Genomic DNA, 115343 nt, shown 5'->3' with positions numbered 1-115343 from the left:
AGTTTGCGTTCAAATAGCTCAAATAGCGTAAAGGCATCGGCAGTACCGCCAGCAAAACCAGCAATGACTTTATTGTTATAAAGGCGGCGTACTTTCTTGGCGTTGCCTTTCATTACGGTATTGCCCAGAGTGACCTGGCCATCACCACCGATAACTACATGACCATTACGGCGTACACTTACAATTGTTGTCACGAGCGGATCCTCGTTGCGGACTGAATGAGTCCCCGTATTGCCTTTCAGCAAAACAATACGGGGTATATTGAGATTATAAATGGGGGAGGATTACTACTTTTCAACCCCCAACTGCGAGGGGAATGCATCCTGATTGGCCCGCACCTTTCAAACGCTGTAAAGCTTTATCCGCTGCAGCTTTGGTGCTGTAAGGGCCGAGCACCACGCGATTCCAGCCACCACCGGCGGTAATACGGCTTTCGATACCCTCGAATGCCAATTGGGCGCGAATAGATTCCGCCTGATCTGCGGCTTTGAATGAACCACATTGCACCATCCAGCGTTGCGCTTTTTCTTTCTCTTTTTCCGGTTTCGGCGGTGTCACTGCTGGCGCTACTGGAGTCACCGGTTGCTGAGTGCGCGGTGGTGCCGTGACCTGCGGCGGCACTTGTGTCTGCGGTGCTGGTACTGGTGCAACCGTCTGACGCGGTGGCGTTAATGGCTGCTGCTGTATATTGGTGACCGGGGGTTTGATGGTCACCGCAGAACGTGGCACCGGCATCCCTTCGTTATACGGCACCTCTGAAAGCTGGGTCGGCTGCTGCCGCATATCCGCCTGCATCTGTTCAAGCAATTGGCGCTGCTCATTGGTCAGTTGCGTTTTAGAATTAACTTCGCCACCGGCAGAGGGTTCTGTCGGTGTTGGGACGCCAATCTGACGGTTTTCCAACTCTTTAATATAACGCCAGCGTTCTTCGGGTTTCGGCGGCAAGCCATTGCCTGTGCGCGGATCATGGCTAGGCAGTAGCGGAAGCTCGCCCGGCTTATTGTGGGTAATGAAATAAAGGCCACCAACAAATACCACTAATAGCGCGACGGCCAGTGCCATCACGGTTTTGGATACTGCTGGAGCACTGCGTTTTTTCCGGCTGGTGCTTTTGCGCCGCGCTCCTGAGCGCCCTCGGCTTACATAATCTCTTTGTGCCACTATCGTTTCGCTGCGTCGTGATGATGGAATAAGCCCGTCATGTTACTGAACCCCTGAATATTTGCCTAGTGTTTAGGCGCAGCAGTACTTTCCCTGACAATTAATTCGGTATTTAACAAGCGGGAGCCACTCTGTACTGGATGCCCTTGTAACTGTTCGAGTAATAGTAACATGGCTTGCCGACCAATTTCATAACGTGGTTGTGCCACGGTGGTCAAGGGAGGATCGCAATACTGTGACAATTTCAAGTCGTCGAAGCCGACGACAGAGACATCCTGTGGGATACGCAGGCCCATTTTCTTCGCCTGCCACATCGCGCCGATCGCCATGACATCATTGTGACAGAATATTGCGGTCGGGGGTTCCGGCAGCTCCATCAGCTTGATAAAGGTGTCAGCGCCCGCTTCATAGCTAAAATCGCCGCGTATAATATAGTTGCTGTCGACCTCGATACCATTACGGCGTAGCGCCTGGATATAGCCCTGTAGCCGATATTGACACAGCGGAAAGTTTTCAGGCCCGGCAACACAGGCAATGCGCTTGTGACCCAATCTAATCAGATATTCTACCGCTTCATAGGCTGCGGTGAGGTTATCAATGTGGACGGTGGGTAGCTCTAGCTCCGGGGCAAACTCGTTTGCCATTACCATCGGCGGTAAATTACGTTGTTCTTCTTTGCTGGCATCGAAAGGTAGATTGGAGCCTAACAGCAACATGCCATCAATTTGCTTGGTGATGATTAGGTTAACGAAGCTGCGCTCTTGCTGGGGTTGTTGTGCGCAATCACCAATTAATATCAGATAGCCTTGTTGGGCGGCGGCATGTTCAATGCCCTGGATGATGTCAGCAAAAAAGGGGTCGCTGATATCCGGCACAATAACCAGAATAGTGCGCGATTCGTTACGTTTGATATTGCGAGATAAAGCATGGGGAGAATAACCGACAGCCAGAACAGCTTGTTCCACTTTTTGCCGAGTTATTGTTGAAACTTTTTCCGGGTTCATCAATGCGCGCGATACCGTCGCAGTCGAAACACCGGCCATTTCGGCCACATCCTTCATGGTGGCCATCGTGAATTCTTTCTTATGTTCCAACGCCTTTCTCCTTGCTCTGACTCCGAGTCAGCACTAATGCTTAATGCAGGCTTTCCGTCATTCTATACAGATCGTGGGGGCAATTTGTTACCTAATTTGCATAAAAAGTGTGACATAAGTAGGTTTTTTCGAACTGACTCGCAGAAAATGGGGTAATCGATTGCTTTATGATGCGGTTTTACTCCAAGAATCATTGGCATTACCGCTAACATCACGGTGACATCGGTCAATTAGCTGTCTATTGGGTCAACATCTAATGTCCACTTCACTTTCCGTGCTTGCGGCAAAGTATTGATAAGTGGCTGAGAGGTTTTAATCAGCCGTTGCAGGAATTGCCGTGAGGGGTGCTGCAACAGTAATTGCCAGCGGAAGCGCCCGCCGCGCTTAGCCTGTAACGCCGGAACCGGCCCCATAATCCATAATGCTTCGTCTTTCAGTGGGCTGGCTTCCAACAAATTGCGTAATTGCTGCAAAAACAGCGCTGATTGCTGGTTATCATGGTCTTCACTGCGCACAATGATATGGCTGGTATAGGGCGGTAAAAATACGCTTTTTCGCTCCGCCAATGCTTGTTTGGCAAAGGCGTCGTAGCCTTGCTGTAGCAGAATTTGCAGCAGCGGGTGCTCAGGGTGGTGAGTTTGTAAAATGACTTCGCCTTGTTTACCCGCACGGCCTGCGCGGCCTGATACTTGAGTGTAAAGCTGCGCAAAGCGCTCCGCAGAACGGAAGTCGGCCGAGAACAACGCGCCATCGACATCCAGCAATGCCACCAGAGTGACATCCGGGAAGTGGTGGCCTTTCGCCAACATTTGGGTACCAATCAATATCCGCGCGCCCCCCTGATGCACATCAGCCAGGTGTTGTTCCAGCGAACCTTTTCGGCTGGTGGTATCGCGGTCAATGCGGGTGATCGGGATCTCTGGGAATAAAGGCGCTAATTCGTTTTCCAACTGTTCGGTACCGACACCCACGGAGACCATATGGGTCGAGCCGCATTTCGGACATTGTTGTGGCACTGGGCGTTGGCTATCGCAATGATGGCAGCGTAATTGGCGGTGATTCTGATGCAGGGTGTAATAGTGGTCACAGCGCTGGCATTCCGCAATCCAACCACACTCATGGCACAGCAAAGCAGGTGCATAACCGCGGCGGTTGAGAAACAAAATCACTTGGTTGTCGGCTTGCAAATGGGCTTTCATGCGTTTTAGCAGCGGCTGAGAAAGGCCAACTTTTAATGGCAGCCCCTTGAGATCCAGTAAGTGCTGCACTGCTGGCTTGGCATTACCCGCCCGTTTTGACAGTGTTAGCTGGCGATATTTACCCATTTGAACATTATGTAAAGTTTCCAGCGCGGGAGTGGCTGTCCCCATCACAATAGGAATGCCTTCTTCACGGGCGCGGAACACCGCTAAATCTCGGGCGTGGTAGCGCCAACCTTCCTGCTGTTTATAGGAACTATCATGCTCTTCATCAATAATGATAACGCCCAGCCGGGAGAATGGAGTGAACAGCGCGGAGCGAGTCCCAATCACAATCGCGGCTTCGCCGTTACGCGCCCGTAGCCAGACGGATAAGCGCTCGCTGTCGTTTAAACCGGAATGGAGCACCTCAACCGGCGCATTAAAACGCTCACGAAAACGGGCAATAGTCTGCGGGGTTAGGCCAATTTCAGGGACTAAAACTAGCGCCTGGCGGCCCTGTGCCAGAATATTTTCCAGCACGCTGAGATAAACTTCAGTCTTGCCGGAGCCGGTCACCCCAGCCAGTAGCCAGGCGGCAAACTGGGTATCTTCACTGCGAATCGCCCCGACGGCGGTAGCTTGCTCGGTATTGAGCCGCAGACGTTCGCCCAGCACCGAAAACCCATTACGCCAGTCCGTGGTCGCCACTTCTTGCGCTCGCAGGTCAATCAACCCTTTGCTACGCAATGTTTGCAGCGCGCTTTCAGTTAATGCCATTTCATTTACTTGATGGCGATAAACCGGTTTTTGTAATAACGCCGCAAGAGCTTGTTGTTGTTTGGGCGCGCGTTTTAAGCTTTCCGGCGGCGTAGCGCGGCCTTGTTCTGTGGCAAACCATTGCCACAAAGGGGCGGATTTCGCGGGCTTTCCTTGGCGCAATAAGATGGGCAAAGCATGGAACAGCACTTCGCCGATCGGATAATGATAATATTCGGTTGCCCAACACAGAATGCGCCACAAGCTGGGTGGGAATAAGCTGTCACTGTCCAAAACCGTATCAATGGCTTTGAGTTGTTCAAGAGGGAATGCGCTGGTATCACTGATACCCACTACGATTCCAATGGCATTACGTTTACCAAATGGCACACTGACGCGGGCCCCAACTACCGGGCAGGCCATAGCACTGTCGAGGCGGTAATCAAAGGTGCGAGTTAGCGGTACGGGTAATGCCACTTGAACAACGGACATGTATTTTTATCCTGCTAAATAAAAGGGTATAAATAAAATGGTCTAAATAAAGATTGAACAGTTTACACTGCGTACCTCACAATGTGCGGATTCGATTGCGCGGCTTGGTCAAATTCTGTATTATTTGCCGCCTTTGATATAATTCGATATCAAATTCTGCTAACAACCGTTGTTTGTTTTATCAGCGATTGTTCGTTAGCAATCAACTATTCGTTAACGATAAATGATTATTTAACGACAAATGGTTATTTATCAATCGTGTGGTGTCTGGCGGAGTAGGGCTGGATAGCGACGCGGCCTAAATATAGAGGTTTTTCCATGAAAAAAGGTATCCACCCTAAATACGATTTAGTTACTGCTTCTTGTTCTTGCGGTAACGTTATCAAGATCAACTCAACTGTTGGTCATGACCTGAATCTGGACGTGTGCGGCGAATGCCACCCGTTCTACACTGGCAAGCAGCGTGATGTTGCGACCGGTGGCCGTGTTGACCGCTTTAACAAGCGTTTCAGCGTGCCGGGTGCGACTAAAGCATAATTGCCCGTCAGACGAAAAAGGCGCCTTAGGCGCCTTTTTTCATTTCTACAACCCAGTTCACATTATGAATAGAACTGAACTGCTGCGGGAAATCAATATTCCCAGGTATCGGGATCAACACCCAACTCACGCATTAAAATCTTTGCAGCTTCCGGGATTTCATCACTGCGCTCTTTACGCAGATCTTCGTCATTCGGCAGCGGCTGGCCGGTAAATGCATGCAAAAAAGCCTCACACAACAATTCACTGTTGGTGGCGTGGCGCAGGTTATTCACCTGACGGCGGGTCCGTTCATCGGTGAGGATTTTTAACACCTTCAGCGGAATGGATACCGTAATTTTTTTGACCTGTTCGCTTTTCTTACCGTGTTCAGCGTAAGGGCTGACATACTCGCCGTTCCACTCAGCCATGGGACACCTTAAATTTGTCGGAAAAATACTAAATTCTGAAAACCGGCCAATTATGCCCGATCTTCACTGTTCTCACTAAATAAATGTCGATTTTACTAGACTAATGTCACTTAAATAACCTTTTTTGCTATTTATTGATAGCTATTACCTTTCTCTATCATCTTTGCGGTTAAACAAATTCGTGGTTAAACAAGGCACCATTGAAACCTGACTGACATCATGAGGATATCTAAAACCTCTATAATTTTAGCGGTTATTATCCCATTGCTCAATCTATACGCAAAGAAGTTTAGATGTCCAGATGTATTGACGTCCGTAATTTGTGAGTCTACTCTGACGTAACATTTTTTCGATATCCGGCTGGTGGAAATCCATATGACGCGTAAACAGGCAACAATAGCAGTCCGTAGCGGGTTGAACGATGACGAGCAATACGGCTGCGTTGTCCCCCCGATTCACCTCTCCAGTACCTATAATTTTATCGATTTTAATCAGCCTCGCGCCCATGACTATTCACGTCGCGGCAACCCGACGCGTGATGTCGTGCAGCGCGCATTAGCTGAGCTGGAAGGTGGTGCGGGTGCGGTAATGACCAGCAGCGGGATGTCGGCGATTCATTTGGTTTGCACCACTTTTCTTAAACCGGGTGATTTACTGCTGGCCCCCCACGATTGTTACGGCGGCAGCTACCGTCTATTCGATAGTTTAAGCAAGCGCGGTGCCTATCGGGTGCTATTTGTTGACCAGGGCGATGAAGTGGCGCTGAGCAAGGCACTGGCGGAAAAGCCCAAGCTGGTGTTGATTGAAACTCCGAGTAACCCGCTGTTACGGGTGGTTGATATTGCCGCTATCTGTAAAGCCGCTCATGCCGTCGGCGCATTAACCCTGTGCGATAACACTTTCCTTAGCCCCGCGTTGCAGCAGCCGCTTGCTTTAGGCGCGGATCTGGTGGTTCATTCCTGTACCAAATATCTGAATGGCCATTCAGATGTGGTTGCTGGCGCGGTCATTGCCAAAGATCCTGAACTCGCTGTCGAATTGGCATGGTGGGCGAATAATATTGGTGTGACTGGCGCGGCATTCGACAGTTACTTGTTATTACGTGGGTTACGCACATTATCACCACGTATGGCTCAACAGCAGCGCAACGCGGATGAAATTGTTCGCTATTTACAGCAACAGCCTTTAGTGAAAAAGCTGTATCATCCTTCTCTGCCACAACATCCCGGCCACGAAATTGCTTGCCGTCAGCAGTCTGGTTTTGGTGCGATGCTCAGTTTTGAGCTAAATGGTGATGAACAGGTACTGCGTCGTTTCCTCTCTGCCCTTGAATTGTTTACCTTGGCAGAATCTTTGGGGGGCGTTGAAAGCCTGATTTCCCACGCCGCGACCATGACTCATGCTGGTATGGCGCCAGAAGCGCGCACTGCCGCAGGCATTACTGATAGTTTATTGCGAATTTCCGTGGGTATCGAAGACAGCGAAGATTTGATTGCCGATTTGGACAATGCTTTCCGGTTGGCGAGAGACTGAGGTAAGTATGAATGCAACAGCGGTAGCAGCGGCGGTGACGGGTCGTCAACTGCATAAATTTGGTGGTAGTAGTCTGGCAGATGTGAAGTGTTACCTGCGGGTGGCTAATATTATGGCCAACTACAGCCACCCCGGCGATCTCATGGTGGTATCTGCGGCAGGTAGCACCACTAACCAACTGATTAGTTGGCTGAAACTCAGTCAAAGTGATCGTCTTTCTGCCCATCAGGTGCAGCAGAATTTGCGTCGTTACCAACATGACCTGATTAGCGGCTTATTATCGCCAGAAATGGCTGAGCCGCTGATTAGTGAGTTTATCCATGATTTGGAGCGCTTGGCGGGCTTGTTGGATAACAAAATCGACGAGGCAATTTATGCCGAAGTGGTCGGCCATGGTGAGATTTGGTCTGCTCGCTTGATGTCTGCGGTATTGAACAAACTCGACATGAAAGCTACCTGGCTTGATGCTCGCAGCTTTCTGCGTGCTGAACGTGCAGCGCAGCCACAAATCGACGAAGGCCGTTCTTATCCGTTGTTGCAACAATTGATAGCGCAGCATCCACATCAACGTCTGGTGGTCACTGGATTTATCTCACGCAATAACACCGGCGAAACCGTGTTGTTGGGGCGTAACGGCAGTGACTACTCGGCTACTCAGGTCGGGGCGCTGGCGGGAGTCGAACGCGTTACCATCTGGAGTGACGTGGCGGGGGTATACAGTGCGGACCCGCGCAAAGTGAAAGATGCCTGTTTACTGCCATTATTGCGCTTGGATGAAGCCAGTGAATTGGCCCGTTTGGCGGCTCCGGTGTTGCATACCCGCACACTACAGCCGGTTTCGGGCAGTGATATCGATTTGCAGTTGCGCTGTAGCTATCAGCCAGAACAAGGTTCAACCCGCATTGAGCGGGTACTGGCTTCAGGCTCGGGTGCCAAAATTGTCACCAGCCACGATGATGTTTGCCTGATCGAATTACAGATTGCCAGTCACCATGATTTCTCGCTGGCACAGAAAGAAATTGATTTACTGCTCAAACGCGCGCAAATCAAGCCGCTGGCGACCGGTATTCACCCTGACCGTAACTTATTGCAGCTTTGCTATACCTCAGAAGTGGTCGATAGTGCGCTAAGAGTGCTGGAAGATGCCACGCTGCCGGGGAAATTATCTCTGCGCGAGGGGCTGGCATTGGTTGCTCTGGTGGGGGCGGGGGTCAGTAAGAACCCACTGCACAGCCATCGTTTCTACCAACAACTGAAAGACCAGCCGGTCGAGTTTATCTGGCAAGCTGAAGATGGTATCAGCATGGTCGCCGTGCTGCGTCTAGGGCCGACTGAGCACCTGATTCAAGGTTTACATCAATCACTATTCCGCGCCGAAAAACGGATTGGCTTGATGCTGTTCGGTAAAGGCAATATTGGCGCTCGCTGGTTGGAGCTTTTCGCCCGTGAGCAAAAGAATATCTCGGCGCGCAGTGGTTTTGAGTTCGTGCTGGCCGGTGTTGTGGATAGCCGCCGCAGTCTATTGAGTTATGATGGGCTGGATGCCAGTCGGACGTTAGCATTTTATGATGACGAAGCTCAAGAGCAGGATGAAGAATCCTTGTTCTTGTGGATGCGCGCGCATCCATTTGATGATTTGGTGGTGTTGGATGTGACCGCCAGCGAATCACTGGCCGAGCAATATTTGGACTTCGCCAGCTACGGTTTCCACGTTATCAGCGCCAATAAATTAGCCGGAGCTTCCAGCAGCAATAACTACCGCCAAATTCGCGATGCTTTCTCCAAAACAGGCCGCCACTGGCTGTATAATGCCACGGTGGGGGCAGGTTTGCCGGTGAACCACACGGTGCGCGACCTGCGTGATAGCGGCGACAGTATTCTGGCGATCAGCGGTATTTTCTCCGGTACTTTATCTTGGTTATTCCTGCAATTTGATGGCACGGTGCCTTTTACCGAGCTAGTGGATCAAGCTTGGCAGCAGGGCTTGACAGAACCGGATCCGCGCGTGGATCTCTCCGGGCAAGACGTGATGCGCAAGCTGGTGATTTTGGCCCGTGAAGCCGGTTACGACATTGAACCAAATCAGGTGCGGGTGGAGTCGCTGGTACCTGCCGGTGCTGATGTTGGTTCCGTGGATCAATTCTTTGAAAATGGCGAGGCATTGAATCAGCAAATGATTCAGCGCTTAGAAGCTGCGAATGAAATGGGTCTGGTGTTACGTTACGTTGCACGCTTTGATGCTAATGGTAAGGCGCGGGTGGGCGTTGAAGCAGTACGTGCTGACCATCCATTGGCTTCTTTATTGCCGTGCGATAACGTTTTTGCCATTGAAAGCCGTTGGTATCGCGACAACCCGTTGGTCATCCGTGGCCCTGGCGCTGGGCGTGATGTCACCGCTGGCGCTATTCAATCTGATTTAAACCGCCTTTCTCAACTGCTGTAATTTGCCTTTATTCACCTCCTCTGCCCGCCGCAGGGGAGGCGAAACCGCCATATTTTCCCCTATATGAATTTTCCGCACATTGCGTGTGAATATTAATCATCGTTCTAAACTTATTTAAAAGTTGACTCTTTAGCCAACTTCGGTCATTTTCTATTTAGACGTCTAAACGTATAGACGCTTATAAAAAATGACAGATAACATAAGTCATCAAAATGATGACAACAGGCAATGGGGTAACAGGGTATGAGTTTTTTCCACGCAAACCAGCGGGAAGCGCTGAATCAAAGTTTGGCAGAGCTGCAAGGCCAGATTAATGTTTCTTTTGAATTTTTCCCGCCGCGTACCAGCGAGATGGAAGACACCCTGTGGAGCTCTATTGACCGTCTGAGCACTCTGAAACCGAAGTTTGTCTCAGTGACTTATGGTGCAAACTCCGGTGAGCGCGATCGTACCCACAGCATCATCAAGGGTATTAAAGAACGCACTGGCCTTGAAGCCGCGCCGCATCTGACTTGCATTGATGCTTCTCCGACTCAGCTACGTGAGATTGCCACGGATTATTGGAATAGTGGCATTCGCCATATTGTCGCCCTGCGGGGTGATTTACCGCCGGACAGTGGCAAGCCAGAAATGTATGCCTCTGATTTGGTTGGCTTACTGAAAGACGTGGGTGACTTTGATATTTCGGTTGCCGCCTATCCAGAAGTGCATCCAGAAGCCAAAAGTGCGCAGGCTGATTTGATTAACCTGAAACGCAAGATTGATGCTGGCGCTAACCGTGCCATTACGCAGTTCTTTTTTGATGTAGAAAGCTACCTGCGTTTTCGCGACCGCTGTGTTGCGACCGGTATTGATGTTGAAATCGTGCCGGGTATCCTGCCGGTGTCTAACTTTAAGCAGCTCCAGCGCTTTGCCACTATGACCAATGTGCGAGTGCCTCATTGGATGACCCGTATTTTTGATGGGCTGGATAACGACCCAGAGACGCGCAAGATGGTCGGGGCATCAGTGGCGATGGATATGGTGAAGATTCTCAGCCGCGAAGGGGTGAAAGATTTCCATTTCTATACTCTGAATCGGGCAGAATTGAGTTATGCGATTTGCCATACCCTCGGGGTGAGGCCATAGTTTTTAAAAAGGGGCGGTGGCCCCTTTTAATCCCCATTGGCTTTGATTAGTCATTCAGTTTGATCGGATCTGATTTCGGTTGATATTCGATTTGTTCCCAGTGCTGGTATTGCCGCCTCAACCGAGCAGGAGGGCAAGCCGGCCCTCCTGCACCTGCGGCTTGCGCGAAATATTACTGCTATTCGCAGTTCCCTCCGGCAGCCGTTGGCCTTATCGAGCCAGCGCGATGGGCATCCTTGCCCAAGCGCGCTTTTCGCGGGCGTCCATGCCCGCTCACTCGGGCCATCGTCTTTGTCGGTAATATTCCTGATTGCGCTCAACACCAAAAGAGAAAATCAAAACTCTGGTTTTGACCTTGATGTTAAAAGCACATTTGAGCCGCCGAGTGAAGAATGAAGGTAGGACGCGAGGCATGGATGCCGAGCGAGGGCCGCTTGAGCATGGATGCGAATCGGCCCGATCCGTCAGCGAAATGATGAGTGAGGGAACCCACGCAGTGGGCAAGCGATACGTGCGAAGCGCGGGATTCCACAAGGGTGCGCGCCCGCACCCTTTGGCGGTTGGTTCATCGGAGATTAAGTGAACAGTGAAATTCTAACAACCGAACCTGAGCACCGAATTAACTAACAACCGAAATAATGATCCGGTGCTCTATCAGCCGAAAAAAAATATCAGGGGAATTTCTTCCCCTTAAAATCAATGACTAACCTGTATTGCGCATCCCTGCCGCCACACCGGCAATAGTCACCATCAATGCTTGCTCAACGCGGGCATCTGGGTGTTCTTGCTGGCGCGAGCGGTGCAGTAGCTCGGCTTGCAACACGTTTAATGGGTCGGTATAGACATTACGCAGCGCGATAGACTCCGCAATCCACGGTAAATCCGCCATCAAATGGTCATCGTTGGCAATCGCCAGCACCACTTTAATATCGGCTTCCAGTTGGTCGCGTAGTTGCTGACCTAACGGCCACAGCGATTTATCTACCAGACGTTGGTCATAATATTCTGCCAGCCACAAATCTGCTTTGGCGAACACCATTTCCAGCATACCAATCCGGGTTGAGAAGAACGGCCAGTCACGGCACATAGTGGCTAACTCTTCCCGTTTCCCGGCGTCGATCGCTTTCTGCAAACCGGCACCGGCACCCAGCCAGGCGGGTAACATCAGGCGGTTTTGCGTCCAGGCGAAAATCCAGGGAATAGCACGCAGGCTTTCTACTCCGCCGTTCGGACGGCGCTTAGCTGGGCGTGAACCCAATGGTAATTTGCCTAATTCCAGTTCTGGTGTCGCGGCACGGAAGTAAGGCACAAACTCAGGATTTTCACGTACATAGCCACGATACATATCGCAGGAAGCATCAGACAGAATATCCATCACCTCCACCCACTCTTTTTTCGGCTCCGGCGGCGGCAACAAATTAGCTTCCAGAATCGCACCAGCATAAAGCGCCAAACTGCTGATAGTGACTTCCGGTAAACCAAACTTAAAGCGAATCATCTCGCCTTGTTCAGTGACACGTAAGCCGCCTTTCAGGCTGCCAGGAGGCTGAGAAAGCAGTGCAGCATGCGCTGGCGCGCCACCACGGCCGATAGAACCGCCACGGCCATGGAACAGTGTCAGAGAGATGCCAGCTTTCTCGCAGGTTTTGATGAGAGCATCCTGCGCGCGATATTGCGCCCAAGACGCAGCCATCACGCCGGCATCTTTCGCTGAGTCAGAATAGCCAATCATCACCATTTGCTTGCCTTGGATCAGGCCGCGATACCAGTCGATATTCAGTAACTGGGTCATCACATCGTCAGCATTATTCAGGTCATCGAGAGTTTCGAATAATGGCGCGACTGGCAGAGTGAACGGGCAACCGGCTTCTTTCAACAGTAAATGCACTGCCAGCACGTCCGATGGCACTTTGGCCATGGAAATCACGTAAGCAGCAATGGAACCCTGCGGTGCTTCGGCAATGACTCGGCAGGTTTCCAGCACTTCTTGAGTCTCGGCACTTGGTTCCCATTTCAGTGGAACTAATGGGCGCTTGGAGTTCAACTCACGGATCAGGAAGGCTTGTTTGTCCGCTTCAGACCAGCTTTCATAATCACCCAGACCTAAATAGCGGGTCAGTTCAGCAATGGCATCGGTATGACGGGTACTTTCCTGACGCACATCAATACGCACCAGCGGCACACCGAAACAGCGCACGCGGCGCAGGGTATCCAGTAATTGGCCGTTGGCGATGATTTCCATGCCACAGGTTTTTAGCGATTGATAACAGGCGTATAGCGGGTCCCACAATTGGTCATTACTGACCAGCAAATCAGTCGGTGGCAATACACGCTCGCCTTTCAGGCGGCCTTCCAGATAGGTCTGGGTGTTCGTCAACTGGGTGCGCATGCGCTTCATCAGTTCACGATAAGGTTCGAGCACCTCTTCGCCACCCGCCAATTCACGCAATTCTGGCGTACATTCCGACATGGAAAGCTCTGATACCAAGACCTGAATATCACGCAGGAACAAATCAGTGGCTTTCCAGCGGCTCAGTAGCAGCACATGGCGGGTAATTTCGGCAGTAACATTAGGGTTACCATCGCGGTCACCCCCCATCCATGAAGTGAAGCGGATCGGCACGGCTTCTACCGGCAAGCGGTAATCGAGGGAGTTTTGCAACTGCTCGTTAAACTCACGCAGGAAAGCGGGCACGCCTTCCCATAGGCTGTTTTCAACCACAGCAAAGCCCCATTTGGCTTCATCAACCGGGGAAGGGCGAATTTTACGAATTTCGTCGGTATGCCATGATTGTGCGACTAACTGCCGCAAACGACGCATGATCTTGTTGCGTTCGTAATCGGCTAAATCATTGTGATCCAGCTGGCTCAGGCAGGTATTCACTTCGACCAGTTTATGAATCAAGGTACGGCGAGTAATTTCGGTTGGGTGAGCCGTCAACACCAGCTCAATAGACAACTCATCAACCGCGCTGCGCATGTCTTTTTCGCTCAGCTTTTTGTCTTTCAAACGGGTGAATAGCTGGGCCAGGGCTTCCGGATTACTTGCGGCTTCACCATGTGGCGAAATGCTGTGATATTGCTCCGCTGTGTTGGTCAAATTGAGAAATTGACTAAAAGCGCGGGCTACCGGCAACAGCTCGTCATTGGATAAATTTTGCAGCGTTGTCAGCAGTTCCTGACGGCTCGCTTCATTACCAGCACGCGAAGATTTAGATAATTTACGGATGGTTTCTACTTTTTCAAGGATGTGTTCGCCGAGCGCTTCCTTGATGGTGTCCCCGAGTAGCGTGCCGAGCATACTGACGTTACTTCGCATTGCGGAATATTGTTCGTTCATATGATTTCTTTTAGTACCCTTCGTAACTTGATGAGTATGTAAATTAATTTCACCCAAAAGACTGAGATGGACAAATCCACTCGCCACGTTCAATTCCATACCCCAATTGACACTATTTCTAGCAAAAAAACATCATTTTTAGGGATATTGCTGAAATTTAATTACTACAGCCAGATTATCAGTCTGGCTAATCGGTAATATTGATCCGCCTACCCCATACGAGTTATTTCTGCTGACAGAAATGGTCAACTAATTGGCCAATCAGCTCGCGAGTGGGTTCGATAAAGGCCATATCGATAAATTCATCCGGCTGGTGGGCTTGATTGATGGAACCTGGCCCCAGCACTAATGTCGGGCAAATTTGCTGAATAAATGGCGCTTCGGTGCAGTAGTTCACCACCGCCGTGCGCTCACCCAGCAATTTTTCGATAACCCCGACCATATGATGATCTGTTGGGCATTCATAGCCTGGAATCGGCGGATGCAGTTCATCAATACTCAAGCGGCCCGGCCAGCGCGCACTGACGGGGGCCAGTGCTTCAGTCATCAACTCATTCAAATCACTTAGTGTCAGACCCGGCAATGGGCGGATATCCATATGTAATTCACAGCAAGCACAGATACGGTTTGCAGCATCACCACCATTAATATGACCGAAATTCATGGTCGGGTATGGGATAGCAAATGCCGGATTGTTGTAGCGCTCTTGTAAGCTGGTGCGCAGCTTCATTAGCTCAGTAATGGATTCATGCATCAAATCAATAGCATTCACACCACGAGCGGGATCACTGGAATGGCCGGACTGGCCAGTAATGCGGATAGCATTGGAAATATGCCCTTTGTGCGCCCGCACGGGTTGCAGTGATGTTGGCTCACCAATAATGGCAAAGTCAGGGCGCAACTGGGTGGAGGCGGCAAAATAGCGCGCGCCCGCCATGGTGGTTTCTTCATCGGCAGTCGCCAAAATATACAGCGGCTTGCTCAATGTGCTGGCATCAATATCGCGCACTGCATCAAGAATAAAGGCAAAGAAGCCTTTCATGTCGGCAGTACCCAAACCATACAATTTATTGTCATGCTCGGTCAGAGTGAACGGATCGCGCGTCCAGCGCCCCTCATCATAAGGAACGGTGTCGGTATGACCCGCCAATAGCAACCCGCCGCTACCCTCTCCGCTGCTTTTTTCACCAATAGAGGCAAGCAGGTTAAATTTGTGGCGTGTGTCAGGTACTGGCTGGATTTCGACGCGAAAACCCAAATCTGCAAACCATCCGGCCAACAAGTTGATTAACGCCTCATTGCTTTGGTCGAGGGCGCTATCGGTTGCGCTGATCGATGGCGTCGCGATTAACGCCCGATACAGCTCAATAAATGGAGGTAATTTCATCTTCACTGTTGACAGCCTTTGGTTAGGATAGTATCAATATTCATGCATTAATTATGAATAAAAATACAGTAAGCTTGAGCGTAAGGGAACCTAAAAACACCCTTAAATTGACGAAAAAGTCAATACTCAATCACGTGGGGGAACAGTAAGACCTTGCTGATAACCCAAATGCCGGTTTTGACTACTTATGTCTTTATACCGAATAACATTTTTATATCCAAAGTCATTGGCGTTGCAGGTAGGCAGCAAGTGAACGAATCCCGATGAGCTGACACTGGTCAGTGATTCGAGTGAGTAAACGTCGCTAACAACCCTGCAGCTTCAATCACGAAGGGCACGGTGAACTGAACCCATGTTGAATACGCTAATTGTAGGTGCCAGTGGTTATGCTGGAGCTGAGCTTACGGCTTACCTGAATCGTCACCCACATATGAACATAACCGGTTTAACGGTTTCAGCGCAAAGTGCAGATGCAGGGAAATTACTTTCTGATCTGCATCCGCAGCTAAAAGGCATTATTGATCTTCCGCTACAACCCTTGGTGGATGTGGCTCTGGCGGCAAAAGGCGTTGATGTTGTCTTCCTCGCCACCGCCCATGAAGTCAGCCATGATTTAGCGCCACAATTCCTGGCGGCGGGTTGTGTCGTATTTGATCTCTCCGGTGCATTCCGGGTTCAGGATGCGGAGTTTTACAGTCAATATTACGGTTTTGAGCATCAACATGCCGATTGGCTGGACAAAGCAGTCTATGGATTAGCTGAATGGCAGGCTGAAAAAATTAAGCAGGCCCAATTGATCGCGGTACCAGGCTGCTATCCCACCGCATCCCAACTGGCGCTTAAGCCGTTGGTCGATGGCGATTTACTCAATGAGGCGCAGTGGCCAGTGATTAACGCCGTCAGTGGTGTCAGTGGCGCGGGGCGTAAAGCCAGCATTAGCAACAGTTTCTGTGAAGTGAGTTTGCAGCCGTATGGTTTGTTTAATCATCGTCATCAGCCAGAAATTGTCGCCCACCTTGGCACTCCGGTCATTTTTACTCCGCATTTGGGGAATTTCGCCCGCGGTATTTTGGCAACCATTACCTGCCGCCTGAAAGCGGGTGTGACGGCACAAGATATCGCCGAGGCATACCACAATGCTTACCAAGATAAGCCCCTGGTTCGGCTTTATAAGCAAGGCGTGCCAGCACTGAAAGCGGTGGTCGGTTTACCTTTCTGTGATATCGGTTTTTCTGTGCAGGGCGAGCATTTAATTATTGTCGCGACAGAAGATAACCTGCTGAAAGGGGCTGCGGCGCAGGCCGTGCAATGCATGAATATACGTTTTGGTTTTGTGGAAACCCAATCCCTGTTGTAGGTAACTGGAGGGTTGTAACAGAGTCGAAACTGACATTTTTATCCAATTATATTGAGGCGAAACATGATGAATCCGTTGGTCATTAAATTAGGTGGCGTGTTGCTGGACAGCGAAGAAGCGCTGGAACGCCTGTTTACTGCATTGGTGACCTATCGCGAGAAGCATGAGCGCCCGCTGGTGATTATGCACGGCGGTGGTTGTCTGGTTGATGATTTGATGAAAAAACTCGCGTTGCCGGTGGTGAAGAAAAACGGCCTGCGTGTGACTCCCGCGGATCAAATTGACATTATTACGGGTGCATTAGCGGGTACAGCCAACAAAACATTGCTGGCTTGGGCGGTGAAGCATGACATCAATGCTGTTGGCTTATGCTTGGGTGATGGCCATACCGTGTCGGTCACTCCGCTGGAGGCAGAACTTGGTCATGTGGGTAAAGCCGAAGCTGGCTCACCGGCTTTAGTGCAAACCTTACTGGCCGCGAATTACATGCCAATCATCAGCTCTATTGGTATTACTGCTGATGGCAAATTGATGAATGTCAATGCCGATCAAGCTGCAACAGCTTTGGCCGCGACACTGGGAGCCGATTTGATTTTGCTGTCGGATGTCAGCGGGATTTTAGATGGCAAAGGCCAGCGTATTGCTGAAATGACGGCACAAAAAGCTGAGCAATTGATTGCTCAGGGCATCATTACTGATGGTATGGTGGTTAAAGTGAATGCAGCGCTGGATGCGGCTCGCTCATTGGGCCGTCCGGTGGATATCGCCAGTTGGCGTCATGCCGACCAACTGCCAGCATTGTTTAATGGGGTGCCGATTGGCACACGTATTTTGGCCTAATACTGTTTATTTTATTATAAATTTTTATAACCCAAAGTCATTGGAGTTACAGGTAGGCAGCCAGCAAACTCATCCCGATGAACTTACTCAAGTAAGTGATTCGGGTGAGCGAGCGCAGCTAACAACCCTGTAGCTTCAAGGGCGAAGGGGAGAACTTAAGGAAGTAAGACGATGGCATTATGGGGCGGGCGGTTCAGTCAGGCGGCAGATCAGCGTTTTAAGCAGTTTAATGACTCTCTGCGGTTTGATTACCGGCTGGCAGAGCAGGATATTATCGGTTCTGTTGCCTGGTCTAAAGCACTGGTCACGGTTGGCGTTTTAACGGCGGCTGAACAGCAACAACTTGAGCAGGCGCTCTCTGTTTTATTAGAGGAAGTTCAGGCCGATCCACAGGCCATTTTAGCCAGTGATGCTGAAGATATTCACAGCTGGGTAGAAACCAAGCTGATTGATAAAGTGGGCGATTTAGGTAAGAAACTGCACACCGGGCGCAGCCGTAACGACCAAGTGGCGACTGACCTGAAATTGTGGTGCAAATTCCAGATAACCGAATTAAAAACGGCTGTGCAACAGTTGCAGCAAGCGCTGGTTATGACTGCCGAAGCCAATCAGGATGCAGTGATGCCGGGTTATACCCATTTACAGCGTGCTCAACCAGTCACCTTTGCCCACTGGTGCTTGGCTTATGCTGAAATGTTAGCCCGTGATGAAAGTCGGCTGCAAGATACCCTAAAACGCCTTGATGTCAGCCCGTTAGGCAGTGGCGCATTGGCGGGTACCGCCTATGCTATCGATCGCGAACAATTGGCGGGCTGGTTAGGTTTTGCCTCGGCGACTCGCAATAGTCTGGACAGTGTTTCTGATCGTGACCATGTGTTGGAATTACTGTCTGACGCCAGCATTGGTATGGTGCATTTGTCGCGTTTTGCCGAAGATTTGATCTTCTTCAACAGCGGCGAAGCGGCTTTTGTCGATTTATCTGACCGCGTAACCTCAGGTTCCTCTCTGATGCCGCAAAAGAAAAACCCCGATGCGCTGGAATTAATCCGTGGGAAATGTGGCCGAGTACAAGGCGCATTGACCGGGATGATGATGACGCTGAAAGGCTTGCCTCTGGCTTATAACAAAGACATGCAGGAAGACAAAGAAGGCCTGTTTGATGCACTCGATACTTGGCTCGACTGCTTGCATATGGCGGCGCTGGTGTTGGATGGCATTCAGGTAAAACGCCCGCGCTGTAAAGAAGCGGCTGAGCAAGGTTATGCCAATGCCACTGAATTAGCGGATTATCTGGTCGCCAAAGGTGTACCTTTCCGTGAAGCGCACCATATTGTCGGTGAGGCCGTGGTTGAGGCGATTCGTCAGGGGAAAGCATTAGAGGCTTTATCGCTGAGCGATTTGCAAAAATTCAGTGCCGTCATTGGCGATGATGTTTATCCGATTTTGTCATTGCAATCTTGTTTAGATAAGCGGGTTGCTAAAGGCGGTGTTTCACCGCAGCAAGTGGCTTCAGCCATTGCAGAGGCTAAAACGCGACTGTTTTAGTTCGCCAAGTATTAATATTAGCAATGGGCCACTTTTATAGTGGCCCATTTTACATTATAGAAACTTAAATATATTTATTGTTATTACAGTAATGATTATTTCGTTATTCCTTATTCTGCCAAGAGCCTTAATTTTTAACTCGATGCTGCATTATTTTTAATGTACCGTTGAGTTCATGCTCACAAATGGGTATGATAATCATTATCAAATCGTGGCGTTGTAGTAAAACCTCTACTAGTATTAAAAAATATTAAAGGAATTTAATGTGGAAACATAAACGGAAATATTGACTCGATATATTACCCTGTTCACTAAAGAATAATATTAAGTTTTTTAACGATTTATTTTATTAACTCCATTAACTTATTTGTTTTATATCAAGCCATAACATATCAATACCTCGGAGATTTATATTATCCGGGGTGATCTTCTATTACCCTATATTGGTTTTTATATAATTAAAGTGATGCTAAATAATTAATATATATATTAGTTTGTATTAATAAGGATGGAATCTCATAAATGGAAAGTATAGTTAGAGATAAAAAAGTGACAATAAATGCAATGAATAAGATTGCATTTGGGATATTGTTAGCGATCGCGGCACAAGGTTATTCAGAGCATGTCAAAGCTGATGATACCGTGCCATCATCGAAAGAAAATGACATGGTATTGGATAAGCTCAAAGTAGAGGGAGCCAGTAATGCGCAGGAGGGGGACTGGGTTTATGATGAACTCCATTCGGTCAGTGAAATCTCCCGCGAGCAATTAGATAACCGGCCCGCGCGCCATGCGGCAGATATATTAGAACAAACGCCGGGTGTTTATTCCAGTGTTAGCCAGCAAGACCCGGCGTTATCGGTGAATATCCGTGGCATGCAGGATTATGGCCGCGTCAATATGAATATTGACGGCATGCGTCAGAATTTTATGAAAAGTGGTCATGGTCAACGCAATGGCGTGATGTATATTGATCCAGAAATATTAAGTAATGTAGTGATTGAAAAGGGCGCTCCCAGCGGTGTTGGCGGAGCGGGAGTTATTGGTGGGGTTGCCACTTTTAATACTATTAATGCCAGTGATTTCCTCGAGTCGGGTAAAGAAATAGGCGGAAAAATCCGCGCTATGCACGGTGATAATGGCACTAATCTTATTGGCAGTGCCGCGTTGGCAATGGGTAATGAATATGGCGATCTATTAATCGCTGCCAGCGAGCGCAATTTAAGCGATTATTGGCCGGGCAATAAAGGAATTCTGGGCGATATTCGTTTTGGCACAGCCACAGAAAAATTAAGTTATGATATTAAAAATAATAAAGTGCCATTCACTAATTATAAAATGCACTCACAACTGGCCAAGTTGGGTTGGAATTTATCCGCCGACCAACGGTTAACATTCAGTTATCTGCAAACCCAAATACATAGCCCTAATGCCGGCTTTATGACCATGTTAAAAGAAGGGCCAGGAATAGGAAAGCATGGCTGGGTAAGCAGCAGTGTGAGTAACGTGGCGAATCGCAATATTGGGCTGGATTATAGCCTCAAGCCCGAGCATATCGCCTGGCTAGATCTAACGGCGAAAATCTATTACGTTGATACGGATGATAAAACTAATACTCATAATGCCAATGTTGTTTTCCGCGATAAATTCTGGACTCAAACCCGGCTGAGCACCCGGGGTTTACAACTGCAAAACACCAGTTTTTTTACCCTTGCTGACCAGCACCAATTCCGCCTCAATTATGGCCTTGAGTGGTTTAGTGACCGCTCCACTGGCAACTCAACTCATGAGTCGATGCTGGGTATCACCCCACCGGGCAAGCGCGCCATTACCAGCACTTTTGCTCAGTTGAATTATGATTATGATAATTGGCTGCGGCTGGAGGGGGGGGTGCGTCACGACCAATTTAGGTTACAGGGCAATACCTGGATGCTGAGCAAAGATTTCCGAGCAACTTATACCCATGAGAACCGCTGTTACAAAAAGGTACATGAGCAATATATTACCAACGAATGGAAGCGGTGTGTAATTACACCGATGAAAATGGCCTGGGAGGTTGATCGCCGTGAACAGCAACTGTCACCCACGGCAGCCATTGGTATCAAACCTGGCGTGCAATGGCTGGAGTTTTTTGGCAATTACGGTAAATCCTGGCGGCCACCGGCGATCACCGAAGTGCTGGCCACCGGCAGCGCCCATGGTCACGGCTGGATTTTGCCCAATCCGCTGCTGGCAGCAGAGCATTCCAAAGCTTGGGAAGCCGGCATTAATATCCAGCACAGTAATCTATTTATTGAAGAAGATCGTCTGGTGGCCAAACTGGCCTACTTTGATACCCGTGTGACCGATTATGTCAACCTTGAGCTAAGCAAAGAAAAGCCCTTGCATGGAGGGGGTAGCTTTACTAATGCCACCTATATTAATAATTTACTGGCAACCCAATTTCGTGGTCTGGAATATCAATTAAGTTATGATATGGGTTTATTTTATACCAACCTTAATTATACCAGAATGATTGGTGTCAATAGTATTTGTTCAAAAAGGGCTTGGTTAGGGGGGGGTAAAAATCTTGCCGGTAATAATAAATATGGGCATTATGGTGTTATTAATAATAAAATAAACAATATTATTGACTGCCGGGCAGCAAGAAACTTATTTGGATCTTCCGCTTATTTACCCGGTGATCGCGGTAGTTTAACTTTAGGTGGTAGAATTTTTGATAAAAAGCTGGATCTCGGTACCGTTATTCGTTATAACAAAGGACACCAAGATAATTCAGTCATTGGTAATGACGGTAATGTAAATACCGCTTATGTTGCGGATTGGCCAAAATATACCATATTTGATCTTTATGCCAGTTATAAGGTAACTAATAATTTAATTTTGCGCAGCTCAATAGAAAATATAACCAATCGCGCTTATCTTGTTAGTTATGGTGATTCAATTTCTTTTTCCCCGAATCGGGGTCGAACTATTCAGGGTGGTTTTGAATATAAGTTTTAGTTTTTAATATAAAATTAAAACACAGATGATAGATATAAATATTGAATGTAAAGTCTTCAGATGAAGTGTTATTTTCATTTGTGGGTCGAAGTGACTCAATGATGAGTCATGTATATGTTGTTTAATATAAGGGAATTATTATGACAGTAACTATTCAATATAATAGCGAATTTAAAGATTACACTCTCTCTTCTTATGCTCAACAGTGGGCCACTAAACATGGCGATATCAAAGACACTGGGGCCGAAGGATACTCCAAAGATTTTGGCCAATTTGCCGGTGGCGGATGGATTGATGGGACCCAATATTCAGTGAGTAGCTCTCATGGTACAGGTACCGCAATGATTGTTGACGGCGATTTGAAGTACTCCTTTATGCCTCAGCATACCTTCTACGGCAAAATGGAAGGCTTGGAGTTAGGCGAAACATTGGCTAATAATCAAAATGGTATCGGTAAGCAGCTTAACGATCTGCAACTGAAATTGTGCGATGTAGATATTACCGGTGAGTTTGACCCTGCCAAAACCATGGCAGAGAACCATCAGGGCGAAATGCATAAAGCCACTTATGGTTTGATGCGCGGCAATGCGGAACCGCTGCTGGAAATACTCGCTGCTAAAGGTATTGATGTGAATACGCCACTGAAAGATATGGCTATCGCCAGCCAATTCGATACCACAAGTGAAATGATGGCTGACGCGCCAATTATTGATACTATCGGTTCATATGATGGTGCTGAAATATTGATGGCTGCGTAATAAAGGCCGTCATAACATCATTTTTTGAGTTGTATAAATAAAATAAAACCACCGCGAGCTACTCTGGTTGGTTTGGCATATATTGCTGGCGGTGGTTACTGTAATTTTATCCCGTAGATATATATGACTCATTGATGGGTCATTGATGGGATATAGATTCATTGTCAATTAAAAGGATATTATTATGACAGTAACTATTAAATATCACAGTCAATTCGCAGACCACACCATCTCTTCTTATACCCAGCAGTGGGCTACTGCTTACGGTGACTTAGTTCAGGCCAGTAATATTGATGAGCTATATTATTTCTTTAGCGATATCGACGCTAATGATAATAATGAAATCGTTCTTGCTGGTTTTAAAAGCCCTTATCAGAGCGAAGCAATAATTATTGGTGGGACGCTCTTGGGTGATAATGGAAGAATGGGGATTGATAATTATATTCAATCCTTGGAGTTTGGTGAGTCATTAATTTCTAATACTGATAATACCGCTAAACAACTTGAACAAGTGCAGTTGAGATTCGATGGCTTAGAAATTGAAGGTGATTTTTATCATTCAGCCTGTTCATTATCTCGTGCGATACACGCTGAACCAGGCAAGCCTTACCAAGATGGGGCCGATCAAGGCACATACAATTTGCTGAGAGGCAATGCCGACTCAATGTTGGAACTCCTCAAAGCCCAAGGTGTTGATATCAATACTCCACTGAAAGATATGGTGATTGCCAGCCAGTTGGATACCACAAGTGAAATGATGGCTGACGCGCCAATTATTGATACTATCGGTTCATATGATAGTGCCGAAATATTGATGGCAGCATAATAGCAATAAAGATAATATCATTTTTAGATAAATAAAACAAAACCACCGCGAGCGACTCTGGTTGGTTTGGCGTATACCGCTTGCGGTAGACATTGTAACTTTATTTTATTCCGTAGAGATATATAACTCAATGGCGAGTTATATATTATTAATGGTCAAATGAAAGGATACTATTATGACTGTGGAAATAAAGTATCAATCAAAAATTAAAAATGAAACAATTTCTTCCTATCTTCATCAATGGGCAACTAAATTTGATGATATGGTTTTGATTAAATCAGATATAGAATACAGTATTATCTCCTCCACTAAACCCTCCCCTCCAGTTTCCGGTAGAAAAATTGCTGCGGCCAGCTCCCATCTTTACGATCAGAAAAAAGCAGCAATAGTGACAGAGTTTGTAGCAACGATTAATATAGATATAGAGGATTCACTCGATCAACACTTAACTCCAGATATTAGCGGGAGTTTAGAGTTAGGTGAAAATTTATTCCCTACATCTGATCTAAAAGGTATAGAATTTGAACAGTTGCAACTTCAGAAAGTGCAATTGGAGTTCAGCGGATTAGATATTGCAGATGATATAACTAATTCTATTTATACTTTATCTCATGTACTGAATGAGGATAAAAACTATCAAGGTGGAGCGAATCTTGGAATATACAACTTACTAAGAGGTAATGCAGAACCCATATTAATAAAGCTGGAAGCACAAGGTATTGATGTGAATACTCCGCTTAAAGATATGGCTATCGCCAGTCAGTTTGATATTACCAGCGACATTATGGCCGAGACATTAGAGATTGAAACGGTTGGTGTGCCTCAAGAGTTATTAGCCGCATAATTAAAAGGATATTATTATGGCCGTTACTATTACATATGATAAAAAAATCAGTCATGAGTCTATTTCTTTATATACACGTAAATGGGCTAATTATTTTGGCGATATTACGCTAGCGCCATCCGATAATTCAGGTGAAGATTATATTTTTCAGTTAGGGTCATACAACCCCGGTAATTCAGGGAGTCTCTATGCATATGGAAGAATCAATCCTCAGCAGAATAATGTAGCGATAACCACTGGGTATGTAGCAACCACATCAATGGTAGGTGATGATCTCTTTAATCAGCAAGTCACAGCAGGCATCAACGGAAGTTTATATTTTGGTGAGGAAATATCGCCTCTTTCTAATATTGAGTTAAGTAAAGATCAGCTCGGCCATGAAATATACTATCGACTTAAGAATGAGGAATTAAAATTTGACGGACTAGATATTGCGGATGATATAGAAAGTTCGTTTTATATGTTGCTCCATTCCTACATTCATCATGACTGCCTAAGTGGTAAAGATCTCGGCGTCTACGGTTTATTAAGAGGCGATGCCGAACCGATACTGAAAAAGCTGAAAGCGCAGGGTATTGACGTAGATACACCGCTTAAAGATATGGCTATTGCCAGTCAGTTTGAGGCCGCCAACGAAGTTATCAATGATGCGCCAGTAATTGATACTGTCGGGGCCGCCGCTAATGTTGAAGTATTATTAGCTGCTTAATAAAGGTTGTGAAAATTATTTTTTGGGTGAGTTGATAATATTACCGTCAGACCTTGGATGATGCTGGTTATATTTGTATCAGTAAGGGTTTAACTTATTGTATTTGAGAAATAAAACAGCGCTAACTCAGACAGTAATCCTACTTTTAGTATGGGAATGGACGCCATGGAATCATATAAAATCCCAGAGACTTCCTCGGAGCCTCTGACTATCCTTTCTGTTTTAGCCCATCATAAGAAGAGTCTCTGGGGAATAGGGCTATTTACCGCAGTAATTAATCTTTTAATGTTGGCCCCCGCTATTTATATGCTGCAGGTTTATGATCGCGTTTTGGCGTCAGCGAATACCATGACATTATTGATGCTCACTATTTTGGTTCTGGGAATATTTGTATTTATTGGCTTACTTGAATGGATTCGCAGCGCGATAGTTATTCGGCTTGGGACTCGGATTGATATGCAACTTAATCAACGGGTCTTTAACGCCGCGTTTGCATCTCAACTTGTGGGCCATAAAACACCGGCAGCACAAGCTTTAAATGATCTGACCTCTCTACGTCAGTTTGCGACGGGAAATGCCCTATTTGCCTTTTTTGATGCTCCTTGGTTCCCACTTTACTTATTGGTCATTTTTGTACTCCATCCCTGGTTAGGTGTATTAGCCGCATCCGGTGCTTGTGTGTTGATTTTCTTAGCTTGGCTCAACCAGTGGGTGTGTAAAAAGTCATTAAAAGAAGCTTCCACAATAACTTCACAAGCAACACAGCAAGCCAATGCGAATTTGCGCAATGCAGATGCTATTGAAGCCATGGGAATGTTGGATGCATTACGCAGACGTTGGTTAGTCCAGCATTCACATTTTCTTTATCAGCAAAATATTGCCAGTGACAAAAGTAGTCAGGTGACTGCGGCATCTAAATCCAGTCGCCATGCTTTGCAATCAATGATGCTAGGACTAGGTGCATTACTGGTCATTGACGGCGCAATTACGGCGGGAGTCATGATTGCTGGTTCAATTTTAATCGGCCGGGTATTAGGGCCTATTGACCAGTTAATTGCAGTTTGGAAACAATGGAGTCAGGCGCGGTTGTCTTATCAGCGTCTGGCTCATTTATTAGCAGAGCATCCACCTGTACCCGCAGGTATGGTTTTGTCTGCGCCAATAGGAAAACTCAGCGTAATACAGCTCACTGTTTGTAAGCCGGGCACACATATCCCAATTTTATATTCCATCAACTTTGAATTGCATCCCGGTAATATTTTGGGTGTTTTGGGGCCATCCGGCAGTGGCAAATCGACCTTGGCGAAACTGTTGGTCGCATGTAAACCGGCTTTCAGCGGTTCTGTGCGATTAGATAGCGCGAATATCTCTCAATGGGATAAAGCCCACCTAGGGCAATTTATTGGTTACCTGCCACAGGATATTCAGCTATTTCGAGGTTCGATTGCTGAAAATATTGCGCGCTTTGGCACGATTGACACAGTAAAAGTTATCGCGGCGGCTCAGATGGCGGGGGTTCACGATTTAATCTTACATCTGCCGTGCGGATATGACTCTCAACTAGGCGAGGGCGGTGAGGCATTATCTGGCGGCCAGCGCCAGCGCATTGCTTTAGCACGGGCAATGTATGGTGCACCACGGCTTATTGTGTTGGATGAGCCAAATGCCAATTTGGATAAAGAAGGTGAAAAAGCTTTATTAGAAAGCATTATCCGGCTCAAACAGCAGGGTTGCACCATTGTGATGATCACCCATAAGCCAGAGCTATTGTCAGATAGCGACTACCTATTGTTACTCAATAAAGGGCGGGTGGAATTGTTCGATCGTACTGCAACCGTTTTACAGCAGATTAAAGGGCAGGAGAAGCCGCCGGTTAAAGATGAAGTCAAAACACCAGCGAGTAAAAAGTCTTGGAATAGCGGTATCTCATATGGTGCTGTCCCAGCTCGCACGGCATCACAAAAATCATGATATTAAATATATCCACGGAAGGAGAAGTCACCGATGTTACCTGAATCTAGTCGTAGCTCGGCTAAGAATATGCATCAAAACCCACCGCCGCTTCAGACCAATAGCGGGAGATATCTTAGCCTTGGCGGGTTATTGGTTATAGGCGGTTTCATCGGTTCTTTGCTTTGGGCGGGGTTGGCACCCTTGGATAAAGGTATTGCTGTTATGGGGCATATTGTTGTCGCGGAAAATCGTAAGTTGGTTCAACCGTTGCAAGGAGGGCGTATTCAACAATTGCATATTGCCGAGGGGGAGGACGTCACAGAAGGGCAGTTACTTATCACGCTGGATGATACTGCAATGCGTAGTCATCGGGATAACTTACAGCATCAGTATTTGAACGCCCTCGCTCAGGAAGCCCGTCTCACTGCGGAACAACATGAATTGCCGACAATTACTTTTCCCCCGATGTTGCTCCAGCACCCCGCGCAGCCTTTAGTTGAACGCAATATTGTTTTGCAACAACAGCTTTTTCGTCATCGCCGCCAAGCTCAACTGAGTGAAATTGCTCGGTTATCTGCACAAATTACTCGTCACGAGAGTCAGTTGGATGGATTACAAACGATGCGAGGCCATAACCAGCAACAATTTGACTTGTTCCAGCAGCAATTACAGGGGGTTCAGTTATTAGCGAGAAATGGTCATGTTTCTCAAAGCCAACTGTTAGAGATGGAGCGACAGGCGATTTCACTGCGTGCCAATATAGAGAAAAATACCAGCGAAATCTTGGAGCTTCACAAGCAAATTGGTGAAACAGAGCAGCATATCTTACAACGGCGTGAACAGTATAAAAGTGAGAATCGCGAGCAACTGGCCAAAGCGCAGCAAAGCACTCAAGAGTTAGAGTTGCGTTTGGGGGTTGCGGAATATGAGTTAGATAACACGCGTATTTACGCGCCAGTCAGTGGCACGGTTATCGCGCTTGCTCAGCATACTGTTGGCGGCGTGGTCAGTACCGGGCAAACATTAATGGAGCTGGTTCCCAGTGGGCAGCCATTATTAGCGGAGGCTCAACTACCCGTGTCCTTAATTGATAAGGTGGTGATTGGGCTACCCGTAGATCTGAATTTCTCTGCCTTTAATCAAAGTAATACCCCACGATTACAAGGTTCTGTATTGCATGTTGGTGCGGATCGGATACAGCATCCTCAGACTTTAGAGCCTTATTATCCCTTAACTGTCGCTATTGATATTGCGCAAACTGAGCTAGAAATCCGGCCCGGTATGTCAGTTGATATTTTTATCCGCACAGGGGAACGGTCATTACTTAATTATTTGTTTAAACCGCTCACCGACCGCCTGCATGTCGCCTTTGCTGAAGAGTAATTCTTGAGAGGTAACGGATTAAAAATAAAGGAATATAGTGATTCAATTTATGAAAAAACGACAGGATAGCGGCAGTATCATGCTTTGGTGGGGAAGTATCTTATTTACCAGCGGCATCCATATCTCTCTGATATGGCTATTGAGTAACACATTTATGCTCCCGCCCTCAACAGAGGTCTCTCCTGTGGCAATGATGCTCGCCTTGTCGACAGAACCGGAATTTACCCAAAACTTAGAGCAAGATTCGGTGGTGGGGATCACCCAAAACACCAATGAGCCAATAGTCGAGCAGTTGGAAAACCAACCAGAAGATGTCAGCCAAGTGCTGACCGCTCCCGAGCACTCTAATGCTGCGTTGGTTGTTGAAAGAAAGGTAGACACCGATAAAAAAGAGCCGACCAAGGTAAAACGACCACAACAAAAAGTCATAACACCGCGCCAACCTATCAGCGAGCAATCACCTGAAAATCAAAGTAAACCTTCTACGCCCGCAGTGACAACCAGCACACCATTGTCTGGCGAAAGCCACCAGGTTGCGGCGGCCGCGAACAGTGATTCGGCGCATAATCAAAAGAGTAAAATGAATTGGAAAAGCCGCTTACAAGGGCATTTGGCGGGGTTTAAACGTTATCCTCTCCGCGCCAAAAAACAGCGCCAACAAGGAGACGCGATTATCCGTTTTGTGGTCAATAAAGAGGGATATGTGCTCTCCGTTAAACTCATTAAAAGCAGTGGAACAGCGGCTTTAGATCAAGAAGCATTGGCCGTGATTAAACGCGCCCAACCATTGCCTCCGCCGCCGGCCGGGTTGTTATCGAATGGGCAGGTAACATTGGCTATGCCCATTGGTTTTGAGCTGAAAAGTAAAAAATGGTGAATGGTGGCGGCCGTTTGAAACCGTTTAGAGCAATAACAAAGTTGATAAGCGGGGGAAATGTGCTGAATGGGTCGTAGCGGCGTGTGCCGCGGGAGCGCCCATCGGTGCAGTCGCCTCGTCAATCACCGAGCTATAAAAAAGGTTTGTCAGCAACCTAAACCGGGCATAAAGCCCGGTTTAGTTAGCGAGAAAAGATTAGGTGGAAATATTATTCACCAGGGCAGCGCAGACAACGCTCCGCCTCGTCAGTGCCCAGTTTTAACTTGGACTGCAAATCACGTAATGCTGTACGCAAACCTTCCTCAATAACGGGATGGTAGAACGGCATATCCAGCATTTGATTGATGGTCATTTGCTGTTGATGTGCCCACGCTAATAGATGTGCAATATGCTCGGCGCTCGGCCCCATCATTTCAGCACCCAGGAAGCGACCTGTTCCCTGTTCGCCATAAACCCGCAAAATACCTTTGTTTTTCAGCATGACACGCGAGCGACCTTGGTTCTCAAAAGAGACTTCGCCGATTTCAAAACAACCGCATGCACTGAATTTTTGCGACAGCTCGCGGAAAGTAGAGCCAACCATTGCGATTTGTGGATCAGAAAACACCACTGAAATTACGCTGCGGCGTAAACCTGGCACTACTTCAGGGAACCCGCCAGCATTCACCCCGGCAATGCGGGCCTGATCACTGGCTTCATGCAACAATGGCAATTGGTTACTGGCATCCCCGGCGATAAAGATATGTGGCACGCTGGTCTGCATTGTCAGCCGATCGGCGGACGGTACACCGCGCTCATCAAGCTCCAGTGAGGTATTTTCCAGCCCCAGTTTATCAACATTTGGACGGCGACCAGTGGCCGCTAAAACATAATCCACCATAATTTCTTGTGGTGAACCGGCTTCATCCAAATAGCGGATAAAGACTTTATCCCCTTCGCGCTGCATCACTTCAACTTTCACATCTGGATTGAGATAGAATTCCTCACCCAGCGTTTTTGCTGCGTAATTACGCACAATACTGTCTGTCAGGGGGCCGACACCACCACCCACGCCGAACATTTTGACTTGAACACCAAGCCGATGCAGCGCCTGACCCAGCTCCAGCCCGATAACCCCAGGGCCGAAAACTGCGACTGATTCGGGTAAGTCATCCCAGTTGAAAACGTCATCATTGACGATAAGCCGGTCACCCAGCTCATTCCAGGCGGCAGGCCAAGTTGGGCGAGAGCCGGTAGCAATCACGATACGCTGCGCAATGATTTTTTGTGAAGAAAGGCCAGTGTTATCATCTACTTGTAGTGTATTGTCATCAATAAAACGGGCGTAACCCTGAATTTTATCCTCTGCTGGAATATTATCGACACCTTCCAGCACAAAACCAACAAAACGGTCGCGTTCGCGCTTCACGCGATCCATCACTTCGCGGCCATTAATCAAGATATTACCTTGCGGATGGATACCAAAACCGGGCGCTTTTTCAATCTGATGCACAGCTTCAGCCGCGGCAATCAGTAGTTTGGATGGCATGCAACCGACGCGGGCACAGGTGGTGCCGTATTCGCCACCTTCAATCATCACCACATTTGGGGTCGACAGTTTGGCAGCGCGATAAGCGCCAAGCCCGGCAGTACCGCCGCCAATAACGGCGACATCAACGTTTAAGGTTTTCATGTCTATTCCTAACAGAAAAAAAGGGTAGGCCGAAGCCTACCAAGTATACCCTTTGTATTTGAAGCTACAGGGTTGTTAGCTACGCTTGCCCACCCGAATCACTTACTTGAGTAAGCTCAACGGGATGAGTTCACTTGCCGCCGACCTGCAACTTCAATGACTTTGGGTATTCACGATATCTTTATTTTTATTAATGTCATTAAGCAGACAGATAACTTTCTAAATCATCACTGCCACCAATGTGGCGACCGCCGATAAATACCTGTGGCACAGTTCCGCGGCCAGTTACAGCTCTCAGACTGACCGTCGTTGCATCTTTACCCAGCACGATTTCTTCATACTGAATACCATGGTCTTGCAGCATTTGTTTTGCTTTGGCGCAGAATGGGCAGCCCGGCTTGGTAAAGACAGAAACAGATTCCTGTACTTTAAAATCAGGTGCCAGATATTTCAACATAGTGTCAGCATCAGACACTTCAAACGGGTCGCCCGGTTTGTTTGGTTCGACAAACATTTTCTCAACCACACCGTTGCGCACCAGCATGGAGTAACGCCATGAACGCGGACCAAAGCCCAGATCCGCTTTCTCAACCAGCATATCCATGCCTTTGGTGAACTCGCCATTACCATCAGGAATGAAAGTGATATTTTCAGCATGCTGATCGGCTTTCCAAGCATTCATCACGAAAGTATCATTGACTGACACACACAGAATGCTATCAACACCGTGCTGTTTAAACACACCGGCCAGTTCGTTATAACGCGGCAGATGGCTGGATGAACAGGTCGGGGTAAAGGCACCCGGCAGTGAAAACACGATGACAGTTTTATTGTTGAACAATTCATCGGTAGTGACATCAACCCACTGGTCGCCCTGACGGGTATGGAAAGTCACTTGTGGAATTTTTTTACCTTCTTGACTAGTGAACATCTGTAACTCCTTAATTAAAAAATAAAATATTTAAATTTTTCTAGGTATCTCTTCGTTGGGACACATTATTCATTTTATCACTTGATAGTTCTAATCACTGGTTGCTATCTTATCTATCGTCAATGGCTATCATAAAGCGGAGCACCGATGAATATTCGTGATTTAGAATACCTGGTGGCGCTGGCTGAATTCAGGCATTTCCGGCGCGCTGCCGACTCTTGTCATGTCAGTCAGCCCACATTAAGTGGTCAGATTCGTAAATTGGAAGATGAGCTGGGCGTGATGTTGTTAGAACGCACCAGCCGGAAAGTGCTGTTTACGCAGGCTGGATTACTGCTGGTGGAGCAAGCCAGAACAGTATTACGGGAAGTGAAAGTGCTCAAAGAAATGGCCAGTTTGCAGGGTGAGAGTATGTCTGGCCCGCTGCATATTGGGCTGATTCCTACTGTTGGGCCATATCTATTGCCGCAAATCATTCCTATGTTGCATCAAACATTCCCGAAACTGGAAATGTATCTGCACGAAGCGCAAACCCAAAATCTTCTGGCTCAGTTGGATAGCGGCAAACTCGATTGCGCTATTTTGGCATTGGTCAAAGAAACCGAGGCCTTTATTGAAGTTCCACTGTTTGATGAGCCGATGCAATTGGCGATTTATGCTGATCACCCGTGGGCCGATCGTGACAAAGTGCAGATGCATGAGCTGGCGGGTGAGAAATTACTGATGCTGGAAGATGGTCACTGTTTGCGTGATCAGGCGATGGGTTTTTGCTTCCAGGCGGGTGCTGATGAAGATACACATTTCCGCGCCACCAGTTTGGAAACGTTGCGTAATATGGTTGCTGCGGGCAGCGGAATTACATTATTGCCATCACTGGCAGTGCCGAATGAAAGAAAGCGCGACGGCGTTTGTTATCTGGAATGCTACAAACCCGTGCCAAAACGTACCATTGCGTTGGTGTACCGCCCCGGTTCCCCATTGCGTGGACGCTATGAGCAACTTGCCGAGGCGATACGTGAACACATGCAACCGCGCATGAGTTCAGAGGCTGTTAACCAAAAGTTAGAACAGGCGGTTTAATCCATTAAGCGCCGCCACTCGGTAGGCTTCCGCCATGGTCGGGTAGTTGAAGGTAGTATTAACGAAATATTCGATAGTATTGCCTTCTCCTTTTTGTTCCATGATGGCCTGCCCGATGTGGATAATTTCCGCCGCACGTTCACCAAAGCAATGAATGCCAAGGATCTGTTTGGTTTCGCGATGGAACAGAATCTTCAAACTACCGGTATCCATACCCACGATTTGCGCCCGCGCGAGGTGTTTAAATTGCGCCCGGCCGACCTCGTAGGGGACTTTCATTGCAGTCAAGTCCTGTTCAGTTTTACCTACCGAACTGATTTCCGGAATGGTGTAAATACCCGTCGGAATATCTTCAATCAGGTGAGTATTCGCCTCGCCTTTGATCATTGCCTGCGCTGCAATTCGCCCTTGGTCATAAGCCGCCGAAGCCAGACTTGGGTAGCCAATCACATCACCCACCGCATACACATGGGGCAGCGCTGTTTGGTACATGCTGTTGACCTTCAACAAGCCACGGCTATCTGCTTCTAGCCCAATATTCTCCAAACCCAAACCACTGGTGTTACCGGTGCGGCCATTGGCATATAACAAGCAGTCGGCTTTGACTTTTTTGCCCGATTTTAAATGGACAATAACCCCATCAACCGTGCCTTCAATTTGCTCAAACTCTTCGTTGTGGCGAATAACCACGCCGTTATTCCAGAAGTGGTAAGAGAGGGCATCTGACATTTCCTGATCGAGGAAAGCCAAAAGGCGGTCGCGGGTATTGATTAAGTCGACTTTGACACTCAAACCACGGAAAATTGACGCATATTCACAGCCAATCACCCCCGCGCCATAGATAATGACGTGCTGTGGTTCATGGCTGAGTTGTAAAATGGTATCACTGTCGTAAATACGTTCGTGGGTAAAATCCACGTTTGCTGGGCGATAAGGGCGTGAACCCGTCGCTATCACGATGTTGTCGGCTCGCAGTGTATCGTTGGTGCCGTCGGCATAACGCACATTGATAGTATTGGCGTCTATGAAGCTGGCATCACCGGAGAACATTTGGCAGTGATTGCGATCATAAAAACCTTGGCGCATACGGGTTTGCTGGTTAATAACGCGATCCGAATGGTTTAAGATATCAGCAAAAGAAGAGCTGATGGTTCTGGCATTGTCACTGTAGAGTGGGTTTTGGTTGAACTCGATAATTCGGCTAACGGCGTGGCGCAAAGCTTTGGAAGGGATAGTGCCCCAATGGGTGCAGCCCCCGCCCACATTATTATACCGTTCAATCACGGCAATGCGGGCGCCTTGCTTGACCAGCCCCATAGCGGCGCCTTCACCGCCAGGACCCGAGCCAATAACAATGGCATCAAAATGGAAGTGCTGTTGCATGTAGGAGAGACCTGTTTTTATACAAAATTACAACGCCACATTAACATCATCCCAAGTATAACCCAATAAACAATGGGCAAATCACCGTGATGTATGCTGTAAAACGGCAATTCCGTATTGGGATGATACGTTTGTATAACGGTTGTTACTATAAAGTTTGGTATATTGCTGACTATATGTCTTAGATTGAGAAATTGGATATCCCTTGGGTACGATTATGGGCGTCAGAGCACAACAAAAAGAACGGACTCGTCGTTCCCTTATCGAAGCGGCATTCAGCCAACTGAGTGCTGAGCGGAGTTTTACCAGTCTGAGTTTGCGGGAAGTCTCCCGTGAGGCGGGTATTGCACCGACTTCTTTTTACCGGCATTTCCGTGATGTAGACGAGCTTGGGCTGACAATGGTCGATGAAAGCGGCCTGATGTTGCGCCAACTTATGCGGCAAGCGCGTCAGCGGATTGCTAAGGGCGGCAGCGTTATCCGCACTTCAGTTTCAACTTTTATGGAATTTATCGGTAATAACCCGAATGCATTCCGCTTATTGCTGCGGGAACGTTCTGGGACTTCCGCTGCATTTCGTGCGGCAGTTGCGCGTGAAATTCAGCATTTTATTGCTGAGTTGGCCGATTACCTCGAGCTGGAAAACCACATGCCGCGCAGCTTCACTGAAGCTCAAGCTGAGGCCATGGTCACAATAGTGTTCAGTGCGGGTGCTGAAGCGCTGGACGTGGATATTGAACAACGGCGACAGTTAGAAGAACGTTTGGTTTTACAACTGCGGATGATCTCCAAAGGCGCTTATTATTGGTATCGTCGTGAGCAGGAAAAGCTGGCGGTGTCCCACGTTTAATAAGGAAAAGGTAAGGAAAATGATGGAAGAATCGTGTTCTGAAAAACAGCCACACTCTGAAAAGCAACCCCACCGTGAAACGGGTACGCTGCTGCTGGCCTTGATTACGGGGTTGGCAATAAACGGCTCATTTAACGCGTTATTCAGTGGATTTGTTCCTTTTTCAATCTTTCCGCTGCTGGCATTATTTTTGGCGGTTTATTGTTTGCATCAGCGCTATCTCAATTTTGCCATGCCGCGGGGCCTGCCCGTGCTAGCGGGTGCGTGTTTCTTACTTGGTATTCTAGTGTATAGCGCGATTGTGCGGGTTGAGCATCCGGCGATCGGCTCTAACTTTGTTCCCTCTATTTTGAGTGTGGCGTTGGTGTTTTGGATTCTGTTCAAACTGAAAGCACGTAAATCGATGCAGACAGATATCAATACTGATAGCGGCACGGATACAGATAATCAGCAGCCGCAATAGTTTTTCTGTTCACCAATATCTCTAAATCGAAAGGGCAACATTGCGTTGCCCTTTTGTTTGTGTCCGATTCTTGCTTTTCGTCAGTCTCTTTTTTCCAACAAAACTCCACATTCCATATGATGGGTATAAGGGAATTGATCAAATAGCGCTAATCGGCTGATTTTATGGGTATGTTGCAGCTGTTCCAAATTGGCGCACAGGGTCTCTGGATTACAAGAGATATAAAGGATGCGCGGATAAGCTTGTACTAGCTTGACGGTTTCATCATCCAGCCCACTGCGCGGTGGGTCGACAAAAATGGTTTCGCAGTTATAGCTAGTTAAATCAATATCTTTCAGTCGGTTGAACTCACGCACACCTTGCATGGCTTGGGTAAACTCTTCCGCGGACATACGGATAATTTGCACGTTGTCGATATGATTGGCGGCAATGTTGTATTGCGCCGCCGCCACTGACGGTTTGGCGATTTCAGTCGCTAATACGCGTTCAAAATTACGTGCCAATGCCAGTGAGAAATTACCGTTGCCGCAATATAGCTCCAATAAATCGCCGCTGGCATGTTGGGTGACATCAATCGCCCATTCCAGCATATGAATATTCACCGCAGCATTAGGTTGGGTGAAGCTATTCTCAACCTGACGATAAATCATCTCACGGCCGGCAACCGGCAGCACTTCGTCGATATAGTCGTGATCCAGCATGATTTTGGTTTTTGACGCCCGCCCAATCAGTTGCAGATCAAAGCCTTGCTCACGCAATTGGTCACGCAGTTCCCGCGCTTTCTGCTGCCATTCTTCATCTAATGGACGGTGATACAGCAAAGAGGCGATCAGCTTGCCGCTCAGAGTCGATAAGTAATCAATCTGGAACAGTTTGCGCCGTAAAATCGGCTCGGCTCTGATGGCAGTCATCAGCACGCTCATCAGACGATTAATTAACAAACTGGCGACCGGGAATTGCTCAACCCGAATCCGCTGCTTGGTTTGTTGGTCAAACATGATGTGGTACAAGTCGTCTTCATCATGCCAAACGCGGAACTCGGCTCTCATGCGGTAATGCTGTGCGGGAGAACGAAATATTTGCGGTTCAGGGGCTTGAAACGGCGACATCATCGCCTGAAGACGGGCAGATTTTTCCGCCAATTGGTGCTCGTAGCCGTCAGTCGGCAGGATGTCAGGAGTCATGTTTCTTCTCGTCTGGACATGATAAAAGAGGTTTATTGCAGCGGATTGTAGGGAAAGTAGCTCTGATGTCCAGTTTTTGTCACTTAATTAATTTGTTACATGAATGGAAGTCTAGACATCCATTTAACTTAATAATAACATTGCCGTCCGGTCTCAAGCTGTTACTTAAACACTTAAGAGTTAAAAGGGAATCCGGTGTAAATCCGGAGCTGACGCGCAGCGGTAAGGGGATGTTACGGCGATAGGTTTCAACCAGACACTGTCCGAAAAGACGGGAAGTCATCGCCCGCTCTGTATAGTAGAGATCCCAAGCCCGAAGACCTGCCGGTATCACGTCGCAATATTCGTGGTCGTCGCGTAATACCGACCATGGCACTGCGGCATCCGCTATTTGAGTTTGGATGCTTTCCTAAATGATCATTAAAAATACAATGACAATAAAAAAATATACGCTGTTCACAGCCCTTTCTGTGACGGCGTTTTCTGGTTGGGCGCAGGACAACACAGCTAATAAAGATGAAATGGTGGTGACTGCCAATCGTTTTAAACAACCGGTTTCTACAGTATTGGCACCTACCGATGTGGTCACTCGCGATGATATCGAGCGCTGGCAGACAAAAAGTCTTAATGAAGTCATGCGCCGTTTGCCTGGTGTGGATATTGCCCAAATGGGAGGATTGGGTCAGGGTTCTTCTATGTATATCCGTGGTACGGAAGCGCGTCATGTGCTCATCTTGATTGATGGTATCCCACTGGCTCGCACCGGTATCGTCAATAGCGTCAATCTCGATCAAATCCCGATTTCCTTGGTGCAGCGGATTGAGTATATCCGTGGGCCGCGCTCTGCAGTCTATGGCTCGGGTGCAATTGGTGGCGTCATTAACGTGATTACGCAAACAGACCAGGAGGGCGCGCAGATTAATGCCGGTGTCGGTTCCAAGGGCTACCAGCAATATGATGGCAGTGTTCGCCAGCGTTTTGGCGATACCTTAGCCACATTAGCAGGGGGATATCAGACCACCAACGGCTATAACATCAAACCTAACTCACCCAATCCAATCGACAACGACCGCGATGGTTTTCGCAATAAAAACTTCTGGGCAGGGTTGGAACATCAGTTTAACCAAGAGATTTCCGGTTTTGTTAGAGGTTATGGTTATACCAACAATACTGATTACGATATTGGCAGTTTGTCGTCCCCTTCATACAGCGGCGATGAAGAGCGGCTATATAACCATACTTATGATGCAGGGTTGCGTTATGCATCGGGAGCTTATTCTTCCCAATTAGTCGGTAGCTATCAGAAATATAAGGATTATAACTTTAGCAGCCAATATGGCCGCTATGGTGTGGCTACCACACTGGATAATATGGATCAGCGTAATGTGCAATGGGGCAACACTTACAGCTTTGAAAGTGGAACACTGAGCGCGGGCCTGGACTGGCAACAGCAGCGCCTGACCTCATCTAACCAAAATACTTCAGATACTTATAAGCGGGATAACACCGGTTTATACCTCAGTGGGCAGCAGAAACTCGGCGATGTCACGTTGGAAGCTTCTGGCCGTGGGGATAAAGATGAGCAATTTGGCTGGCATGAAACATGGCAAACAGCGGTGGATTGGGAATTTGTTCCGGATTACCGCGTGACGTTATCTTACGGAACCGGCTTCCTAGCGCCTTCATTGGGTCAACAATATGGTTCGCAGCGCTTCAACATAATTTCAAACAGTGACCTTAAACCTGAAGAATCCCGCCAATGGGAAGCTGGGCTGGAAGGGGTAACTGGGCCGGTTGATTGGCGCTTGTCGGCTTATCACAATAAAATTGAAAACCTGATTGATTACTCCTTTGATAATTCAATCGTCAAGGGGCAATACTACAATGTCAATTCTGCGACCATCAAAGGCGTGGAATGGACGGGGAACATCACTACCGGCATATTTACGCATGCGGTTACCCTGCAATATATTGACCCGCGTAATGATCTAAATAATGAGGTATTAGCTCGCCGTTCTAAGCAACAGGCTAAGTATCAGTTAGATTGGACGATGTTCAATCTTGATATGGACGTCTCTTATCAATATTACGGTAAACGCTATGACAACATCACTTCGATTTATAACTCAACTCAGCGCGAATTATCGAGTTACAGCACAGTAGACGTTTCAGCTGGTTATCCGGTTACTTCTCATCTCACAGTTCGTGGTAGAATTGCTAACCTGTTTGATAAAGAATACGAAACGGCTTATGGCTATAAAACCGCTGGACGAGAGTATTACCTCACAGGAAGTTATAACTTCTAAGGCTGATACTGCTCCTCGCCCGACAGCACTGATTTTTGATTCCGGTGTTGGCGGGCTATCTGTTTATCAAGAGATTCGGCAATTACTGCCGGATCTCCACTATATATATGCTTTCGATAACGTCGCGTTCCCTTATGGGGAGAAGTCAGGTGAATTTATCGTTGAGCGCGTATTAGACATTGTCACTGCGGTACAACAGCGCCATCCACTGGCGATTGTGGTTATCGCCTGTAACACGGCCAGCACGGTCTCTCTTCCTGCTTTACGCGAGCGTTTTGATTTCCCTGTCGTCGGTGTTGTTCCGGCGATTAAACCTGCGGTACGGCTCACGCGGAATGGTGTTGTCGGCCTACTGGCCACCCGTGGCACAGTTCATGCTTCTTATACCTTGGATTTGATTGAACGTTTTGCCACAGATTGCAAAATTGAGTTGTTGGGATCATCCGAGCTGGTGGAGCTGGCGGAAACCAAGCTGCATGGTGGTGCTGTGCCGCCGGAAGCATTAAAGAAAATCCTTCATCCGTGGCTCGCCATGCGTGAACCGCCAGATACCATTGTTTTAGGTTGCACCCATTTCCCTCTATTAACTGAAGAGTTAGCGCAAGTGCTACCAGAAGGTACCCGAATGGTCGATTCCGGTGCTGCAATTGCTCGCCGTACCGCCTGGCTTATCTCTTCTCAGGAAAATGTCGTTTCTTCTCAGTCGGAAAACATTGCGTATTGCATGGCATTGAATGCGGACACTGACGCTTTATTACCCGTTTTGCAGAGTTATGGCTTCCCAACGCTGGAAAAACTACCAATTTAACGGCGTTTTGACTAAAGATTCAGCGGTTGAAAAGTTTTTTCAAATTAGGGGTTGCAGCCTGTCAGGAACTCCCTATAATGCGCCTCCACTGACCGGGAACAACGAAACATACTTCGCCGGGTCAGGAAGAGAAAAGAATCATTTTGACTTCGAAAGAAAACAAATAAATCCTTGACTCTTCAGCGGGAAAGCGTATTATCTGCCTCCCGCGTTACCGTAAGATTCGCCGAAAGGCAAACGGGTAACGAACGCTCTTTAACAATTTATCAGACAATCTGTGTGGGCACTCGCAAGACGATATCGAAGCCTGTTTCGGCAGGCAGAAGAAATATCAAAGTCTTGAAGAGTGACCAAAGCAGTACACATTTGAACTTCGGTTCGAATGCATATTTGCAGAAAGTAATCTTTGAGCATCGCTATGTTAACTCATAGCAAATCAAACAAATCTTAAATTGAAGAGTTTGATCATGGCTCAGATTGAACGCTGGCGGCAGGCCTAACACATGCAAGTCGAGCGGCAGCGGGAAGTAGTTTACTACTTTGCCGGCGAGCGGCGGACGGGTGAGTAATGTCTGGGAAACTGCCTGATGGAGGGGGATAACTACTGGAAACGGTAGCTAATACCGCATGACCTCGCAAGAGCAAAGTGGGGGACCTTCGGGCCTCACGCCATCGGATGTGCCCAGATGGGATTAGCTAGTAGGTGGGGTAATGGCTCACCTAGGCGACGATCCCTAGCTGGTCTGAGAGGATGACCAGCCACACTGGAACTGAGACACGGTCCAGACTCCTACGGGAGGCAGCAGTGGGGAATATTGCACAATGGGCGCAAGCCTGATGCAGCCATGCCGCGTGTGTGAAGAAGGCCTTCGGGTTGTAAAGCACTTTCAGCGAGGAGGAAGGCAGTCGTGTTAATAGCACGATTGATTGACGTTACTCGCAGAAGAAGCACCGGCTAACTCCGTGCCAGCAGCCGCGGTAATACGGAGGGTGCAAGCGTTAATCGGAATTACTGGGCGTAAAGCGCACGCAGGCGGTTTGTTAAGTCAGATGTGAAATCCCCGCGCTTAACGTGGGAACTGCATTTGAAACTGGCAAGCTAGAGTCTTGTAGAGGGGGGTAGAATTCCAGGTGTAGCGGTGAAATGCGTAGAGATCTGGAGGAATACCGGTGGCGAAGGCGGCCCCCTGGACAAAGACTGACGCTCAGGTGCGAAAGCGTGGGGAGCAAACAGGATTAGATACCCTGGTAGTCCACGCTGTAAACGATGTCGACTTGGAGGTTGTGCCCTTGAGGCGTGGCTTCCGGAGCTAACGCGTTAAGTCGACCGCCTGGGGAGTACGGCCGCAAGGTTAAAACTCAAATGAATTGACGGGGGCCCGCACAAGCGGTGGAGCATGTGGTTTAATTCGATGCAACGCGAAGAACCTTACCTACTCTTGACATCCACAGAACTTAGCAGAGATGCTTTGGTGCCTTCGGGAACTGTGAGACAGGTGCTGCATGGCTGTCGTCAGCTCGTGTTGTGAAATGTTGGGTTAAGTCCCGCAACGAGCGCAACCCTTATCCTTTGTTGCCAGCACGTAATGGTGGGAACTCAAGGGAGACTGCCGGTGACAAACCGGAGGAAGGTGGGGATGACGTCAAGTCATCATGGCCCTTACGAGTAGGGCTACACACGTGCTACAATGGCAGATACAAAGTGAAGCGAACTCGCGAGAGCAAGCGGACCACATAAAGTCTGTCGTAGTCCGGATTGGAGTCTGCAACTCGACTCCATGAAGTCGGAATCGCTAGTAATCGTAGATCAGAATGCTACGGTGAATACGTTCCCGGGCCTTGTACACACCGCCCGTCACACCATGGGAGTGGGTTGCAAAAGAAGTAGGTAGCTTAACCTTCGGGAGGGCGCTTACCACTTTGTGATTCATGACTGGGGTGAAGTCGTAACAAGGTAACCGTAGGGGAACCTGCGGTTGGATCACCTCCTTACCTAACGATACGCATTGCGCAGTGTCCACACAGATTGTCTGATAGAAAGTAACGAGCAAATAAGGCCGGGCTGAGAAATTAGTCGGGCTTTAGTACCTTGTTGGGTCTGTAGCTCAGGTGGTTAGAGCGCACCCCTGATAAGGGTGAGGTCGGTGGTTCAAGTCCACTCAGACCCACCAACTCACCATTCCCTGTTGAGTTGCAGCAATAAGGTGATTTGCTTTTTATATGGGGCTATAGCTCAGCTGGGAGAGCGCCTGCCTTGCACGCAGGAGGTCAGCGGTTCGATCCCGCTTAGCTCCACCATATAAAACTATTTCAAAACGTACTGCGGTCGCAAGACTCAGTGTGTTGTGAAATATTGCTCTTTAACAATCTGGAACAAGCTGAAAATTGAAACAATACAGCTGAAACTTATCTCTCCGTAGATGTACTGAGATAAGGATTAACCTGTATTAGAGTCTCTCAAATAATCGCAACGCAAGTTGTCTGCAAAGACACCTTCGGGTTGTGAGGTTAAGCGACTAAGCGTACACGGTGGATGCCTAGGCAGTCAGAGGCGATGAAGGGCGTGCTAATCTGCGAAAAGCGTCGGTAAGGTGATATGAACCGTTATAACCGACGATACCCGAATGGGGAAACCCAGTGCAATTCGTTGCACTATTGCATGGTGAATACATAGCCATGCAAGGCGAACCGGGGGAACTGAAACATCTAAGTACCCCGAGGAAAAGAAATCAACCGAGATTCCCCTAGTAGCGGCGAGCGAACGGGGAGGAGCCCAGAGTCTGAATCAGTTTGTGTGTTAGTGGAAGCGTCTGGAAAGTCGCAGGGTACAGGGTGATACTCCCGTACACAAAAACACACTTGCTGTGAACTCGATGAGTAGGGCGGGACACGTGACATCCTGTCTGAATATGGGGGGACCATCCTCCAAGGCTAAATACTCCTGACTGACCGATAGTGAACCAGTACCGTGAGGGAAAGGCGAAAAGAACCCCGGCGAGGGGAGTGAAATAGAACCTGAAACCGTGTACGTACAAGCAGTGGGAGCACCTTCGTGGTGTGACTGCGTACCTTTTGTATAATGGGTCAGCGACTTATATTTTGTAGCAAGGTTAACCGAATAGGGGAGCCGTAGGGAAACCGAGTCTTAACTGGGCGTCTAGTTGCAAGGTATAGACCCGAAACCCGGTGATCTAGCCATGGGCAGGTTGAAGGTTGGGTAACACTAACTGGAGGACCGAACCGACTAATGTTGAAAAATTAGCGGATGACTTGTGGCTGGGGGTGAAAGGCCAATCAAACCGGGAGATAGCTGGTTCTCCCCGAAAGCTATTTAGGTAGCGCCTCGTGAACTCATCTTCGGGGGTAGAGCACTGTTTCGGCTAGGGGGCCATCCCGGCTTACCAAACCGATGCAAACTCCGAATACCGAAGAATGTTATCACGGGAGACACACGGCGGGTGCTAACGTCCGTCGTGAAGAGGGAAACAACCCAGACCGCCAGCTAAGGTCCCAAAGTCATGGTTAAGTGGGAAACGATGTGGGAAGGCATAGACAGCCAGGATGTTGGCTTAGAAGCAGCCATCATTTAAAGAAAGCGTAATAGCTCACTGGTCGAGTCGGCCTGCGCGGAAGATGTAACGGGGCTAAACCATGCACCGAAGCTGCGGCAGCGACACTTAGGTGTTGTTGGGTAGGGGAGCGTTCTGTAAGCCGTTGAAGGTGACCTGTGAGGGTTGCTGGAGGTATCAGAAGTGCGAATGCTGACATAAGTAACGATAATGCGGGTGAAAAACCCGCACGCCGGAAGACCAAGGGTTCCTGTCCAACGTTAATCGGGGCAGGGTGAGTCGACCCCTAAGGCGAGGCTGAAAAGCGTAGTCGATGGGAAACAGGTTAATATTCCTGTACTTGGTGTTACTGCGAAGGGGGGACGGAGAAGGCTAGGCTAGCCGGGCGACGGTTGTCCCGGTTTAAGCATGTAGGCGGAGCGACTTGGTAAATCCGGTTGCTTATCAACGCTGAGGTGTGATGACGAGTCACTACGGTGATGAAGTAGTTGATGCCAAGCTTCCAGGAAAAGCCTCTAAGCATCAGGTAACATTAAATCGTACCCCAAACCGACACAGGTGGTCAGGTAGAGAATACTCAGGCGCTTGAGAGAACTCGGGTGAAGGAACTAGGCAAAATGGTGCCGTAACTTCGGGAGAAGGCACGCTGGCATTAGGTAAAGGGACTTGCTCCCGGCGCCGAAGCCAGTCGCAGATACCAGCTGGCTGCAACTGTTTAATAAAAACACAGCACTGTGCAAACACGAAAGTGGACGTATACGGTGTGACGCCTGCCCGGTGCTGGAAGGTTAATTGATGGGGTCAGCCGCAAGGCGAAGCTCTTGATCGAAGCCCCAGTAAACGGCGGCCGTAACTATAACGGTCCTAAGGTAGCGAAATTCCTTGTCGGGTAAGTTCCGACCTGCACGAATGGCGTAATGATGGCCAGGCTGTCTCCACCCGAGACTCAGTGAAATTGAACTCGCTGTGAAGATGCAGTGTACCCGCGGCAAGACGGAAAGACCCCGTGAACCTTTACTATAGCTTGACACTGAACATTGAGCCTTGATGTGTAGGATAGGTGGGAGGCATCGAAGTGTGGACGCCAGTCTGCATGGAGCCAACCTTGAAATACCACCCTTTAATGTTTGATGTTCTAACTCGGCCCCGTAATCCGGGGTGAGGACAGTGTCTGGTGGGTAGTTTGACTGGGGCGGTCTCCTCCCAAAGAGTAACGGAGGAGCACGAAGGTTAGCTAATCACGGTCGGACATCGTGAGGTTAGTGCAAAGGCATAAGCTAGCTTGACTGCGAGAGTGACGGCTCGAGCAGGTACGAAAGTAGGTCTTAGTGATCCGGTGGTTCTGAATGGAAGGGCCATCGCTCAACGGATAAAAGGTACTCCGGGGATAACAGGCTGATACCGCCCAAGAGTTCATATCGACGGCGGTGTTTGGCACCTCGATGTCGGCTCATCACATCCTGGGGCTGAAGTAGGTCCCAAGGGTATGGCTGTTCGCCATTTAAAGTGGTACGCGAGCTGGGTTTAGAACGTCGTGAGACAGTTCGGTCCCTATCTGCCGTGGGCGTTGGAAGATTGAGAGGGGCTGCTCCTAGTACGAGAGGACCGGAGTGGACGAATCACTGGTGTTCGGGTTGTCATGCCAATGGCATTGCCCGGTAGCTAAATTCGGAAGAGATAACCGCTGAAAGCATCTAAGCGGGAAACTTGCCTCGAGATGAGTCTTCCCTGGGGCTTTAAGCCCCCTGAAGGAACGTTAAAGACTATGACGTTGATAGGCTGGGTGTGTAAGTGCAGCGATGCATTGAGCTAACCAGTACTAATGATCCGTGAGGCTTAACCTTACAACACCAAAGGTGTTTTGGTGATTTGAGAGAAATTAAGATTTTCAGCGAAGTTCCGAGATTGGATTGGCTGGCTGTGTGATATTACATAGCGGGTTAATTGAAACAGAATTTGCCTGGCGGCCATAGCGCGGTGGACCCACCTGATTCCATGCCGAACTCAGAAGTGAAACGCCGTAGCGCCGATGGTAGTGTGGGGTCTCCCCATGCGAGAGTAGGACACTGCCAGGCATCAAACACGAGTTATCAGAATGACATCTGGTGACTAACAAAATCGCCAAAGGCGGTTTTGCACAGCGCGGAGCGCTGGCCCTGTAGAGGGTAAGTATCGGGAAGATACACGTAAAAGAATCGGTGGAGCGGTAGTTCAGTTGGTTAGAATACCTGCCTGTCACGCAGGGGGTCGCGGGTTCGAGCCCCGTCCGTTCCGCCACTTATTTAAATTATGCCTGCTTATCTTAGCAGGCATAATGTTAAGCATGATTTAGGGGCGTAGCTCAGTTGGTAGAGCACCGGTCTCCAAAACCGGGTGTCGCGAGTTCGAGTCTCTCCGCCCCTGCCATACAAATAGCCCTTCGCGAAAGCGAGGGGTTTTTTTATGTTAAAAATAATCATTTAGCTCGTTTTTTATACTGATTATGTGGTTCCTTTATGTATTTTCCCTCTTTTCTGGCGGCTGTCCCGATTTTTACATCAGGAATATCCATTTATTTTGCCGACATACAGCGCGTATTACCCCCATCAATAACTCTTATTGGTTATTTTTTTTATTAAAATAGCCATCACTCTTAGAAAGACAACATTCCCAATTCATGCTTACTTGGTTGAATTTATGTACAGAAAGTTGTTGTCTCTGCCCATTATTACTTCCACCAGATGAACTAAAGCTAATTAATATTTTAGTTAGCAGGGAAAAGATCTTTAGTTATTGATTCAGGAAATGTGGATTAGTAGCGTCTATCAAAAGCTCACTTTACTACCCAATATATCGGTTGTGGCAACTTTATTTATTGTCTGTGGCATGGGCTTTATTGTGCATGAATAGCCCATTTCTATTGATCACCACTTTATGATTTGCTGGCGATTTACGCTACACACTTTGATTAGGATCTAATACAGCGTTATATCACTTTTGATGACACTCTTTGCCCATGGTGGACTAAATCTGTCATCAGAATTTTGCTATTTAGTTTTATTGCTATCCAGAGGGCGGTGAGTGCTTCTTATCGTGAACCACGAGGTTAAGCCTCAGTCGCCATCACTTAATCCTGTATGTCGCTTTGCGCGGCGTTATTCATAGGTGTTTTTAATAGCTGTCGAATTAATGTTTGTTGGTCACTGTTTTGCAACCAAACAGCATATAGTGGCCGCACGATAGGCGGTATATCAGTATTAATGGTCAGCTCTGGATATTCTTTTTGCCAATGTTCGGGCAAAAAGGCACAGCCACCGGTAGTATCCAACAGTTGCCGAGTTAAATTAGCCGACGTCGTGGTCAGCACGGGCATCTGTTCGTTGTTGAGTAAACGATTCTCTTGCTGATGGAAATCTGCTCCCCATTCCAGTTTGATATAGGGCGCTTCATTTGCATTTTTATGCTCAGTTTTATCGTCAGTTATTTCTGATAGAGGGAGGGGACCTGATGAGAACAAACGCAATGAAAAATGTCCTAGAAGTTGACTTGCCAGTTCATCCATTTTAGGGGGTTCAGTTGTTATCAACAAATCCAGTTGCCGTTCGTGCAACTGCTTCACCAGTGATTGCCGTAGTGCAACACGGGCTTCAAGGCGTAATGCTTCTCGCTGTTTATATAACTGTTGCAACCAAGGGGTGAGGTAGGCCTCCCAAAGTGATGCGGTTGCACCAATAGACAACTCGGTGTGTTGTAGCGAATGTACAACCTCTTTTTTGGCTAGTTGCCAGGTACTCATCAATGTTTCGGCGTAAGGAACCAGCCGCTCACCTGCAGGGGTCAGACGAATATTATTGCGATGGCGAGTGAATAAATTTGCACCTAATTGATTTTCTAATTGACGGATACGAAAACTCACCGCCGACTGCGTTAAGTACAAAGATTCAGCTGCGCGACCAAAGTGGCGAGTTCTACTGACCTCCAAAAAGGTTTTCAGTAATTCGGTATCCACACCTATCTCCAATTTTTTTATCGTTAAGATTTAAATGTTTTGTTTTACACGATGTCAAGCCTATCTAATACTCCGCGCCATAAACAGCACGACCATGAGAGAATTAGGAGCGTGTCAGATGGCGGATAGCTTCATCACGACCAATCGTTTTTTTGATAATAAACATTATCCTCGCGGGTTCTCGCGTCACGGCGATTTCACCATTAAAGAGGCGCAATTACTAGAGCGCCACGGTTATGCTTTCAACGAGCTTGACCTCGGTAAACGCGAGCCTGCAACAGAAGAAGAACAGTTATTTGTTGCTGTTTGTCGCGGCGAGCGTGAGCCAGTCAGCGCCGAAGAAAAAGTCTGGTCTAAATATGTGACCCGGACCCGTCGGCCTAAACGTTTCCATACGCTGTCTGGCGGTAAACCGCAGATGGACGCAGTGGAAGATTATACTGATAGCGACGACTAATTCCCGTCGTCTTTGAAGCCGCAGGGATGTTAGCTACGCGACCTCCCCGAATCACTTACTTGGGTAAGCTCATCGGGATTAATGAGCCTCATTCTTAAGGCTCACCTTACGGGCTAGCATAAATGCTGTTCAAATCTGCTCCCGGCAGATTTGTCAGTTGCTTGCTAACTACCTGCGACTTCAATGACATTGGGTATAAGCATCTTGATTAAAAAGGGACTTTTGTTCCCTTTTTTATATTAAGCTTTTATGTAATTGCAAAAGCAATCGGTCCATACAACGATAGCTTAGCGCCTCTGAAAGATGATTTTTTTGGATATTATCTTCCTGAGCTAGATCGGCAATGGTTCGTGACACTTTCAATATATGGTGCCACGCACGGACTGACAGGCCGAGCTTCAGCAGAACTTGTTCCAGAAAAGCAGTGTTCTCTGGTGTTAAATAGCAATATTCAGCTATCTCTTGGCTGTTAAGTTGTGTGTTTATCTTCCCCGCTCTATCCAATTGCCTTTGCCTGGCCTGTAATACTCTCTGCCTGATGGTTTTGCTTGGCTCTCCTTGATGTCTTTGTGCTCCGAGCATTCCTGTCGGGAGTAGCGGGACTTCTATCGACAAATCAAATCTGTCCAAAAATGGGCCTGACAATTTTGCCAGATAGCGCAGAATTTGTTGTGGCGGCGCTCGGTTATGAACACCTTGATAATGCCCGCTAGGGCTAGGGTTCATTGCGGCGATAAGCTGTACTTTAGCCGGAAAACAAACTTTAGCCGCTGCACGGGAAATGGTAATTTCGCCTGATTCCAGTGGCTCGCGCAGTGAATCCAGTACTCTGCGTTCAAACTCCGGTAGCTCATCCAGAAAAAGTACCCCATTGTGTGCCAGTGATATTTCGCCGGGACGGGGAATTGACCCTCCGCCAATCAGAGCGGCCATTGATGCGCTGTGATGCGGTGCGCGAAAAGCCCGGCAGCGCCATTGAGCGGGCAGTTCATTACTGTGTAGCAGGCCATTAATGGCCGCGGCCTCCAGTGCTTCTTGCTCCGTCAGTGGCGGTAGTAGCCCAGTTAGCCGATTTGCTAGCATGGTTTTCCCCGTCCCCGGAGGCCCGAGCAATAGCAGGTTATGCCCACCAGCCGCTGTTATCTCCAGCGCGCGTTTGGCTTGTGATTGGCCGATGATATCTTGTAGGTCAAGGCGGTGGTCCCAATCGACAACATCTTCAAGGCGTTGGCCCTGAGCTAGGGTATTCTCCTCTTGTAAAAAACCGCATACTGCGAGCAAGTTTTCTGCGACCCAGCTATTACCTTGGGCTATCAATCCAATTTCGAGACTGTTCCCTGACGGCAAAATTAATTGTCGATGGACATGGCTGCTGGCGAGTGCGGCTGGAATTGCGCCGCTAACACGTCTTAGCGCCCCCGATAAGGCGAGTTCACCCAAGAACTCATAGTGCGCTAATTTATCCGCAGGAATCTGCTCTGACGCTGCTAATATCGCTAAAGCAATCGGCAGGTCATAACGGCCGCCTTCTTTGGGCAAATCTGCCGGTGCCAAGCTGACCGTGATTCGTTTAGCTGGAAAGATGAAGCCGCTGTTAATCAGCGCGCTGCGAACCCTATCCCGCGCCTCTTTCACAGTGGTTTCCGGTAATCCAACTAAAACGAATCCCGGTAACCCATTGCTAATATGAGCTTCAACTGTGATAGCGGGCGCCTGGATACCTAATGTGGCGCGGGTATGAATAGTTGCCAGTGACATGGTGCTTTCCTTTGCTGTCATGCGTCCTTAGTGTCGGGCGTTGTTACAGAGTGCCTCAGAATTTTTGTCAGTGTCTGGGAAAAGGGGTGTTTTGCGAAAGCTCGCGAAAAGTTTCGTTGCAATGAATGTATCAAAATCAAAAATTGCGATGTGGTACGCAGTAAAAAGGCCAAACTGTCGATATGGGTTTTACTGATTGATAAATAATATATTTATCCTGTTTTGTCTGTGTGCCCACAAAATAATAATTTAAATAAATATTGTCAGATAACTAATAACTGTGATAACTCTGTAGGTATTCGTTCGACACTAGACAGATGAACAACCTAATTATGAAAGCGATTTTCCAAGTGATTAACCTAGTCCTAATTAGCGTGGTGGTGATTATTATCCCACCGTGCGGGGCTGCACTTGGACGAAAAAAGGCATAAAAATCAAGCCTTAATCACAAGAAAACCCCCGCACCGAAAGGTTCGGGGGTTTTTTTATCATTACATTAAAGGACGCGAGGAACATAAAATGCACAACAGAATAAAATCCTGCTCACCTCGCGAACGGTCGGGGAAATAACTATGAATGGTGCTCAGTGGGTGGTTCAAGCGTTGCGTGCGCAGGGTGTTAGTACAGTATTCGGCTATCCGGGCGGGGCGATTATGCCGGTCTACGATGCTTTGTATGATGGCGGTGTCGAGCATCTGCTCTGCCGCCATGAGCAGGGCGCTGCCATTGCTGCTATTGGTTATGCGCGTGCAACCGGTAAAGTTGGGGTGTGTATTGCCACTTCCGGCCCCGGAGCCACTAATCTGATCACCGGTTTGGCGGATGCTTTACTGGATTCTGTGCCGGTTATTGCTATCACCGGCCAAGTCGGTTCTGCATTAATCGGCACTGATGCTTTTCAGGAAATTGATGTTTTAGGTCTGTCTCTGGCCTGTACCAAACACAGTTTTTTAGTTGAATCATTGGATGCGCTGCCGGGCATCATGGCGGAAGCATTTGCTATCGCGACCAGTGGCCGCCCCGGCCCCGTTTTAATTGATATCCCGAAAGACATTCAGTTGGCCGTGGGTGAGTTGACCCCACACCTGATGCCAGTTGAAGAGTATCTCGTTGATTCTGCGGCTGAATTACAACAAGCTTTAGATATGCTGGCGACGGCAAAAAAGCCGATGCTGTATGTTGGCGGCGGTGTTGGAATGGCGCAGGCGGTTCCGGCTTTACGTGAGTTTATCGAGGTGACGGGCATTCCTGCCGTGGCCACGCTGAAAGGATTAGGCGCACCGAACACCGAGCACCCTTGTTATCTGGGGATGTTGGGGATGCATGGTACCAAAGCGGCGAATTTCGCCGTGCAGGATTGTGATTTATTGATAGCGGTTGGCGCGCGTTTTGATGATCGGGTGACTGGCAAGTTGAATACATTTGCTGCGAAAGCCAAAGTTATCCATATGGATATCGACCCGGCCGAGCTGGGTAAATTGCGTCAGGCGCACGTCGCGTTGCAGGGCGATTTGAAAGTGTTGTTGCCTGCTTTGCAGCAACCGCTGAACATTCAGCCGTGGCGTGATGAGGTTATGGGCTTAAAACACCAGCATAGCTGGCGTTATGATCATCCCGGCCAGGCAATTTATGCTCCGTTATTGTTGAAGCAAATTTCTGAGCGCAAAGCTCCACAGACTGTGGTGACCACCGACGTGGGCCAGCACCAGATGTGGACGGCGCAGCATATGAACTTTACCCGCCCTGAGAATTTCATCACTTCCAGCGGCTTGGGCACGATGGGCTTTGGCGTACCCGCGGCTGTTGGCGCACAAATGGCCCGCCCGGATGATATGGTCATCTGTGTCTCCGGTGACGGCTCGTTTATGATGAATGTGCAGGAGCTGGGCACCATAAAACGAAAACAGTTGCCGCTGAAAATCGTTTTGTTGGATAACCAACGCTTGGGCATGGTAAGGCAATGGCAGCAACTGTTTTTTGATGGGCGTTACAGCGAAACCAATCTTTCTGACAACCCCGATTTTATCACTCTGGCCAGTGCTTTTAATATTCCTGGCCAACGAATCACCCGCAAAGACCAAGTCGACGCCGCTCTGGATGCGCTGTTTAACAGCGAAGGCCCTTATCTGCTCCAGGTTTCCATCGACGAACTCGAAAACGTTTGGCCGTTAGTGCCGCCAGGCGCAGGTAATGAAACCATGCTGGAGAAAATCTCATGATGCACCACCAACTCTCTATCCAACATCAAATCTCTATCCAAGCCCGCTTCCGCCCTGAAATGTTAGAGCGTGTATTGCGGGTTGTGCGGCACCGCGGCTTTCAGGTTTGTGCTATGAATATGTCGCCAATGATTAATGCTGAGAATGTTAATATTGAATTGACCGTTGCCAGCCAGCGCCCTGTCGATTTACTGTCTTCACAGCTGAGCAAGCTTATGGATGTCGCCTGCGTCGAGATCCTACAACCTAATACATTACAGATACGCGCCTGATGCGCCACAAGGAAAGAAAAGAATGACGAAGAAAGCTGATTTTATCTGGTTTAACGGCGAAATGGTTCCGTGGGCAGAGGCTAAAGTTCACGTGATGTCTCACGCGTTACACTACGGCACGTCAGTCTTCGAAGGTGTCCGTTGCTACAATTCCCATAAAGGGCCAGTAGTTTTTCGTCACCGCGAACACATGCAGCGCTTGCATGACTCAGCCAAAATTTACCGCATGCCAGTTTCCCAGACTGTTGATGAGCTGATGGAAGCTTGCCGCGAAACGTTGCGCAAAAATAACCTGACCAGCGCTTATATCCGGCCATTAGTGTTTATTGGTGATGTCGGCATGGGGGTAAACCCGCCAGATGGCTATAAGACTGACGTGATTATTGCTGCTTTCCCATGGGGCGCGTATCTGGGCGCAGAAGCGCTGGAGCAAGGTATTGATGCGATGGTTTCTTCATGGAACCGTGTGGCACCAAACACCATTCCAACCGCAGCCAAAGCGGGCGGTAACTACCTGTCTTCCTTGCTGGTGGGCAGTGAAGCACGCCGCCACGGTTATCAGGAAGGGATTGCGCTGGACATTCACGGCTTCCTGTCTGAAGGTGCGGGCGAAAACTTATTTGAAGTGAAAGATGGCATTCTGTTTACTCCGCCATTTACCTCTTCTGCTCTGCCGGGTATTACCCGCGATGCCATTATTAAACTGGCGAAAGACATGGGGCTGGAAGTGCGTGAACAAGTATTGTCGCGCGAATCTCTTTACTTGGCGGATGAAGTATTTATGTCCGGCACTGCGGCAGAAATCACCCCGGTGCGCAGTGTAGATGGCATCCAGGTTGGTATTGGTAAACGCGGCCCGATCACGGCAAAAATTCAACAAGCATTCTTCGGCCTGTTCACTGGTGAAACTGAAGATAAACACGGTTGGCTGGATCCGATCAATCCATAATAAATAAAAACTGACAGACAGGATCAGCAGGTGGTTCGTTCGCCACCTGCAACAGGTTATATCTGCAACAACAAATTGATTTGCAATACAAAAAACTGGAGTGAAGAGACAATGCCTAAGTACCGTTCCCATACCACCACCCATGGCCGCAATATGGCCGGCGCCCGCGCACTGTGGCGCGCTACCGGTATGACCGATGATGACTTCGGCAAACCGATTATTGCAGTTGTTAACTCATTTACCCAGTTTGTACCGGGCCACGTTCATTTGCGCGACTTAGGCAAGCTGGTAGCGGAGCAAATTGAAGCGTCTGGCGGTGTGGCGAAAGAGTTCAACACTATTGCAGTGGATGATGGGATCGCGATGGGCCATGGCGGTATGCTGTATTCTCTGCCTTCACGTGAATTGATTGCTGACTCCGTAGAGTACATGGTTAACGCCCACTGCGCGGATGCCATGGTGTGTATCTCTAACTGCGACAAAATTACCCCAGGGATGCTGATGGCGTCTCTGCGGCTGAATATCCCGGTTATCTTTGTTTCTGGCGGCCCGATGGAAGCCGGTAAAACCAAATTATCCGACAAAATTATTAAGCTGGATCTGGTCGATGCCATGATTCAGGGCGCAAACCCGAATGTCAGTGATGCTGTCAGTGATCAAATTGAGCGCTCAGCTTGCCCGACTTGCGGCTCTTGTTCCGGGATGTTTACGGCTAACTCAATGAACTGTCTGAATGAGGCGCTGGGTCTGGCGCTGCCGGGTAACGGCTCATTGCTGGCAACTCATGCTGACCGTAAACAACTGTTCCTCGATGCCGGCAAGCACATTGTGGCGCTGACCAAACGTTATTATGAACAAGACGATGAGAGCGCCTTGCCGCGTAACATTGCTAACAAAGCGGCATTTGAAAACGCCATGACGCTGGATATTGCCATGGGCGGTTCCACCAATACCGTGCTGCATTTGCTGGCGGCAGCGCAGGAAGGCGAAATTGATTTCGATATCAGCGATATCGACCGTCTGTCCCGTAAGGTTCCGCATTTGTGCAAAGTGGCACCGAGCACCCAGAAATACCATATGGAAGATGTGCACCGTGCCGGTGGTGTGGTGGGGATTTTGGGTGAGTTGGACCGGGCTGGCTTGCTGAATCGCGAAGTGAAAAACGTGTTGGGTCTGGACTTGCCACAAACGCTGGAAGCCTATGACGTGATGCTGACCAAAGACGAAGGGGTCAAGCAGATGTACTCCGCAGGCCCGGCTGGCATCCGCACCACGAAGGCATTCTCACAAGATTGCCGTTTCCCATCCTTGGATACTGACCGCCAAGAGGGCTGCATCCGCACCCGCGAGCATGCTTACAGCCAAGACGGCGGTTTAGCGGTGCTGTATGGCAATCTGTCGGAAAATGGCTCAATTGTTAAAACCGCTGGGGTAGATAAAGACAGCTTAACTTTCCGCGGCCCGGCCAAAGTCTATGAGAGTCAGGATGACGCGGTTGCCGCTATTCTGGGCGGAAAAGTAGTGGCGGGTGATGTGGTTGTTATCCGCTACGAAGGGCCGAAAGGTGGGCCGGGGATGCAGGAGATGTTGTATCCGACCACTTATCTGAAATCCATGGGATTAGGCAAAAGCTGTGCATTGCTGACTGATGGCCGTTTCTCCGGTGGCACCTCCGGTTTATCTATTGGTCATGCTTCGCCAGAGGCCGCCAGCGGTGGGTTGATTGCTTTGGTGCAAGATGGCGACATCATTGATATTGATATTCCAAACCGTGCTATGAAGCTGGATGTTAGTGATGCTGAGCTGGCTGCGCGCCGCGAAGCAGAATTGGCGCGCGGTGATGCTGCATGGACACCGAAAGCACGCGAACGTCAGGTTTCTTATGCGCTGCGTGCTTATGCTTTACTGGCGACCAGTGCCGACAAAGGTGCAGTGCGCGACAAAAGTAAGTTGGGAGGCTAATACCCATGGCGGTATCACAACCCTTATCTGCTGCCCCCGATGGGGCAGAATATCTGCGGGCGATATTGCGCGCGCCGGTGTATGAGGTGGCACAAGTCACCCCGTTGCAAGTGATGGAAAAGATTTCTTCTCGCCTGGCTAATACCATTTTGGTGAAGCGCGAAGACCGACAGCCGGTACACAGCTTTAAACTGCGCGGTGCTTACGCGATGCTGGCCGGCCTGACAGCAGAACAAAAAGCCTGTGGTGTGATAACGGCTTCTGCCGGTAATCATGCGCAGGGCGTGGCGCTCTCGGCCAGCAAGCTGGGTGTCAAAGCATTGATCGTGATGCCAGTGGCAACTGCTGACATCAAAGTGGACGCGGTGCGCGGTTTTGGTGGTGAGGTGCTGCTGTTCGGTGCCAATTTCGACGAAGCCAAAGATAAAGCTATTGAGCTATCCCAATTACAGGGCTATACCTTTGTCCCGCCATTCGACCACCCGGCGGTGATTGCCGGGCAGGGGACACTGGCGATGGAGTTGCTCCAGCAAGACGCCCATCTTGACCGGATCTTTGTTCCTGTTGGTGGCGGTGGGCTAGTGGCCGGTGTGGCAGTGCTTATCAAGCAACTGATGCCGCAGATTAAAGTCATTGGTGTTGAAGCGGAAGATTCCGCCTGTTTACGGGCTGCGTTGAATGCCGGTAAGCCAGTGGATTTGGCGCGTGTTGGGTTATTTGCCGAGGGCGTGGCGGTTAAGCGCATTGGCGAAGAGCCTTTCCGCTTGTGCCAGGAATATCTCGACGAAGTGATCACCGTCGATAGCGACGCCATTTGTGCGGCAGTCAAAGACATATTTGAAGATGTACGCGCCATTGCCGAGCCGTCAGGCGCTTTGGCGCTGGCGGGCCTAAAAAAATATGTGCAGCAGCATAATATTCAAGGTGAGCGTCTGGCCCATGTGCTCTCCGGCGCTAACGTTAATTTCCACGGTCTGCGCTATGTCTCAGAACGCTGTGAGCTAGGTGAGCAACGCGAAGCTTTGCTGGCCGTGACTATTCCTGAGCAAAAAGGCAGTTTCCTGCGTTTCTGTGAGCTGTTGGGTGGCCGGTCGGTGACGGAATTTAACTATCGTTATGCTGATGCCGAAAACGCCTGCATTTTCGTCGGGGTGCGTTTGACCCGTGGTCATGTCGAGCGGGAAGAGATTTTGTCCGAGTTACGGGCGAAAGGTTATCAGGTGGTGGATTTGTCCGATGACGAAATGGCTAAATTGCACGTGCGTTATATGGTCGGGGGGCGTCCTTCCAAGCCATTGCGCGAGCGTTTGTATAGCTTTGAGTTCCCGGAATCCCCTGGCGCATTGTTGAAATTCCTGCATACCTTAGGGACGCATTGGAATATTTCTTTGTTCCATTATCGTAGTCACGGTACTGATTTTGGTCGGGTATTAGCAGGGTTTGAGTTGTCAGATTCTGAGCCACAATTTGAACAGCATCTGACGGCACTGGGCTATGATTGCCACGATGAAACCAATAATCCGGCGTTTAAATTCTTTTTAGCGGGTTAATTGGCGACTGCGAACGACAATCTACCTACGAACTACAGTAATCTCCAAAATGCTTCAATCAACGGCTCATTGAGCCGTTTTTTGGGCACGCAAACCCCCAATTCAAACGGTTCTACCAGCGAAATATCATCCAACAGAGAAATACGGTTGCGCACTGGTTCTGGGCTATTGTCTACCACCACTGACGGGATCAGCGCGACGCCACAACCCAAGGCCACCATCGACACAATAGCCTCATGACCGGAAACTGTTGCGTAAATCAGGGGGTTAGTAATGCGCTGGCGGCGGAACCACAAATCAATGCGTTTTCGTGATGGGCCGTGCTCCGGCAGAATAAAGGGAACATTGGCCCAATCAGGCTGGTCGACAGAGATTAACTCTCGCACCGCACAAGGGAGTGCCGGGGCAATTAACACCAGCGGTATCTCGCCAATCTGAGTAAATGCCACGCTGGTGGGCAGCACTTCAGGACGGCCCGCAATGCCGAGATCGGCTTCATTCGATTGGACTTTATCTACTGCGTCGGCCGCATCACCGGTGGTGAGTTTGATTTCAACCAGTGGATGGCGCGCGCGAAAGCGGTCCAAAATCGGCGGTAAATGACTATAAGCGGCGGTAACCGAGCAAAATAACCGCAGCTCGCCACTTAGCGATGGCCCGTGTTGGCCCAAGGCATGGAGCAATTGTTGATATTGCAGCAGGGTTTGTTGCGCAAAAGCTTTCAACTGAGTCCCGGCATCAGTCAGTTGTACGGTGCGATTATCACGTAAAAACAGCGGCTGACCGATGGTCTCTTCCAAGCGCTGAATCTGGCGCGAGAGGGTGGACGGACTGACATGCATTGCTTTGGCGGTACGGCCAAAATGGCGGCTTTCAGCCAAATGAAGAAATAATTTCAGGTCGCGTAAATCCATCACAGACAGCCTCTTGGGGGAGAAGAGCCATTGTATTGCATAAGGAATAAAGAGTATTGCAGAATCTGCAATATCACATTGTTAATATATCAATTTCAGCAATGTGTTTCCTGTCATATAGTGATTCCAAGATAATCCCCGGCACAGACAGGGGATGTGAAAAAAAACAGTATCAGTACACAAACACCACATTCGTTTGCAGTCACTAAAAAAATAGCTGCACCCACAAAACAGAACCCGAACGGAGTAATACCATGGCTAACTATTTCAACACATTGAACCTGCGTCAGCAGTTGGCGCAATTAGGTAAGTGTCGCTTTATGGCACGTGACGAATTCGCCGATGAAGCAAATTACCTGAAAGGCAAAAAAGTGGTGATTGTCGGCTGTGGCGCACAAGGTTTGAACCAAGGTTTGAACATGCGCGATTCAGGTTTGGATGTGGCTTATGCCCTGCGTAAAGAAGCTATTGCTGAAAAGCGCGCCTCATGGCGTAAAGCGACTGAAAACGGCTTCAAAGTCGGCACTTACGAAGAGTTGATCCCACAGGCAGATTTAGTGGTTAACTTGACGCCAGACAAACAGCATTCCGCCGTAGTTCAAGCCGTTCAGCCGTTGATGAAAGATGGCGCTGCGCTGGGATACTCCCACGGTTTCAACATTGTTGAAGTGGGCGAGCAAGTGCGTAAAGACATTACAGTAGTGATGGTAGCGCCGAAATGCCCAGGTACTGAAGTTCGTGAAGAATACAAACGTGGTTTTGGTGTACCGACATTGATCGCGGTTCACCCAGAAAATGACCCTAAAGGCGAAGGCATGGCGATTGCCAAAGCTTGGGCAGCGGCTACTGGCGGCCATCGTGCTGGCGTGCTGGAATCCTCTTTTGTTGCAGAAGTTAAATCTGACCTGATGGGCGAGCAAACTATCCTGTGTGGTATGTTGCAGGCCGGTTCACTGTTGTGCTTCGACAAGCTGGTTTCTGAGGGCACTGATGCAGCTTATGCTGAAAAACTGATGCAGTTCGGCTGGGAAACTATCACCGAAGCGCTGAAACAAGGCGGGATTACGCTGATGATGGACCGCTTGTCCAACCCGGCTAAATTGCGTGCTTATGCGCTGTCTGAGCAATTGAAAGAGATTATGGCTCCATTATTCCAGAAGCATATGGACGACATTATTTCCGGTGCGTTCTCTAGCGGCATGATGGCAGACTGGGCAGAAGACGACGTTAAATTACTGAACTGGCGTGAAGAGACCGGCAAAACAGCCTTTGAGAATGCGCCACAGTTTGAAGGCAAAATCTCTGAGCAAGAATATTTCGACCACGGCGTATTGATGATTGCCATGGTGAAAGCCGGTGTTGAATTGGCATTCGAAACTATGGTTGATTCTGGCATTATCGAAGAATCTGCTTATTACGAATCTCTGCATGAATTACCGCTGATTGCGAACACCATTGCTCGTAAGCGCTTATATGAAATGAACGTGGTTATTTCTGATACCGCAGAATACGGTAACTATTTATTTGCTAATGCGGCTGTTCCATTGCTGAAAGGCAAGTTTATGGATTCTCTGCAAGCCGGTGATTTGGGCAAAAGTGTTGCCGGGACTGCAGTAGATAATGCGCAACTGCGTGATGTAAATGAAGCTATTCGCAACCACCCAATTGAAGCGGTTGGTCATAAACTGCGTGGCTATATGACCGATATGAAACGTATTGCTGTTGCAGGCTAATGCCCCTTGCTCTTGACGCTGCCGTATTGTTAGCGGCGTTTAAATCGACTTAAAACAGGCCGCTGCCATTATTTAATGGCAGCGGCTTTTTTCTATCTCAAATTCTGTGTATTTCGCGACAGAAAAATTTATTAAATTAATGCTATCACGGCCCGAAAAAAACCTTGTAAGGTGTTAATCGTGGTTAAGCACATCGCAGACAATATCAGTATTTAACGCTATCAATCACTCTATTCTTATCAAGAAAATAAAGCACCTCGCTAATTAGCGGGGTGTTTTTATTTATGGGTATTACACAGATTAATAATAAAACTAATTACATCTAAATAATATTAAGGAGGTGAATAGGACAAATAAATTTAGCCGTAAATATTCTCGTTAATGATGAAACTTAAATAAGGAAATAAGATATGGGAGAAGGACACAGTAATACAACCGGCCATGGTGCTCGTGGCCCTACCGGGGGCGTTAAAGGGGGGCCAACAGGATTTGGCACCGGAAATCCTAATCGGGGTAGTGGATGGGGAGTTTCACAGACTCCCTATGGCCCTCTTCACAATTACAATCCCAGCAAATTTGGGCATGGCAACCGACGCCGTGGTAATCGCGGTGGTCATGCAGGTCATCGTGGCAATACACCGAACCTGTCACAACGGCCAGAACTACAGGTTGCCATTGTTCCCGGCGTCGCGGTTCCCTTATCGCTGGTTGCCAGTGAATGGGGCTTAACGCTGTTTAAGCCAAAGATAGTTGCTGGTGCGCTCGACTTAGCACTGACCCGGCTGGCAATGTTTGCAGTGGATGCGGCTCCTTATGTCGGGCGGTTCGCAGGGGTGGTTGGCATGTTGTTGGCACCCTCTGAAATCGCGAAAGATGATATGTCAGTGATCCGGCGTACCGTCGTCACCCTGCCAGCGGAGCGCATCACGAGTGTACCATTTGCACAGTTACCCACTCAGCCTGCGGTAGTGGCGGATGCCCGCTTGCATGATGTGGTACAGGATGGCGTGCAGAAAATTGCCGTAGTGAAATCTAAACATGTGCCGATTATGGTGCCGGTGGTACAGGCCAAACCCACTGCACGGCCGGGGGTATTCACCGCTCAGATACTTAATGGTATGCCGCCTATTCATATCCATGTTGAAAAAAGTTCTCAACCTCCCGCGACGGTGCAAGCAACGGGTGTCAGTGAAGTGAGGGATAGCCCTGTAACACCGGTATTTTCTCCACTGGGAAATAACAGCCATGATGCGATTGTCTACTTTCCGGCAGAAGCGGATACCGATCCAGTTTATATCTCAGTCACGACAGTGTTGACGCCAGAGCAGATTAAGCAGGGGGAGGAGGAGGATCGCCAAAAACAAGCGCAATGGGAGGCCAGTTATCCGGTTGAGGCGGCGCAATATCAGTTAAGCCAGGCGAAGGACGCTTTAGTCAGAGAGCAGCACAACGTTGAGCCCTATCAAGCGGCACTGGAGAAGCTTAAAAATACTTGGGAAGGGCAGCTTTTAAGTGACCCAGACGAATATCCGTTTAGTTATGAATTTGATGATTATGTCTATATGTGGGGTAACTATGGGTACCATTTTATGTTCGACATTGAGATCAAAAACCGCGAGGACCTGGATAATCTATTAAATATTGGCGGTGAAGCCTTTGATCCTTTCCCTGATGGTCTGAGCCAAGAAGACCTTGAAAAGTACGGGGATTATGCCGGGTATATCATGCAGGAATTGAAGATTGAGCAATACGATCTGTTGCGCGAACATCTATTGGTTCATCAGGATGAGATTAACGCGGCTCAACTGGTTTTAAATTCTTTTCAATATCAATTAGATATCGCTATAGATGCAGTCAATAACGCGGAGCAGCACTTAACTCAGGTCAGGGCACAGTTGGCTGAAGCTGAAAACGCCCGGCTGGCGGCAGTAGCCGCAGAGCGGCAGCGGGTGGAAAACGCCCGGCTGGCGGCAATAGCCGCAGAACGGCAGCGAGTTGAAAATGCGCGGCTGGCGGCAGTAGCAGCAGAACGTCAGCGGGTGGAAAACGCCCGGCTGGCGGCAATAGCAGCAGAGCGGAAACGAGTTGAAGATGCCCGTCTGGCAGCAGAAGCAGCAGAACGGCAGCGGGTGGAAAACGCGCGTCTGGCGGCAATAGCAGCTGATGACTTGGCCAGACAACAGAAAGCACCTGGTCAAGATACCTATTCTTTACCTGCTCATCCGTTGATAAGCCGATATTCATCCAGTTTTGCCGTAGCGGGCAGGGGTTTCGTCACCCTAAAACCTGAGGTTATCCATGCCTTAACGAGTATATTAGCGGTGGCATTGGAAAAACTTCGTCCCTATACAACCCCCTGGCGGGATGATCCACTCGCGATGTTTGTTGGCGCGAGTTTTAATACACTTAGCGCGGGGCTGTCACCCTTGGCGGGCAGTATTGCTCTTAGTGAAATGGGGCTGTCACCCACCACTCCGTTACCACCACAAGGTGAGATTGCTCTCCCTATCCGAATGTTGATGGTTAATTCTCCTAACAGAACGGATTTCTATGCGGTAAAAACAGGTGCGGCGAATATCTCTACGAAGGTAAAAGTCGGTGCTGCACAATTTGACCGGTCTAAAGGCGTTTATACTTTTACCACTGACAGCCTGCCACCTCGCACCTTTACGTTTACTCCGGTACGGCCATCTGGAGTCGATATTGGCTGGGTATTCCCGCAGCCAGCTAAAGTCGATATTGGCTGGATATTCCCGCAGCCAGCTAGTGCTCCGGCTACCCCTCCACATACTGGCGTAACGATTAAATATGCAGCACCACCGACGATTTTATCGTTTTCACAGTTGGATGAGAGGTATTTCCACGATTACATCATTTGGTTCCCGGCAGATTCCGGGCTGCAACCGGTGTATGTTTATCTTAATAGTCCACGGGATGAGCCGGGTGAGGTAACCGGTCGCGGGCAGAGGGTAGCAGGAATTTGGCTGGCAGAGGCGGGTAAAGGGTTAGGGGTGCCCATTCCTGCACAGATTGCCGATAAATTACGTGGCAAGGAGTTCAGTAGTTTTGATAGATTTAGGGAAGCATTTTGGCAAGAGGTTGGGAATGATCCTGAATTGGCAGGGCAGTTTATCCCCAGAAATGTGACTCGAATAAAACACGGAAGATCCCCTAGAGCTAGATTTATTGATACTGTGGGAAAACGACGCTCATTTGAAATACACCATGTAAAACATATTCGTGATGGAGGGGATATTTATAATATAGATAATTTGCATGTAATAACACCTAAAAGACATATAGAGATTCACTCAAAGAAAGGGGGGATGAAATGAAATTAAGATATAAACTAGAAGAGTATACAGAATCTGAGTTCATTGAGCTGGTCTCAAAAATTATTTCAGATGAAGGCTCAGAAGATGAACTAGATTCTCTTTTAGAGAACTTTATACAAGTTAGTGAGCACCCCTCAGGATCAGATTTGATTTATTATCCAGAAGATGGTGCAGACGATAGCCCTGAAGGAATACTTAAGCTAGTTAAAAAGTGGCGAGCTGAAAACGGTAAGCCTGGATTTAAAGAATAAATAATATCGCTAAGTAATAATATAAGCCGCCGCTCTGGCGGTTTATATTTATTTTATTAATTATTCTCTGAAATATTAATATTATCTTTATTACATCATCTGGTTCCCGACAGATTCAGGGCTGGAGCCGGTGTATGTTTATTTTAAAACGCCACGGGATGAGCCGGGTGAGGTAACCGGCCGCGGGCAGCAGGTTTCAGGAGTTTGGCTGGCAGAGGCGGGTAAAGGGCTGGGGGTGCCTATCCCCGCACAAATTGCCGATAAATTACGTGGCAGAGAGTTCAGTGGTTTTGATAGATTTAGGGAAGCATTTTGGCAAGAGGTTGGGAATGATCCTGAGCTATCGAAGCAGTTTAAATCTGGTAATTTAGGGAACATTAAGAATGGCAAGGCTCCATCTCCTAGAGAAAGTGAGCAAGTAGGTGGTCGGGTAAAATATGAACTTCATCATGTGAAACCTATTAGTAAAGGTGGTGCCATTTACGGAATTGACAATCTTAGAGTGCTAACGCCTAAAAGGCATATAGAAATTCATAAAGAGGTGAAATAAAATGGAAGAAAAAACTATATCTGACTACACGGAGTCTGAGTTTTTAGAATTAGTAAGAAAACTCTTTAATGTAGAAAATACATCTGAAGAAGAAGATATTAAAAATCTCCTTGAATTTAAAAAGCTATGCGGGCATCCAGCTGGTTCTGATCTTATCTACTACCCAGAGGCCCATCAGGATGACAGTCCTGAGGGGGTTGTGAGAGAAATAAAAAAATGGCGCGCCGAGAATGGTAAGCCCGGGTTTAAAGAGTGAGCTATATAGTTAAGCAATAATATAATCCGCCTTTCTGATCGTCTATATCATCTTAGTTTATTGTTATATAAATAATTAATCCGTCATGTGGCGCTTAACTGCCGAAGTTCAGAAGAGGGTGTATTGATTTTCGTATCTGAATGCAGATGTGTGAAAATTATTAAATTAATGCTAACCCGACCCGCTAAAACTCTTGTAAGCTGTTAACAGTGGTTAAGCATATTATAGATATATATATTACCTCACTGTTTTATTAATAGAAAAATTTTCATTATAAATAGAAAGGCCTCACTAATTAGTGAGGCCTTTTTTGTGGATAATATTAATCAAATAAATAAAAAGGTATTAAAATATAAAAAGGAGATGGTTAATGAGTGACATTCAAACTGTTTTGGCCCGCTGGGGTGTCTGGGCGAGAGAACATTCTCAGCTGGATTATCCTCATATCGCTAGTGGATTTAAGGGGGTGGAAACCAGAAACAAAATGGCTGAATCCTGCTGCGATAATGACGGATTAGCCATTGATAAAACAATCGGGAATTTACAACGAGCCTCGCGAGAAAAAGAATTAGAGCTTATCCTACGTCATTATGTTTATGGGCAATCGAAAGCTTCTATTGCTCGATTGAAGAAATGTAATGAACGGGAAATTAGACGTCAATTACAAATTGCTGAAAGTTTTATTGAAGGGTGTATAACACAATCTGATATTTCACTGGAAATGCAGGTGTAATGATTTATATATTTTGTAAATGTAATAACGTTTAATGGGGCAGGGCGAGGCTAAAGCTTATTGGGCAACCTTTTAGTTGCATCTAACCTCAGAGAAACAAGTTGCTATTAATAATAGGGTCAGATTTTAACCCTTAGAACTCTCAGAATTAATAGCTATTGGAGTAACTCCCGGTTAATGCAATTGCAGCTTATTTTAACTTCTTCGTAATCACCGTGGACATTGCCAAAATATGGGTAGGTAATGACTGCTTCTGCATAATTGTCTTGATCGAAAAACGAATAAGAGACCAAATGATTGCTGGTACCCCAGCGTAATAGAAGTCTTCCATTAGGTACTGACCGGAAGGTTTTAAGTTGGCCAAGAGGGGGTAAAATTGATGGCCTATCTTATGTTCAAGAAGATCTATTTTTATAACTTCAGTTAATGTATTTCCCCGAAATTAAATAAATGGCAAGGCTACAGAGCTGTAAATCGACTCTGTTTTTGGCTAACCCAGCAAACTGACATTCCCATCAGCGTACTTTATTTTAGATTGCTGCTAAAAGTCTTATTGTTACCTAAATCATCGACTAAGACAAAATCAACGGTTTTGCTGCCCGCCAAGGGCGAACGATTGAGTGGAAAATTCAGTTTAGAGAAAGGGGCGACCATATCCGGCAAGCTTTCAGCGCTACCTAATGTGAGGGCGGAGAGTGAGGCATAATAAGGTGTCGGGTTATCAACTCTTACCAAGGCGGTATCGCCGTTACGTTCTAAAGTAAAAGTTAATGCTTTGCTGACACTATCCGCTGGGGCGGGCAAGTTTTTAGGGCGATAAAACACTTTATACTGCATGCGCAAAGCCAGTGTAACGGAAGACTCATCATCGGCTTTAGGTGTTGCTTTTGGGGGGATTTCGTAAACGTTGAGCCAAAATGCAGACTCTCTATCCAGCGGTAATTTACTGGCACCCGATAAAATCAAACGTAAGCTGCGTTGGGCTTGTGGTTGTAAGCGAAACAATGGCGGTAACACTAGCACTGGCGAAATCGCTTTCTCCGGTGTTGCCATCAAATCACCATCATCCACCCACACCTGCACCGCCACCGGGTAGCTATTACTATTGACCAATTGCAGTGATTCTTCCGTGTTGCCCTCACTGAAGATAATACGTGTTCTTTCGGCCACGACACTTGCCATGGCCGGCACACTAGAGGCCATTATCAGTAATAATAGCAGCCCATTGATTCTGCGTTTAAAACACAGATTATTGAACACGGATAACCACTTGCGCATGTGCATTCACCGCTCCTGCCGTCACAGTTTGCCCGCTGATTTTACTTAACTCAGCCCGAAAATTCTCAGTGTAGCTGTTGCCGCCACTCACTGTGCCGGTTACTTCTTGCGCGCCTTGGAGGATACCATACCAACCACCGTTATTACCGGTTTGAGTCGCATTCTTCGATAGCAGATAAATCGGGGTGTTGTTGCGGTATATGCGGATCCCAACGCCACTGGCCATTCCGGCTGCGCCATAATTATCTGAAACCAAATGACTAATACCACCGCTGCCATTCATTAACCCTAATGTTTGGGCTTTGGCGGCATTGGCCGCGGGTACCAGAAAGCCCATAGCCACCGCACCGGCATTGACACCGGAGGTAATGCCGCTCTGGCACTGGAAATCCACATTAAACTCAGCCGAACTGCTTGCACCATTATTCAATTCTGCGACAGAAATTCGGGGTAATATCACCGTCGGGGTGAAATTGGTCACCGCACAAATGGTGGTACGGCGGAAAGTCACATAATTGTACAACCCGATAGAGGCAGGCCAAGTGCCATACCAACCGGGCCAGTTTGATACTGAGTCAGTCCCTTCAACCGGGCCACTAACACCAGGCCCTTTAAAGGCGATATAAGCATTTGGCTGAGTATAAGCATAGGCATAAGATGCGGCGTTGTTGGTGCTGGCGCGGGCATAATCAATACGAAATAGCTCGGTATAAAGGTTACTGAAATTCTTAGCTTTGACTAAAATACGACCGGTACTGTCGGTATCAAGACCCGTCAAGCGCCGCCCTTTCCATAAGCGTGTGTAATACTCACCAGTAGATAGATTTGTAAGCCGGATGACGACATTGCGAACATAGGTTGCAAAGCCATAGGGGACATTGCCAGCAATGGCGCCATCGTTATTTTTTCCGCCAAAGTCATTATCCCCGTTAGTGGCATACATCTCGAAAAGCTGGTCGACATCTGCTGCGGCGCAACGGAATAATACCCGCTCCGGGTTATAGCCGCTATTGAGAGCAAAAGTGGTAAAATCGGATGTTGCTGCGGCTAATAATGTTCCGTCGGGCTGAAAATTGGCTGCGGTACTGAGATCGATCATTCCTGGTAAGCCGAGTGATCCATTATTGTAATCTAAGGAGCCATCCCATGGACCTGCGGTACCATCACCGGCAGCCAACTGGTTTTGTGCTGTGATTTTGGTACAAGCTGCCCATGTCGAAGTGCTAAATAGCCCGATAAGTAGCATTATTCCCGCCACAAAACGCGGACGACGGGAATTAACAGGCATTGTTGTCCGTGAAACTTCGCAAGATATTAACTGCTCTGTTGGTCTTAACATTATTTTTCTCATAATGGTTAACGGCGGCAACTGCCTGTTATATGGATAATATCTTGCTCAGTATCTTGGCTAGCAAAATTATAAGGTAGTTCACATTGCTCAGTGCTGTTTTCACCCCAGCGAACATAAAGTGAACCCTTGTTATCTTTCACTCGCGCATAGATCTGATTCCCCTGACCCACCATTCCGACCAGTTCATCTTTGCTGTTAAAGACATCAGCGCCCAGAGGTAATCCTTCACCATCTGCTGTTTGGGTTTGAATTAATACCGCATAGCCGGTCAACGTTTCGAATTTCACTTTCACCGCCGCCCCAGCATAAGGAACAACCCGCCCCTGATTTTCTTTCAACTCAGTATTGCGATTAATGCCTTTGGTATCCAAACCGACTGTATTGTAATTATATGGCGTTAATGACGGCACCAGAGCAAAACCATTATTATCAATTCTCGCCCCTTGTGCATTTCGCACTGTCGCACCTTGAGCACCATCGGCCTCAATTAAGCCGAAGGTCTCGCCCAAATAAGGCCCGAGAGTCACACCTTTACTGTGTATTACCGCTGCGCCGCGAGCGCCAGCGCCGTATTGAGTATAATTATTGCCACGAGAATAACTGCCATTGACGGTGGCGTTAGGGAATTGTTTTTGCACATTTGCTCCCCAGTTATTTGAACTGCCACTGATATTACTATCGTCATAACCCGCATTGACTGAGTAATTAAAAGTATTACGTTCTCCGGCGGTACCTGATAATGACGTCTGATAGTTATTGCCACTTTTCGGATTACGGTTGGCCGACATGGATAAGTATTGATTCCTGCTGCCAATATTCAGTGGAATAGACACCGTTAACGATGCGATATTTTCGGTATTACCGTAGCGCGTTGTTGTTGCCGTCTGATCAGTATCATCAACATCCCAACCAAACTGGGTGGAAGTATAAATTGTGCGCTGACGACTAATGGCCACGTTGTAGCTGATATTATTATAACTATTTGAATAGTTTAGCTGTAACTGCGTATCTCTCTGGGTATCATTATAATAATCACTGGTTGAGGCTGAGGCCGCTAATTGACCATATCCACCCAAAGTTTGGTTTATTGTAGTGGTAAACTGGCTACGTTGTTTATAGGTTGATGAATCCCAGGTTCCGCCATTTTTTTGTACTGAACGCACGCCAAACACATCATTTAAATCACGATAGCCTTTGGTTGAATAGCGATATCCAGCCAAGGAAAATGTAGTGCCAGTATTATTAAATGTCTGGCTATAAGTCGCCTGCATCCGCCAGCCATTTTGGGTTTGATCATCTTCAACTTTGGCGTGGGAATAGGTGGTATTAAGACCAAACGCGCCAATTGGCGTCCCTAAAACACCCCCCGCAAGTAATGCAGCATAATCTTGTGCTAAACGAAGCCCGCTGTTGGCTGTTATTTGATTCGTCAGCCCACGCTCATAGGTAAAATCAGTGAAATAGCTATCAATATTAGTGAAATCACGAGATTCCCCAATGACCGCATTATAACGGCTCACACCAGGACGCATTGAATCCGGTACCGCACTGAAAGGCACAGTAAATGTCGAGCGGCTGCCATTCGCTTCTACCACTTCAACATTAAGGTCACCTTGGCTGGTAGTACTGTACAAATCGTTAATAACAAATGGGCCGGGAGCAACGTTAGTTTCATATATTTCACGGCCATTCTGGCGAATAATCACCCGGGCATTACTGGTGGCAACACCACGAACTTCAGGAGCGAAGCCGCGCATTGATTGTGGCCACATGCGTTGGTCGGTTGCCATTTTTGCGCCACGAAATGACATGGTGCCGAATAAGGTGCTGTCGGTGAAAGTTTCACCCAGTGTCAATTGGCTATCTAATTGCTCGATAGGGCGCTGCACATAAGTGCGGATATTATTCCACTGGGTATCACTGTTATTGTTATTACTGGCATAGCGCACATTTGATTGCTGACGTAATTGCCACAATCCGAGATTGAGGCCACTTTTTAAGCCAACAAAACCGTAATCAGAAGTGCTATTTTGCTGAGATTTCGTGTCGCTACGATAAAAGTTAGCGCTGTAGTTAACGAATGCGAGTTTTTCGCCTTCTTCCCATTCTGTGCGCTCAATATAACCTCGAGGCCGTTTTTGTAAGAATGATTGTGGAATAGAAAGCTCTAAGCGCAGTTTAGCCTGATCAAAATGAAAAGACGCCCCTTTTACTCGCTCTGATAATGGCAGACATTGCCCTGTAGCCACAGAATCTGAAGGTGTTGCTTCTAATTCTGGCTCTACCTCAGCGGCATTAGATTCTTTAGGCGTGGTGTTATTTTTATTGGCTGATTCAACTTTATTAGATAGTTCAACGCCGGCAGCTGTTAAGAACTCATCATCCAGGCACGGGTAAGCCTCCGATGAATCAGCATTCTTAATAAACTTAATCGTCGTGCGCTTGAATAGTTTGTTATTAACCAAGACATCTACAGCATCGTAGTTTCCGGGCGTAACAGAATTCTCTTTATTCAACTGATTCAGGCCAGAAGCAAAATTTGTGCCTAGAAAGAGAGATTCATCAAACTCGAGATTTTGTGGATCTTCCTGAGCCAAAACAGTATCGACATGTAAAACTAAAGTTATGCACAGCGTTAATAATTTCTTGCGGCCAGAAAACTTCTTTTTTAGAACGACTTGTTTTAGTTCGATTTGTGCAAGCCCCATAAATATTCCTTCGCCGGAAAATTACTACTGAATTTTATAACTATTGAGTTTTATAACTACCGGTATCTTGCCCGCCAAAATCATTCACTAACAGGAAATTAACAATAGCATTTGAAGGGGCAGATGAATTTGGAATAATCCACTGAGCCTGAGACATTGGAGCAATCATCTCTGATTTCATTTTAAGTTTTTTACCACCGCCAACGACTTCACCACTGGCAATGGTGGCATAGAACCCGCTTGGATTTTTGCCTGTCACAACAACATCTTTACCTTGTTGGCGTACAGTAAAAGTCAGTGTGCTGGCAACTTGCTCAACACGGCCAGCAATATTTTCGGGCCGATAAAACACTTTAATGCGGTTACGCATCAACACTAACATTTTATTATTCTTTTCTGCTTTATTAACAGGGGGAACCTGTAAAAAATTAAGATAGAACACAGATTCTCTGTCGGTTGGCAAACCACTTCCGGTATATTTTAGTCGTAAGGTTTGGCCTGCATTTGCTTCAATACGAAAGAACGGCGGGGTGACGATAAACGGAGCTTTACCCGTTTCTGGTGTTGATTGAGCATCACCACTGTCTAACCAGACCTGGACAGCATTAGGGAAATTATCTTTATTGGTTAATTGGACACTGTGCTCTTTTTCTGATGCCGAATATATAATACGGCTGCCGCTCATGACTACGCTGGCATTAGCAAAAGATATACCCATAAGAATTAATAAAGGGATAAGCAGATAACGGTAGCTATTTATATTAAACATGATGGGAATATCCTCTGAAGGGAATGGCCAAATAGTATTATACCCTGGGTACTCGAAGCTGCGGGCGGTTAGCTACACGCGCCTACCCACAACTCCAATTACATAGAGTATAACCTATCCTACTATACTGATATTACAGGTAAGAAACTGCGTATTGTACAGAGGCGATCACAGAACCAGGGGTAGCTTGACCGGTAGCAAAATATTGAACAGCGAAATCATGCTCAGCTGATGTTGCGTTGGCTTTCAACACGATGCCGTCTTGTGCTACACCACTATTCAGATTAATACCTGTTGTAGTGACGGCATCTTTCAGTAATTGAAGCTCAACATTTGATGCTGTGCCGGTATTTTGTAAGTTACCATTAGTTGTGACTTGGTTACCAACGAAAACTGTTTTGACATCAATATCATCAGCGCTTGCTGCACAACCTGATACACCCAGAGTAAAGGTTGTCTTACCGGCGGTTTTACCTGAAGCATCTAAATCGCTGCTTGATACTGTTGGCAATAATACCATTGGGTTTGCGTCAAGGCCGTTGACGGTAACAGCACAAGTTTGTGCAGTAACTTCACCTTGGAAAGTAATTGTATTATTGCTAGCTGCCATTGAAGCAGTTGTAGATGCTGCGAATAAAGCCATAGCCAAAGTAATCTTATTCATTTGAAACTCCAATATGATAATTTAATATGGGTTAAATCCTCATGGGTATTTAAATGAGAATGAGAACTTAACTTAATAAAGATGAAGTGGTTAATGACTATATGGCGAATAACATTCGATTATATTCGTCAGCTTTCCACAAGGTTTTCATTTAAAGTGATTCAGTGGTTTTTATTTCCGCTGCATCCCTTACTTGATGACGACTATAATATAGAGTGTGACGATGATCGCACATAGGACAAACAAACCAATGTTTGTAGGAATTTTCCCAGTGAAATGCATTTTTTATTAAACTAGATGTAACCTTTTGTTTTTAAATGAATTAAATTTTATTTAAAAAGTCACTAATGAGATCTTTCTTGTTGTTTTATTGATAAATTACATTAACGATGATTTTTTTTAACATTTAAATGCAGTTTATTCGTATGATTTAATATATGTTTTGTAAAGTTAAGTGTGTGTTTTGTATAGATGTAACTGGTGAGACGTGGAGGATTAATAATATCCATGTGACTTTCTGAAAATAATTATTTTTCAATGTACATTGTTCTGGAGGTAAATAGGAGTGCTAGCGATGTGTTATTTGCGCCGCCAGCAAGGTGGCGCATGACTAATTTAATTACGATATAAAACTTTAATAATATGATAACCGAACTGGGTTTTGACTGGGCCATAGGGTTGCAGTAGTTCGCAGCTGAATACAGCTTTATCGAATGCCGGAACCATATCCCCTTTATTGAACTCACCTAGATCGCCGCCGTTACGTTTTGACGGGCAGTTAGAGAATTTTTTCGCTAACTCTTGGAAATTTGCACCGTTATTCAACTGTGCCAGAATATCGTTTGCCTGCTTTTCATCATCAACCAGAATGTGCAGTGCAGAAGCTTTGTTTGCCATAGTAACAATCACCACCAATTTATTGGGTAGGGTTATCTGAACGAAGATTATCTTCAAGGGAGCCTTGAAGCGCGCCAGTGTAACGTATTTTGGTCGTGATGGGGCCACCGTGCTCTACGTTTTACAAATCATGCGTTTTACACATCACGTGTTTCATAGACCTTGAGTTTCATAGAGCAAAAAATAGTAGGTGGTTTTTTTTCATCGGCCGCTTTCTGCTACAATCCTGTTCCCCCGTTTACCTACAGAGTTGCCGAGTGCTATGCGATTAAATCCCAGCCAACAACAAGCCGTCGAATTTGTCACTGGGCCTTGCCTGGTGTTGGCCGGTGCGGGTTCGGGCAAAACCCGAGTCATTACCAATAAGATTGCGCATCTGATCCGCCAATGTGGCTATCAGCCAAAGCATATTGCTGCGGTAACCTTTACCAATAAAGCCGCGCGCGAGATGAAAGAGCGCGTGGCTCAGACTTTAGGGCGCAAAGAAGCGCGGGGTTTGATGATTGCGACATTCCATACTTTGGGGTTGGAAATCATCAAAAAAGAGTACAAAGCACTGGGAATGAAATCCAATTTCTCTTTGTTTGATGCACAAGACCAACTGGGTTTATTGAAAGATTTGACCCACAAATGGTTGGAAGACGATAAAACGTTGCTGCAACAGCTGATATCCCAGATCTCAAATTGGAAAAATGATCTTCTCGATCCTGCTGCCGCCGCAGCCTTGGCGCGATCCGAGCGCGATAAGTTATTCGTCCATTGTTATGGCTTATATGATGCTCATTTAAAAGCCTGCAATGTATTGGATTTTGACGACCTTATCTCGCTGCCAACGCTGTTGCTGCAAAACAATCTGGAAGTGCGCGAACGTTGGCAAAATCGGCTGCGTTACCTACTAGTAGATGAATACCAAGATACCAATACCAGCCAGTACCAAATGGTTAAATTGCTGGTGGGCAGTCGGGCGCGCTTTACCGTGGTGGGTGATGATGACCAATCCATCTATTCATGGCGCGGTGCACGGCCACAGAACTTAGTTTTGCTGAATGAAGATTTCCCCCAGTTGCAGGTGATCAAGCTGGAGCAGAACTACCGCTCTTCGGGCCGAATTCTGAAAGCGGCGAATATTTTGATTGCCAATAACCCGCATGTTTTTGAAAAAAAACTCTTTTCTAAATTGGACTATGGCGATGAGCTAACAGTCATTACCGCCAATAATGAAGATCATGAAGCTGAAAGAGTGGTCGGTGAACTTATTGCCCACCATTTTGTGAAAAAAACGCAATACAGCGACTATGCCATTTTGTATCGCGGCAACCATCAATCACGGTTGTTTGAAAAGCTGCTGATGCAAAACCGCATTCCTTACCGTATCTCCGGCGGCGATTCATTTTTCTCGCGCCCAGAAATCAAAGACTTGCTGGCTTACTTGCGGGTATTGACCAATCAGGATGATGACAGCGCATTCTTACGCATCGTGAATACCCCAAAGCGCGAGATAGGGTCAGCGACGATTCAAAAACTGGGTGAATGGGCCAATGTGCGCAATAAAAGCCTGTTTCGCGCCAGTTTTGATTTAGGGCTAGGCGAGCATCTGAAAGGTCGTGGGCTGGAGTCATTACAGCGCTTTACTCATTGGATGGACGGTATTATTCGGTTAGTGGAACGCGAGCCAGTGGCGGCAGTGCGGGATTTGATTCACGGCATTGATTATGAGAGCTGGCTGTTCGAAACCTCTCCCAGCCCGAAAGCCGCTGAGATGCGGATGAAAAACGTCAATTTATTATTCAGCTGGATGACCGAAATGCTGGAAGGGTCAGAATTGAATGAACCAATGACCCTGACTCAGGTTGTCACGCGCTTTACCCTGCGCGATATGATGGAACGCGGGGAAAGTGATGAGGAGCTGGATCAAGTGCAATTGATGACCTTGCATGCTTCAAAAGGGCTGGAATTTCCGTATGTATTCTTGGTCGGCATGGAAGAGGGTTTACTGCCACACCAAAGCAGCATTGACGAAGATAATGTCGATGAAGAGCGGCGACTGGCCTATGTGGGAATCACCCGTGCTCAGCGCGAACTGTTTTTCACTTTGTGCAAAGAACGGCGGCAGTATGGCGAGCTGATTCGGCCAGAACCAAGCCGCTTTTTGATGGAATTGCCGCAGGATGATTTGAAATGGGAAAATGAGCGCAAAGTCGTGAGCCCGGAAGAGCGGATGCAAAAAGGCCAGAGTCACCTGGCCAATATTCGTGCGCAACTTGCGAATGCTAAAAAGCCACAGTAAAGCTGATGCGGCGCTGCTCAGTGACAAAGAATTTAGTCCAATTCTTCTAATAATAGCGGCCACTGAACATAGCTCTGCCAATGACTTTCTTGTTCTAATGCTTCTGCACGGTAAGGATGCTGTTGCAGCCAGCCCTGAGGTAACAGTACATAAAGCCCCTCACTATTGGCCCGTAGCCTAACCGCCGGTAGTGTGTCATCCCGGCGACGGCTGGAGAATATAATCGCCAGACGCAATAAACAACACAAATGCTGAGCCATATCTACTGGTAATGCATTTTGTTGATTTAACAGCAAAAGATCGATCGTATTACTCTGATTTTGCAGCAAAGCCGCAAGTAGCAGTTTTTGAGCGGGAGTAAAACCAGGGAGGTCCAGATTGCGTATCAGGTAAGCGGCATGCTGCGGAGCACGTTTAAAATCGATGCTTAGGCCAATTTCGTGCATCAAACAGGCGTTTTGCAATAACTCGCGACATCGACCATCAAGATTCCACTCTTTTTCTACCTGAAGCAAAAAGTTATCGGCCAATTTACTGACGCGTTTGGCTTGTTCAGTATCCAGTAAATAGCGGCGCTGTATATTTCGCACTGTTCGGCTGCGAACATCTTGTTCTACCGGTAAATGAAGCATGCCATAGACCAGCCCTTCACGTAGTGCGCCGCCAGCTAACGTCATACTTTCAATCGCCAATTCCTGGAATATCGCAATTAAGATAGACAGGCCACTGGGGAAAACCAGAGCACGTTCCAGTGTTAAACCGGGGATTTCCAGTTCTTCCAGTTTGCCACATTGAATTGCTCTTTGTTTGAGCTGCTGCAATTTGGCTAAGGTGATCAGCTCGTCCATACCTTGAGCGACCATGATTTCTTGCAGGGCCTGAACCGTGCCAGAGGCACCGACACAGATTTGCCAGCCATGGTCACGAAAGCGCTGCGCGACAGGTTTTAGCATCTCACGAGCAGCTAATTCTGCACGATCAAAATTGTCTTTTGCCAGATTGCGGTCACTGAAGTAGCGCTCCAACCAGGTTACGCAACCCATTGATAAACTGACCAGAATATTTGCCTGAGCACCATTGCCGGTCACCAGCTCTGTGCTGCCACCGCCAATATCGACGACTAAACGCTGCTCTGGCCCACCGGTAGTATGGGCAACGCCCTGATAAATCAGACGCGCTTCTTCTTCACCACTGATCACTTGAATTGGACAACCGAGGATTTCAGCCGCCGTTTGCAGGAATTCTTCAGCATTTGAGGCCAGACGCAGGGTTGCTGTTGCGACCACACGAATCTGACTCAAAGGAATGTCCTGCAAGCGCTCTGAGAAAAGCTTCAAACATTGCCAGCCACGTTCCATCGCTTCTTGCGATAGGTGGTTTTGGCTATCCAGACCCGCCGCCAGACGGACTTTCCGCTTGATTCGGGCCAGCGTCTGGATACTGCCAGCCACCTCACGTACTACCAACATATGAAAACTGTTGGAGCCAAGATCGATGGCAGCATAAAGTGAGGTGGAACTTAGCATCATTTTATCAGCTCGGTCGCTTACGGTTATTCCGCGGTGCACCACTGCGACGTGGGGCAGCGTTACGGCGTGGGCTATTCCCGGTGCGAGTACGGGCCAGACGTTTTGGCGCGGGTAAATCAGTTAATAGCGCATCGCTATTATATTTACTTACCGGAATGCTATGGCCAGTGTAGGTCTCAATAGCAGGTAAGTTTAACGCATACTCTTCACATGCCAAGCTGATGGAATGACCACTTTCGCCAGCACGACCAGTTCGGCCAATGCGGTGAACATAATCTTCACAGTCATCAGGTAAGTCATAGTTGAAGACATGGGTTACCAGTGGAATGTGTAGGCCACGGGCGGCAACATCAGTCGCAACCAAAATATCCAAATCACCTTTAGTGAAATCTTCCAGAATTCGCAGGCGTTTTTTCTGTGCCACATCACCGGTCAACAAACCGACACGATGACCATCAGCGGCTAAATGGCCCCAGATTTCTTCGCAACGATGTTTGGTATTGGCGAAAATAATGCAGCGATCTGGCCATTCTTCTTCAATTAACGTCTGAAGCAGACGCATTTTTTCTTCATTTGAAGGGTAGAATAGCTCTTCCTGAATGCGGTGGCCGGTTTTTTGTAACGGTTCCACTTCAACATATTCAGCGTTATTCATTTGCTCAAAGGCCAGTTCACGTACCCGGTACGAGAGTGTGGCAGAGAACAGCATGTTTAAGCGCTTATCAACGGAAGGCATACGGCGGAACAGCCAGCGGATATCTTTAATAAAGCCTAAATCGTACATCCGATCAGCTTCATCCAAGACCACAACCTGAATCGCACCGAGGTTAATATAATTTTGTTTTGCGTAATCGATTAAACGACCAGTAGTACCGATCAGAATATCAACACCACTTTCCAGCACCTTAAGCTGTTTATCATAGCCATCGCCGCCATAAGCCAAGCCTAATTTCAGCCCGGTTATCTGGGAAAGTGATTCTGCATCAGAGTGAATTTGCACGGCTAACTCGCGCGTTGGTGCCATAATTAAAGCGCGCGGCTGATTAGTCTGGCGACCCTCTTCTGCGGGGTGAGAAAGCAAATAATGGAAAGTAGACGCTAAGAATGCCAGCGTCTTGCCGGTTCCTGTTTGCGCCTGACCCGCTACATCACGCCCCGAAAGGGTGAGTGGCAATGCTAACGCCTGTATCGGCGTGCAATACTGAAACCCTTTGTTTTCAAGGGCTTCAATAACTAGCGGGTGCAGGGCGAAGTCGGAAAACTTCTGTTCGGTCAAGTGTGTTTTGCTCATAGTGTGGTAGAATATCAGCTAACTATTGCTTTACGAAAGCGTATCCGGTGAAATAAAGTCATCCTACTGTTGGTTAATGCTACACCAACGAGGTAGACACAATCCTTTGGAGTAGAACATGAGCGATAAAATTATTCACCTGAGTGACGAAAGCTTCGGCACTAAAGTGCTGGAAGCCGATGGCCTGGTTCTGGTTGATTTCTGGGCTGAATGGTGTGGTCCGTGCAAGATGATTGCTCCGATTTTGGATGAAATTGCTGAAGAGTATGAAGGTAGACTTACCATCACTAAATTGAATATTGATGATAACCAAGCCACTGCGCCGAAATACGGTATCCGTGGTATCCCTACGCTGTTGTTATTCCGTGATGGTGAAGTAGTGGCAACCAAGGTAGGTGCTTTGTCTAAGGGTCAGCTTAAAGAATTCTTGGATGCGAATCTGTAAGCGGCGTTAGCCGTTAATACTCAAAGTTATTGGTGTTGCAGCCAGGGAGCAAACGAGCGACAAATTGGTTGTAAACCATTTTGAACAGCGCTTGCGCTGGCTCGTAGGGTGAGTTTCTGATGAGGCCCATAATCCCGATAAGCTGACTTAGGTCAGAGATCCGGGTGAGTCAGAGTCGTACACCGCTGCAGCTTCAAGGCTGTAGGGTATGTTTAGCGGCAGTTGTGATTTCTCACACTGACCGCTAGACGCCCGCAAAGAAGCGTGTTAAGTTTAGCCTACTGCATATAGAACATTCCTGTGTATTGAGTCCGGGTTTGTAGCATCTAGCTTATTCTTTAGTATCTAATAAATAGTCTGTAGCATCTAAATAGTTTGAATCTAAAGTTTTACTCTATGTCGAAATAATTTGTGTTGAGAATATCTATGAACTCAATCGGTTTTTGACAGTCTAGTGTTTTACAAAATCAGTCTAAGGCACCTTCAATCTTTACACCGTTGAGTCGCGCAAGCTTGCGTAAGTCATTACTTGCGTAGTTTGGCCAAGGCCGGTGATTGAATGTCCCGTTAAACAGGCACGGATGACGCTGCCATACCATTCACGACCATAGTTCGAGACATACCCCGAGTTTAAGAACCCACCATTATGAATCTTACCGAATTAAAGAACACGCCGGTTTCTGATCTGATAACACTTGGCGAAAATATGGGGCTGGAAAACCTGGCCCGGATGCGTAAACAAGATATTATTTTCTCTATCCTTAAGCAGCACGCGAAAAGTGGAGAAGATATCTTCGGTGACGGTGTATTGGAGATATTGCAGGATGGATTTGGTTTCCTCCGTTCAGCAGACAGCTCCTACCTCGCCGGCCCCGACGACATCTATGTATCCCCAAGCCAAATTCGCCGTTTCAACCTTCGCACTGGTGATACCGTTGCCGGTAAGATTCGTCCACCGAAAGAGGGTGAGCGTTATTTTGCATTGTTGAAAGTTAACGAAGTTAACTACGACAAACCGGAAAACGCCCGTAACAAAATCCTGTTCGAAAACTTAACCCCATTACATGCTAATTCTCGTCTGCGGATGGAACGTGGTAATGGTTCGACAGAAGATTTAACTGCCCGTGTACTTGATTTGGCATCGCCAATCGGTCGTGGTCAGCGTGGGTTGATTGTCGCTCCGCCAAAAGCGGGTAAAACTATGCTGTTGCAGAATATTGCTACCAGCATTGCTTACAATCACCCTGATTGCGTATTAATGGTCTTGCTGATTGACGAGCGTCCGGAAGAAGTTACCGAGATGCAACGTCTGGTTAAAGGTGAAGTAATTGCTTCAACTTTCGACGAACCAGCATCCCGTCACGTCCAAGTTGCTGAAATGGTTATCGAGAAAGCGAAACGTCTGGTTGAACATAAAAAAGACGTTATCATTTTACTGGATTCGATTACCCGTCTGGCACGTGCATACAACACCGTCGTACCTGCTTCAGGTAAGGTTTTGACCGGTGGTGTGGACGCTAACGCCTTACATCGTCCTAAGCGTTTCTTTGGTGCTGCACGTAATGTTGAAGAGGGCGGTAGCCTGACCATCATTGCCACCGCGTTGGTTGATACCGGTTCTAAAATGGATGAAGTTATCTATGAAGAATTTAAAGGTACCGGCAACATGGAATTGCATCTTTCTCGCAAAATTGCAGAGAAACGCGTGTTCCCAGCTATTGATTTCAACCGCTCTGGTACGCGTAAAGAAGAGTTGCTGACAACGACTGAAGAGCTACAAAAAATGTGGATTTTACGTCGAATTCTTCATCCAATGGGTGAGATCGATGCAATGGAATTCCTCATCAGTAAACTGGCAACAGCGAAAACCAACGATCAGTTCTTCGATAACATGAGACGTTCATAAGTTTAGCTAAATTAATCAAAACGCCACGCTCAGACGTGGCGTTTTTTGCATTTGGGCTATACGATAGTCGGGATTGTTATCTACCTAGTGAATGACGCAATCAAACCAATGCCTATTTTCTATACTTATTCTTCTTTATATATCCAAAGAGTTTTGAGTGGCAGGTCGACAATAAATAAGCCAATCCCGATGAGAACGTGCAGTGCCCCTGCGGCTTCAAATATGAAAGGGATAACGAGAAAATAGTAAAAATAGAGTTGGGAATAGTAAGTAAGGCTGTCATCATATTCAGAAATAACTGAAAGCATAGGGAAGGCATAGGGAAGGCGTGGTATACGCCAAGCCACATGCTAAGCTGTCGTATCTTTTTGCAGAGAGCGGTTAAACGTGAATTTACTCACTATGAGTACTGAAATATTTGTTATTTTTCTGTTTTCTCTGGCATTTTTATTTGTAGCTCGCAAAGTTGCCAAGAAAATTGGATTAGTTGATAAACCTAACTATCGCAAACGTCACCAAGGATTGATCCCATTAGTGGGCGGAATATCCGTGTTTGCGGGTATTTGTTTTACTTTCCTGATAACTAACCAACAGATCCCACATTTCCACTTATATCTGGGGTGTGCTGGTTTATTGGTGTTCGTTGGTGCTTTAGACGATCGCTTCGATATCAGTGTAAAAATCCGAGCTTTTGTACAAGCATTGGTCGGTATTGCCATGATGGCAGCCGCAGGGCTTTATTTACGCAGCTTGGGGCATGTATTTGGCCCGTGGGAGATGGTATTAGGGCCGTTCGGTTATGTTGTCACACTGTTCGCAGTATGGGCGGCGATAAACGCTTTCAATATGGTCGATGGCATTGATGGTTTACTGGGAGGGCTGTCTTGTGTCTCTTTCGGTGCCATGGGTCTTTTACTGTATCAAAGCGGACAAATGGCATTAGCGCTATGGTGTTTTGCGATGATCGCCGCCATCTTGCCTTATATTTTGCTTAACCTTGGGTTGCTGGGTCGCCGTTATAAAGTCTTTATGGGTGATGCGGGTAGTACGCTGATTGGTTTCACCGCAATTTGGATACTATTGCAAAGCACACAGGGGAATTCCCATCCCATTAACCCGGTCACCGCATTGTGGATTATTGCAATTCCATTGATGGATATGATTGCCATCATGTATCGGCGTTTGCGTAAAGGAATGAGTCCTTTCTCCCCCGACCGCCAACATATCCATCACTTAATCATGCGCGCCGGTTTTACTTCACGACAAGCATTTGTCTTAATCACTCTAGCTGCGGCATTGTTAGCGGGAGTGGGCGTTATCGGCGAACGGCTAACATTTATCCCTGAATGGGTCATGTTGGCATTATTCTTGCTTGCATTTCTGTTGTATGGCTACTGCATAAAACGGGCATGGCGAGTGGCGCGTTTTATCAAACGTATCAAGCGTCGGATGCGCCGTGCATCGCAAAATAAGCATGAATCTTAACCAGAGGCTTTTAGGCAGTGATGAAACCAGAATCTATGTCGACTGATAAAACAGGATCTACCCATAACGAGCCAGTTATGGATAACGAGTTAGATATCCGCAGCCTGTGCCGTACTCTTTGGCGCGGTAAAGTGTGGATTATCGGTATGGCAATTCTTTTTGCTGCAATAGCGCTGGGTGTTTCCTACTTGGTAAAACAGCAGTGGAGTGCGACAGCCATTACAGACAGGCCAACTGTCAATAATTTGGGCGGTTATTACTCTCAGCAGCAATTTTTGCGCAACCTTGATAGCCGTAACAATAGTGGTGTTGCCAGTGAGCAACCCGGTATTGCTGACGAAGCGTACAGCGAATTTATTACTCAGTTAGCCGCTTACGATACGCGCCGTGATTTTTGGCTACAAACTGATTATTACAAACAGCGGTTAGAGGGTGATGCTAAGGCGGATGCGGCATTACTCGATGAGCTGGTGAATAATATTGTTTTCACCCCGCGTGATGACAAAAAAATACTGAATGACAGCATTAAATTGACGGCAGAAACCGCCACCGATTCCAATAAACTGCTGCGCAGTTATATTGATTTTGCTAGCCAACGTGCTGCCAGTCACTTGAATGATGAGATTGAAGGCGCATGGGCTGCTCGCACTCAGTCAATGAAAGCGCAGGTTAAACGGCAAGAAGCCGTTGCTCAAGCGGTGTACGATCGTGAAATTTCTGCGGTTAAGCAAGCTTTGAAAGTGGCCAGCCAGCAAGGAATTAATCGCAGTCAAACCGATACGCCGGCTGAACAATTACCCGATTCTAAAATGTTTATGTTAGGTAAACCAATGCTCGAAGCCCGGCTAGAGACATTGCAGGCTACCGGCCCAAGTTTTGATATTGATTATGATCAGAACCGAGCAATGTTGGCAACATTGAATGTCGGCCCGACGCTGGATAAAACCTTCCAGGCTTACCGTTACTTACGAACACCAGAAGATCCTGTTACCCGTGATAGCCCGCGTCGCGTATTCCTGTTGATTATGTGGGGCGCGATTGGCGCATTGGTTGGCGCAGGCGTGGTGTTGGTTCGCCGTACCAGTACGCAAGCATAACCCGTACTGTAAGTGCTAAGTATTCTTGATCAGTAACATATTGATCAGTAAAAGATTGACCAGTAATGGGCGCATTGTGCGCCCAACTTGCAGGCATTGTCTGCGGCTAACTGACCTTAAAGAGATTCACTGTGAAAGTGTTGACTGTTTTTGGCACCCGGCCTGAAGCCATTAAAATGGCTCCTCTGGTGCATGCTTTGGCTCAGGATGAAGCCTTTGAATCAAGAGTCTGCGTCACGGCTCAACATCGTGAGATGCTGGACCAAGTGCTGCGTTTATTTGAGATTCAGCCGGACTATGATTTGAATATCATGAAGCCGGGACAGGGATTAACGGAAATAACCTGCCGTATTCTGGAAGGGCTAAAGCCCGTTCTGGAGGAGTTTAAGCCGGATGTAATCTTAGTGCATGGCGATACCACAACGACGTTATCGACCAGTCTTGCCGCATTCTATCAACGTATTCCTGTTGGTCATGTTGAAGCGGGCTTACGCACCGGGGATCTCTATTCACCGTGGCCAGAAGAAGCTAACCGCCAACTGACCGGCCACCTTGCTATGTATCATTTTGCTCCGACAGAGAACTCGCGGCAAAACTTGCTACGCGAGATGGTGCCAGACAACCGCATTTTCGTGACCGGCAATACCGTGATTGATGCGCTGTTCTGGGTCCGTGATCGGGTGATGAACAACCCAGAATTACGCGATAGTTTGGCGGAGCGTTATCCATTCATCGATACCAATAAGAAGATGATTCTGGTGACGGGCCATCGTCGTGAGAGTTTTGGTGGCGGTTTTGAGCGGATTTGTAGTGCATTAGCTGAAATTGCGCTTAAACATCCTGAGGTACAGGTGGTTTATCCGGTGCATCTCAACCCTAACGTCAGTGAGCCGGTCAACCGCATCTTGAAAGGGATTGATAATATCATCCTGATCGACCCGCAAGATTACCTACCATTCGTTTACCTGATGAATCACGCCTACCTGATCCTGACGGATTCCGGTGGTATTCAGGAAGAAGCGCCTTCATTAGGGAAGCCGGTATTAGTGATGCGGGACACCACTGAGCGCCCGGAAGCCGTCGATTCTGGTACAGTTTTGTTGGTGGGCACTAATATTAATAAAATTGTCGATGCAGTGACCCGCTTGCTGACTGATGAAACTGCCTATCATCAAATGTCACGGGCGCATAATCCTTACGGTGACGGGCATGCCTGTCAACGCATCCTTGAAGCTTTAAAGAATCATCAGGTGACGCTATGAGTTTTGACACTATTTCTGTTATCGGTCTTGGGTATATTGGTCTGCCAACTGCTGCTGCTTTCGCGTCGCGCAAGAAGAAAGTGATTGGCGTGGACGTCAACGCCCATGCGGTTGAAACCATTAATCGCGGTGCAATCCATATCGTGGAGCCGGATTTAGATAAAGTGGTGAAGATTGCTGTCGAAGGCGGTTACTTGCAAGCCGTAACCAAACCGCTGGCTGCCGATGCGTTTCTTATTGCCGTGCCGACACCTTTTAAAGGCGATCATGAGCCGGATATGGTGTATGTAGAATCCGCCGCTAAATCTATTGCCCCTGTTTTGAAAAAAGGTGATTTGGTCATTTTGGAGTCCACTTCTCCGGTGGGAGCCACAGAGCAAATGGCCCAATGGCTGGCTGAAGCTCGCCCTGATTTGAGCTTCCCACAGAACGCGGGTGAAGAGGCAGACATTAACATCGCTTATTGCCCAGAGCGCGTATTGCCGGGCCAGGTGATGGTTGAACTGATTCAAAATGACCGTGTTATCGGCGGTATGACGCCGAAATGTTCTGCCCGCGCCAGTGAGTTGTACAAAATCTTCCTGGAAGGCGAATGTGTGGTGACCAACTCCCGCACCGCAGAAATGTGCAAGCTGACTGAAAACAGCTTCCGCGACGTTAACATTGCTTTCGCCAATGAACTGTCACTGATTTGTGATGAGCAGGGAATCAATGTGTGGGAGCTGATTCGCCTGGCGAACCGCCATCCGCGCGTGAATATCTTGCAGCCAGGCCCTGGTGTTGGCGGCCACTGTATTGCTGTTGACCCATGGTTTATTGTTTCTCAAAATCCACAATTGGCCCGCCTGATTCATACTGCGCGTCTGGTTAATGACGGTAAACCGCTGTGGGTGGTTGACCGCGTTAAAGCGGCCGTTGCTGATTGTCTGGCGGCCACTGACAAACGTGCATCTGAAGTAAAAATTGCCTGCTTCGGTTTGGCATTTAAACCCAATATTGATGACCTGCGCGAAAGTCCGGCGGTTGAAATCGCCCATTTGATTGCACAATGGCACACCGGTGAAACGCTGGTGGTTGAGCCGAATGTTGAGCAATTGCCGAAGTCACTGGCGGGGCACGTTACCCTGAAAGATACCGCAACTGCCTTGCAGCAAGCAGATGTGCTGGTGATGCTGGTAGATCACAGCCAATTCAAAGCCATCAAACCAGAAGATGTGAAGCAATCATGGATTGTGGACACTAAAGGAGTATGGCGTTGAGACGTATTCTAGTCACAGGTGGGGCCGGTTTTATCGGCTCTGCCGTGGTAAGACATATTATCGATGGCACCTCAGATAGCGTAGTGGTGGTGGATAAACTGACCTACGCGGGCAATTTGGAGTCACTGGCAGTGGTTGCTCACAGCGAGCGCTACGCTTTTGAACAGGTTGATATCTGTGACCGCGCTGAGCTGGATCGGGTTTTTGCACAATATCGACCGGATGTGGTGATGCATTTGGCAGCAGAAAGCCATGTTGACCGCTCTATTGATGGCCCAGCGGCCTTTATCGAGACCAATGTCGTGGGCACTTACCAGATGTTGGAAGCGGCGCGTCATTACTGGCAGCAACTGAGTGCAGAGGAAAAACTGGCGTTTCGCTTCCATCATATCTCCACTGATGAAGTGTATGGCGACCTACACGGCACCGATGATTTATTCACCGAAACCACGCCTTATGCGCCAAGTAGCCCTTATTCTGCATCTAAAGCCTCTAGCGACCATTTAGTTCGCGCGTGGTTGCGAACCTATGGTTTACCGACTTTGGTGACCAATTGTTCCAATAATTATGGCCCATATCATTTCCCTGAGAAATTGATCCCACTGGTCATTCTGAATGCGCTCGCGGGTAAACCGCTGCCAGTGTATGGCAATGGCGCACAGGTTCGTGATTGGCTGTATGTTGAAGATCACGCCCGGGCCTTGTATCAAGTGGTGACCGAGGGTGTGGTGGGCGAAACTTACAATATTGGCGGTCATAACGAGCGCAAGAATATTGAAGTGGTTGAGACTATCTGCACACTTTTGGATGAATTGGTTCCAGAAAAACCGGCAGGAATTGCTCACTATTGTGACCTGATTACCTACGTCAAAGACCGCCCAGGCCATGATATGCGCTATGCCATCGATGCCAGCAAAATTGAGCGGGAACTGGGCTGGCGGCCGCAGGAGACTTTCGAAAGTGGTATTCGCAAAACCGTATTATGGTATTTGAATAATGAATCTTGGTGGCGTCGTGTTCAGGACGGTTCTTACGCCGGTGAGCGTCTGGGCTTGAGTGACTGATACTCTTCATCTTTCAAGTTGCAGATGTGTTGGCTGCGCTCGGTCACCCGAATCACTGACTTATGTCAGCTCATCGGGGTTTCCTTGCTTGCCGTCTTCCTGCACCTTGAAATCTATAGAGTATTTCGTTGGGTGACTGACGATAGGTTCGAACTTTATTAATCATTGGGATGACATCATTCAATATTTTGCATGATGTTTTCAAAACTATGATGTTTTCAAAACTATAATGTTTTCAAGACCATGATGTTTTCAAGGCATTGTATGTCTCAGGAGATCGAATGAAAGGCATAATTCTGGCTGGCGGTTCCGGCACGAGGTTGCACCCCATCACCCGTGGTGTCTCTAAGCAACTGCTTCCTGTTTATGATAAGCCGATGATTTACTATCCGCTGTCAGTGCTGATGCTGGCGGGGATCCGCGACATTCTGATTATTTCCACTCCAGAAGATTTACCGTCATTCCAGCGCTTGCTGGGTAATGGTGAAGAGTTTGGTATCAATCTGAGTTATGCCGCGCAACCTAGCCCCGATGGGCTGGCACAAGCATTTATCATCGGCGAAGAGTTTATCGGCCATGAACCTTGCTGTCTGGTACTCGGCGATAATATCTATTTCGGTCAGGGCTTTAGCCCGAAATTGAAATCTGTCGCGGCGCGTGAGCACGGGGCAACTGTCTTCGGCTATCAAGTCATGGACCCAGAGCGTTTTGGCGTGGTGGAGTTTGATGACAACTTCCGCGCATTGTCGATTGAAGAGAAACCGAGTCAACCGAAGTCCAATTGGGCGGTGACCGGGCTTTATTTCTATGACAATCAAGTGGTTGATTTTGCTAAACAAGTTAAGCCATCGGAACGCGGTGAGCTGGAAATAACCAGCATCAACCAAATGTATTTAGAGCGCGGCGAACTGACGGTAGAATTATTAGGCCGTGGTTTTGCCTGGCTTGATACTGGCACCCATGACAGCTTGATTGAAGCCAGTACCTTTGTGCAAACCGTTGAAAAACGTCAAGGTTTCAAAATTGCCTGTCTGGAAGAAATCTCCTGGCGCAATGGCTGGTTGGATGACGATGGCGTTAAGCGCGCAGCCACGGCGTTAGCCAAAACCGGTTATGGCAAATATCTGTTGGACTTGCTCCATGCCCGTCCACGCCAATATTGAGCCGCTGGCCTGGGAAAGTGAATTTTTCCAGCGCCGGAGTGCAAAACTGATTTTCTCCGACTCAGCCCCGCAACTTAACCCGGCTGAGTTGGATGCTTTTACCCTAATCCAAGCCAAAGTTCCTACCCACCGCCTTGATCTCATTGATTCTCTTGGTCAACTTGACTTCAAATTAGTCGAAGGCGAAGTTGATTTGTCGCTGCCCGTTGAGGAAAACGATGCGGTTGGCACGGAAAATGCTATATCTCAGGCAGATACCGGAACCTATCAACAGCGGATCGCCACAACCGCCGATATCCCGCTATTGCGCAGTGTTGCTGCCCGTGCTTTTGCATTAAGCCGCTTTCGCGCCCCGTGGTATGACCCACAGGACAGCGGGCGATTTTATGCATTATGGGCGGAGAAGGCCGTATTGGGCACTTTCGACCATCAATGTTTGCTGGTAATGGATGCATCGGGGCAACCTGCGGGGTTTGTGACATTACGTGATTTGCAAGATGGCAGTGCGCGTATTGGTCTGTTGGCGGTGTTCCCTGAAGCTCAGGGGAAAGGTATTGGTTCATCATTAATGTCGGCGGCAAAGCAATGGTGCCACAATCATGGGTTACACCGATTACGGGTAGCTACACAGATGAGTAACATTGCTGCTTTACGCCTTTATATTCGCAGCGGGGCCTCGATTGAGAGCACCGCGTATTGGTTATGCAGGGGATGAGATGATTCCATTTAACGCTCCACCGGTAGTCGGCACCGAATTGGGTTATATGCAAGCCGCAATGAGTAGCGGTAAATTATGCGGTGATGGTGGTTTTACCCGTCGTTGCCAGCAGTGGATGGAGAAACGTTTCGATTGCCCGAAAGTGTTACTGACTCCCTCTTGCACAGCCTCATTGGAAATGGCCGCGTTGCTGCTGGATATCAAACCCGGCGATGAAGTCATTATGCCAAGCTTTACCTTCGTTTCGACGGCCAACGCCTTTGTATTGCGTGGCGCGAAAGTGGTGTTTGTGGATATCCGCCCAGACACCATGAATATTGATGAAACCAAGATTGAAGCGGCTATTACCGACAAAACTCGCGTTATCGTGCCGGTTCATTATGCAGGCGTGGCCTGTGAGATGGACACCATCATGGCGCTGGCGAAAAAGCATAATTTGTTTGTGGTAGAAGATGCTGCGCAGGGCGTGATGTCGACTTACAAAGGCAAAGCACTGGGCACTATCGGCCATATTGGTTGCTTTAGCTTCCATGAGACTAAAAACTACACGGCGGGTGGTGAAGGCGGGGCGACGCTAATCAATGACAAATCACTGATTGACCGCGCTGAAGTTATCCGTGAGAAAGGGACTAACCGTAGCCAGTTCTTCCGTGGACTGGTCGACAAATATACCTGGCGTGATATTGGCTCCAGTTATTTGATGTCTGATTTGCAGGCCGCCTATCTATGGGGTCAGTTGGAAGCAGCGGATCAAATCAACGAACGCCGTCTGGGGCTGTGGCATACTTACTATAATGCTTTCAAACCCTTGGCTGATGCTGGGTGCATTGATTTACCGGTGATCCCTGACAATCTGGAACAGAACGCGCACATGTTTTATATCAAACTGCGTGATATTGAAGAGCGTTCTGCGTTCATCAGCTACTTAAAAGAAGCTGAGATCATGGCGGTATTCCACTACATTCCATTGCATGCTTGTCCGGCAGGTGAGGAATTTGGGCGTATGGACGGTGAAGACCGCTTTACCACCCAAGAAAGTGAGCGTCTGGTGCGCTTGCCGATCTTCTATAACCTGACTGATGTGAATCAGAGCACGGTCATTAATACTGTTCTGAGTTTCTTCGCCTGATATGTCTCTGGCAAAAGCATCGATTTGGACTGCTGGCTCTACGCTGATTAAAATCGGCGTAGGGTTGTTAGTGGTAAAACTGCTGGCGGTGACCTTTGGCCCCAGTGGTGTTGGGCAGGCGGGTAACTTCCGCCAGTTAATTACGGTATTAGGCGTGCTCTCCGGCGCGGGTATCTTTAACGGTATTACTAAATATGTTGCTGAATATCATCAGCAACCTGAACGTTTGCGAGCCGTTGTGGGGACGTCATCAGCGATTGTGCTGGGGTTTTCAACGCTGCTGGCATTGGTTTTCCTGTTGGCGGCTAAACCGGTCAGTATTGCGTTATTCGGCCATGCTGATTACCAGAATGTGGTGCGAGCGGTGGCGTTTATCCAAATGGGGATTGCCTACGCCAACCTGTTTTTAGCCATTCTCAAAGGCTATCGCGATGCGATGGGTAATGCGCTGGCGGTGATCGGCGGCAGTCTGATTGGCGTAGTCGCGTATTATATTTGCTTCCGGATCGGCGGTTATCCTGGCGCGCTATTGGGCTTGGCATTAGTCCCCGCGCTGGTGGTTATTCCTGCTGTCGCCATGTTGATTCGGCGCAAGACTATTCCGCTCAGCTATCTTAAACTTAGCTGGGACAAAGCATTAGCCAGCCATTTGGGTAAATTTACCATTATGGCGTTGATTACCTCGGTAACCTTGCCGGTTGCCTATGTGATGATGCGTAACTTGCTGGCTGACCGCTATGGCTGGGATGCTGTCGGGATTTGGCAAGGGGTAAGCAGTATTTCAGATGCTTATCTACAATTTATCACAGCGTCATTTACCGTCTATTTGCTGCCGACACTCTCAAGGCTCAAAGCTAAAGCAGATATTTCCCGTGAAATTCTGCGCTCATTGAAATTTGTGTTACCGGCTGTAGCGACCGCCAGTTTGATGGTCTGGTTATTACGTGATTTTGCTATTTGGCTGTTGTTTTCTCATCAGTTTACGGCCATGCGCGACCTCTTCGCTTGGCAGTTGGTCGGTGATGTATTGAAGGTCGGGTCTTACGTGTTCGGCTATCTGGTGATTGCCAAAGCGTCTTTACGTTTTTATATTCTGACGGAAGTCAGCCAGTTCTTACTGTTGACCGGGTTTGCCCATTGGTTAATCCCAATGAATGGCTCTTTGGGCGCGGCACAGGCTTATATGGCCACTTATATCGTCTATTTTGCGCTCTGTAGCTGCGTATTCCTTATGTATCGTAGACATTCATCACCGTAAACACTCTTTACAGTAGAAAAAAATGACAACCCTGATTCATGTACTGGGATCTGATATCCCGCACCATAATCTAACTGTATTGCGCTTCTTCAATGATGTGCTGACAACCCGCGTGCCCGCCGATCAGGCGCGGCATTTTATGGTGGCGGCAAAAGAAACGGCTCCTTTCTCATCATTCCCGCAGTTGGATATTGAAACGCACAGTGATAAAAAAAGCTTGGCCGAGGCAGTCATTGCCCGCGCACAGGCTTCCCGCGAGACGCGCTTCTTCTGGCATGGGCAGTTTAATGCCACTTTGTGGCTGGCATTACTGAGTGGGAAAATCAAACCGCACCAGGTTTATTGGCATATTTGGGGCGCGGATTTATATGAAGATGCCAAGAGCTTGAAATTCCGCCTGTTTTACCTGCTGCGCCGTATTGCTCAAGGGCGGGTAGGGCACGTTTTTGCAACTCGGGGCGATTTAATTTATTTCCAACAGCGCCATCCTCGGGTTCCGGCGTCATTGCTCTATTTCCCAACCCGTATGGACCCAGCATTAACTGGCGTCAATATTGAGAAGCCGCTAGCGGGGCCAATGACGATTCTGGTGGGGAATTCGGGTGATACCACCAACCGCCATATTGAGGCGCTAAAATCTATTCATCAGCAATTTGGCCCTGATGCCCGAGTCATTCTACCGATGGGGTATCCGGCGAATAATGAGCTGTATATTGAACGAGTTAGGCAAGCGGGTTTGGCGCTGTTTGCGCAAGATAACCTGCGCATTCTGACGGAACAGATCCCGTTTGATGACTATCTGAATATCCTGCGTGAGTGCGATTTGGGCTATTTCATTTTTAATCGCCAGCAAGGCATCGGCACCCTGTGTTTATTGACCCAGTTTGGCGTGCCCTTTGTGTTAAGCCGTAAAAATCCATTCTGGCAAGATTTAGCTGAGCAGCATATTCCGGTGCTTTTCTATGGCGATGCTTTGGATGAACCATTGATTCGCGAGGCGCAGCGCCAGCTAGCGGGGTTGGATAAGCAATCTATCGCATTCTTTAACCCTAACTATATCGAGGGTTGGCAACAGGCGCTGGCTCTTGCCGCAGGAGAACACCCATGACGCTGGGGCAATTTGGCGGTCTTTTCAGTGTCTATCTGCTCGCTGTTATCTTTATCTTGATATTGACCTATCAGGAGTTTCGGCGGGTGCGCTTTAACTTCAATGTGCTGTTTTCAATGCTCTATTTGCTGACATTCTATTTCGGCTTCCCATTGACCTGCATGTTGGTGTTCCAGTTTGGTGTAGCGGTGGTGCCAGTTGAGTATTTACTGTACGCCATGCTGTCCGCCACGGCGTTTTATGGCATTTACTATGTCAGTTATAAAACCCGCCTGAGCAAGCCGCGTAGCCAACCGCGCGCGCCGATATTCACCATGAATCGGGTTGAAACCAATTTGACCTGGATCCTGCTGGCGCTGGTGGCTATCGGCACTGTCGGCCTGTTCTTTATGCAGAATGGTTTCCTGCTATTCAAGCTGGATTCTTACAGTAAGATTTTCTCCAGCGATGTTTCCGGTGTGGCGCTGAAGCGCTTTTTCTACTTCTTTATCCCGGCGATGTTGGTGGTCTATTTCCTCAAACAGGATATGCGCGCCTGGTTTTTCTTCCTGGCAAGCACCGTGGCATTTGGCATCCTGACCTATGTTATCGTCGGCGGCACCCGCGCTAATATCATTATCGCGTTCTCATTATTCCTGTTTATTGGCATTGTTCGCGGCTGGATAACCTTGTGGATGCTGGCGGCAGCCGGGGTCTTCGGCATTGTCGGCATGTTCTGGTTGGCCCTGAAACGTTATGGTCTGGATGTGAGCGGCTCAGAAGCGTTTTACACTTTCCTGTATCTGACGCGCGATACTTTCTCGCCGTGGGAAAACCTCGGATTACTGCTACAAAACTACGACAAAATAGATTTTCAGGGATTAGCGCCGATTATCCGCGATTTCTATGTGTTTATTCCAAGTTCCTTGTGGCCAGCCCGCCCTGATTTAGTCTTGAATACCGCCAATTACTTTACCTGGGATGTGCTCGATAACCACTCTGGACTGGCTATTTCCCCCACTCTGATTGGGTCTTTGGTGGTGATGGGCGGGGTGCTGTTTATCCCACTGGGGGCCATTGTGGTGGGGTTAATCATTAAATGGTTCGATTGGTTGTATGAGCAAGGTAAAGCAGAGAAGAATCGCTACAAAGCCGCCATCCTGCAAAGTTTCTGTTTTGGGGCGGTATTTAACATTATTGTGTTGGCGCGCGAAGGGTTAGATTCCTTTGTCTCGCGAGTGGTCTTTTTCTGTGTGATTTTTGGTGCCTGTTTGATACTGGCGAAATTGTTGTATTGGTTATTCGATACGGCGGGTTTGATAAAGCAACGGGTACAGCGTCGTGCGGGTAAGTCGACGCCGCTATCCGCGCCCCAAGCAAGCAGCCAACAGTAAGGATCGTGATGGAACAGAATACTGATATTCCCAAAGCTATTGATACTCCAAAAGCCAGTGATATTCCAAAATACAGTGTCCGTGGCTTCGACATTTGGGGCTTTCGTGACATGGAACAGGTGCTCAATCATCTGCTGAGCAGTGGCCCGGTGAAGACCGGCACGCTGGTGGCAATGAATGCAGAGAAACTGCTGAAAGCCGAGGATGATGCCGCTCTGCGTGACCTGATTAGTGACGCTGAATACCTGTATGCCGATGGCATCAGCATGGTGCGCGCTATCCGCCGTAAATATCCGCAAGCGCAACTGTCGCGAGTCGCGGGGGCCGACTTGTGGGAAGCGATAATGCAACGCGCGGGTCAGCAAGGGACGCCGGTATTTCTGGTCGGCGGCAAGCCAGATATTCTCGCCGAAACCGAAGCCAAGTTGCGTGCGCAATGGAATGTGAATCTGGTGGGCAGTCAGGACGGTTATTTCACTCCAGAACAGCGCGAAGCGCTATTTGCCCGGATTGCGGCCAGTGGCGCGGCAATCGTCACGGTTGCCATGGGGTCGCCTAAACAGGAAATATTTATGCGTGATTGCCGTAAAGCATACCCTGATGCGCTCTATATGGGGGTTGGCGGCACTTACGACGTCTTTACCGGCCATGTTAAGCGAGCGCCCAAAATATGGCAAAATATGGGGCTGGAGTGGCTATATCGTCTGTTGGCGCAACCCAGCCGTATCCGTCGTCAATTCAAGTTACTCAAGTTTGTTGGTTATTATTACAGCGGTCGCTTGTAATAACCTTTTTGGCTTCAGGGTCAAGTTTGGCCCTGAGGTTATAAACCCTCCTATATTCATTTCCCTAATTAATACTGCCAGTGATTAATTCCATTATGGAATTAATTTCAGTATTTTTATTCCATAAAGTTTTAGTTTCTTATTTGCTTATCTGACCCAGATACGGAACGATACCGGCCGATCAGGTTTTTTCGGTCATTCAAGGGCCGTTTTTCTATTATTTAATCTGTATTAATAATTAAGCTAAATGTTTCATTTGGTCGTTAATTTTATATTGAATAATAAAAACAACCGGGGAATCCGGAGCAGACACATCAGTTGGTTATAGAGGATATATGGCAGACAACGAAGAGAAAAAAGGATTACACCGTGGGCTGGAGGCCCGACATATCGAACTGATAGCGTTGGGCGGTACCATTGGAGTTGGGCTATTTATGGGGTCTGCCAGCACATTAAAATGGGCGGGGCCGTCGGTCTTACTGGCTTATATTATTGCGGGCTTATTTGTATTCTTCATTATGCGGTCAATGGGCGAAATGCTCTATCTGGAGCCGGTTGCCGGCTCTTTTGCCGTGTATGCACATAAATATCTCAGCCCCTATTTCGGCTATCTAACAGCTTGGGGTTATTGGTTTATGTGGATAGCGGTGGGGATATCTGAAATTACCGCGATTGGCGTGTATGTTCAGTTTTGGTTCCCAGAAATGCCGCAATGGTTACCCGCTATTGCGGGGGTGGCAATAGTGGCGCTGGCTAATCTCGCGGCGGTCAGACTGTATGGTGAGCTGGAGTTCTGGTTTGCGATGATCAAAGTCACCACCATCATTGTGATGATTCTGGTGGGGTTAGGGGTTATTTTCTTCGGTTTTGGTAATCACGGCCAGGCCATTGGTTTTGATAACCTGACAGCCCACGGCGGCTTCTTCGCTGGGGGGTGGAAAGGCTTCATGTTTGCGCTGTGTATTGTGGTGGCATCCTATCAGGGGGTTGAACTGGTGGGGATTACGGCGGGTGAGGCGAGGAATCCGCAAGTCACATTAAAGCGAGCTATCAATAACATCCTCTGGCGCATCCTAATTTTCTATGTCGGCGCGATTTTCGTGATTGTCACTATCTTCCCGTGGGACGGCATTGGGACGGGGGGCAGCCCGTTTGTACTGACTTTTGCCAAGATAGGGATAGTTTCAGCCGCGGGTATTATCAACTTTGTGGTGCTCACCGCCGCGCTGTCGGGGTGTAATAGTGGCATGTATAGTGGTGGGCGCATGTTGTATGCGCTGGCGAAGAACCGCCAGTTGCCGGCTGTCCTGACTAAACTGTCTGCCAGCGGTGTTCCGGTTTACTGTATTGCCGTCACGATTTTGTGTTTGCTGGTGGGGTCGAGCCTCAATTACATCATTCCTAATCCACAGCAGGTGTTTGTGTATGTTTACAGCGCCAGCGTGTTGCCGGGCATGGTGCCGTGGTTCGTGGTTTTAGTCAGCCAATTGCGTTTCCGACAGGTACACAAAGAGGCATTGAAGCAACATCCGTTTAAATCCATCATGTTCCCCTATGTAAACTATCTCACCATCGCTTTCCTGATTTGTGTGTTAGTGGGGATGGGCATTAACCCAGATACTCGGTTATCTTTGTTGGTTGGGGTGATTTTCCTTGGCTTGGTGACGGCCTGCTATTTTAGCTTGGGAATGCATAAACAGAACGTAGCTGACACAAAGCGGCTATAAAACCAGCGAATAGGGCGGAGTGAGGGCTAGCAATAGCTGACTTTTGCGGCAGAGTGTGCAAAGCGTAAGCAAACACACCATTTCTTCTAAAAAAGCACTAGACAGCCAAGTATTAAAACCGTAGTATCCTCACCCGCAACGGCGCTAAGCGCCCGTAGCTCAGCTGGATAGAGCGCTGCCCTCCGGAGGCAGAGGTCTCAGGTTCGAATCCTGTCGGGCGCACCATTAATTTTGTGTGCAAGAGCTGCGGTGGTAAGATTGCCGCGTACGACGAAGTCGAAGTAAGCTGTAAGTAGTAGGAAGTTATGGTGGCTATAGCTCAGTTGGTAGAGCCCTGGATTGTGATTCCAGTTGTCGTGGGTTCGAGCCCCATTAGCCACCCCAAATTTTGTGGAACATGCGATGGTGGCGGAATTGGTAGACGCGCTAGCTTCAGGTGTTAGTGTCCTTACGGACGTGAGGGTTCAAGTCCCTCCCTTCGCACCACACAAAACATGTAGATTTTATTAAGATTTACATGGACATAGGTCGAAAGACCATGTAGAGTAAGCAGTAAGAAATCGGCGAGTAGCGCAGCTTGGTAGCGCAACTGGTTTGGGACCAGTGGGTCGGAGGTTCGAATCCTCTCTCGCCGACCAATTTCAGAAGAAACCCCGCAATGCGGGGTTTTTTTTCGCCTGCATTTTGTCTCAGTCTTATTTTTTTCAAGTCTACTTCCCCTGTTACTCATCTCCCTTATCATCTCATTCTACTATCCGTAGCTGTGTTCATTCCTCTGGCATAAGAAACTGCTGTCGGCCCTTTTTGATCAAATACAGCATGTAGCCTGGCCAGAACCTCTATTTATTGAGTAAGAAGTGAAGTTATCTGGTGAGAAGTGAAGTGTTGGTTTTTTGCGACAAAAGCCAGATGCTTTGTCTCTAAACAGAGACACGTAATTAACTGATAAATATAAAGAAAAAAAATGTCAGTTTATAACGTCGTTTTGTAGCGACAGATCACTTTGATAGGATGAATATCAGTATGATGGGATGAGTGTATTACAGGATGAGTGAGTATAAAAATAAAATAATTAATTATCATATAATTACGGGATTTTTATTGAGAGCGTGAGTAAAAAACCCGCCAAGTTTTACGACTTGGCACGCTAAGTGCATTATCTACCCTGTAGATGCTCATCCCACTTATTATGATAGCTTGGTTTTATAACCAATATAGCTTCATAAACCCAGGGATGACGCAGAGCCGATTTTAGGGTGCCTATTGTCCATGTAAACGATGTTGCATATCTTCATCACATACCGGGCATAACGTTGAGTGAGGCACCGACATTGTTGTCTGTAGACCTGAAAATTTCAGACGCTTGCCTTTTTGGGCAAGCGTTTTTTTTTGCATACCCTTCGTCCTTGAAGCCGCAGGGTTGTTAGCTGCGCGCACTTACCCGAATCACTTACTTGAGTAAGCTCAGCGGGATGCGTTTGCTGGCTGCCTACCTGCAACTCCAATGACTTTGGGTACTCTTGACTACTTGAAGCCGCAGGGTTGTTAGTTGCGCGCACTTACCCGAATCACTTACTTGAGTAAGCTCAGCGGGATGCGTTTGCTGGCTGCCTACCTGCAACTCCAATGACTTTGGGTACTCTTGACTACTTGAAGCCGCAGGGTTGTTAGTTGCGCGCACTTACCCGAATCACTTACTTGAGTAAGCTCAGCGGGATGCGTTTGCTGGCTGCCTACCTGCAACTCCAATGACTTTGGGTACTCTTGACTACTTGAAGCCGCAGGGTTGTTAGTTGCGCGCACTTACCCGAATCACTTACTTGAGTAAGCTCAGCGGGATGCGTTTGCTGGCTGCCTACCTGCAACTCCAATGACTTTGGGTACTCTTGACTACTTGAAGCCGCAGGGTTGTTAGTTGCGCGCACTTACCCGAATCACTTACTTGAGTAAGCTCAGCGGGATGCGTTTGCTGGCTGCCTATCTGCAACTCCAATGACTTTGGGTACTCTTTGCTACTTGAAGCCGCAGGGTTGTTAGCTGCGTGCACTTACCCGAATCACTTACTTGAGTAAGCTCAGCGGGATGCGTTTGCTGGCTGCCTACCTGCAACTCCAATGACTTTGGGTACTCTTGACTACTTGAAGCCGCAGGGTTGTTAGTTGCGTGCACTTACCCGAATCACTTACTTGAGTAAGCTCAGCGGGATGCGTTTGCTGGCTGCCTACCTGCAACTCCAATGACTTTGGGTACTCTTTGCTACTTGAAGCCGCAGGGTTGTTAGCTGCGCGCACTTACCCGAATCAGGGGTAAAGAAAAGGCCCCCGAAGGAGCCTCAGACTGCTGACAAAGCCAAATGAAGGGGAATCGTGCCGTTGGGGTCACTTTTAGTTTCAAACACAAGTACGTGAGCCACCGAAGTACTCCTAGGTGCGGTAAACCCTTCACTCACTGAGCTACTCGCGTGCTATCAAAGTGATTCGCCATTCTGCCGCAGAGTGAGCAATAGCCCCTCGCGGCGTGCCTGTGCGGCATCCTCAGGGCGGTGTAGTTTATCCAGGGCATCTGCCAGCCATGCATAATCATACCCGTCTGGGCGCTGTGCAAGCGCGGCTTTAAAGGCCTCACTGGCTTTTTCCCATTCCCCATGTTTCAGCATTAACTGGCCCAAAGTGCTATTGAGCAAGGGGGTGGCTCCGTGCTGTTTGATGTGCTGGCGTAATGATTTCTCCAGTGGCTCCGGATTGCCAGATTTCAACCGTGGGATCAATAACACCAACCGCTCATCATACTGGCGCTTCAGACCATCCAGAATGATTTGCTGGGCGACATCACTGTCATCACATTCAATCAGATGTTCCGCTAAGGCGACTTGCAGTGGGATCTCATTGCGCACTTTGCGGCTTTGATCTTTCCACCAGCGTTTCAGGCCATCGCTGCCTTCTTCTGCCATACATTGATTCATTATGCCAATATAAGCTTGCTGCTCCAGCGCGGCGATTTCCTCAGCGGTATGCACCTGGGCTTTGTTCATTGCCGGTAAAATTTCCAATAATGAACTGTAAGCACCCGAACGCAGATAAGCAAGTTCGGCCAAACGCAGCACTTCCGGATGACGAGGGGCTTGATCCAAGAGCCGGTCAACGCCATGACGAGCTGCATGCACATGCCCTTGTGCCAACTGAATGCGTACCCGAGTGATATCGACCGGCAATTGCTCGGTATCAGCCACTTCTGCTGCTCGCTCAAGATATTGATTGGTACGGAATTCATCACCGCGTTGCTGGGCCGCTTCCGCCGCCAGTAGATAATTTACCATCGGCTGTTCAGCATGATCGGCATTGCGCGTCAGTAGCTTCTCAACTTGTTTGAAATCACCTTCAGCCAGTTTGATCAGTGCCGCCCTGGTTTGCTTGCGGGCGCGGGTGCGTTTGCGGCCCAAGAACCAGCCTCGGGTGCGGGCGCCGGTGCGGAAAATACGGCGCAATATCCATTCCACTATCAGGAATGCGACCAACACCAAGACCAACATAATGACCAAACCGGTGACGCTGGTTTCGACGTTATAGTTGTCAGTCTGGATTAATACATAGCCCTGATGACCTGCCAGCATAGGGCCAAGGACGATCCCGGCAGTCAGAATGAGGAATAACAGTAAGACTCGCAGCATACTTATTCCCCCTGAGTGGCGACTGGCGTCTGTGCCAGTAAGTTACGAACCCGGGTTTGCATCAATTTTTCCAGCATCGGCTGGCTTTTCAATTGATCAGGTACATCCATTGAAATTGATTGCTGACTTAGGTTCTCCAATTCATCCAGAAACGCCTTAGTGTTCGGGTCATTCACATCAAAATAAGCACGCACCCAAGTGGAAATCGTCTCTAGCGATTGTTTATACACTTCATCCTGATGTCGAGGCACGGCCTGAGCGGCTACCAGCAAGCGGGAGCGGATATTTTCACGTAAATAAACATCCTGATTGGGTGCTAACAGTGGCTCAGCGCTACTATCACGGCGGCGAATAGTAATGAAGTCAGACATAAAGCTATGCCAACTTTTAGTCAGATTCTGACGCCATTCAGCTAACGAGCTGGACAGCTCATCGCTATTGGCATCCATCGGCGAATCATCAATATTATTATCGGCGAGACGCAGATTATCGACTTGATTAGACAATTGATTCAGTTTGAGAATGATGCCGTCGAAATCGACTTGAGAAACCGCCGACAGGGCGCTGATATCTTCCGTTAATGCACGGCGCACGTCGATAAGGCTCGGGTCATTCATATCTGCCAGGCTGGCATCGGCACTTTTCAGTAAGGTCGCCGCGGTGGTGACGTCTTGATCACTCCACAGTTTGCGCCCAGCCATTTTCACCAGAAAATCAGCTTGTGCCAGCAACCAGGTTTTAGCATCGCTTCCTGAAATCGTGGCGACTTTTTCCTGTAACTCATTCAACTGACGCGTCAGCGATGTTTGTTGGCGGTCAGCCGCTTCCAGCGCCTTGCTTTGCTGCTGCAATAATGACTCAAGTTGCTGTTTTTCCTGCAACTGACTCTGTTTTAATTCAGTTAGCTGTTGTTGTAGCGCGATATTGGCCGCTGCTTGTAACTGAGCCTGCTGCTGTCCGTGATAATAAAGCCCAGCACCTAGCGCGATGACCAGTGCAATAGCAATGGCTCCCAGAATTGGCCCGGTTTTTTTCTCCTGGCGGACTTCTGGTTCTGGCTGTTGGTGCCTCTCAGCCGCAGTGGTTGTCTCTTCCACTGGCGCGGATGGGGTATTTTGTTCCGTCATATTGGGCATCCCATAGTCAGGTTTCAGGTTTATTGAAAATCTTGTAGTGCGCGGATCAGCGCATCATTATCAGCATTGTCCGCTACCCGGATATGGCTCCAGCCCATTTGGGCCGCTAAGGTAGCGAGGCGGTCACTCACCACCACTAATCGGCAGCGGAGCAACCAGGACAAACGATAATAATCAGGAACCAAAGTATAGATCTGTTGCAACATTTCGCCGCTGGTCACCACCAGAATATCGACTCCGGCACGTTGCCAGTGCGCACTTTGTTCACTGCCATCATAAAATATCGGGCTGCGTTGATAACATTCGCAAAAAGTTACCGTGGCTCCCCGCTCAGTCAAGCTTTCACCGAGCAGCTCGCGCCCGCCATTACCGCGTAATAACAGCGCCTTCTTGCCCGCCAAATTTTGCAAGTCGGGCAATGATAACAGCATCTCGCTGGTCTCTCCCGTGGGGGGGAAAGTGACGTGCAAACGGCTGACGGTATGCAATGCTAATGCTGTGTTACGACCAATAGCATAATAAGATAACTGTGCAGGCCATGACAGGTTATTTCTTTTTAACAGCGGGCTAGCGTAGCGCACCGCATTCTGCGACAAAGCAAAAACCAAGTCACCGGCTTGCATATCTTGCAGTAATGCGGGCAGTTTTGGCAGGTCTTCGCCGGGAGAAAAATCAATCAATGGCGCGTGATAGGCAACCCGGCCCAGCGCACGCAGGCGGCTGACTAACTGCTCCCCGGCAGGGGATGGACGGGTTACCAGAATTGTCATAGTGGTGGATTATCCCGATAAACTTCAGCCAGAATTTCGCGCGCGCCCCTAGCTAGCAACTCATCGGCCAGCTCAATACCCATTTGCTCTGCATTTTCAGCCGGCCCACGGCGCTCACCGCGAATAATCTCGCTGCCATCGGGTACGCCAACCAGTGCGCGGAGCCACAGTGTATCGCCATCCAATTCTGCATAACTGCCAATAGGGACCTGACAGCCCCCTTCAAGGCGAGTATTCATGGCGCGTTCTGCACATACGCGCAATTCAGTGTCGCGATGATTCAGTGGTGCCAACAGTTTGCGGGTAAAATCATCGTCCAGACGGCATTCAATGCCGACCGCGCCTTGGCCAACCGCAGGTAAGGATTCCTCCGCCGGCATGGCATAGCGAATTCGTGTTTCCAGCCCGAGGCGCTTCAGGCCTGCAACCGCCAAAATAATGGCGTGATATTCACCTTTATCTAACTTGGCAAGACGAGTGCCGACGTTACCGCGCAGATCACGGATAATCAGATCCGGGCGGCGTTCGCGCAATTGGCACTGGCGGCGCAAGCTTGAGGTGCCCACGATGCTGCCAGCAGGCAGGTCATCCAAATGGGCATAATTCATTGATACGAAAGCATCACGAGGGTCATCTCGCTCACAAATCGTTACCAGACCCAACCCGTCGGGGAAGGCGATCGGCACATCTTTCATCGAATGAACGGCAATATCGGCACGGCCGTCCAGCATCGCCAACTCTAATTCTTTGACGAACAAACCTTTACCACCGACTTTGGCCAGCGGCGTGTCCAGAATGATGTCCCCACGGGTCACCATTGGCACTAATTCGACTTGCAGACCGGGATGATTGGTTTGCAGTAAATGTTGAACATAATGTGCTTGCCATAAGGCGAGCGGGCTTTGTCGGGTGGCAATTCGAATAATTTTGTCTAACATTTCTTGTTACCGTTTTTATATTTTACGGCCCATCCTACCATTGACCGGTGAAAACTGTCAGTGCGGTAGCCACATCAACCGGGCGGATAAGAGCATAGGAAAGCCACTATTCTAACAAATACTTGTCTGGATAAGGGGTTTATAGCTTTGTTACTGACAAAGTGGTGTTCGCTGCGTGTTTCTGCGGGTGTATTTGCCCAAGAGTGGCGGGGGTCGCTAATGACCTTGGCAATAAATAGACGTTATAATTGTGGAGATAGCTTTACTTTCTTTACGGTCAATCGGCAAGGTGTTAGATTGATCACGTTTCCAGCAATAATTCGTTAATTGTTATTCAAACAAAATGTCTTCAAACAAAATGTTTTTTGGTCAGTTCAACAAAAAGTACATTTTGGGTGAAAGTCAAAAAAAGTCATAAACGAATCTGGAACACGGGTTTCTTTCTAAGCACCGGAACAATTCTAAGCACCGGAATAACCAGGCGAGACGTCTTGTACCTCTACATCGAGACACTGAAACAGCGACTGGATGCGATCAACCAATTACGAGTCGATCGCGCCTTGGCGGCCATGGGGCCAGCCTTCCAAAAGGTCTACAGTCTGCTACCGACCCTATTACATTGCCATCACCCACTGATGCCAGGTTACCTTGATGGTAACGTTCCCCATGGCATCTGCCTTTTCACGCCCAATGAAACGCAACAGGATTATCTCTCTGAGGTTGAAGCCAAATGGGGCCAGCCTTTGCAGCAGAATGTGGGCGGTGAACTGCCGATTACCGGCCTCTACTCAATGGGAAGCACGTCATCTATTGGTCAGTGTCATACATCCGATCTCGATATCTGGGTGTGTCACCAAGCCTGGCTTGATACCGAAGAACGCAACCGCCTGCAAAAGAAATGTAGCCTATTGGAAAAATGGGCCGCATCAATGGGTGTTGAAGTCAGCTTCTTCCTGATAGATGAAAACCGTTTCCGCCATAACGCCAGTGGCAGTCTGGGTGGTGAAGATTGCGGCTCCACTCAACATATTTTATTGCTGGATGAGTTTTACCGCAGTGCGGTTCGTCTGGCTGGGAAACGTATTCTGTGGAATATGGTTCCGGTTGAAGAAGAAAATAATTACGATGATTACGTGCTGTCGCTGTATGCGCAGGGCGTACTGACGCCGAATGAATGGTTGGATTTGGGCGGTTTGAGCACCCTGTCAGCGGAAGAGTATTTCGGGGCCAGTTTATGGCAATTGTATAAGAGTATTGATTCGCCTTATAAAGCGGTGCTGAAAACTGTCCTGCTTGAAGCCTATTCGTGGGAATACCCTAACTCCCAATTATTGGCGATGGAAATCAAGCAGCGGCTGCATGCCGGTGAAATTGTGGCGTTTGGCCTTGATGCTTATTGCATGATGCTCGATCGCGTCACTCGCTATCTGACCCAAATCAATGACACCACCCGCTTGAATCTGGTGCGCCGTTGTTTCTATCTCAAAGTGTGTGAGAAATTATCTCGCACGCCCGCTAGCGCTGGCTGGCGGCGTGAGATTCTCAGCCAATTAGTCAGTGAATGGGGCTGGAGTGACGAGAACCTGGCGGTGCTGGATAACCGCGCGAATTGGAAAATTGAACGGGTGCGTGAAGCGCATAACGAGCTGTTGGACGCCATGATGCAAAGCTATCGCAATTTGATTCGCTTTGCGCGGCGCAATAACTTGAGTGTCAGCGCCAGCCCGCAGGATATCGGGGTTCTGACCCGTAAATTGTATGCGGCATTTGAAGCTTTGCCGGGCAAAGTGACACTGGTTAACCCGCAAATTTCACCGGATCTTTCAGAAGAGCATCTGACCTTTATTCATGTCCCTGCGGGCCGTGCTAACCGCCCGGGTTGGTATCTGTATAATCAAGCGCCGTCGATGGATGCTATCGTCAGCCATCAGCCGCTGGAATATAACCGTTATCTGAATAAATTGGTGTCATGGGCCTATTTTAACGGCCTGTTGACTAGCAAAACACGGCTGCATATTAAAAGTGCCAATCTGTGCGATACCGTGAAACTGCAAGAGTTGGTGACAGATATCTCTCACCATTTCCCACTGCGCCTGCCCGCGCCAACACCTAAAGCGCTGTATAGCCCGTGTGAGATTCGCCACTTGGCGATTATCGTCAATCTGGAACATGACCCTACTGCGGCTTTCCGTAATCAGGTGGTTCATTTTGATTTCCGTAAACTGGATGTTTTCAGTTTTGGCGAGCAGCAGCAATGCCTGGTCGGGAGCATCGATTTGCTGTACCGCAACTCATGGAATGAAGTGCGAACCCTGCATTTCAGTGGTGAGCAGGCGGTATTGGAAGCCCTGAAAACTATTTTAGGCAAAATGCATCAGGATGCAGCACCGCCAGAATCCGTGGATGTGTTCTGCTATAGCCAACACTTACGTGGCCTAATTCGTACCCGTATTCAACAATTGGTTTCTGAATGCATTGAGCTGCGCTTGTCCAGCACTCGTCAGGAACCGGGCCGTTTCAAAGCGGTGCGGGTTTCTGGGCAGACTTGGGGGCTATTCTTTGAGCGCTTAAGTGTCTCGGTGCAGAAATTGGAAAATGCCGTCGAATTCTACGGGGCGATTTCCAATAATAAGCTGCATGGGTTATCGATTCAGGTCGAAGCCGATCAAATTCATCTGCCGCCGGTAGTCGATGGTTTTGCTAGCGAAGGGATCATTCAGTTCTTCTTCGAAGGCACCGCAGATGAGAAAGGCTTTAATATTTATATTTTGGATGAGTCAAACCGCGTTGAGGTTTATCACCATTGCGAGGGCAGTAAAGAGGAGTTGGTGCGGGATGTCAGCCGTTTCTATTCATCTTCCCACGACCGTTTTACCTACGGCTCCAGCTTTATCAACTTCAACTTGCCGCAATTCTACCAAATTGTGCAGTTAGATGGCCGGACTCAGGTGATTCCTTTCCGCAGCAATACGCTGTCTCACCTGCATATTGCTGATAAAGAAACCTCCGCGCCAGCCCAGCAGTTTCAGCTACATTAACTTGAACAGTAAAAAGACACGCCAAAGTGTGTCCTTTTCGCAGATTACTGACCACGCTAAATGAAGGGGAATCGTGCCGTTGGGGCCGTAACGGCGTGAGCCGTCGGAGTGTCCCTAGGTGCGGTTAACCCTTCATTCACTGAACTCTCAAATAAGTTCGGTTAGCCAAAACTCACATCTTCCCCGGCTTGGGCGGTCACGGCTTCAGACAATTTAGTAAAGAATTCTTCGCCGCTACGAGAGCAATACCAATGCCCTTCGCGGTAATCAAAATGGTAACCGCCCGCTTTAGTCGCCAGCCATATCTGATGTAATGGCTCTTGGCGGTTGATAATAATCTTACTGCCATTTTCGAAAGTCAGGGTCATCACCCCACCATTGGTTTCATAATCAATATCGCTATCGCCGCTAAAACCGTCCAGTGTCTCTTCAATGTAAAGTGTCAATTGATCGGCTAACTGATGAAACTCGCTGTCGTTCATATTCAATTCCTATTGCTTTTCATGATCCACCTGCGATTATAGAGACCTTAGACGCGTGATTCACAGGCATTAATACATTTACCGGCGTCAAAACAATTTACAGGCGTTAAAAAATGAAGAAAAAATTATATTGGTCACTTACCGCGCTGATGGTGTTAGCACTTGCCGGTTGCGGCCTGAAAGGCCCGTTATACTTCCCACCGTCAGATAAGCCCAAGGTGGAAACGGCACAACAAGACAGCGGCCAGGTCGATAAGAATCAGCAGGGTGTGCCGGGTGAATCGAAACCGACCCAGAGTATCGCTGGGCCACAGTGACCCTCCCTAGCGCAGCCAGATTGAGCCAATACCGAAAATTTAGCCGGTAAATAAAAGTCAGCGGAGTATGAAATGCAGTTCTCCAAAATGCACGGTCTTGGCAACGACTTTATGGTTGTCGATGCAGTTACCCAAAATGTTTACTTTTCGCCGGAGTTAATCCGCCGATTAGCAGACCGGCACACTGGCGTGGGCTTTGATCAGATGTTGGTGGTTGAGCCGCCCTATGATCCCGAGCTGGATTTTCACTACCGCATTTTTAATGCCGATGGCAGCGAAGTCTCTCAGTGTGGCAATGGCGCGCGCTGTTTCGCCCGTTTTGTACGGCTGAAAGGGCTGACCAACAAACGCGATATCAGTGTCAGCACCCAAACGGGCCGCATGATATTGAGCGTGACTGAGGATGAACTGGTTTGCGTCAATATGGGCGAACCCAATTTTGATCCGCAATCCGTCCCTTTCCGGGCGACTAAAGCGGAGAAAACCTACATTTTTCGCGCCGCTGAGCACACGGTATTATGTGGCGTCGTCTCGATGGGCAACCCTCACTGTGTGATGCAGGTTGACGATGTTTCGGTGGCCAATGTTGCCTTGCTCGGCCCAGTATTAGAAAGCCATGAGCGCTTCCCCGAACGGGCCAATATCGGTTTTATGCAGGTGGTGAGCCGTGAACATATCCGCTTGCGGGTGTATGAGCGCGGAGCCGGTGAGACTCAAGCCTGTGGCAGTGGGGCTTGTGCGGCAGTGGCGGTTGGCATTCAGCAAGAATTGTTGGGTGAAGAGGTTCATGTCGAATTGCCGGGTGGCAGCTTGCATATCAGTTGGAAAGGGCCGGGTCACCCGCTGTATATGACCGGGCCGGCGACACATGTTTATGACGGCTTCATTCATCTATAGTATACCCGTCATACTTCAAGCTGCATGTGTGTTGGCCGCCTTCGTTCACCCCAGTCACTTACTTATGTAAGCTCCTGGGGACTCGCTCAGTTGCCGCCTTCATGCAACTCGAATTATTTAGGGTATAAATATTCATTATGACGGGTGTGATATGAAAAGTTCTGAGGAGCAGGCGCTAGCGGGTATCGAGTTAGACGACGATGCCGTGATGCAGTATTTATTGCAAAATCCCGACTTCTTTATCCGCAATGCTCGTTTGGTTGAACAGATGCATATTCCTCACCCGGTAAGAGGCTCAGTCTCGCTGGTGGAATGGCAACTGGGGCGTCAGCGTAATCAGATAGGTCAGTTGGAAGAAGAGATTACGTTACTGATGGAGCAGGCGGGTCTGAATGAAGTGTTATTCAACCGCCTGCTGCAATTGCAAAGTAACCTCGCAGCCGCCAGTAGCTTGCAAGATATGCTCAATCGCTTGCAGCGCTGGGCCAGAGATTTCGGGCTGTCCGGGGCAAATGTCAGGTTATTCACTGACCGCTGGCAAACTGGCGCGCCCTCTGATTTCACCCATTTGGGGCTGCCTCGCCATGCTTTTGAGCCGATGCGCATTCAGCGGTTGGGTAATGAGCGGCATTATCTTGGCGGCTTAAACGGGCCGGAATTGCTGCTGCTATTGCCTCAAGCGAAGCAAGTTGGGTCGGTGGCGTTATCATTGTTGGGCAAAGACGGCGATCTGGGGGTAATTATCTTCAGCAGCCGCGATACACAACATTATCAGCAGGGCATGGGCACGGTGATGCTGAATCAGTTATCTACATTACTGCCGAGCTTGCTGGAGCGCTGGATAGAGCCAGTATGACCGAATTTAGTGCTTCGCTTGCCCCGCAGGTCGAGGCTTTCTTGCGTTACCTCAAAGTTGAGCGCCAACTCAGCCCGCTGACTATCACCAGTTATCGACGTCAGTTGCAGGCGCTCATGGCAATAGGCGAGCAAATGGGCCTGGCGCACTGGCAGCGGCTTGATGCTGCTCAGGTGCGTTCCTTAGTTTCCCGCAGTAAACGCGCCGGTTTACACTCATCCAGCTTGGCTTTACGGCTCTCGGCTTTGCGCAGTTTCCTCAACTGGCTGGTCAGTCAGGGTGTTATGTCAGTCAATCCCGCCAAAGGGGTCAGTACCCCGCGCTCTGGCCGCCATCTACCGAAAAATATTGATGTCGATGAAGTCGATAAACTGTTGGATATCGACTTAAATGACCCACTGGCCGTGCGCGACCGGGCGATGCTGGAAGTGATGTATGGCGCGGGTTTGCGTTTATCGGAGCTGGTCGGCATGAACTGCAAACATGTGGATCTGGCGAGCGGCGAAGTGTGGGTAATGGGCAAGGGTAGCAAAGAGCGCAAAGTCCCCATCGGCAAGACGGCGGTCAAGTGGCTAAAGCATTGGTTGGAACTGCGTGAATTGTTTGAACCGCAGGATGATGCCATCTTTTTGGCCAATACCGGTAAGCGAATTTCCGCGCGAAATGTACAAAAACGCTTTGCTGAATGGGGCGTAAAACAAGGGGTTAGTAGCCATATTCATCCTCATAAACTGCGGCATTCTTTCGCCACCCATATGCTGGAATCCAGCGGCGACCTGCGCGCAGTGCAAGAATTACTGGGCCACGCCAATCTGACCACCACACAAATTTATACTCATCTCGACTTTCAACATCTGGCAACAGTGTATGATGCTGCTCATCCACGGGCCAAACGAGGCAAATCCTGATGCATTTTTATCGTCCACTTGAGCGTATCTCCGCCATTACTTTCGATTTGGATGACACTCTGTATGACAATCGGCCGGTGATATCCCGCACAGAACAAGAGTCTGTGGCATTTCTACAGCAATACCATCCCAATTTGGCGCAGTTACAAGCCGCAGATTTGCATGGTTTTCGCAGTGAATTACTGGCGCAAGATCCGGATATTTACCACGATGTCACTCAGTGGCGCTGGCATGCTATCGAGCTGGGTCTGATTCGCCATGGCTTGAGTAAGTCAGAAGCGCAGTGTGGGGCCGATGCGGCGATGGAAAACTTTGCCCTATGGCGTAGCCGCATTTATGTGCCGCCAGCCACTCATGACACTCTGAGCGCGCTGGCGGAGCATTATCCGCTGGTGGCCATCACCAATGGCAATGCGGATCCCAAAGCTTGCGGGCTGGATAATTATTTCCAGTTTGTTTTGCGCTCCGGCCCCCATGGCCGCGCCAAGCCTTTCCGCGATATGTATCATAAGGCGGCGAATCATCTGGATATTCCGCTGAAACATATCTTGCATGTTGGTGACGACCTGACCACGGATGTTGCTGGTTCGCTACGTTGTGGCATGCAAGCTTGCTGGATTAACGACCGTCAACAAAACCTGATGGCGGCCAGTGATAGCCGATTATTGCCACATATTGAAATTTCACAGTTGGCTTCCCTGACAGCATTGCTATAATCCTCTGCAATAACTCTGTATAAATTCACAGTGGAATGATGTTAAAATCGCCGGAAAACCGGCGATTTGGCTATTTTCCCTTACCCGATAAACGGTGCCTATGGACGTTTCTGATCTGCTCGACAGCCTGAATGAAAAACAACGCGAAGCCGTGGCCGCGCCACGCTGCAACCTGTTGGTACTGGCCGGTGCGGGCAGTGGTAAAACCCGGGTGCTGGTGCATCGCATTGCCTGGCTGTTGTCAGTAGAAAATGCCTCTCCGTACTCCATTATCGCGGTCACCTTTACCAATAAAGCGGCGGCTGAAATGCGCCACCGTATTGAGCATTTGATTGGCACCAGTCAGGGCGGGATGTGGATTGGGACTTTCCACGGTCTGGCGCACCGGTTGCTACGTGCTCACCATATGGATGCCAATCTGCCGCAGGATTTCCAAATCCTCGACAGTGACGACCAACTGCGCTTATTGAAACGCTTGGTTAAAGCATTGAATTTAGATGAAAAACAATGGCCACCACGGCAAGCAATGTGGTACATCAACGGCAAAAAAGATGAAGGGCTACGTCCACAGCATATTGAGAGCTACGGCAACCCGGTCGAAGCCACGTGGCTGCGTATCTATCAAGCCTATCAAGAAGCTTGTGACCGCGCGGGGTTGGTGGATTTTGCCGAGCTATTATTGCGTGCGCACGAGCTGTGGCTGAATAAGCCGCATATTCTGAATCATTATCGCGAGCGCTTTACCAACATTCTGGTGGATGAGTTCCAAGATACTAACAACATCCAATATGCTTGGATCCGCCTGCTGGCGGGGGATCGCTCCAATGTGATGATTGTCGGCGACGACGACCAATCAATTTATGGCTGGCGCGGGGCGCAGGTGGAGAATATCCAGCGCTTCCTGAAAGATTTTCCCGGCGCTGAAACTATCCGATTGGAGCAAAATTACCGTTCAACCAGCAATATTCTGACGGCAGCGAATGCCCTGATTGCCAATAATGACGGCCGCATGGGGAAAAATCTGTGGACTGAAGGCGCTGAGGGCGAGCCAATCTCGCTCTATTGCGCCTTTAATGAGCTGGATGAAGCCCGCTTTGTGGTGAACCGCATTAGAGCCTGGCGCGACAATGGCGGTGCGCTGAATGATTGTGCCATTTTGTATCGCAGCAACGCCCAATCGCGTGTTTTGGAAGAAGCTTTATTGCAGACGGCCACGCCATACCGTATTTATGGCGGTCAGCGTTTCTTCGAACGTCAAGAAATCAAAGATGCATTGGCTTATCTGCGCCTGATGTCCAATCGCAATGATGACGCGGCCTTTGAGCGGGTGGTGAATACACCAACCCGTGGTATTGGAGACCGCACCTTAGATGTGGTGCGCCAGACTGCCCGTGATCGCCAGCTAACGTTGTGGCAATCCACCCGCGCCATGTTGCAGGAAAAAGTGCTGGCAGGCCGTGCGGCTTCTGCGCTGCAGCGTTTTGTCGAGCTGGTGGATTCACTGGCGCATGAAACCGCAGATATGCCGTTGCATGTCCAAACTGACCGAGTGATGCGCGATTCTGGTTTGTGGTCGATGTATGAGCAGGAAAAGGGCGAAAAAGGCCAGGCGCGTATTGAAAACCTTGAAGAACTGGTCAACGCGACCCGTCAATATAGCTATCAAGATGAAGATCAGGATTTGATGCCATTGCAGGCATTTCTCTCACATGCGGCGCTGGAAGCGGGAGAGGGCCAGGCGGATGCTTATCAGGATGCCGTGCAGTTGATGACTCTCCATTCAGCGAAAGGGCTGGAGTTCCCGCAGGTATTCATCGTGGGTATGGAAGAGGGCATGTTCCCCAGCCAGATGGCACTGGATGAAAGTGGGCGGTTGGAAGAGGAACGGCGGTTGGCCTATGTGGGGGTCACCCGCGCGATGCAAAAGCTAACACTCTGTTATGCCGAGAGCCGCCGTCTGTATGGCAAAGAAGTGAATCATCGGCCATCACGTTTTATCGGCGAACTGCCGCAGGAGTGTGTTGAAGAAGTGCGGCTGCGCGCGACAGTTTCCCGCCCGGTCAACCACCGCAGCATGGGGACGCCGATGAACGAAAATGACAGTGGCTTCTCACTAGGCCAGCGGGTGCGCCATCCTAAGTTTGGCGAGGGCACCATCGTCAACCTGGAAGGCAGCGGTGAGCATAGTCGGTTGCAAGTGGCTTTCCCCGGCGAAGGTATTAAGTGGCTGGTGGCGGCTTATGCCCGATTAGAAGCTGTCTAAGTTTACCCTGCAATATCAATAGGCTTGGGTAAACCCTGTGACTCAATGCCGCAGCGGTATTAGCGGCTCTCGCTCCCATCCTGAGCCGCCAGTTTTGCATCGGTTTCTGCTTGTAGCAGAATGGCTTTGCCCATCCACTGGGTAACATCCTGAATCCCAGCATCATCTAAATGCCAAATATCTTTCAGCACCATAAACACCTCTGATCCATAAATTAACGAAAATGCATGAATCACCCGTTGCAGTGCTTCTGGTGTTAATTTCCCTTCCAATGGCTCAACCGCCAGCTTTAACAACCGCTTACGGTTACCACGGACTAACTTCTCTTCATTGTTTGGATTGCTGCGGCTATCGGCCCATTGTTGCAAAGACAAGTGCAGCGCGGCTCGCAGCACGCCCTCATGTTGCAACATACGCGGATAAGCAAAAGACAGTAATTCAGCAATACGCTGGCGGGCATCGGGTTGAGTAGGCTGCCATTCCAATATTGGCCCAAGACTCTCATCGACCATGGCAGAAACCAAGGCACTTTGTGTCGGGAAATAGCGGTAAGCCGTGGCACGGGAAAGCTGGGCGGCATTGGCGACTTCAGTTATTGATGGAAATGCGCCTTGTTCATACATTGACATCGCGGTGTCAATAAGTAGCCGCCGGGTTCTGGCCCTGATGGTGGTTAGCGATGGAGGGGCGCGTTCTGGTTTATCTTGATAACTCACGGTCACTCCATGATCTAGAGATCGTATTTTTGCTCACTATAACAAACCGTTCGCACAAATCGCCATGAATGCTCTCCATATTCAGATTATTTTTGAGACTGTAGTCTCATATTTAAGTTATATGCTTTGCGAAAATGATACTACAGTCTCAATATGCTTCTATCTTAACCAACTCGCTTCATTTCTTGTGACATTCCGCATTCATAGAAGGATGTTCAGATGCCCCGTCATATTTTTATCGCGACCACGACAGATACCAAAGGCGATGAGCTGACTTATGTCAGTGAATTGATTAAAGCAACCGGCCTGACGACGGTCACGGTTGATTTATCGACCAAAGCAGGTCAGCACGCTGGCGGCGCTGATATCACGGCCGAAACGGTGGCGAGCCATCATCCTGATGGGCGTCAGGCCGTCTTCTGTGGTGATAGAGGGCGGGCGATAAGTGCGATGGCGGTGGCTTTTGAGCGTTTTATTGCCAGCCGTGATGACGTGGCTGCGCTGTTAGGCTTGGGCGGCTCCGGCGGCACGGCACTGATAACCCCTGCGATGCAAAGTTTACCTATCGGTATTCCTAAGCTGATGGTGTCAACCATGGCTTCTGGTGATGTTTCCGGCTACATCGGTGCCAGTGATATCGCCATGATGTATTCGGTCACTGATATTGCCGGGCTTAATCGTATTTCCCGCCGTGTGCTGAGCAATGCGGCCCATCAAATTGCCGGTGCGGTTTATTTTGCACAAAAAGAAGAAATCGCGACCAATGATAAACCGGCGCTGGGTTTGACCATGTTTGGTGTGACAACCCCCTGTATTCAAGCGGTTAGCGCGGCATTATCGGCAGAATATGATTGTTTAGTGTTCCATGCGACCGGCAGCGGCGGCAAAGCGATGGAAAAATTGGCCGAAAGCGGCTTACTGGCAGGGGCGCTGGATTTGACCACCACCGAGGTCTGCGACCTGTTATTTGGTGGGGTATTAGCATGCGGCCCTGAAAGGTTTGATGCTATTGCTCACAGCCAAATTCCTTACGTCGGCTCTTGCGGTGCATTAGATATGGTTAATTTTGGTAACCCCGCCACCATTCCGACGAAATATGCCGACCGCTTGTTCTATGAGCACAATGCGCAAGTCACATTGATGCGTACCTCCGAGCAAGAAAACATTGAGATGGCGCGCTGGATTGGCGAGAAGCTTAACCGCTGCGAAGGCGAGGTGCGTTTCTTAATTCCACTGGGCGGATTTTCAGCGCTAGACGCACCGGGCCAACCTTTCTGGGATGAAAAAGCACTGAAAGCTTTTATCCACACGCTGGAAGAAACCGTGATTCAAACTGAAAAACGCCGTCTGGTGCACTATCCATTCAATATTAATGACCCACAGTTTGCCCAAGCTGCGGTAGAAAACTTTAAAGAAATAGCAAAGAGCCGATCCCATTAGGGCCATTACTGCTCACTGTAAACTTCGTGGAGAAGCATATGCCAAAATTTCAACGCCAGGCCATATTGGCTAAATTCCGGGAAATGATTGCCCGCCGTGAGCCGATTATCGGCGGCGGTGCGGGTACAGGTTTGTCGGCCAAATGTGAAGAAGCCGGCGGTATTGATCTTATCGTCATCTATAACTCGGGCCGTTATCGCATGGCCGGTCGCGGTTCGCTGGCCGGTCTGCTGGCCTACGGCAATGCCAATGAAATTGTGGTCGACATGGCAAAAGAAGTGTTGCCAGTGGTCAAGAACACGCCGGTGCTAGCGGGGGTCAATGGTACTGACCCGTTCTGTCAGTTTGACCACTTCTTGGATCAACTGAAAGCATTGGGTTTTTCTGGTGTGCAGAATTTCCCAACAGTGGGTTTAATTGACGGGAATTTCCGCGCTAACCTTGAAGAGACCGGCATGGGCTATGGTCTGGAAGTGGACATGATTCGTCTGGCTCACGAGAAAGATTTACTCACCACGCCGTATATTTTCAGTGCCGAAGATGCTGTCGCCATGACTCAAGCGGGGGCCGATATTATTGTTCCTCATATGGGGCTGACCACCGGCGGCAATATTGGTGCTGACACCGCGTTGAAGCTGGCTGACTGTGTGCCTCTGATTAATGAATGGGCCGCAGCCGCAAAAGCGGTGCGCGAAGATGTGATTGTGTTGTGTCACGGCGGGCCGATTTCTACCCCAGAAGATGCTCAATACATCTTGGATAATTGTCCGCAATGTGATGGTTTCTACGGTGCCAGCTCCATGGAGCGGTTACCAACAGAAATTGCACTGACGGATACCACTAAGCAGTTTAAAAATATAAAACGTTGATTATTTTGCCAATACCAAGGGAAAGCCTGTTCGTGATTTTTGCTGGATTATCAGCTAAATAAAGATGCAGGATACACAAAACCGAAGTCGAAGCTGGCTTCGGTTTTTTACTGATATTATTACTGATAGCGCGCGCCAATATCAGCCGTCGCATACCACGCCAATAGGTTGCTGACTTTCGCTTCACCCTCGGCGGGTGACCAACTGGCGAAGTATTCGGCAGTAATGGGTTGGTAAGGGCCGTGTTTAACTTCAAAAATAACCGCCCCTTCTTCCAGTGAGAGCACGGCGTGCCACACATTAGCGGGGATCTCCAGAATAGCGGTTTCCTGGCCCAATAGCGCACGGTGGGTGACTTTTCCTGCATCATCAAACAGCAGCACAATAAAGCTGCCGTGTAATGCTGTCAGTAATTCCCAAGTGTGAGGGTGGCGATGAGGGCGAACATAAGTCTCTGGCTCCATCGCAATCGCCAGGCGCTGTATGGGGTCGTCGAGCTGTGGGTGGAAGTTAAGATTGGCTCTCTGACGCGGTGACTGCTGGGCTTGCTGGCTCAACTGCACCAGAGATTGTTGGGTGATTTGCTTCATTTTGGTCAAATATCCTTAAGAGTGGCTGACTGTAATCTAGCGTAAACAGAGCAATGTTATACCTGTCATACTTCAAGCTGCATATGTGTTGGCTGCTTTCACTACTCGGCCCGTCCATGGGCCTCGCCTCTGCGAGGCCGCTGCAAGCAGCGTTCAAATCTGCGGGCTAGCATAAATGCTGTTCAAATCGGTTCCCGACCGATTTGTTGCTCAATTGCCGCCTTTCTGCAACTCGAATTATTTAAGGTATATAGCTGCGTGCTGTTGGATAATAAATGTTGCCGCTCAGAACTAAAAATTGTGCTCATGAATTAACACCTTTTAACCGGTTGACAGCCTTTTTCTTCTCGGCGTAACATGCGCGCACTATTCTTGATGAGGACATTCGCCTTGGACACACCCAGTAGATACTGGCTCAATAACCTGTTCATATGGTGCAACTTCTAAGGCTATCCTC

87 protein-coding genes, 8 tRNA genes, 3 rRNA genes, 1 pseudogene and 1 riboswitch (1 of these 100 only partly in view) are annotated in these 115343 nt (G+C 48.3%); of the genes and pseudogenes, 70 read left to right on the top strand and 29 right to left on the bottom strand.

Features of this window, described 5'->3' with window-relative positions:
- From hslV to priA, 4 genes are all read right to left on the bottom strand, one after another.
- Positions 1 to 194, bottom strand: the 5' portion of a protein-coding gene (gene hslV, locus OP863_RS19215; protein WP_038638000.1) for an ATP-dependent protease subunit HslV. The gene continues 355 nt to the left of window position 1, outside the view; the window shows 194 of its 549 coding nt (coding positions 1-194); its start codon is at positions 192 to 194; the stop codon falls past the left edge of the window.
- A 100-nt stretch (positions 195 to 294) separates the two neighbouring features.
- Positions 295 to 1161 carry a cell division protein FtsN gene (gene ftsN, locus OP863_RS19210; RefSeq protein ID WP_145588766.1) on the bottom strand — a complete coding sequence of 289 codons (867 nt, stop codon included), beginning with the start codon at positions 1159 to 1161 and terminating at the stop codon, positions 295 to 297.
- A 65-nt stretch (positions 1162 to 1226) separates the two neighbouring features.
- Positions 1227 to 2255, bottom strand: a complete 1029-nt coding sequence (gene cytR / locus OP863_RS19205; RefSeq protein WP_038638007.1) for a DNA-binding transcriptional regulator CytR — start codon at positions 2253 to 2255, stop codon at positions 1227 to 1229.
- 230 nt (positions 2256 to 2485) lie between these two features.
- Complete coding sequence (gene priA, locus OP863_RS19200; RefSeq protein WP_265525721.1) at positions 2486 to 4684, bottom strand: primosomal protein N'; 2199 nt, start codon at positions 4682 to 4684, stop codon at positions 2486 to 2488.
- Between the two features lie 318 nt (positions 4685 to 5002).
- On the opposite strand from priA, the gene rpmE reads away from it, so the two are divergent.
- Entirely contained in the window at positions 5003 to 5221 is a 219-nt protein-coding gene (gene rpmE / locus OP863_RS19195) for a 50S ribosomal protein L31 (protein WP_038638012.1), read from the top strand.
- Between the two features lie 92 nt (positions 5222 to 5313).
- Here rpmE and metJ read toward each other — a convergent pair whose 3' ends face one another.
- Positions 5314 to 5631, bottom strand: coding sequence for a met regulon transcriptional regulator MetJ (gene metJ / locus OP863_RS19190; protein ID WP_004392248.1), 318 nt, complete (start codon positions 5629 to 5631; stop codon positions 5314 to 5316).
- Between the two features lie 375 nt (positions 5632 to 6006).
- Here metJ and metB point away from each other — a divergent pair, with 375 nt between their 5' ends.
- From metB to metF, 3 genes are all read left to right on the top strand, one after another.
- Positions 6007 to 7164 (top strand): cystathionine gamma-synthase, encoded by a 1158-nt coding sequence (gene metB, locus OP863_RS19185; protein WP_145588770.1) that lies wholly within the window; start codon positions 6007 to 6009, stop codon positions 7162 to 7164.
- Positions 7165 to 7171: 7 nt separating this feature from the next.
- Positions 7172 to 9607 carry a bifunctional aspartate kinase/homoserine dehydrogenase II gene (locus OP863_RS19180; RefSeq protein WP_038638020.1) on the top strand — a complete coding sequence of 812 codons (2436 nt, stop codon included), beginning with the start codon at positions 7172 to 7174 and terminating at the stop codon, positions 9605 to 9607.
- 243 nt (positions 9608 to 9850) lie between these two features.
- Positions 9851 to 10735, top strand: a complete 885-nt coding sequence (metF, locus tag OP863_RS19175; protein WP_038638022.1) for a methylenetetrahydrofolate reductase — start codon at positions 9851 to 9853, stop codon at positions 10733 to 10735.
- A 703-nt stretch (positions 10736 to 11438) separates the two neighbouring features.
- On the opposite strand, the gene ppc is transcribed toward metF, so the two are convergent.
- Both ppc and argE read right to left on the bottom strand, forming a co-directional pair.
- Positions 11439 to 14075: a phosphoenolpyruvate carboxylase gene (gene ppc / locus OP863_RS19170; protein ID WP_038638024.1), complete on the bottom strand. Its 2637-nt coding sequence runs from the start codon at positions 14073 to 14075 to the stop codon at positions 11439 to 11441.
- 223 nt (positions 14076 to 14298) lie between these two features.
- A complete protein-coding gene (gene argE, locus OP863_RS19165; RefSeq protein ID WP_186378164.1) occupies positions 14299 to 15462 on the bottom strand; it encodes an acetylornithine deacetylase in 1164 nt (387 codons plus the stop codon).
- Positions 15463 to 15814: 352 nt separating this feature from the next.
- Between argE and argC the strand changes: the two genes are divergently transcribed.
- The 11 genes from argC to OP863_RS19110 all read left to right on the top strand — a co-directional run bounded on the left by argC (position 15815) and on the right by OP863_RS19110 (position 29557).
- Positions 15815 to 16819 (top strand): N-acetyl-gamma-glutamyl-phosphate reductase, encoded by a 1005-nt coding sequence (gene argC, locus OP863_RS19160; RefSeq protein ID WP_038638030.1) that lies wholly within the window; start codon positions 15815 to 15817, stop codon positions 16817 to 16819.
- Positions 16820 to 16885: 66 nt separating this feature from the next.
- Positions 16886 to 17659, top strand: coding sequence for an acetylglutamate kinase (gene argB, locus OP863_RS19155; RefSeq protein WP_038638033.1), 774 nt, complete (start codon positions 16886 to 16888; stop codon positions 17657 to 17659).
- A 171-nt stretch (positions 17660 to 17830) separates the two neighbouring features.
- Complete coding sequence (gene argH, locus OP863_RS19150; RefSeq protein ID WP_038638036.1) at positions 17831 to 19204, top strand: argininosuccinate lyase; 1374 nt, start codon at positions 17831 to 17833, stop codon at positions 19202 to 19204.
- 522 nt (positions 19205 to 19726) lie between these two features.
- Positions 19727 to 22207, top strand: coding sequence for a TonB-dependent hemoglobin/transferrin/lactoferrin family receptor (locus OP863_RS19145; protein ID WP_265525720.1), 2481 nt, complete (start codon positions 19727 to 19729; stop codon positions 22205 to 22207).
- Positions 22208 to 22347: 140 nt separating this feature from the next.
- Positions 22348 to 22965: a heme acquisition protein HasA gene (locus tag OP863_RS19140; protein ID WP_145591684.1), complete on the top strand. Its 618-nt coding sequence runs from the start codon at positions 22348 to 22350 to the stop codon at positions 22963 to 22965.
- A gap of 184 nt (positions 22966 to 23149) precedes the next feature.
- A complete protein-coding gene (locus OP863_RS19135; protein ID WP_265525719.1) occupies positions 23150 to 23791 on the top strand; it encodes a heme acquisition protein HasA in 642 nt (213 codons plus the stop codon).
- Positions 23792 to 23966: 175 nt separating this feature from the next.
- A complete protein-coding gene (locus OP863_RS19130) occupies positions 23967 to 24635 on the top strand; it encodes a heme acquisition protein HasA (RefSeq protein ID WP_265525718.1) in 669 nt (222 codons plus the stop codon).
- A 16-nt stretch (positions 24636 to 24651) separates the two neighbouring features.
- A complete protein-coding gene (locus OP863_RS19125; RefSeq protein ID WP_265525717.1) occupies positions 24652 to 25344 on the top strand; it encodes a heme acquisition protein HasA in 693 nt (230 codons plus the stop codon).
- Positions 25345 to 25509: 165 nt separating this feature from the next.
- Entirely contained in the window at positions 25510 to 27315 is a 1806-nt protein-coding gene (locus OP863_RS19120; protein ID WP_265525716.1) for a type I secretion system permease/ATPase, read from the top strand.
- 33 nt (positions 27316 to 27348) lie between these two features.
- Positions 27349 to 28680, top strand: a complete 1332-nt coding sequence (locus tag OP863_RS19115; protein ID WP_186368288.1) for an HlyD family type I secretion periplasmic adaptor subunit — start codon at positions 27349 to 27351, stop codon at positions 28678 to 28680.
- A 49-nt stretch (positions 28681 to 28729) separates the two neighbouring features.
- Positions 28730 to 29557: an energy transducer TonB gene (locus OP863_RS19110; RefSeq protein WP_186368289.1), complete on the top strand. Its 828-nt coding sequence runs from the start codon at positions 28730 to 28732 to the stop codon at positions 29555 to 29557.
- A gap of 208 nt (positions 29558 to 29765) precedes the next feature.
- On the opposite strand, the gene OP863_RS19105 is transcribed toward OP863_RS19110, so the two are convergent.
- Together OP863_RS19105 and OP863_RS19100 are read right to left on the bottom strand one after the other, a co-directional pair.
- Positions 29766 to 31229, bottom strand: a complete 1464-nt coding sequence (locus tag OP863_RS19105; protein ID WP_265525715.1) for a dihydrolipoyl dehydrogenase — start codon at positions 31227 to 31229, stop codon at positions 29766 to 29768.
- 199 nt (positions 31230 to 31428) lie between these two features.
- Positions 31429 to 32160 (bottom strand): glutathione peroxidase, encoded by a 732-nt coding sequence (locus OP863_RS19100; protein ID WP_038638063.1) that lies wholly within the window; start codon positions 32158 to 32160, stop codon positions 31429 to 31431.
- A gap of 147 nt (positions 32161 to 32307) precedes the next feature.
- On the opposite strand from OP863_RS19100, the gene oxyR reads away from it, so the two are divergent.
- A complete protein-coding gene (oxyR, locus tag OP863_RS19095) occupies positions 32308 to 33240 on the top strand; it encodes a DNA-binding transcriptional regulator OxyR (protein ID WP_145588902.1) in 933 nt (310 codons plus the stop codon).
- Here the strand turns inward: oxyR and sthA are convergent.
- Positions 33223 to 34623, bottom strand: coding sequence for a Si-specific NAD(P)(+) transhydrogenase (gene sthA / locus OP863_RS19090; RefSeq protein WP_265525714.1), 1401 nt, complete (start codon positions 34621 to 34623; stop codon positions 33223 to 33225). The genes oxyR and sthA overlap by 18 nt on opposite strands.
- Positions 34624 to 34840: 217 nt before the next feature.
- Between sthA and fabR the strand changes: the two genes are divergently transcribed.
- Together fabR and OP863_RS19080 are read left to right on the top strand one after the other, a co-directional pair.
- A complete protein-coding gene (gene fabR / locus OP863_RS19085) occupies positions 34841 to 35473 on the top strand; it encodes an HTH-type transcriptional repressor FabR (protein WP_038638072.1) in 633 nt (210 codons plus the stop codon).
- Between the two features lie 19 nt (positions 35474 to 35492).
- Positions 35493 to 35936 (top strand): YijD family membrane protein, encoded by a 444-nt coding sequence (locus tag OP863_RS19080; RefSeq protein WP_072089203.1) that lies wholly within the window; start codon positions 35493 to 35495, stop codon positions 35934 to 35936.
- 80 nt (positions 35937 to 36016) lie between these two features.
- Here OP863_RS19080 and trmA read toward each other — a convergent pair whose 3' ends face one another.
- A complete protein-coding gene (gene trmA / locus OP863_RS19075) occupies positions 36017 to 37120 on the bottom strand; it encodes a tRNA (uridine(54)-C5)-methyltransferase TrmA (RefSeq protein WP_038638075.1) in 1104 nt (367 codons plus the stop codon).
- Between the two features lie 131 nt (positions 37121 to 37251).
- Positions 37252 to 37464: riboswitch (cobalamin riboswitch) on the top strand.
- 69 nt (positions 37465 to 37533) lie between these two features.
- Here trmA and btuB point away from each other — a divergent pair.
- The 10 genes and pseudogenes from btuB to OP863_RS19025 all read left to right on the top strand — a co-directional run.
- Positions 37534 to 39426 (top strand): TonB-dependent vitamin B12 receptor BtuB, encoded by a 1893-nt coding sequence (gene btuB, locus OP863_RS19070; RefSeq protein WP_145588906.1) that lies wholly within the window; start codon positions 37534 to 37536, stop codon positions 39424 to 39426.
- On the top strand, positions 39371 to 40234 hold the full coding sequence (gene murI / locus OP863_RS19065) for a glutamate racemase (RefSeq protein WP_120010988.1): 864 nt from the start codon (positions 39371 to 39373) through the stop codon (positions 40232 to 40234). Before btuB ends, murI begins: the two co-directional genes overlap by 56 nt.
- A 449-nt stretch (positions 40235 to 40683) precedes the next feature.
- A 16S ribosomal RNA gene (locus OP863_RS19060) occupies positions 40684 to 42226 on the top strand.
- A 102-nt stretch (positions 42227 to 42328) separates the two neighbouring features.
- A tRNA-Ile gene (locus OP863_RS19055) sits at positions 42329 to 42405 on the top strand.
- Positions 42406 to 42456: 51 nt separating this feature from the next.
- A tRNA-Ala gene (locus OP863_RS19050) sits at positions 42457 to 42532 on the top strand.
- A gap of 208 nt (positions 42533 to 42740) precedes the next feature.
- Positions 42741 to 45647: ribosomal RNA gene (locus OP863_RS19045) — 23S ribosomal RNA — on the top strand.
- 115 nt (positions 45648 to 45762) lie between these two features.
- Positions 45763 to 45878: ribosomal RNA gene (rrf, locus tag OP863_RS19040) — 5S ribosomal RNA — on the top strand.
- Together the 16S, 23S and 5S rRNA genes with 4 tRNA genes alongside form the textbook arrangement of a ribosomal RNA operon.
- A 125-nt stretch (positions 45879 to 46003) precedes the next feature.
- Positions 46004 to 46080: transfer RNA gene (locus tag OP863_RS19035), tRNA-Asp, on the top strand.
- A 53-nt stretch (positions 46081 to 46133) separates the two neighbouring features.
- A tRNA-Trp gene (locus tag OP863_RS19030) sits at positions 46134 to 46209 on the top strand.
- Between the two features lie 548 nt (positions 46210 to 46757).
- Positions 46758 to 46947, top strand: a pseudogene (locus OP863_RS19025) (hypothetical protein); the annotation flags it as partial.
- Here the strand turns inward: OP863_RS19025 and hdfR are convergent.
- Positions 46910 to 47791, bottom strand: a complete 882-nt coding sequence (gene hdfR, locus OP863_RS19020; RefSeq protein ID WP_265525713.1) for an HTH-type transcriptional regulator HdfR — start codon at positions 47789 to 47791, stop codon at positions 46910 to 46912. The pseudogene OP863_RS19025 and the gene hdfR overlap by 38 nt on opposite strands.
- Before the next feature lie 118 nt (positions 47792 to 47909).
- Here hdfR and OP863_RS19015 point away from each other — a divergent pair, with 118 nt between their 5' ends.
- Complete coding sequence (locus OP863_RS19015) at positions 47910 to 48248, top strand: DUF413 domain-containing protein (RefSeq protein ID WP_042562488.1); 339 nt, start codon at positions 47910 to 47912, stop codon at positions 48246 to 48248.
- A gap of 234 nt (positions 48249 to 48482) precedes the next feature.
- Here the strand turns inward: OP863_RS19015 and OP863_RS19010 are convergent, their stop codons facing one another.
- Positions 48483 to 50006, bottom strand: coding sequence for a YifB family Mg chelatase-like AAA ATPase (locus tag OP863_RS19010; RefSeq protein ID WP_145591910.1), 1524 nt, complete (start codon positions 50004 to 50006; stop codon positions 48483 to 48485).
- A 332-nt stretch (positions 50007 to 50338) separates the two neighbouring features.
- Here OP863_RS19010 and ilvL point away from each other — a divergent pair, with 332 nt between their 5' ends.
- From ilvL to ilvA, 6 genes are all read left to right on the top strand, one after another.
- Positions 50339 to 50437, top strand: a complete 99-nt coding sequence (gene ilvL / locus OP863_RS19005) for an ilv operon leader peptide (RefSeq protein WP_071841758.1) — start codon at positions 50339 to 50341, stop codon at positions 50435 to 50437.
- Positions 50438 to 50578: 141 nt separating this feature from the next.
- The gene (gene ilvG / locus OP863_RS19000; protein ID WP_265525712.1) at positions 50579 to 52225 is read left to right on the top strand and encodes an acetolactate synthase 2 catalytic subunit; all 1647 of its coding nucleotides are present in this window, start codon (positions 50579 to 50581) and stop codon (positions 52223 to 52225) included.
- The gene (ilvM, locus tag OP863_RS18995; RefSeq protein ID WP_038639976.1) at positions 52225 to 52497 is read left to right on the top strand and encodes an acetolactate synthase 2 small subunit; all 273 of its coding nucleotides are present in this window, start codon (positions 52225 to 52227) and stop codon (positions 52495 to 52497) included. The genes ilvG and ilvM overlap by 1 nt, the downstream gene beginning before the upstream one ends.
- A gap of 22 nt (positions 52498 to 52519) precedes the next feature.
- Positions 52520 to 53446: a branched-chain amino acid transaminase gene (locus OP863_RS18990; RefSeq protein WP_038638091.1), complete on the top strand. Its 927-nt coding sequence runs from the start codon at positions 52520 to 52522 to the stop codon at positions 53444 to 53446.
- A 111-nt stretch (positions 53447 to 53557) separates the two neighbouring features.
- The gene (gene ilvD, locus OP863_RS18985) at positions 53558 to 55408 is read left to right on the top strand and encodes a dihydroxy-acid dehydratase (RefSeq protein ID WP_038638092.1); all 1851 of its coding nucleotides are present in this window, start codon (positions 53558 to 53560) and stop codon (positions 55406 to 55408) included.
- Between the two features lie 5 nt (positions 55409 to 55413).
- Positions 55414 to 56958, top strand: a complete 1545-nt coding sequence (gene ilvA, locus OP863_RS18980; protein WP_265525711.1) for a threonine ammonia-lyase, biosynthetic — start codon at positions 55414 to 55416, stop codon at positions 56956 to 56958.
- A gap of 32 nt (positions 56959 to 56990) precedes the next feature.
- Here ilvA and ilvY read toward each other — a convergent pair whose 3' ends face one another.
- Positions 56991 to 57872: an HTH-type transcriptional activator IlvY gene (gene ilvY, locus OP863_RS18975; RefSeq protein ID WP_038638098.1), complete on the bottom strand. Its 882-nt coding sequence runs from the start codon at positions 57870 to 57872 to the stop codon at positions 56991 to 56993.
- Positions 57873 to 58126: 254 nt separating this feature from the next.
- Between ilvY and ilvC the strand changes: the two genes are divergently transcribed.
- The 6 genes from ilvC to OP863_RS18945 all read left to right on the top strand — a co-directional run bounded on the left by ilvC (position 58127) and on the right by OP863_RS18945 (position 64730).
- Positions 58127 to 59605, top strand: coding sequence for a ketol-acid reductoisomerase (gene ilvC / locus OP863_RS18970; RefSeq protein ID WP_038638101.1), 1479 nt, complete (start codon positions 58127 to 58129; stop codon positions 59603 to 59605).
- Between the two features lie 410 nt (positions 59606 to 60015).
- Positions 60016 to 62940, top strand: coding sequence for a colicin-like bacteriocin tRNase domain-containing protein (locus OP863_RS18965; RefSeq protein ID WP_265525710.1), 2925 nt, complete (start codon positions 60016 to 60018; stop codon positions 62938 to 62940).
- Complete coding sequence (locus tag OP863_RS18960) at positions 62937 to 63191, top strand: bacteriocin immunity protein (protein ID WP_219647905.1); 255 nt, start codon at positions 62937 to 62939, stop codon at positions 63189 to 63191. The genes OP863_RS18965 and OP863_RS18960 overlap by 4 nt, the downstream gene beginning before the upstream one ends.
- Before the next feature lie 130 nt (positions 63192 to 63321).
- On the top strand, positions 63322 to 63741 hold the full coding sequence (locus OP863_RS18955) for an HNH endonuclease signature motif containing protein (RefSeq protein ID WP_265525709.1): 420 nt from the start codon (positions 63322 to 63324) through the stop codon (positions 63739 to 63741).
- Position 63742: 1 nt separating this feature from the next.
- A complete protein-coding gene (locus OP863_RS18950; protein WP_265525708.1) occupies positions 63743 to 63997 on the top strand; it encodes a bacteriocin immunity protein in 255 nt (84 codons plus the stop codon).
- 370 nt (positions 63998 to 64367) lie between these two features.
- Positions 64368 to 64730, top strand: coding sequence for an antiterminator Q family protein (locus OP863_RS18945; protein ID WP_265525707.1), 363 nt, complete (start codon positions 64368 to 64370; stop codon positions 64728 to 64730).
- 525 nt (positions 64731 to 65255) lie between these two features.
- Here OP863_RS18945 and OP863_RS18940 read toward each other — a convergent pair.
- From OP863_RS18940 to ppiC, 6 genes are all read right to left on the bottom strand, one after another.
- Positions 65256 to 66014, bottom strand: coding sequence for a molecular chaperone (locus OP863_RS18940; protein WP_145591913.1), 759 nt, complete (start codon positions 66012 to 66014; stop codon positions 65256 to 65258).
- The gene (gene stbD, locus OP863_RS18935) at positions 65980 to 67296 is read right to left on the bottom strand and encodes a fimbrial usher protein StbD (RefSeq protein ID WP_265525706.1); all 1317 of its coding nucleotides are present in this window, start codon (positions 67294 to 67296) and stop codon (positions 65980 to 65982) included. The genes OP863_RS18940 and stbD overlap by 35 nt, the downstream gene beginning before the upstream one ends.
- Before the next feature lie 68 nt (positions 67297 to 67364).
- Positions 67365 to 70067, bottom strand: a complete 2703-nt coding sequence (locus OP863_RS18930) for a fimbria/pilus outer membrane usher protein (protein WP_416222818.1) — start codon at positions 70065 to 70067, stop codon at positions 67365 to 67367.
- Positions 70068 to 70107: 40 nt separating this feature from the next.
- A complete protein-coding gene (locus OP863_RS18925; RefSeq protein WP_186377419.1) occupies positions 70108 to 70836 on the bottom strand; it encodes a molecular chaperone in 729 nt (242 codons plus the stop codon).
- A gap of 133 nt (positions 70837 to 70969) precedes the next feature.
- Positions 70970 to 71500, bottom strand: coding sequence for a fimbrial protein (locus tag OP863_RS18920; protein ID WP_145509708.1), 531 nt, complete (start codon positions 71498 to 71500; stop codon positions 70970 to 70972).
- A gap of 615 nt (positions 71501 to 72115) precedes the next feature.
- Positions 72116 to 72397 carry a peptidylprolyl isomerase PpiC gene (ppiC, locus tag OP863_RS18915; RefSeq protein ID WP_004704164.1) on the bottom strand — a complete coding sequence of 94 codons (282 nt, stop codon included), beginning with the start codon at positions 72395 to 72397 and terminating at the stop codon, positions 72116 to 72118.
- Between the two features lie 262 nt (positions 72398 to 72659).
- Here ppiC and rep point away from each other — a divergent pair, with 262 nt between their 5' ends.
- Positions 72660 to 74684: a DNA helicase Rep gene (gene rep / locus OP863_RS18910; protein WP_145510130.1), complete on the top strand. Its 2025-nt coding sequence runs from the start codon at positions 72660 to 72662 to the stop codon at positions 74682 to 74684.
- Between the two features lie 32 nt (positions 74685 to 74716).
- Here the strand turns inward: rep and ppx are convergent, their stop codons facing one another.
- Together ppx and rhlB are read right to left on the bottom strand one after the other, a co-directional pair.
- Complete coding sequence (gene ppx / locus OP863_RS18905) at positions 74717 to 76210, bottom strand: exopolyphosphatase (protein ID WP_186368231.1); 1494 nt, start codon at positions 76208 to 76210, stop codon at positions 74717 to 74719.
- 7 nt (positions 76211 to 76217) lie between these two features.
- Positions 76218 to 77504, bottom strand: coding sequence for an ATP-dependent RNA helicase RhlB (gene rhlB / locus OP863_RS18900; RefSeq protein ID WP_145510132.1), 1287 nt, complete (start codon positions 77502 to 77504; stop codon positions 76218 to 76220).
- A gap of 118 nt (positions 77505 to 77622) precedes the next feature.
- Here rhlB and trxA point away from each other — a divergent pair, with 118 nt between their 5' ends.
- From trxA to OP863_RS18805, 19 genes are all read left to right on the top strand, one after another.
- Positions 77623 to 77949, top strand: coding sequence for a thioredoxin TrxA (gene trxA, locus OP863_RS18895; RefSeq protein WP_004393133.1), 327 nt, complete (start codon positions 77623 to 77625; stop codon positions 77947 to 77949).
- A gap of 646 nt (positions 77950 to 78595) precedes the next feature.
- The gene (gene rho / locus OP863_RS18890) at positions 78596 to 79855 is read left to right on the top strand and encodes a transcription termination factor Rho (RefSeq protein WP_004704159.1); all 1260 of its coding nucleotides are present in this window, start codon (positions 78596 to 78598) and stop codon (positions 79853 to 79855) included.
- A 387-nt stretch (positions 79856 to 80242) separates the two neighbouring features.
- Positions 80243 to 81340, top strand: a complete 1098-nt coding sequence (gene wecA, locus OP863_RS18885) for a UDP-N-acetylglucosamine--undecaprenyl-phosphate N-acetylglucosaminephosphotransferase (protein WP_072089248.1) — start codon at positions 80243 to 80245, stop codon at positions 81338 to 81340.
- A 20-nt stretch (positions 81341 to 81360) separates the two neighbouring features.
- Complete coding sequence (wzzE, locus tag OP863_RS18880) at positions 81361 to 82437, top strand: ECA polysaccharide chain length modulation protein (protein ID WP_265525705.1); 1077 nt, start codon at positions 81361 to 81363, stop codon at positions 82435 to 82437.
- 131 nt (positions 82438 to 82568) lie between these two features.
- The gene (gene wecB, locus OP863_RS18875; RefSeq protein ID WP_038638142.1) at positions 82569 to 83699 is read left to right on the top strand and encodes a non-hydrolyzing UDP-N-acetylglucosamine 2-epimerase; all 1131 of its coding nucleotides are present in this window, start codon (positions 82569 to 82571) and stop codon (positions 83697 to 83699) included.
- On the top strand, positions 83696 to 84958 hold the full coding sequence (wecC, locus tag OP863_RS18870; RefSeq protein WP_038638146.1) for a UDP-N-acetyl-D-mannosamine dehydrogenase: 1263 nt from the start codon (positions 83696 to 83698) through the stop codon (positions 84956 to 84958). Before wecB ends, wecC begins: the two co-directional genes overlap by 4 nt.
- Positions 84949 to 86022, top strand: a complete 1074-nt coding sequence (rffG, locus tag OP863_RS18865) for a dTDP-glucose 4,6-dehydratase (RefSeq protein ID WP_172667628.1) — start codon at positions 84949 to 84951, stop codon at positions 86020 to 86022. The genes wecC and rffG overlap by 10 nt, the downstream gene beginning before the upstream one ends.
- A gap of 281 nt (positions 86023 to 86303) precedes the next feature.
- On the top strand, positions 86304 to 87185 hold the full coding sequence (gene rfbA, locus OP863_RS18860; protein ID WP_038638148.1) for a glucose-1-phosphate thymidylyltransferase RfbA: 882 nt from the start codon (positions 86304 to 86306) through the stop codon (positions 87183 to 87185).
- On the top strand, positions 87163 to 87900 hold the full coding sequence (rffC, locus tag OP863_RS18855) for a dTDP-4-amino-4,6-dideoxy-D-galactose acyltransferase (RefSeq protein WP_265525704.1): 738 nt from the start codon (positions 87163 to 87165) through the stop codon (positions 87898 to 87900). Before rfbA ends, rffC begins: the two co-directional genes overlap by 23 nt.
- Position 87901: 1 nt before the next feature.
- Positions 87902 to 89032: a dTDP-4-amino-4,6-dideoxygalactose transaminase gene (gene rffA / locus OP863_RS18850; protein WP_145591036.1), complete on the top strand. Its 1131-nt coding sequence runs from the start codon at positions 87902 to 87904 to the stop codon at positions 89030 to 89032.
- 1 nt (position 89033) lies between these two features.
- The gene (gene wzxE / locus OP863_RS18845; RefSeq protein ID WP_038638157.1) at positions 89034 to 90290 is read left to right on the top strand and encodes a lipid III flippase WzxE; all 1257 of its coding nucleotides are present in this window, start codon (positions 89034 to 89036) and stop codon (positions 90288 to 90290) included.
- 22 nt (positions 90291 to 90312) lie between these two features.
- Positions 90313 to 91398 carry a TDP-N-acetylfucosamine:lipid II N-acetylfucosaminyltransferase gene (locus OP863_RS18840; RefSeq protein ID WP_038638160.1) on the top strand — a complete coding sequence of 362 codons (1086 nt, stop codon included), beginning with the start codon at positions 90313 to 90315 and terminating at the stop codon, positions 91396 to 91398.
- The gene (wzyE, locus tag OP863_RS18835) at positions 91395 to 92771 is read left to right on the top strand and encodes an ECA oligosaccharide polymerase (RefSeq protein ID WP_038638162.1); all 1377 of its coding nucleotides are present in this window, start codon (positions 91395 to 91397) and stop codon (positions 92769 to 92771) included. Before OP863_RS18840 ends, wzyE begins: the two co-directional genes overlap by 4 nt.
- Before the next feature lie 8 nt (positions 92772 to 92779).
- On the top strand, positions 92780 to 93556 hold the full coding sequence (gene wecG, locus OP863_RS18830) for a lipopolysaccharide N-acetylmannosaminouronosyltransferase (protein ID WP_038638164.1): 777 nt from the start codon (positions 92780 to 92782) through the stop codon (positions 93554 to 93556).
- Between the two features lie 335 nt (positions 93557 to 93891).
- On the top strand, positions 93892 to 95283 hold the full coding sequence (gene thrP / locus OP863_RS18825) for a bifunctional threonine/serine APC transporter ThrP (protein ID WP_145589494.1): 1392 nt from the start codon (positions 93892 to 93894) through the stop codon (positions 95281 to 95283).
- 148 nt (positions 95284 to 95431) lie between these two features.
- Positions 95432 to 95508: transfer RNA gene (locus tag OP863_RS18820), tRNA-Arg, on the top strand.
- A gap of 83 nt (positions 95509 to 95591) precedes the next feature.
- Positions 95592 to 95667 (top strand) — tRNA-His (locus OP863_RS18815).
- A gap of 15 nt (positions 95668 to 95682) precedes the next feature.
- Positions 95683 to 95769: transfer RNA gene (locus OP863_RS18810), tRNA-Leu, on the top strand.
- A gap of 75 nt (positions 95770 to 95844) precedes the next feature.
- Positions 95845 to 95921 (top strand) — tRNA-Pro (locus OP863_RS18805).
- A gap of 1829 nt (positions 95922 to 97750) precedes the next feature.
- Here OP863_RS18805 and hemY read toward each other — a convergent pair.
- From hemY to hemC, 4 genes are read right to left on the bottom strand one after another with little or no spacing between them, the layout of a single operon-like run.
- The gene (hemY, locus tag OP863_RS18800) at positions 97751 to 98950 is read right to left on the bottom strand and encodes a protoheme IX biogenesis protein HemY (RefSeq protein WP_145589496.1); all 1200 of its coding nucleotides are present in this window, start codon (positions 98948 to 98950) and stop codon (positions 97751 to 97753) included.
- Between the two features lie 2 nt (positions 98951 to 98952).
- A complete protein-coding gene (gene hemX, locus OP863_RS18795; RefSeq protein ID WP_038638173.1) occupies positions 98953 to 100077 on the bottom strand; it encodes a uroporphyrinogen-III C-methyltransferase in 1125 nt (374 codons plus the stop codon).
- A gap of 29 nt (positions 100078 to 100106) precedes the next feature.
- Positions 100107 to 100856 carry a uroporphyrinogen-III synthase gene (hemD, locus tag OP863_RS18790; RefSeq protein WP_038638175.1) on the bottom strand — a complete coding sequence of 250 codons (750 nt, stop codon included), beginning with the start codon at positions 100854 to 100856 and terminating at the stop codon, positions 100107 to 100109.
- A complete protein-coding gene (gene hemC / locus OP863_RS18785) occupies positions 100853 to 101794 on the bottom strand; it encodes a hydroxymethylbilane synthase (protein WP_265525703.1) in 942 nt (313 codons plus the stop codon). Before hemC ends, hemD begins: the two co-directional genes overlap by 4 nt.
- Before the next feature lie 491 nt (positions 101795 to 102285).
- Here hemC and OP863_RS18780 point away from each other — a divergent pair, with 491 nt between their 5' ends.
- On the top strand, positions 102286 to 104832 hold the full coding sequence (locus OP863_RS18780; protein ID WP_145591054.1) for a class I adenylate cyclase: 2547 nt from the start codon (positions 102286 to 102288) through the stop codon (positions 104830 to 104832).
- 161 nt (positions 104833 to 104993) lie between these two features.
- Here OP863_RS18780 and cyaY read toward each other — a convergent pair whose 3' ends face one another.
- Entirely contained in the window at positions 104994 to 105314 is a 321-nt protein-coding gene (gene cyaY / locus OP863_RS18775) for an iron donor protein CyaY (protein ID WP_145589500.1), read from the bottom strand.
- A gap of 113 nt (positions 105315 to 105427) precedes the next feature.
- Between cyaY and lptM the strand changes: the two genes are divergently transcribed.
- The 6 genes from lptM (at position 105428) to uvrD (ending at position 111271) form a co-directional block, all read left to right on the top strand.
- Complete coding sequence (lptM, locus tag OP863_RS18770; RefSeq protein ID WP_038638186.1) at positions 105428 to 105631, top strand: LPS translocon maturation chaperone LptM; 204 nt, start codon at positions 105428 to 105430, stop codon at positions 105629 to 105631.
- A gap of 72 nt (positions 105632 to 105703) precedes the next feature.
- On the top strand, positions 105704 to 106528 hold the full coding sequence (dapF, locus tag OP863_RS18765; protein WP_038638189.1) for a diaminopimelate epimerase: 825 nt from the start codon (positions 105704 to 105706) through the stop codon (positions 106526 to 106528).
- A 151-nt stretch (positions 106529 to 106679) separates the two neighbouring features.
- Entirely contained in the window at positions 106680 to 107384 is a 705-nt protein-coding gene (locus OP863_RS18760; protein WP_145589501.1) for a DUF484 domain-containing protein, read from the top strand.
- Positions 107381 to 108292, top strand: a complete 912-nt coding sequence (gene xerC, locus OP863_RS18755; RefSeq protein ID WP_072089229.1) for a tyrosine recombinase XerC — start codon at positions 107381 to 107383, stop codon at positions 108290 to 108292. Before OP863_RS18760 ends, xerC begins: the two co-directional genes overlap by 4 nt.
- Positions 108292 to 109008 (top strand): 5-amino-6-(5-phospho-D-ribitylamino)uracil phosphatase YigB, encoded by a 717-nt coding sequence (gene yigB, locus OP863_RS18750; RefSeq protein ID WP_038638195.1) that lies wholly within the window; start codon positions 108292 to 108294, stop codon positions 109006 to 109008. The genes xerC and yigB overlap by 1 nt, the downstream gene beginning before the upstream one ends.
- Positions 109009 to 109108: 100 nt before the next feature.
- The gene (uvrD, locus tag OP863_RS18745) at positions 109109 to 111271 is read left to right on the top strand and encodes a DNA helicase II (RefSeq protein ID WP_038638198.1); all 2163 of its coding nucleotides are present in this window, start codon (positions 109109 to 109111) and stop codon (positions 111269 to 111271) included.
- A 59-nt stretch (positions 111272 to 111330) separates the two neighbouring features.
- Here the strand turns inward: uvrD and OP863_RS18740 are convergent, their stop codons facing one another.
- The gene (locus OP863_RS18740; protein WP_145589502.1) at positions 111331 to 111987 is read right to left on the bottom strand and encodes a TetR/AcrR family transcriptional regulator; all 657 of its coding nucleotides are present in this window, start codon (positions 111985 to 111987) and stop codon (positions 111331 to 111333) included.
- A gap of 219 nt (positions 111988 to 112206) precedes the next feature.
- On the opposite strand from OP863_RS18740, the gene OP863_RS18735 reads away from it, so the two are divergent.
- On the top strand, positions 112207 to 113427 hold the full coding sequence (locus tag OP863_RS18735; protein ID WP_265525702.1) for a Tm-1-like ATP-binding domain-containing protein: 1221 nt from the start codon (positions 112207 to 112209) through the stop codon (positions 113425 to 113427).
- Positions 113428 to 113465: 38 nt separating this feature from the next.
- Positions 113466 to 114296, top strand: a complete 831-nt coding sequence (locus OP863_RS18730) for a phosphoenolpyruvate hydrolase family protein (protein ID WP_038638208.1) — start codon at positions 113466 to 113468, stop codon at positions 114294 to 114296.
- Positions 114297 to 114415: 119 nt separating this feature from the next.
- On the opposite strand, the gene OP863_RS18725 is transcribed toward OP863_RS18730, so the two are convergent.
- Complete coding sequence (locus OP863_RS18725; protein ID WP_145591058.1) at positions 114416 to 114886, bottom strand: WbuC family cupin fold metalloprotein; 471 nt, start codon at positions 114884 to 114886, stop codon at positions 114416 to 114418.
- Between the last annotated feature and the right edge of the window lie 457 nt (positions 114887 to 115343).

Origin of the sequence: Yersinia sp. SCPM-O-B-9106 (C-191) (genome assembly GCF_026183365.1) — a bacterium.
GTDB classification, from domain to species: domain Bacteria; phylum Pseudomonadota; class Gammaproteobacteria; order Enterobacterales; family Enterobacteriaceae; genus Yersinia; species Yersinia rochesterensis.
The sequence above is the reverse complement of the archived record's forward strand: the minus strand, read 5'-3'. Positions and strand labels throughout refer to the sequence as shown.

Bases quoted from the DNA above. Each gene is read 5' to 3' on its own strand.
- argB (WP_038638033.1), top strand. From the start codon at position 16,886: ATGAATCCGTTGGTCATTAAATTAGGTGGCGTGTTGCTGGACAGCGAA.
- oxyR (WP_145588902.1), top strand. From the start codon at position 32,308: ATGAATATTCGTGATTTAGAATACCTGGTGGCGCTGGCTGAATTCAGG.
- OP863_RS18990 (WP_038638091.1), top strand. From the start codon at position 52,520: ATGACGAAGAAAGCTGATTTTATCTGGTTTAACGGCGAAATGGTTCCG.
- cyaY (WP_145589500.1), bottom strand. From the start codon at position 105,314: ATGAACGACAGCGAGTTTCATCAGTTAGCCGATCAATTGACACTTTAC.
- rfbA (WP_038638148.1), top strand. From the start codon at position 86,304: ATGAAAGGCATAATTCTGGCTGGCGGTTCCGGCACGAGGTTGCACCCC.
- argE (WP_186378164.1), bottom strand. From the start codon at position 15,462: ATGAAATTACCTCCATTTATTGAGCTGTATCGGGCGTTAATCGCGACG.
- OP863_RS18965 (WP_265525710.1), top strand. From the start codon at position 60,016: ATGGGAGAAGGACACAGTAATACAACCGGCCATGGTGCTCGTGGCCCT.
- OP863_RS19120 (WP_265525716.1), top strand. From the start codon at position 25,510: ATGGAATCATATAAAATCCCAGAGACTTCCTCGGAGCCTCTGACTATC.
- OP863_RS19125 (WP_265525717.1), top strand. From the start codon at position 24,652: ATGGCCGTTACTATTACATATGATAAAAAAATCAGTCATGAGTCTATT.
- OP863_RS18945 (WP_265525707.1), top strand. From the start codon at position 64,368: ATGAGTGACATTCAAACTGTTTTGGCCCGCTGGGGTGTCTGGGCGAGA.
- dapF (WP_038638189.1), top strand. From the start codon at position 105,704: ATGCAGTTCTCCAAAATGCACGGTCTTGGCAACGACTTTATGGTTGTC.
- hemY (WP_145589496.1), bottom strand. From the start codon at position 98,950: ATGCTGCGAGTCTTACTGTTATTCCTCATTCTGACTGCCGGGATCGTC.
- metF (WP_038638022.1), top strand. From the start codon at position 9,851: ATGAGTTTTTTCCACGCAAACCAGCGGGAAGCGCTGAATCAAAGTTTG.
- lptM (WP_038638186.1), top strand. From the start codon at position 105,428: ATGAAGAAAAAATTATATTGGTCACTTACCGCGCTGATGGTGTTAGCA.
- ilvG (WP_265525712.1), top strand. From the start codon at position 50,579: ATGAATGGTGCTCAGTGGGTGGTTCAAGCGTTGCGTGCGCAGGGTGTT.
- rho (WP_004704159.1), top strand. From the start codon at position 78,596: ATGAATCTTACCGAATTAAAGAACACGCCGGTTTCTGATCTGATAACA.
- argC (WP_038638030.1), top strand. From the start codon at position 15,815: ATGTTGAATACGCTAATTGTAGGTGCCAGTGGTTATGCTGGAGCTGAG.
- OP863_RS19135 (WP_265525719.1), top strand. From the start codon at position 23,150: ATGACAGTAACTATTAAATATCACAGTCAATTCGCAGACCACACCATC.
- ilvL (WP_071841758.1), top strand. From the start codon at position 50,339: ATGAAAGCGATTTTCCAAGTGATTAACCTAGTCCTAATTAGCGTGGTG.
- OP863_RS18760 (WP_145589501.1), top strand. From the start codon at position 106,680: ATGAAAAGTTCTGAGGAGCAGGCGCTAGCGGGTATCGAGTTAGACGAC.
- rep (WP_145510130.1), top strand. From the start codon at position 72,660: ATGCGATTAAATCCCAGCCAACAACAAGCCGTCGAATTTGTCACTGGG.
- wzxE (WP_038638157.1), top strand. From the start codon at position 89,034: ATGTCTCTGGCAAAAGCATCGATTTGGACTGCTGGCTCTACGCTGATT.
- trmA (WP_038638075.1), bottom strand. From the start codon at position 37,120: ATGACTCCTGACATCCTGCCGACTGACGGCTACGAGCACCAATTGGCG.
- wecG (WP_038638164.1), top strand. From the start codon at position 92,780: ATGGAACAGAATACTGATATTCCCAAAGCTATTGATACTCCAAAAGCC.
- OP863_RS18925 (WP_186377419.1), bottom strand. From the start codon at position 70,836: ATGTTTAATATAAATAGCTACCGTTATCTGCTTATCCCTTTATTAATT.
- xerC (WP_072089229.1), top strand. From the start codon at position 107,381: ATGACCGAATTTAGTGCTTCGCTTGCCCCGCAGGTCGAGGCTTTCTTG.
- ppc (WP_038638024.1), bottom strand. From the start codon at position 14,075: ATGAACGAACAATATTCCGCAATGCGAAGTAACGTCAGTATGCTCGGC.
- hemX (WP_038638173.1), bottom strand. From the start codon at position 100,077: ATGACGGAACAAAATACCCCATCCGCGCCAGTGGAAGAGACAACCACT.
- OP863_RS19105 (WP_265525715.1), bottom strand. From the start codon at position 31,229: ATGAAAACCTTAAACGTTGATGTCGCCGTTATTGGCGGCGGTACTGCC.
- hemC (WP_265525703.1), bottom strand. From the start codon at position 101,794: ATGTTAGACAAAATTATTCGAATTGCCACCCGACAAAGCCCGCTCGCC.
- btuB (WP_145588906.1), top strand. From the start codon at position 37,534: ATGATCATTAAAAATACAATGACAATAAAAAAATATACGCTGTTCACA.
- ppx (WP_186368231.1), bottom strand. From the start codon at position 76,210: ATGCTAAGTTCCACCTCACTTTATGCTGCCATCGATCTTGGCTCCAAC.
- OP863_RS19010 (WP_145591910.1), bottom strand. From the start codon at position 50,006: ATGTCACTGGCAACTATTCATACCCGCGCCACATTAGGTATCCAGGCG.
- fabR (WP_038638072.1), top strand. From the start codon at position 34,841: ATGGGCGTCAGAGCACAACAAAAAGAACGGACTCGTCGTTCCCTTATC.
- OP863_RS19180 (WP_038638020.1), top strand. From the start codon at position 7,172: ATGAATGCAACAGCGGTAGCAGCGGCGGTGACGGGTCGTCAACTGCAT.
- OP863_RS18950 (WP_265525708.1), top strand. From the start codon at position 63,743: ATGGAAGAAAAAACTATATCTGACTACACGGAGTCTGAGTTTTTAGAA.
- OP863_RS18940 (WP_145591913.1), bottom strand. From the start codon at position 66,014: ATGCACATGCGCAAGTGGTTATCCGTGTTCAATAATCTGTGTTTTAAA.
- hemD (WP_038638175.1), bottom strand. From the start codon at position 100,856: ATGACAATTCTGGTAACCCGTCCATCCCCTGCCGGGGAGCAGTTAGTC.
- rffA (WP_145591036.1), top strand. From the start codon at position 87,902: ATGATTCCATTTAACGCTCCACCGGTAGTCGGCACCGAATTGGGTTAT.
- ilvM (WP_038639976.1), top strand. From the start codon at position 52,225: ATGCACCACCAACTCTCTATCCAACATCAAATCTCTATCCAAGCCCGC.
- thrP (WP_145589494.1), top strand. From the start codon at position 93,892: ATGGCAGACAACGAAGAGAAAAAAGGATTACACCGTGGGCTGGAGGCC.
- OP863_RS19015 (WP_042562488.1), top strand. From the start codon at position 47,910: ATGGCGGATAGCTTCATCACGACCAATCGTTTTTTTGATAATAAACAT.
- OP863_RS19145 (WP_265525720.1), top strand. From the start codon at position 19,727: ATGGAAAGTATAGTTAGAGATAAAAAAGTGACAATAAATGCAATGAAT.
- priA (WP_265525721.1), bottom strand. From the start codon at position 4,684: ATGTCCGTTGTTCAAGTGGCATTACCCGTACCGCTAACTCGCACCTTT.
- wzyE (WP_038638162.1), top strand. From the start codon at position 91,395: ATGACGCTGGGGCAATTTGGCGGTCTTTTCAGTGTCTATCTGCTCGCT.
- OP863_RS18920 (WP_145509708.1), bottom strand. From the start codon at position 71,500: ATGAATAAGATTACTTTGGCTATGGCTTTATTCGCAGCATCTACAACT.
- wzzE (WP_265525705.1), top strand. From the start codon at position 81,361: ATGAAACCAGAATCTATGTCGACTGATAAAACAGGATCTACCCATAAC.
- OP863_RS18735 (WP_265525702.1), top strand. From the start codon at position 112,207: ATGCCCCGTCATATTTTTATCGCGACCACGACAGATACCAAAGGCGAT.
- rffG (WP_172667628.1), top strand. From the start codon at position 84,949: ATGGCGTTGAGACGTATTCTAGTCACAGGTGGGGCCGGTTTTATCGGC.
- OP863_RS19140 (WP_145591684.1), top strand. From the start codon at position 22,348: ATGACAGTAACTATTCAATATAATAGCGAATTTAAAGATTACACTCTC.
- metB (WP_145588770.1), top strand. From the start codon at position 6,007: ATGACGCGTAAACAGGCAACAATAGCAGTCCGTAGCGGGTTGAACGAT.
- OP863_RS18960 (WP_219647905.1), top strand. From the start codon at position 62,937: ATGAAATTAAGATATAAACTAGAAGAGTATACAGAATCTGAGTTCATT.
- ilvD (WP_038638092.1), top strand. From the start codon at position 53,558: ATGCCTAAGTACCGTTCCCATACCACCACCCATGGCCGCAATATGGCC.
- yigB (WP_038638195.1), top strand. From the start codon at position 108,292: ATGCATTTTTATCGTCCACTTGAGCGTATCTCCGCCATTACTTTCGAT.
- ilvC (WP_038638101.1), top strand. From the start codon at position 58,127: ATGGCTAACTATTTCAACACATTGAACCTGCGTCAGCAGTTGGCGCAA.
- OP863_RS19130 (WP_265525718.1), top strand. From the start codon at position 23,967: ATGACTGTGGAAATAAAGTATCAATCAAAAATTAAAAATGAAACAATT.
- OP863_RS19080 (WP_072089203.1), top strand. From the start codon at position 35,493: ATGATGGAAGAATCGTGTTCTGAAAAACAGCCACACTCTGAAAAGCAA.
- metJ (WP_004392248.1), bottom strand. From the start codon at position 5,631: ATGGCTGAGTGGAACGGCGAGTATGTCAGCCCTTACGCTGAACACGGT.
- OP863_RS19110 (WP_186368289.1), top strand. From the start codon at position 28,730: ATGAAAAAACGACAGGATAGCGGCAGTATCATGCTTTGGTGGGGAAGT.
- murI (WP_120010988.1), top strand. From the start codon at position 39,371: ATGGCTATAAAACCGCTGGACGAGAGTATTACCTCACAGGAAGTTATA.
- OP863_RS19115 (WP_186368288.1), top strand. From the start codon at position 27,349: ATGTTACCTGAATCTAGTCGTAGCTCGGCTAAGAATATGCATCAAAAC.
- trxA (WP_004393133.1), top strand. From the start codon at position 77,623: ATGAGCGATAAAATTATTCACCTGAGTGACGAAAGCTTCGGCACTAAA.
- OP863_RS18840 (WP_038638160.1), top strand. From the start codon at position 90,313: ATGACAACCCTGATTCATGTACTGGGATCTGATATCCCGCACCATAAT.
- rhlB (WP_145510132.1), bottom strand. From the start codon at position 77,504: ATGAGCAAAACACACTTGACCGAACAGAAGTTTTCCGACTTCGCCCTG.
- sthA (WP_265525714.1), bottom strand. From the start codon at position 34,623: ATGCAACAGCACTTCCATTTTGATGCCATTGTTATTGGCTCGGGTCCT.
- OP863_RS18730 (WP_038638208.1), top strand. From the start codon at position 113,466: ATGCCAAAATTTCAACGCCAGGCCATATTGGCTAAATTCCGGGAAATG.
- ilvA (WP_265525711.1), top strand. From the start codon at position 55,414: ATGGCGGTATCACAACCCTTATCTGCTGCCCCCGATGGGGCAGAATAT.
- ppiC (WP_004704164.1), bottom strand. From the start codon at position 72,397: ATGGCAAACAAAGCTTCTGCACTGCACATTCTGGTTGATGATGAAAAG.
- OP863_RS18725 (WP_145591058.1), bottom strand. From the start codon at position 114,886: ATGAAGCAAATCACCCAACAATCTCTGGTGCAGTTGAGCCAGCAAGCC.
- stbD (WP_265525706.1), bottom strand. From the start codon at position 67,296: ATGCCTGTTAATTCCCGTCGTCCGCGTTTTGTGGCGGGAATAATGCTA.
- wecC (WP_038638146.1), top strand. From the start codon at position 83,696: ATGAGTTTTGACACTATTTCTGTTATCGGTCTTGGGTATATTGGTCTG.
- ilvY (WP_038638098.1), bottom strand. From the start codon at position 57,872: ATGGATTTACGCGACCTGAAATTATTTCTTCATTTGGCTGAAAGCCGC.
- uvrD (WP_038638198.1), top strand. From the start codon at position 109,109: ATGGACGTTTCTGATCTGCTCGACAGCCTGAATGAAAAACAACGCGAA.
- argH (WP_038638036.1), top strand. From the start codon at position 17,831: ATGGCATTATGGGGCGGGCGGTTCAGTCAGGCGGCAGATCAGCGTTTT.
- OP863_RS18930 (WP_416222818.1), bottom strand. From the start codon at position 70,067: ATGGGGCTTGCACAAATCGAACTAAAACAAGTCGTTCTAAAAAAGAAG.
- rffC (WP_265525704.1), top strand. From the start codon at position 87,163: ATGCCCGTCCACGCCAATATTGAGCCGCTGGCCTGGGAAAGTGAATTT.
- rpmE (WP_038638012.1), top strand. From the start codon at position 5,003: ATGAAAAAAGGTATCCACCCTAAATACGATTTAGTTACTGCTTCTTGT.
- OP863_RS19100 (WP_038638063.1), bottom strand. From the start codon at position 32,160: ATGTTCACTAGTCAAGAAGGTAAAAAAATTCCACAAGTGACTTTCCAT.